The 110,106-nt window shown below is 68.4% G+C and carries 107 protein-coding genes and 1 pseudogene (2 of these 108 only partly in view); 61 read left to right on the top strand and 47 right to left on the bottom strand.

Annotation, left to right across the window (positions count from 1 at the left end):
* Positions 1-221 carry the 3' portion of a TrkH family potassium uptake protein gene (locus ACNKFW_RS09545; RefSeq protein ID WP_418024155.1) on the top strand. It extends 1,228 nt beyond the left edge of the window, so 221 of the gene's 1,449 nt are visible here — the last part of the coding sequence; its start codon lies off the left edge, out of view; it ends in the stop codon at positions 219-221.
* 6 nt (positions 222-227) lie between these two features.
* Here the strand turns inward: ACNKFW_RS09545 and ACNKFW_RS09540 are convergent, their stop codons facing one another.
* The gene (locus tag ACNKFW_RS09540; RefSeq protein WP_418024153.1) at positions 228-1,670 is read right to left on the bottom strand and encodes a peptidoglycan-binding domain-containing protein; all 1,443 of its coding nucleotides are present in this window, start codon (positions 1,668-1,670) and stop codon (positions 228-230) included.
* Between the two features lie 86 nt (positions 1,671-1,756).
* Between ACNKFW_RS09540 and ACNKFW_RS09535 the strand changes: the two genes are divergently transcribed.
* The 8 genes from ACNKFW_RS09535 to glmM all read left to right on the top strand — a co-directional run bounded on the left by ACNKFW_RS09535 (position 1,757) and on the right by glmM (position 11,973).
* Complete coding sequence (locus ACNKFW_RS09535; RefSeq protein WP_024842938.1) at positions 1,757-2,707, top strand: glycine--tRNA ligase subunit alpha; 951 nt, start codon at positions 1,757-1,759, stop codon at positions 2,705-2,707.
* Entirely contained in the window at positions 2,704-3,186 is a 483-nt protein-coding gene (locus ACNKFW_RS09530) for a DUF6446 family protein (protein ID WP_024842937.1), read from the top strand. The genes ACNKFW_RS09535 and ACNKFW_RS09530 overlap by 4 nt, the downstream gene beginning before the upstream one ends.
* Complete coding sequence (gene glyS, locus ACNKFW_RS09525) at positions 3,186-5,243, top strand: glycine--tRNA ligase subunit beta (protein ID WP_418024151.1); 2,058 nt, start codon at positions 3,186-3,188, stop codon at positions 5,241-5,243. Before ACNKFW_RS09530 ends, glyS begins: the two co-directional genes overlap by 1 nt.
* A 159-nt stretch (positions 5,244-5,402) precedes the next feature.
* On the top strand, positions 5,403-7,964 hold the full coding sequence (locus ACNKFW_RS09520; RefSeq protein ID WP_418024149.1) for a putative PEP-binding protein: 2,562 nt from the start codon (positions 5,403-5,405) through the stop codon (positions 7,962-7,964).
* Positions 7,965-8,272: 308 nt separating this feature from the next.
* Positions 8,273-8,728 (top strand): cell wall hydrolase, encoded by a 456-nt coding sequence (locus tag ACNKFW_RS09515; RefSeq protein ID WP_231486597.1) that lies wholly within the window; start codon positions 8,273-8,275, stop codon positions 8,726-8,728.
* 91 nt (positions 8,729-8,819) lie between these two features.
* A complete protein-coding gene (locus tag ACNKFW_RS09510) occupies positions 8,820-9,602 on the top strand; it encodes a dihydroneopterin aldolase (protein ID WP_024842933.1) in 783 nt (260 codons plus the stop codon).
* A 45-nt stretch (positions 9,603-9,647) separates the two neighbouring features.
* Positions 9,648-10,619 carry a dihydropteroate synthase gene (gene folP, locus ACNKFW_RS09505; protein ID WP_147428219.1) on the top strand — a complete coding sequence of 324 codons (972 nt, stop codon included), beginning with the start codon at positions 9,648-9,650 and terminating at the stop codon, positions 10,617-10,619.
* A 10-nt stretch (positions 10,620-10,629) separates the two neighbouring features.
* Positions 10,630-11,973 carry a phosphoglucosamine mutase gene (gene glmM, locus ACNKFW_RS09500; RefSeq protein ID WP_147428218.1) on the top strand — a complete coding sequence of 448 codons (1,344 nt, stop codon included), beginning with the start codon at positions 10,630-10,632 and terminating at the stop codon, positions 11,971-11,973.
* A gap of 180 nt (positions 11,974-12,153) precedes the next feature.
* Here glmM and ACNKFW_RS09495 read toward each other — a convergent pair whose 3' ends face one another.
* Positions 12,154-13,275 carry an FAD-dependent oxidoreductase gene (locus tag ACNKFW_RS09495; RefSeq protein ID WP_418024146.1) on the bottom strand — a complete coding sequence of 374 codons (1,122 nt, stop codon included), beginning with the start codon at positions 13,273-13,275 and terminating at the stop codon, positions 12,154-12,156.
* A 43-nt stretch (positions 13,276-13,318) separates the two neighbouring features.
* A complete protein-coding gene (gene dksA, locus ACNKFW_RS09490; protein WP_024842929.1) occupies positions 13,319-13,741 on the bottom strand; it encodes an RNA polymerase-binding protein DksA in 423 nt (140 codons plus the stop codon).
* 160 nt (positions 13,742-13,901) lie between these two features.
* Here dksA and ACNKFW_RS09485 point away from each other — a divergent pair, with 160 nt between their 5' ends.
* Together ACNKFW_RS09485 and ACNKFW_RS09480 are read left to right on the top strand one after the other, a co-directional pair.
* Positions 13,902-14,741 carry an AAA family ATPase gene (locus ACNKFW_RS09485; protein ID WP_418024144.1) on the top strand — a complete coding sequence of 280 codons (840 nt, stop codon included), beginning with the start codon at positions 13,902-13,904 and terminating at the stop codon, positions 14,739-14,741.
* 11 nt (positions 14,742-14,752) lie between these two features.
* Complete coding sequence (locus ACNKFW_RS09480; RefSeq protein ID WP_024842927.1) at positions 14,753-15,193, top strand: GNAT family N-acetyltransferase; 441 nt, start codon at positions 14,753-14,755, stop codon at positions 15,191-15,193.
* 59 nt (positions 15,194-15,252) lie between these two features.
* On the opposite strand, the gene ACNKFW_RS09475 is transcribed toward ACNKFW_RS09480, so the two are convergent.
* The 13 genes from ACNKFW_RS09475 to mdh form a co-directional block, all read right to left on the bottom strand.
* Positions 15,253-15,747 carry a lytic transglycosylase domain-containing protein gene (locus ACNKFW_RS09475; protein WP_024842926.1) on the bottom strand — a complete coding sequence of 165 codons (495 nt, stop codon included), beginning with the start codon at positions 15,745-15,747 and terminating at the stop codon, positions 15,253-15,255.
* A gap of 147 nt (positions 15,748-15,894) precedes the next feature.
* Complete coding sequence (gene lpdA / locus ACNKFW_RS09470) at positions 15,895-17,289, bottom strand: dihydrolipoyl dehydrogenase (RefSeq protein WP_024842925.1); 1,395 nt, start codon at positions 17,287-17,289, stop codon at positions 15,895-15,897.
* A 50-nt stretch (positions 17,290-17,339) separates the two neighbouring features.
* Positions 17,340-17,732, bottom strand: a complete 393-nt coding sequence (locus ACNKFW_RS09465) for an MAPEG family protein (protein ID WP_024842924.1) — start codon at positions 17,730-17,732, stop codon at positions 17,340-17,342.
* Positions 17,732-17,989, bottom strand: coding sequence for a hypothetical protein (locus ACNKFW_RS09460; protein WP_147428217.1), 258 nt, complete (start codon positions 17,987-17,989; stop codon positions 17,732-17,734). The genes ACNKFW_RS09465 and ACNKFW_RS09460 overlap by 1 nt, the downstream gene beginning before the upstream one ends.
* Before the next feature lie 147 nt (positions 17,990-18,136).
* The gene (gene odhB, locus ACNKFW_RS09455) at positions 18,137-19,678 is read right to left on the bottom strand and encodes a 2-oxoglutarate dehydrogenase complex dihydrolipoyllysine-residue succinyltransferase (protein WP_147428216.1); all 1,542 of its coding nucleotides are present in this window, start codon (positions 19,676-19,678) and stop codon (positions 18,137-18,139) included.
* Position 19,679: 1 nt separating this feature from the next.
* On the bottom strand, positions 19,680-22,646 hold the full coding sequence (locus tag ACNKFW_RS09450; RefSeq protein ID WP_024842921.1) for a 2-oxoglutarate dehydrogenase E1 component: 2,967 nt from the start codon (positions 22,644-22,646) through the stop codon (positions 19,680-19,682).
* A 21-nt stretch (positions 22,647-22,667) separates the two neighbouring features.
* A complete protein-coding gene (locus ACNKFW_RS09445) occupies positions 22,668-23,831 on the bottom strand; it encodes a glycosyltransferase family 2 protein (protein WP_024842920.1) in 1,164 nt (387 codons plus the stop codon).
* 176 nt (positions 23,832-24,007) lie between these two features.
* Entirely contained in the window at positions 24,008-24,892 is an 885-nt protein-coding gene (gene sucD, locus ACNKFW_RS09440; protein WP_024842919.1) for a succinate--CoA ligase subunit alpha, read from the bottom strand.
* Between the two features lie 10 nt (positions 24,893-24,902).
* Positions 24,903-25,229, bottom strand: a complete 327-nt coding sequence (locus tag ACNKFW_RS09435) for a hypothetical protein (RefSeq protein WP_028709910.1) — start codon at positions 25,227-25,229, stop codon at positions 24,903-24,905.
* Between the two features lie 5 nt (positions 25,230-25,234).
* Positions 25,235-26,428: an ADP-forming succinate--CoA ligase subunit beta gene (gene sucC / locus ACNKFW_RS09430; protein ID WP_024842917.1), complete on the bottom strand. Its 1,194-nt coding sequence runs from the start codon at positions 26,426-26,428 to the stop codon at positions 25,235-25,237.
* A gap of 111 nt (positions 26,429-26,539) precedes the next feature.
* Positions 26,540-26,818: a phage virion morphogenesis protein gene (locus ACNKFW_RS09425; RefSeq protein ID WP_414089890.1), complete on the bottom strand. Its 279-nt coding sequence runs from the start codon at positions 26,816-26,818 to the stop codon at positions 26,540-26,542.
* A 227-nt stretch (positions 26,819-27,045) separates the two neighbouring features.
* A complete protein-coding gene (locus ACNKFW_RS09420) occupies positions 27,046-27,225 on the bottom strand; it encodes a PBECR2 nuclease fold domain-containing protein (RefSeq protein ID WP_147428215.1) in 180 nt (59 codons plus the stop codon).
* Between the two features lie 214 nt (positions 27,226-27,439).
* Positions 27,440-28,402: a malate dehydrogenase gene (gene mdh, locus ACNKFW_RS09415; RefSeq protein WP_024842915.1), complete on the bottom strand. Its 963-nt coding sequence runs from the start codon at positions 28,400-28,402 to the stop codon at positions 27,440-27,442.
* A 185-nt stretch (positions 28,403-28,587) separates the two neighbouring features.
* Here mdh and ACNKFW_RS09410 point away from each other — a divergent pair, with 185 nt between their 5' ends.
* The 13 genes from ACNKFW_RS09410 (at position 28,588) to ACNKFW_RS09350 (ending at position 37,886) form a co-directional block, all read left to right on the top strand.
* Entirely contained in the window at positions 28,588-29,322 is a 735-nt protein-coding gene (locus ACNKFW_RS09410) for a sulfite exporter TauE/SafE family protein (RefSeq protein WP_147428214.1), read from the top strand.
* Between the two features lie 80 nt (positions 29,323-29,402).
* Positions 29,403-30,242 (top strand): HpcH/HpaI aldolase/citrate lyase family protein, encoded by an 840-nt coding sequence (locus ACNKFW_RS09405; RefSeq protein ID WP_147428213.1) that lies wholly within the window; start codon positions 29,403-29,405, stop codon positions 30,240-30,242.
* A 45-nt stretch (positions 30,243-30,287) separates the two neighbouring features.
* Positions 30,288-30,830, top strand: a complete 543-nt coding sequence (locus tag ACNKFW_RS09400; protein ID WP_024842912.1) for an NnrU family protein — start codon at positions 30,288-30,290, stop codon at positions 30,828-30,830.
* 1 nt (position 30,831) lies between these two features.
* Entirely contained in the window at positions 30,832-31,038 is a 207-nt protein-coding gene (locus ACNKFW_RS09395) for a DUF1737 domain-containing protein (RefSeq protein WP_147428212.1), read from the top strand.
* A 9-nt stretch (positions 31,039-31,047) separates the two neighbouring features.
* Positions 31,048-32,082 (top strand): MaoC family dehydratase, encoded by a 1,035-nt coding sequence (locus ACNKFW_RS09390; RefSeq protein WP_147428211.1) that lies wholly within the window; start codon positions 31,048-31,050, stop codon positions 32,080-32,082.
* Positions 32,083-32,395: 313 nt separating this feature from the next.
* A complete protein-coding gene (sdhC, locus tag ACNKFW_RS09385) occupies positions 32,396-32,788 on the top strand; it encodes a succinate dehydrogenase, cytochrome b556 subunit (RefSeq protein ID WP_418024137.1) in 393 nt (130 codons plus the stop codon).
* 16 nt (positions 32,789-32,804) lie between these two features.
* Positions 32,805-33,194: a succinate dehydrogenase, hydrophobic membrane anchor protein gene (gene sdhD / locus ACNKFW_RS09380; protein WP_011746913.1), complete on the top strand. Its 390-nt coding sequence runs from the start codon at positions 32,805-32,807 to the stop codon at positions 33,192-33,194.
* Between the two features lie 9 nt (positions 33,195-33,203).
* Positions 33,204-35,006: a succinate dehydrogenase flavoprotein subunit gene (gene sdhA / locus ACNKFW_RS09375; RefSeq protein WP_024842908.1), complete on the top strand. Its 1,803-nt coding sequence runs from the start codon at positions 33,204-33,206 to the stop codon at positions 35,004-35,006.
* Positions 35,006-35,359 carry a hypothetical protein gene (locus ACNKFW_RS09370; RefSeq protein WP_024842907.1) on the top strand — a complete coding sequence of 118 codons (354 nt, stop codon included), beginning with the start codon at positions 35,006-35,008 and terminating at the stop codon, positions 35,357-35,359. The genes sdhA and ACNKFW_RS09370 overlap by 1 nt, the downstream gene beginning before the upstream one ends.
* Positions 35,359-35,685, top strand: a complete 327-nt coding sequence (locus ACNKFW_RS09365; RefSeq protein WP_147428210.1) for a hypothetical protein — start codon at positions 35,359-35,361, stop codon at positions 35,683-35,685. The genes ACNKFW_RS09370 and ACNKFW_RS09365 overlap by 1 nt, the downstream gene beginning before the upstream one ends.
* Before the next feature lie 70 nt (positions 35,686-35,755).
* Positions 35,756-36,535 (top strand): succinate dehydrogenase iron-sulfur subunit, encoded by a 780-nt coding sequence (locus tag ACNKFW_RS09360; protein ID WP_024842905.1) that lies wholly within the window; start codon positions 35,756-35,758, stop codon positions 36,533-36,535.
* A gap of 131 nt (positions 36,536-36,666) precedes the next feature.
* Entirely contained in the window at positions 36,667-36,828 is a 162-nt protein-coding gene (locus ACNKFW_RS09355) for a hypothetical protein (RefSeq protein WP_155984333.1), read from the top strand.
* 224 nt (positions 36,829-37,052) lie between these two features.
* Complete coding sequence (locus tag ACNKFW_RS09350) at positions 37,053-37,886, top strand: urea carboxylase-associated family protein (RefSeq protein WP_024842904.1); 834 nt, start codon at positions 37,053-37,055, stop codon at positions 37,884-37,886.
* Positions 37,887-37,893: 7 nt separating this feature from the next.
* On the opposite strand, the gene ACNKFW_RS09345 is transcribed toward ACNKFW_RS09350, so the two are convergent.
* On the bottom strand, positions 37,894-38,586 hold the full coding sequence (locus ACNKFW_RS09345; protein ID WP_024842903.1) for a metal-dependent hydrolase: 693 nt from the start codon (positions 38,584-38,586) through the stop codon (positions 37,894-37,896).
* Between the two features lie 131 nt (positions 38,587-38,717).
* Here ACNKFW_RS09345 and gatC point away from each other — a divergent pair, with 131 nt between their 5' ends.
* The 4 genes from gatC to ACNKFW_RS09325 are packed head-to-tail and all read left to right on the top strand — an operon-like array spanning position 38,718 to position 41,783.
* Positions 38,718-39,005, top strand: coding sequence for an Asp-tRNA(Asn)/Glu-tRNA(Gln) amidotransferase subunit GatC (gene gatC, locus ACNKFW_RS09340; protein WP_024842902.1), 288 nt, complete (start codon positions 38,718-38,720; stop codon positions 39,003-39,005).
* Positions 39,002-40,483, top strand: coding sequence for an Asp-tRNA(Asn)/Glu-tRNA(Gln) amidotransferase subunit GatA (gene gatA / locus ACNKFW_RS09335; RefSeq protein ID WP_024842901.1), 1,482 nt, complete (start codon positions 39,002-39,004; stop codon positions 40,481-40,483). Before gatC ends, gatA begins: the two co-directional genes overlap by 4 nt.
* Before the next feature lie 20 nt (positions 40,484-40,503).
* Entirely contained in the window at positions 40,504-41,076 is a 573-nt protein-coding gene (locus ACNKFW_RS09330) for a hypothetical protein (protein WP_231486607.1), read from the top strand.
* The gene (locus ACNKFW_RS09325) at positions 41,073-41,783 is read left to right on the top strand and encodes an N-acetylmuramoyl-L-alanine amidase (protein WP_231486595.1); all 711 of its coding nucleotides are present in this window, start codon (positions 41,073-41,075) and stop codon (positions 41,781-41,783) included. Before ACNKFW_RS09330 ends, ACNKFW_RS09325 begins: the two co-directional genes overlap by 4 nt.
* Here the strand turns inward: ACNKFW_RS09325 and rlmJ are convergent.
* The 3 genes from rlmJ to ACNKFW_RS09310 all read right to left on the bottom strand — a co-directional run bounded on the left by rlmJ (position 41,780) and on the right by ACNKFW_RS09310 (position 43,545).
* Positions 41,780-42,547, bottom strand: coding sequence for a 23S rRNA (adenine(2030)-N(6))-methyltransferase RlmJ (gene rlmJ, locus ACNKFW_RS09320; RefSeq protein WP_028709913.1), 768 nt, complete (start codon positions 42,545-42,547; stop codon positions 41,780-41,782). The genes ACNKFW_RS09325 and rlmJ overlap by 4 nt on opposite strands.
* Positions 42,548-43,186: 639 nt before the next feature.
* Entirely contained in the window at positions 43,187-43,417 is a 231-nt protein-coding gene (locus ACNKFW_RS09315) for a DUF1127 domain-containing protein (protein ID WP_418024136.1), read from the bottom strand.
* 5 nt (positions 43,418-43,422) lie between these two features.
* Positions 43,423-43,545 (bottom strand): hypothetical protein, encoded by a 123-nt coding sequence (locus ACNKFW_RS09310; protein WP_256233523.1) that lies wholly within the window; start codon positions 43,543-43,545, stop codon positions 43,423-43,425.
* A gap of 200 nt (positions 43,546-43,745) precedes the next feature.
* On the opposite strand from ACNKFW_RS09310, the gene ACNKFW_RS09305 reads away from it, so the two are divergent.
* The 9 genes from ACNKFW_RS09305 to murD all read left to right on the top strand — a co-directional run bounded on the left by ACNKFW_RS09305 (position 43,746) and on the right by murD (position 54,598).
* A complete protein-coding gene (locus ACNKFW_RS09305; RefSeq protein ID WP_024842898.1) occupies positions 43,746-44,849 on the top strand; it encodes an Mrp/NBP35 family ATP-binding protein in 1,104 nt (367 codons plus the stop codon).
* 637 nt (positions 44,850-45,486) lie between these two features.
* A complete protein-coding gene (mraZ, locus tag ACNKFW_RS09300; protein WP_024842897.1) occupies positions 45,487-45,996 on the top strand; it encodes a division/cell wall cluster transcriptional repressor MraZ in 510 nt (169 codons plus the stop codon).
* A 3-nt stretch (positions 45,997-45,999) separates the two neighbouring features.
* Positions 46,000-46,968 carry a 16S rRNA (cytosine(1402)-N(4))-methyltransferase RsmH gene (gene rsmH / locus ACNKFW_RS09295; RefSeq protein WP_147428209.1) on the top strand — a complete coding sequence of 323 codons (969 nt, stop codon included), beginning with the start codon at positions 46,000-46,002 and terminating at the stop codon, positions 46,966-46,968.
* Positions 46,968-47,351, top strand: a complete 384-nt coding sequence (gene ftsL / locus ACNKFW_RS09290; protein ID WP_147428208.1) for a cell division protein FtsL — start codon at positions 46,968-46,970, stop codon at positions 47,349-47,351. Before rsmH ends, ftsL begins: the two co-directional genes overlap by 1 nt.
* Positions 47,348-49,153, top strand: coding sequence for a peptidoglycan D,D-transpeptidase FtsI family protein (locus ACNKFW_RS09285; RefSeq protein ID WP_024842894.1), 1,806 nt, complete (start codon positions 47,348-47,350; stop codon positions 49,151-49,153). Before ftsL ends, ACNKFW_RS09285 begins: the two co-directional genes overlap by 4 nt.
* Positions 49,153-50,652, top strand: a complete 1,500-nt coding sequence (locus ACNKFW_RS09280; protein WP_374327619.1) for a UDP-N-acetylmuramoyl-L-alanyl-D-glutamate--2,6-diaminopimelate ligase — start codon at positions 49,153-49,155, stop codon at positions 50,650-50,652. Before ACNKFW_RS09285 ends, ACNKFW_RS09280 begins: the two co-directional genes overlap by 1 nt.
* A complete protein-coding gene (locus tag ACNKFW_RS09275) occupies positions 50,649-52,034 on the top strand; it encodes a UDP-N-acetylmuramoyl-tripeptide--D-alanyl-D-alanine ligase (RefSeq protein ID WP_147428207.1) in 1,386 nt (461 codons plus the stop codon). The genes ACNKFW_RS09280 and ACNKFW_RS09275 overlap by 4 nt, the downstream gene beginning before the upstream one ends.
* The gene (gene mraY, locus ACNKFW_RS09270) at positions 52,034-53,116 is read left to right on the top strand and encodes a phospho-N-acetylmuramoyl-pentapeptide-transferase (protein WP_024842891.1); all 1,083 of its coding nucleotides are present in this window, start codon (positions 52,034-52,036) and stop codon (positions 53,114-53,116) included. Before ACNKFW_RS09275 ends, mraY begins: the two co-directional genes overlap by 1 nt.
* 81 nt (positions 53,117-53,197) lie before the next feature.
* Positions 53,198-54,598, top strand: coding sequence for a UDP-N-acetylmuramoyl-L-alanine--D-glutamate ligase (murD, locus tag ACNKFW_RS09265; protein WP_147428206.1), 1,401 nt, complete (start codon positions 53,198-53,200; stop codon positions 54,596-54,598).
* A 201-nt stretch (positions 54,599-54,799) separates the two neighbouring features.
* Here the strand turns inward: murD and ACNKFW_RS09260 are convergent, their stop codons facing one another.
* Positions 54,800-55,936 (bottom strand): OmpP1/FadL family transporter, encoded by a 1,137-nt coding sequence (locus ACNKFW_RS09260; protein ID WP_147428205.1) that lies wholly within the window; start codon positions 55,934-55,936, stop codon positions 54,800-54,802.
* Between the two features lie 168 nt (positions 55,937-56,104).
* On the opposite strand from ACNKFW_RS09260, the gene ACNKFW_RS09255 reads away from it, so the two are divergent.
* From ACNKFW_RS09255 to ACNKFW_RS09235, 5 genes are all read left to right on the top strand, one after another.
* Positions 56,105-57,076, top strand: a complete 972-nt coding sequence (locus ACNKFW_RS09255; RefSeq protein ID WP_147428204.1) for a tellurium resistance protein — start codon at positions 56,105-56,107, stop codon at positions 57,074-57,076.
* Between the two features lie 69 nt (positions 57,077-57,145).
* On the top strand, positions 57,146-58,594 hold the full coding sequence (gene guaB / locus ACNKFW_RS09250) for an IMP dehydrogenase (protein WP_024842887.1): 1,449 nt from the start codon (positions 57,146-57,148) through the stop codon (positions 58,592-58,594).
* Between the two features lie 96 nt (positions 58,595-58,690).
* The gene (locus ACNKFW_RS09245; protein WP_024842886.1) at positions 58,691-59,497 is read left to right on the top strand and encodes a hypothetical protein; all 807 of its coding nucleotides are present in this window, start codon (positions 58,691-58,693) and stop codon (positions 59,495-59,497) included.
* Between the two features lie 164 nt (positions 59,498-59,661).
* On the top strand, positions 59,662-60,813 hold the full coding sequence (locus tag ACNKFW_RS09240) for an RsmB/NOP family class I SAM-dependent RNA methyltransferase (protein WP_024846194.1): 1,152 nt from the start codon (positions 59,662-59,664) through the stop codon (positions 60,811-60,813).
* 57 nt (positions 60,814-60,870) lie between these two features.
* Positions 60,871-62,910, top strand: a complete 2,040-nt coding sequence (locus ACNKFW_RS09235) for an ATP-binding protein (RefSeq protein ID WP_418024135.1) — start codon at positions 60,871-60,873, stop codon at positions 62,908-62,910.
* A 12-nt stretch (positions 62,911-62,922) separates the two neighbouring features.
* Here ACNKFW_RS09235 and ACNKFW_RS09230 read toward each other — a convergent pair.
* Both ACNKFW_RS09230 and ACNKFW_RS09225 read right to left on the bottom strand, forming a co-directional pair.
* A protein-coding gene (locus ACNKFW_RS09230; RefSeq protein WP_418024134.1) for an IS630 family transposase occupies positions 62,923-63,913 on the bottom strand; the annotation gives its coding sequence in 2 pieces (ribosomal slippage) (positions 62,923-63,546 and positions 63,548-63,913; 990 coding nt in all).
* Between the two features lie 99 nt (positions 63,914-64,012).
* Entirely contained in the window at positions 64,013-64,597 is a 585-nt protein-coding gene (locus ACNKFW_RS09225) for a sulfotransferase family 2 domain-containing protein (RefSeq protein ID WP_024846147.1), read from the bottom strand.
* Between the two features lie 243 nt (positions 64,598-64,840).
* Between ACNKFW_RS09225 and recA the strand changes: the two genes are divergently transcribed.
* The 3 genes from recA (at position 64,841) to ACNKFW_RS09210 (ending at position 69,081) form a co-directional block, all read left to right on the top strand.
* Positions 64,841-65,911, top strand: a complete 1,071-nt coding sequence (gene recA / locus ACNKFW_RS09220; protein ID WP_024846148.1) for a recombinase RecA — start codon at positions 64,841-64,843, stop codon at positions 65,909-65,911.
* Between the two features lie 225 nt (positions 65,912-66,136).
* Entirely contained in the window at positions 66,137-68,794 is a 2,658-nt protein-coding gene (alaS, locus tag ACNKFW_RS09215; protein ID WP_028710988.1) for an alanine--tRNA ligase, read from the top strand.
* Positions 68,791-69,081, top strand: coding sequence for a DUF1330 domain-containing protein (locus tag ACNKFW_RS09210; protein WP_024846150.1), 291 nt, complete (start codon positions 68,791-68,793; stop codon positions 69,079-69,081). The genes alaS and ACNKFW_RS09210 overlap by 4 nt, the downstream gene beginning before the upstream one ends.
* 182 nt (positions 69,082-69,263) lie before the next feature.
* Here the strand turns inward: ACNKFW_RS09210 and ACNKFW_RS09205 are convergent.
* The 3 genes and pseudogenes from ACNKFW_RS09205 to glmU all read right to left on the bottom strand — a co-directional run bounded on the left by ACNKFW_RS09205 (position 69,264) and on the right by glmU (position 73,701).
* Positions 69,264-70,247, bottom strand: a pseudogene (locus ACNKFW_RS09205) (IS630 family transposase).
* Positions 70,248-70,541: 294 nt separating this feature from the next.
* A complete protein-coding gene (gene glmS / locus ACNKFW_RS09200) occupies positions 70,542-72,359 on the bottom strand; it encodes a glutamine--fructose-6-phosphate transaminase (isomerizing) (protein ID WP_024843231.1) in 1,818 nt (605 codons plus the stop codon).
* A gap of 1 nt (position 72,360) precedes the next feature.
* Positions 72,361-73,701, bottom strand: a complete 1,341-nt coding sequence (gene glmU / locus ACNKFW_RS09195; RefSeq protein ID WP_024843230.1) for a bifunctional UDP-N-acetylglucosamine diphosphorylase/glucosamine-1-phosphate N-acetyltransferase GlmU — start codon at positions 73,699-73,701, stop codon at positions 72,361-72,363.
* Between the two features lie 104 nt (positions 73,702-73,805).
* Here glmU and ACNKFW_RS09190 point away from each other — a divergent pair, with 104 nt between their 5' ends.
* Complete coding sequence (locus ACNKFW_RS09190; RefSeq protein ID WP_147428202.1) at positions 73,806-74,480, top strand: HAD-IA family hydrolase; 675 nt, start codon at positions 73,806-73,808, stop codon at positions 74,478-74,480.
* A 59-nt stretch (positions 74,481-74,539) separates the two neighbouring features.
* Here the strand turns inward: ACNKFW_RS09190 and bfr are convergent, their stop codons facing one another.
* Together bfr and ACNKFW_RS09180 are read right to left on the bottom strand one after the other, a co-directional pair.
* Positions 74,540-75,025 (bottom strand): bacterioferritin, encoded by a 486-nt coding sequence (gene bfr, locus ACNKFW_RS09185; RefSeq protein WP_024843228.1) that lies wholly within the window; start codon positions 75,023-75,025, stop codon positions 74,540-74,542.
* Complete coding sequence (locus ACNKFW_RS09180) at positions 74,973-75,263, bottom strand: (2Fe-2S)-binding protein (protein ID WP_072461009.1); 291 nt, start codon at positions 75,261-75,263, stop codon at positions 74,973-74,975. The genes bfr and ACNKFW_RS09180 overlap by 53 nt, the downstream gene beginning before the upstream one ends.
* A gap of 119 nt (positions 75,264-75,382) precedes the next feature.
* Here ACNKFW_RS09180 and queA point away from each other — a divergent pair, with 119 nt between their 5' ends.
* From queA to lpdA (ACNKFW_RS09160), 4 genes are read left to right on the top strand one after another with little or no spacing between them, the layout of a single operon-like run.
* Positions 75,383-76,438 (top strand): tRNA preQ1(34) S-adenosylmethionine ribosyltransferase-isomerase QueA, encoded by a 1,056-nt coding sequence (gene queA / locus ACNKFW_RS09175; protein WP_024843227.1) that lies wholly within the window; start codon positions 75,383-75,385, stop codon positions 76,436-76,438.
* Entirely contained in the window at positions 76,438-77,682 is a 1,245-nt protein-coding gene (locus ACNKFW_RS09170) for an MFS transporter (RefSeq protein WP_024843226.1), read from the top strand. The genes queA and ACNKFW_RS09170 overlap by 1 nt, the downstream gene beginning before the upstream one ends.
* Positions 77,683-77,739: 57 nt before the next feature.
* Entirely contained in the window at positions 77,740-78,321 is a 582-nt protein-coding gene (locus ACNKFW_RS09165) for a DUF924 family protein (RefSeq protein WP_024843225.1), read from the top strand.
* 45 nt (positions 78,322-78,366) lie between these two features.
* Positions 78,367-79,758, top strand: a complete 1,392-nt coding sequence (lpdA, locus tag ACNKFW_RS09160) for a dihydrolipoyl dehydrogenase (protein WP_024843224.1) — start codon at positions 78,367-78,369, stop codon at positions 79,756-79,758.
* 86 nt (positions 79,759-79,844) lie between these two features.
* Here lpdA (ACNKFW_RS09160) and ACNKFW_RS09155 read toward each other — a convergent pair whose 3' ends face one another.
* Complete coding sequence (locus tag ACNKFW_RS09155) at positions 79,845-81,014, bottom strand: M20 aminoacylase family protein (protein ID WP_024843223.1); 1,170 nt, start codon at positions 81,012-81,014, stop codon at positions 79,845-79,847.
* 246 nt (positions 81,015-81,260) lie between these two features.
* Here ACNKFW_RS09155 and ACNKFW_RS09150 point away from each other — a divergent pair, with 246 nt between their 5' ends.
* Positions 81,261-81,545, top strand: a complete 285-nt coding sequence (locus tag ACNKFW_RS09150; RefSeq protein ID WP_147428201.1) for a hypothetical protein — start codon at positions 81,261-81,263, stop codon at positions 81,543-81,545.
* Between the two features lie 225 nt (positions 81,546-81,770).
* Here the strand turns inward: ACNKFW_RS09150 and ACNKFW_RS09145 are convergent, their stop codons facing one another.
* Together ACNKFW_RS09145 and ACNKFW_RS09140 are read right to left on the bottom strand one after the other, a co-directional pair.
* Positions 81,771-82,334, bottom strand: coding sequence for a hypothetical protein (locus ACNKFW_RS09145; protein WP_147428200.1), 564 nt, complete (start codon positions 82,332-82,334; stop codon positions 81,771-81,773).
* A 665-nt stretch (positions 82,335-82,999) separates the two neighbouring features.
* Entirely contained in the window at positions 83,000-84,829 is a 1,830-nt protein-coding gene (locus ACNKFW_RS09140) for an ABC transporter ATP-binding protein (protein WP_147428199.1), read from the bottom strand.
* Positions 84,830-85,043: 214 nt separating this feature from the next.
* Here ACNKFW_RS09140 and ACNKFW_RS09135 point away from each other — a divergent pair, with 214 nt between their 5' ends.
* The 3 genes from ACNKFW_RS09135 to ACNKFW_RS09125 are packed head-to-tail and all read left to right on the top strand — an operon-like array spanning position 85,044 to position 88,735.
* Positions 85,044-86,756: a peptide ABC transporter substrate-binding protein gene (locus ACNKFW_RS09135; RefSeq protein WP_024843219.1), complete on the top strand. Its 1,713-nt coding sequence runs from the start codon at positions 85,044-85,046 to the stop codon at positions 86,754-86,756.
* A gap of 7 nt (positions 86,757-86,763) precedes the next feature.
* The gene (locus tag ACNKFW_RS09130) at positions 86,764-87,771 is read left to right on the top strand and encodes an ABC transporter permease (RefSeq protein WP_418024133.1); all 1,008 of its coding nucleotides are present in this window, start codon (positions 86,764-86,766) and stop codon (positions 87,769-87,771) included.
* A complete protein-coding gene (locus ACNKFW_RS09125; protein WP_024843217.1) occupies positions 87,764-88,735 on the top strand; it encodes an ABC transporter permease in 972 nt (323 codons plus the stop codon). The genes ACNKFW_RS09130 and ACNKFW_RS09125 overlap by 8 nt, the downstream gene beginning before the upstream one ends.
* Positions 88,736-88,776: 41 nt before the next feature.
* On the opposite strand, the gene ACNKFW_RS09120 is transcribed toward ACNKFW_RS09125, so the two are convergent.
* Genes ACNKFW_RS09120 through ACNKFW_RS09110 form a run of 3 tightly spaced genes read right to left on the bottom strand, consistent with a single transcriptional unit; the run spans position 88,777 to position 90,931 of the window.
* On the bottom strand, positions 88,777-89,418 hold the full coding sequence (locus tag ACNKFW_RS09120; protein WP_024843216.1) for a thiamine diphosphokinase: 642 nt from the start codon (positions 89,416-89,418) through the stop codon (positions 88,777-88,779).
* A complete protein-coding gene (locus ACNKFW_RS09115) occupies positions 89,415-89,627 on the bottom strand; it encodes a DUF2842 domain-containing protein (protein WP_024843215.1) in 213 nt (70 codons plus the stop codon). Before ACNKFW_RS09115 ends, ACNKFW_RS09120 begins: the two co-directional genes overlap by 4 nt.
* A gap of 11 nt (positions 89,628-89,638) precedes the next feature.
* Positions 89,639-90,931 (bottom strand): adenylosuccinate synthase, encoded by a 1,293-nt coding sequence (locus ACNKFW_RS09110; protein ID WP_024843214.1) that lies wholly within the window; start codon positions 90,929-90,931, stop codon positions 89,639-89,641.
* A 243-nt stretch (positions 90,932-91,174) separates the two neighbouring features.
* Between ACNKFW_RS09110 and ACNKFW_RS09105 the strand changes: the two genes are divergently transcribed.
* Positions 91,175-91,396: a hypothetical protein gene (locus ACNKFW_RS09105; RefSeq protein WP_024843213.1), complete on the top strand. Its 222-nt coding sequence runs from the start codon at positions 91,175-91,177 to the stop codon at positions 91,394-91,396.
* Between the two features lie 69 nt (positions 91,397-91,465).
* Here ACNKFW_RS09105 and ACNKFW_RS09100 read toward each other — a convergent pair whose 3' ends face one another.
* On the bottom strand, positions 91,466-92,449 hold the full coding sequence (locus ACNKFW_RS09100; protein WP_147428198.1) for a P1 family peptidase: 984 nt from the start codon (positions 92,447-92,449) through the stop codon (positions 91,466-91,468).
* 137 nt (positions 92,450-92,586) lie between these two features.
* Between ACNKFW_RS09100 and msrA the strand changes: the two genes are divergently transcribed.
* Together msrA and ACNKFW_RS09090 are read left to right on the top strand one after the other, a co-directional pair.
* Positions 92,587-93,171, top strand: a complete 585-nt coding sequence (msrA, locus tag ACNKFW_RS09095) for a peptide-methionine (S)-S-oxide reductase MsrA (protein ID WP_074990404.1) — start codon at positions 92,587-92,589, stop codon at positions 93,169-93,171.
* Positions 93,172-94,041 (top strand): 50S ribosomal protein L11 methyltransferase, encoded by an 870-nt coding sequence (locus tag ACNKFW_RS09090; protein ID WP_147428197.1) that lies wholly within the window; start codon positions 93,172-93,174, stop codon positions 94,039-94,041. It abuts the gene before it with no gap.
* A 128-nt stretch (positions 94,042-94,169) separates the two neighbouring features.
* Here ACNKFW_RS09090 and ACNKFW_RS09085 read toward each other — a convergent pair whose 3' ends face one another.
* Together ACNKFW_RS09085 and ACNKFW_RS09080 are read right to left on the bottom strand one after the other, a co-directional pair.
* Positions 94,170-94,364 carry a DUF1127 domain-containing protein gene (locus ACNKFW_RS09085; protein ID WP_024843209.1) on the bottom strand — a complete coding sequence of 65 codons (195 nt, stop codon included), beginning with the start codon at positions 94,362-94,364 and terminating at the stop codon, positions 94,170-94,172.
* Positions 94,365-94,603: 239 nt separating this feature from the next.
* A complete protein-coding gene (locus ACNKFW_RS09080) occupies positions 94,604-95,323 on the bottom strand; it encodes a 16S rRNA (uracil(1498)-N(3))-methyltransferase (RefSeq protein ID WP_024843208.1) in 720 nt (239 codons plus the stop codon).
* Positions 95,324-95,339: 16 nt separating this feature from the next.
* Between ACNKFW_RS09080 and ubiA the strand changes: the two genes are divergently transcribed.
* From ubiA to ACNKFW_RS09065, 3 genes are all read left to right on the top strand, one after another.
* Positions 95,340-96,311: a 4-hydroxybenzoate octaprenyltransferase gene (ubiA, locus tag ACNKFW_RS09075; protein ID WP_024843207.1), complete on the top strand. Its 972-nt coding sequence runs from the start codon at positions 95,340-95,342 to the stop codon at positions 96,309-96,311.
* Positions 96,312-96,373: 62 nt separating this feature from the next.
* The gene (locus tag ACNKFW_RS09070) at positions 96,374-98,644 is read left to right on the top strand and encodes an OmpA family protein (protein ID WP_418024132.1); all 2,271 of its coding nucleotides are present in this window, start codon (positions 96,374-96,376) and stop codon (positions 98,642-98,644) included.
* A gap of 30 nt (positions 98,645-98,674) precedes the next feature.
* Positions 98,675-99,007, top strand: coding sequence for a hypothetical protein (locus ACNKFW_RS09065; protein WP_024843205.1), 333 nt, complete (start codon positions 98,675-98,677; stop codon positions 99,005-99,007).
* 147 nt (positions 99,008-99,154) lie between these two features.
* On the opposite strand, the gene ACNKFW_RS09060 is transcribed toward ACNKFW_RS09065, so the two are convergent.
* From ACNKFW_RS09060 to ACNKFW_RS09045, 4 genes are all read right to left on the bottom strand, one after another.
* Complete coding sequence (locus tag ACNKFW_RS09060) at positions 99,155-100,339, bottom strand: aromatic amino acid transaminase (RefSeq protein ID WP_024843204.1); 1,185 nt, start codon at positions 100,337-100,339, stop codon at positions 99,155-99,157.
* Positions 100,339-101,199, bottom strand: coding sequence for a 3-mercaptopyruvate sulfurtransferase (sseA, locus tag ACNKFW_RS09055; RefSeq protein WP_028709931.1), 861 nt, complete (start codon positions 101,197-101,199; stop codon positions 100,339-100,341). Before sseA ends, ACNKFW_RS09060 begins: the two co-directional genes overlap by 1 nt.
* Positions 101,200-101,264: 65 nt before the next feature.
* A complete protein-coding gene (gene smpB / locus ACNKFW_RS09050; protein WP_024843202.1) occupies positions 101,265-101,735 on the bottom strand; it encodes an SsrA-binding protein SmpB in 471 nt (156 codons plus the stop codon).
* Positions 101,736-101,839: 104 nt separating this feature from the next.
* Positions 101,840-102,394 (bottom strand): hypothetical protein, encoded by a 555-nt coding sequence (locus ACNKFW_RS09045; RefSeq protein WP_418024131.1) that lies wholly within the window; start codon positions 102,392-102,394, stop codon positions 101,840-101,842.
* 145 nt (positions 102,395-102,539) lie between these two features.
* Between ACNKFW_RS09045 and ACNKFW_RS09040 the strand changes: the two genes are divergently transcribed.
* Positions 102,540-104,201, top strand: a complete 1,662-nt coding sequence (locus ACNKFW_RS09040) for a thiamine pyrophosphate-binding protein (protein ID WP_147428194.1) — start codon at positions 102,540-102,542, stop codon at positions 104,199-104,201.
* 158 nt (positions 104,202-104,359) lie between these two features.
* Here the strand turns inward: ACNKFW_RS09040 and ACNKFW_RS09035 are convergent, their stop codons facing one another.
* From ACNKFW_RS09035 to ACNKFW_RS09010, 6 genes are all read right to left on the bottom strand, one after another.
* Positions 104,360-105,784: an inorganic phosphate transporter gene (locus ACNKFW_RS09035; protein WP_147428193.1), complete on the bottom strand. Its 1,425-nt coding sequence runs from the start codon at positions 105,782-105,784 to the stop codon at positions 104,360-104,362.
* Positions 105,781-106,248, bottom strand: coding sequence for an NUDIX hydrolase (locus ACNKFW_RS09030; RefSeq protein WP_147428192.1), 468 nt, complete (start codon positions 106,246-106,248; stop codon positions 105,781-105,783). Before ACNKFW_RS09030 ends, ACNKFW_RS09035 begins: the two co-directional genes overlap by 4 nt.
* Positions 106,245-106,676, bottom strand: coding sequence for an alternative ribosome rescue aminoacyl-tRNA hydrolase ArfB (gene arfB, locus ACNKFW_RS09025; RefSeq protein WP_024843197.1), 432 nt, complete (start codon positions 106,674-106,676; stop codon positions 106,245-106,247). The genes ACNKFW_RS09030 and arfB overlap by 4 nt, the downstream gene beginning before the upstream one ends.
* 66 nt (positions 106,677-106,742) lie before the next feature.
* A complete protein-coding gene (gene pbpC / locus ACNKFW_RS09020; protein ID WP_244314573.1) occupies positions 106,743-108,794 on the bottom strand; it encodes a penicillin-binding protein 1C in 2,052 nt (683 codons plus the stop codon).
* Positions 108,795-108,963: 169 nt separating this feature from the next.
* Positions 108,964-110,079: a YcjF family protein gene (locus ACNKFW_RS09015; RefSeq protein WP_418024130.1), complete on the bottom strand. Its 1,116-nt coding sequence runs from the start codon at positions 110,077-110,079 to the stop codon at positions 108,964-108,966.
* Between the two features lie 9 nt (positions 110,080-110,088).
* Positions 110,089-110,106 carry the 3' end of a YcjX family protein gene (locus ACNKFW_RS09010; protein WP_147428190.1) on the bottom strand. The gene runs 1,350 nt beyond the window's last position, so the window shows 18 of its 1,368 coding nt (coding positions 1,351-1,368); the start codon falls outside the window, past its right edge; its stop codon occupies positions 110,089-110,091.

Raw genomic sequence — 110,106 nt, 5'->3', positions numbered from 1 at the left:
GGCTGGCGCTGACCGGGCTGCATCCGCGCACGGCGCTGACCGCGGCCTGGACCGCCATCGCCAATGTCGGCGTGGTCTGGGGGCCGGAACTGACGCCCGAGGGGGCAGTGACGGACTTTCCCACCGCCTCGAAATGGCTGATGATCTGGGGGATGTATCTGGGCCGGCTGGAGCTGATCTCGGTGCTGGTGCTGTTTTTGCCGCGGTTCTGGCGGGCTTAGAGCCGCCTAGTCCTGCGCTGCGGCCGGGGCGATGGCCGGGGCTTCGGGCTGGGCCTCGGCCGCGCCGGGGGCGAAGCGGGCCAGACTGTCCGAGATCTCCGCCGCCAGCCGGTGCTGGTTCTCGGGGTCCGAGACCGGCCAGATCAGCACGAAGCCCTGCACGCGGCCATCGACCACCCGGCCCTCGGCATGGCCGATATGGGTCTGGTTTCGGCCGTCCAGCACGACGCTGCCGCGTTCCACCTTGCGTTCGGGTGCCGGCACCCAGCCGAGCGCGGTGACGAGGCCGGTCAGGTCCAGCATCTCCTGCTGGCCGCCGGGCTGGCTGAACAGGATCAGCGCCGCGCCCGAGCCGTCCTTGGGCCCATAGATCGACAGCGCGCGCTCGGCGCGGTCGAATTGCAGCTTTTCCATCGGCGCGGGCAGCATCAGGCCGGTATGGGCGTCGCGCAGTTCGGCCAGGCCCATCTCGGCCCGCCAGGCCTCGCGGCGGCGGATCAGTTCGGTCATGGCGGTCGCGGTATCGGGCGAGGTGCGCAGGCGCAGGATTTCCTCGGCCATGGCGGCGCGAGTCTTGGGGCCGTCCTTGCCGTCGATGGCGCCGTCGTAATGGCCGGCCCAACGCAGGGCGCGCTGGATCTGTTCGAGCGGCGGCATGGGCACCGGCGCCGCATCCGGGGCAGGGGGCGCGCCCAGATCCGGCACCTTGCCGATGATCGCGATCTCGCCCATCTCCTCGCCCGGCGCGAGGAAGGCGTCCCTGGGCACGGCACCCGCATCCCGGAACGCCTGGAGCCAGGCGGTGCCGGTCGCCCGGGCCATCGGCCCGAAGCCGATGGCCAGCCGGCCGTTCGGCAGGGTCCACAGCCCGGCCTCGGGCAGGGTCTCGCGCCATTTCGCCAGCAATTCCTCGGCCCGCGCGCGGTCGGTGGTGGATTCGAGGCGCAGGAAGAACTGCTCGGGCGCGGGCTCAGCCGCGGCGCCGGCATCGGTGGTCGGGGCCGCATCCGCGCCGGCCAGGTCGCCGGGGAGGGGCTCGTCCTCTGTGGCCGCGGGCTGGGCCTGGGGGAAGGTCGAGGCATTGCCGGCGGATGCCGCCGCCTGGGGATCGGCGTCGGGTTCGGCGGCCGCGTCGCCGATCCGGGTCAGTTCGCGTCCCTCGGCGGCGGCCAGGAAGCTGTCGCCCGGCACCTTGCGCTGCTGCTTCAGCTGTTCCAGCCGCGCCGCCGCCTCTGCGCGCGGCATCGGGCCAAGCGCGATCCCGACCCAGCCGTCGGCCAGCGGGAAGGTCACGACATCGGGAAACTGCGCCCCCCAGTTGCGGGCGGTGTCGGCCGCGGCCTGCACGCCGCGCTTGGCCTCGATGCGGATCAGCACATCCTCGGCCTGCGCGGCAAAGCCCAGAGACAGCGGCAGAGCCGCACCGATGACGAATGCAAAGCGCCGCATGGGCATGTCCCTCTCATTGACCCTGCGCCGCCCTCTGCCTAGAAGGCGGCAGACATTTCCTGCCAGTTATGCCGAAGGAAGCCCCGATGACCAGCCCAAAGGACCATCAGACGGCGAAACCCGTCTGCTTTCAGGACGTGATCCTGCGCCTGCAATCCTATTGGGCCGCACAGGGCTGCGCGGTGCTGCAACCCTATGACATGGAGGTCGGCGCCGGCACCTTCCACCCGGCCACGACGCTGCGCAGCCTGGGCGCGCGTCCCTGGGCCGCGGCCTATGTCCAGCCCTCGCGCCGACCGACCGATGGGCGCTATGGCGAGAACCCGAACCGGCTACAGCATTACTACCAGTATCAGGTCATCATCAAACCCTCGCCGCCGAACCTGCAAGAGCTTTACCTGGGCAGCCTTGCGGCCATCGGCCTCGACCCGATGATCCACGACGTGCGCTTCGTCGAGGACGACTGGGAAAGCCCGACGCTGGGCGCCTGGGGGCTGGGCTGGGAGGTCTGGTGCGACGGCATGGAAGTCAGCCAGTTCACCTATTTCCAGCAGGTCGGCGGGCATGACTGCCGCCCGGTTTCGGGCGAGCTGACCTATGGGCTTGAGCGGCTGGCGATGTATGTGCTGGGGGTCGAGCATGTGATGGACATGCCCTTCAACCCGCCCGGCAGCCCGATCCCGCTGAGCTATGGCGACGTCTTCCGCCAGGCCGAGCGCGAATATTCCCGCTGGAACTTCGAACAGGCCGATACGGAGATGCTGCTCCAGCATTTCAAGGATGCCGAGGCGGAATGCGACCGCATCCTGGCCGCGGCCGAGACGGACGGCGCCGGGCGGCGCATCCCGATGGCGCATCCCGCCTATGACCAGGCGATCAAGGCCAGCCACCTGTTCAACCTGCTCGACGCGCGCGGCGTGATCTCGGTCACGGAACGCCAGGCCTATATCGGCCGCGTCCGCGCGCTGGCGAAACGCTGCGCCGACCTGTTCGTGACCACCGAGGCCGCGGTCCTGCAAGCGGAGGCGGCGGCATGAGTTCGGGCAAGATCGTCGCCTCGATGCTGGTGCTGGTGGCCGTCATGGCCGGCCTCGCCGTCTGGTATCTGCAGGTCTATGGCTTCTACGACCCGGTGGACGAGATCAGCGGCGCGCAGGACATCGTCGTCACCGACGCGCAGGGCGCCACCCATCCGGTCGCGGTCGCGGATTTCAAGGCCATCGACGCGGCAAGCTCGCCCATCCGCTATCGCGCCTGCTTCACGCTGGATCCGGCCGAACTGGCCGATGCCGCGCCCTATGACGGCGCGACGCCGCTGAACGGGCCGGGCTGGTTCAAGTGCTATTCCGCCCGGGCGCTGACCGCCGACCTGGAATCGGGCGCGGCGCGCGCCGTGCTGGGCCAGGCCGAGATCCGCCCCGACGTGGACCGGGTGATCGTGGTCTATCCCGACGGCCGCGCCTTTGCCTGGCACCAATTCAACGACAAGACCCCCGAACGCGGAGTGATGGACTGATGCCCGACCTTCTGATCGAGCTTTTCTCGGAGGAGATCCCGGCGCGGATGCAGGCCCGCGCCCGCGAGGATCTGAAGAAACGCGTCACCGACGGGCTGGTCGACGCAGGCCTGACCTATCGCTCGGCCGGCGCCTTCTCGACCCCGCGCCGGCTGGCGCTCGCCGTCGAGGGGCTGAGCGCGCAAAGCCCGACCACGCGCGAGGAGCGCAAGGGCCCCCGCACCGACGCCCCCGAGGCGGCGCTGGAGGGCTTCCTGCGCTCGACCGGTCTGACCCGCGACCAGCTGGAAGCGCGCGACGACAAGAAGGGCCAGGTCTGGTTCGCCACCATCGTGAAGCCGGGACGCCCCGCCGCCGGGATCGTCGCCGAGGTGCTGGAGGCGACGATCCGCAACTTCCCCTGGCCCAAGTCGATGCGCTGGGGCTCGGGCAGCCTGCGCTGGGTGCGGCCGCTGCATTCCATCCTCTGCCTGCTCTCGGACGAATCCGGCGCCGCGGTGGTGCCGCTGGAGATCGACGGCATCCGCGCCGGCAACACCACCCGCGGCCACCGCTTCATGGCCCCGGACGAGATCGCCGTCTCGGGCTTCGAGGATTACGCCGCCAAGCTGCGCCGCGCCCGCGTCATGCTGGACTCCGCCGAACGCGAGGCCGCGATCCGGCAGGAGGCGGCGAACCTCGCCTTCGCCCGCGGCTGGGAGATCGTGCCGGACGAGGGCCTGCTGACCGAGGTCGCGGGCCTTGTCGAATGGCCGGTGCCGCTGATGGGCGCCATCGAGGACCGCTTCCTGACGCTGCCGCCCGAGGTGCTGCAGACCTCGATGAAGGAGCACCAGAAATTCTTCTCGGCCCGCAATCCCAGGACCGGCCGCATCGAGGGCTTCGTCACCGTGGCGAATATCGAGACCCCCGACCATGGCGAGACGATCCTGAAGGGCAACCAGCGCGTGCTGGCCGCCCGCCTCTCGGACGCGGCCTTCTTCTGGGACAACGACCTGCGCGAGGCGCGGGCGGGCATGGCCGACTGGGCCGAGGGGCTGAAATCGGTCACCTTCCAGAGCAAGCTGGGCTCGCAGGCGGATCGCATCGCCCGCATCGCGGCGCTGGCGCGCGAGATCGCGCCGCTGGTCGGCGCCGATGCCGATCAGGCGGAACAGGCGGCCAAGATCGCCAAGCTCGACCTGCGCTCGGCCATGGTCGGCGAGTTCCCGGAACTGCAAGGCATCATGGGCCGCTATTACGCGCTGGAGGCCGGCCTGCCCGAGCCGGTGGCCGATGCTGCCCGCGACCATTACTCGCCGCTCGGCCCCTCGGATGCGGTGCCTTCGGCGCCGGTGTCGGTGGCGGTGGCCTTGGCCGACAAGCTCGACACGCTGACCGGCTTCTGGGCCATCGACGAGAAGCCCACCGGCTCGAAAGACCCCTTCGCGCTGCGCCGCGCCGCGCTGGGGGTGATCCGGCTGGTGCTGGTGAACGGGGTGCGGGCCAATCTGGGCCGAACCTTCGCCAAAGCCAGTCCGGATGCCGCGGCCGCCGACCTCATCGCCTTCTTCCACGACCGCCTCAAGGTCCACCTGCGCGACCAAGGCATCCGCCACGACATCATCGACGCCGTGCTGGCCATGCCCGGCAACGACGACCTTGTGCTGCTGGTCAACCGCGCCACCGCGCTCAACGACGTCTTGAAGACCGAGGACGGCACCAACCTGCTGCAAGGGCTGAAGCGCGCCGGCAATATCCTCGCCCAGGCCGAGGAGAAGGACGGCGTCGAATACAGCTTCGGCGCCGATCCGAAATTCTCCGAGACCGACGAGGAACGCGCCCTTTTCGCCGCCCTCGACAAGGCCGAGCCGGCGATCCGCGAAGCCGTCCGGCTCGAGGACTTCCAGGCCGCGACCCAGGGCATCGCCAGCCTGCGCGCGCCCATCGACGCCTTCTTCGAGGCGGTGCAGATAAACACCGACAACCAGATCACCCGCCGCAACCGGCTGAACCTGCTCTCGCGCATCCGCGAGGCCGGCCGGCTGATCGCGGATTTCGGCCGCATCGAGGGCTGACTCCCGGCTTCTTTCTTGCGCAAATATCCCGGGGGAACGCCCCTGCGGCCCCGTCGGGGGGCCGCAGGGGCGTGGGGGCAGAGCCCCCGCCTCCGGTCGCGCCTCCGGCTTTCTTCGCACTTGCAGCAATGCGCCGGCCATGCCTAATGTGACGGCATCATGACCGCGCTGACAGATCCCGGAGCCATCGTCGAAATCACCCCCTCGGCGGGGATCCAGACCGCACGCCACGGCTGGCGCGCGAAATGCCTGCAGCGCCTGATCCGCATGGAGCTGCCGGTCCCGACCAGCTTCGCGCTGTCGGCCGAGGCGGTGCGCGCCATCGCCGCCGGCCAGATGCCCGACCGCACCCGCCTCGCCGCCATCATCGAGCGCGCCGACGGGCTGGTCAGCGTGCGGCCCTCGGCGATGAACCCGGCCTGGGGCGGGCCGGGCACGGTGCTGAACGTCGGCATCAACCACGAATGCCACGCCCGGCTGGTCCAGACCCGCGGCAAGGCGGCGGCGGACGCGATCTATCTGGGCTTCGTGCAATCCTATGCCATCCATGTCGCCCGGCTCGACCCCGACATGTTCTCGGACAGCGAGGGCGGGCTCGACGCGGCGCTGCGCGCCTATGAGGACGAGACGGACGAGGAATTCCCCCAAGACCCGACCCGGCAGCTGGCCGAGGTGCTGCGTAGCATGGCGCGGGCCTGGGACGGGCCGACCGCGCGGCTTCTGCGCCAGGCCAAGGGGGCGCCGGCCATCGCGCCGCTGGGGCTGGTGGTGCAGGACATGGCGCTGGCCATCGGGCCGGGCGTCACCGGCTCGGGCACCATCCAGTTCGTCGACAGCGTGACCGGCGCGCCGCGCATCACCGGCCGGTTCCGCGGCCAGACCCAGGGCCGCTCGAAGGCCGAGGGGGCCGAGACGCTCTACCTGACCCGCGACCCGCGCGGCCCCTCGCTGGAGGAGGCCGCGCCCGAGGTCTTTGCCGACCTGGTCCGGTTCGGGGTCGCCGCCCGCGAAAGGCTGCGCGAGGAGATGCAGATCGAATTCGTCGTCTCGGACAGCCGGCTTTCGATCATCGACGCGGTGCGGGTCAGCCGCAGCTCGCGGGCCAGCGTGCGCATCGCCGTGGCGCTGGCCCGCGACGGCATCATCCCGGCGGAAGAGGCGGTGATGCGGGTCGAGCCGCGGGCGCTTTCCGACCTGCTGCACCACCAGGTCGATCCGCGCGCGCCTCGCGACGTCATCGTCCGCGGCATCAATGCCAGCCCCGGCGCCGCCACCGGCCGCATCGTCTTTACCGCCGCCGCCGCGCAGGCCGCCGAGGCGCGGGGCGAGCGCTGCGTGCTGGTGCGTCGCGAGACGGTGCCCGAGGACATCCGCGGCATGCATGCCGCCGTCGCCGTGCTGACCGAGCGCGGCGGCATGACCAGCCACGCCGCGGTGATCGCCCGCGGCATCGGCCTGCCCTGCATCGTCGGCGCCAGCGGCATCTCGATCGACTCGCGCGCCCGGACCATGCTGATCGGCGGGCGCATCTTCCACGAGGGCGAGGAGATCACCATCGACGGCACCTCGGGCGAGGTGCTGGCCGGCGCCGCCGAGATGCTGGAGCCGGCGTTGGACGACAGCTTCACCCAGCTGCTCGAATGGGCCGATGCGCATTGCCGCATCAGGATCCGCGCCAATGCCGACACGCCCGAGGACGCTCGCACCGCCCGCAGGTTCAACGCCCAGGGCATCGGGCTGTGCCGCACCGAGCACATGTTCTTCGACGACGAGCGCCTGCCGGCCATGCGCGAGATGATCTTCGCCGGCAAGCCCGAGGACCGCCGCCTGTCGCTGGAGCGGCTCCTGCCCATGCAGCGCAGCGATTTCGCGGCGCTGTTCGAGATCATGGCCGGGCTGCCGGTCACCATCCGCCTGTTCGACCCGCCGCTGCACGAATTTTTGCCACATGACCGCGAGGGGATGCGGGAACTGGCCGAATCGCTGGACCTGCCCTTGTCGGACGTGACCCGCCGGGTCGAGGCGCTGTCCGAGTTCAACCCGATGCTGGGCATGCGCGGCGTCCGGCTGGGCATCACCGTGCCCGAGATCTATGACATGCAGGCCCGCGCCATCTTCGAGGCCACCATCGAGGCCAGCCATAACGGCGACCCGGTGGTGCCCGAGATCATGATCCCGCTGGTTTCCGCCCGGCGCGAGGTCGAACTGGTCAAGACCCGCATCGACGCGGTCGCCGCCGCCGTCCGCAACGAGACGCGCAAGGATTTCACCTATCGGCTGGGCGTCATGGTGGAGACGCCGCGCGCCGCGCTGCGCGCCGGCGACATCGCCGAGCATTCCTCCTTCTTGTCCTTTGGCACCAACGACTTGACGCAGATGACCTATGGGCTGTCGCGCGACGATGCCGGCCGCTTCATGGGCACCTATGTCAACCAGGGCGTCTATTCCGAGGATCCGTTCCACATCCTCGACCGCGACGGCGTGGGCGAGCTTGTTGCCATCGGCACCGAGCGCGCCCGCAGCCACAAGCCCGACATCACCATTTCGGTCTGCGGCGAACATGGCGGCAACCCGGAATCCATCGCCTTCTGCCTGCGGGCGGGGGTGAACTATGTCTCCTGCTCGCCCTTCCGGGTGCCGGTGGCGCGGCTCGCCGCGGCGCAGGAATCGATTCTCATGGGCCGGGAAGCGGCGGAATTGACGGCCGGGGCCGAGTCCTAGGACCAGCCGGTTTTGGCCGGAATCTGCCCGTCCGCCGATTTTCCGTCGGCGGGTTTCCGCCAAAATCGTTTGATTTCAATCGAATCGCGTCACTCACGTGCATGTGGGCTGGATCGGTCCGCCCTGTTTCGGGCCTTTAACGCCAGACCGCCGCCTCCGGGGCGACCTCGGGGCGGACCTTCCGACGAACCAGACCGGGCCGGGCCCGGACCGAAAACAGGACCAACATGTCGATTAGCAAGTCATGGCTGGCGCGCGTTTCCGTGTGTGTGGCTGTCGCCCTTTCCCCTGTCGCAACCACTCCGGCCATGGCCGATGGCAAGCATCAGGTTGCCTATGAAACCAAGGCCGGCCGCGCGCGCCAGGCGACCGTGAAGATCGATCCCGCCGATCTGCAATGCCTGTCCGAGGCGCTATATTTCGAGGCCCGCGGCGAAGGCGTGCAGGGCCAGCAGGCCGTGGCCGAGGTGATCCTGAACCGCGTCGATCACCCGCGTTTTCCCCAGACCGTCTGCGGCGTGGTGAACCAGCGCGGCCAGTTCACCTATAACAAGAACGCCCGCATCCGCGAAAAAGGCACCTATGCCAGGGTGCAAAAGGTGGCCATGGCGGCCCTGGCCGGCGCGCCGCGCACCCTGACCAACGGCGCGACCTATTTCCACGCCCGCGGCGTGAACCCCTCCTGGTCCAAGCGGTTTGAGCGCACGATCCGAATCGGCAGCCATACCTTCTACCGTTCGGACCGCCGGCTGGCCTCGAACTGAGGCGGCGCCCCGAGGCGGCGTCGCAAATCTGCTGCCCGATGCGCGGCCCTGTCCCTTGCGGCGGGGCCGTTTTCCTGAAAACACGGGTGGCATGGACCAGCCTGACCGTATCCACCTGCGCGACTACATCCTTTCGGCCGAGATCGGCGCGTTCCAGACCGAACGCGGCCAGCCGCAGCGGCTGCGCTTCAACATCGACGTGGAACTGGCGAGCCATGTCGTCGGCGTGAATGACGAGGTGGACAGGATCCTGTCCTATGACATCCTGACCGGCGCGGTTGCGGCGGGGCTGGCGGATCGCCGCTATGACCTGCTCGAGACGCTGGCCGAAAAGATCGCCGCGCAGATCCTGGCGCATCCGCGCGCCGCGCAGGTCTCGGTCACGGTCGAGAAGCTGGACCGCATCCCCGGGGCGCTGGGGGTGACGCTGGTGCGCCGCCAGGCGCGGGTCGAGGCCGACCCGGTCCGGGCGCCGATCCGGGTGATCTTTCACGGCCGCGACCTGGCGCTGCCCGACGGCGCGGTGGCGCTGGTCCCGGACGCGCCGGGGCTGCCGCTGCCGCAGGGCGGCAACCTGCGCGAGGTCGAGCTGCTGGCGCTGGACCAGGCCGCCTGGGCGCTGGCCGGCCATCTGGGGCTGACCGTGGCCGACAGCCGCACCGAGCTGGACTGGGCCGCGACCGAGGGCCGCGCCGTGGTCTGGGCGCCCGCGCGCATGGTGCGCGACGTGGCCGGGCTGGCGGCCGAGCCGCAGGCGCTGGCGCTGTGGCTGGCCGAGCGGCTGGGGGCGAGCCGGCTCGACTGGGCGCTGCCCGAGGGTGCGCCCGAGCCGGCTGTACCGACGGGTTTCTGCATTCCGACCGCACGGCTTTGATCTTCGTGCTTGAATCGGCCGCGCACCGGCGTAGAGACGCGAAGCATGACCGATTACTATCGCCCGATTCCCTGTGAGACGGGCCGCTGGCAGCTTGCCGGCGGCTGGGTGCGCTTTTCGCAATGCGAGCTTTTGCGCCGCGGCGAGGCGCCGCGCGTGGTGGACGGCGCCCCCGATGCGGTGCTGGCGGCGCTGACCGCGCCCCGCGCGCCGCTGCTGGGCCTGTCACTGGACAGGCCGCGCATCATGGGCATCGTCAATACCACGCCCGACAGCTTTTCGGACGGCGGCGCCTATGACGGGGCCGAGCAGGCGCGGCTGTTGGCCGCACAGGGGGCCGAGATCCTGGACATCGGCGGCGAATCGACCCGGCCCGGCGCGCGCGAGGTGCCCGCGGCCGAGGAAATCGCCCGCGTGACCTCCGCCATCGCCGCGGGCCGCGGGCTGGCGGCGGTCTCGGTCGATACCCGCAAGGCCGAGGTGGCGCGGGCCGCCGTCGCGGCGGGGGCGGGGCTGGTCAACGATGTCTCGGGCTTCGACTTCGACCCGGCCATGGCCGGGACGGTGGCCGCGGCGGGCGTGCCGGTCTGCCTGATGCACGCCCAGGGCATCCCCGAGACCATGCAGGACAACCCGACCTATGGCGACGTGCTGCTGGATGTCTATGACGCGCTGGCCGAGCGCATTGCGCGTGCCGAGGCGGCGGGCATCGCCCGCGACAGGATCGTGATCGATCCGGGCATTGGTTTCGGCAAGACGCAGGCGCATAATCTGGCCATTCTGCGGCGGATCTCGGTCTATCACGGGCTGGGCTGTGCCGTGCTGCTGGGGGTGTCGCGCAAGCGGTTCATCGGCAGCATCGGCGGGGCCGAACGGCCGGCGGACCGGGCGGCGGGCACGCTGGCGGTGACGCTTTCCGGGGTCGCGCAGGGCATACAGATCCACCGCGTCCATGACGTGGCGGAAACACGGCAGGGCCTCGCCCTCTGGCGGGCCGTGACCACAGAAACGAATTGAGCGGGGCAAGATGAGCAGGAAACTTTTCGGCACCGACGGCGTCAGGGGCCGTGCCAATACCCACCCGATGACGGCCGAGATGGCGCTGCGCCTGGGCGCCGCCGCCGGCCGCTATTTCCGCCGCAACGGCGAGGACCACCATCGCGTCGTGATCGGCAAGGACACGCGCCTGTCGGGCTATATGCTGGAAAACGCGCTGACGGCGGGGCTGACCAGCACCGGCATGAACGTGCTGCTGCTGGGCCCGGTGCCGACGCCGGCGGTGGGCTACCTGACCCGCTCGATGCGGGCCGATGTGGGCATCATGATCTCGGCCAGCCATAACCCGGCCGCGGACAACGGCATCAAGTTCTTTGGTCCCGACGGCTTCAAGCTTTCGGACGAGGCCGAGGCCGAGATCGAATCCATCGTGGCGGGCGAGATCGTTCCGGCCCGGCCGCAGAATATCGGCCGCGCCAAGCGCATCGACGACGGGCGCGGGCGCTATGTCGAATATGCCAAGACCACCTTCCCGGCCGGGCAGCGGCTGGAGGGGCTGAAGGTGGTGGTGGATTGCGCCAACGGCGCCGCCTATCGCGCCGCGCCGGACGTGCTGTGGGAACTGGGGGCCGAGGTGATCCCGCTGGGGGTTTCCCCGAACGGCCACAACATCAATGACGGGCTGGGCTCGACCCATCCCGAGGCCTGCGCCCAGGCGGTGCTGGAACATGGCGCTGACATGGGCATCAGCCTGGACGGCGATGCCGACCGGGTGATGATCGTCGATGAAAAGGGCCAGGTGGCGGATGGCGACCAGATCATGGCGCTGCTGGCCGACCGCTGGGCGGCGCAGGGCCGGCTGCGGGGCGGGGCGCTGGTGGCGACGGTGATGTCGAATCTGGGGCTGGAGCGGTTCCTGCAGGGCCGCGGGCTGCGGCTGGAGCGCACCGCCGTCGGCGACCGCTACGTGGTCGAGCGGATGCGCGGCGCCGGCTTCAACCTGGGCGGCGAGCAGTCGGGCCATATCGTGATGACCGATTACGCCACCACCGGCGACGGGCTCATTGCCAGCCTGCAATTCCTGGCGGCGCTGGCGGATGGCGGCAGGCCGGCCTCGGAACTGGTGGCGCAGTTCGAGCCGGTACCGCAATTGCTGAAGAACGTGCGCTATGCTGCCGGTGCCGATCCGCTGTCGGTCGATGCGGTCCAGGCCGAGATTGCGCGGGCCGAGGCGCGGCTGAACGGCTGTGGCCGGGTGCTGATCCGCAAGTCCGGCACCGAGCCCCTGATCCGCGTCATGGCCGAAGCCGAGGACGAGACCGTGCTGCGCGAGGTGGTCGAGAACATCGTCGCGGCGGTGGAGAAGGCGGCTTGACCGCCCTGGGCGCGGCGCCGGTGGCGGGCTTGGCAGGAGTATTTAAGAAACGGTGAAACGGGTGCGGGCGTGCCATGCGGGCTTGGCCCGGCGTTTTCACCGTTTTACAAATACTCATGCGGCGGCGACGCTGGCGTGGTCGCATGGGTATTTGGGGAACAGAGAAGTTCGGACGCCCGGCTAGGGGGTGGTCGGGTCGTGGTCGTAGAGCCAGGCGAAACGCTCGATCAGCCGGGCGGGGGCGAGGCGCGAGACGGCGCGCAGCCCGGCATGGGCGACCGCGCGGGTCGGGCCGCGCAGGTGGTAGTTGCGGGCATTGGCATTGGCCGCCTCGACGATGCGCCGGCAGCGCGGCTGGCGCAGGGCCTGGAACCGCGCCAGCGCGGCTTCCTGGTCCGGGCCGGCATCGAGGCAGGCGGCCAGCACCCAGGCATCCTCGATCGCCATGACCGCGCCTTGCGCCATGAAGGGCAGGGTGGGATGGGCGGCGTCGCCGATCAGCGCCCGCCGGCCGTCCTGCCAATGTGCGGCGACCGGATGACGGAACAGGCCCCAGATGCCGACATCCTGAACCTGCTCCAGCCATTCCGGCACCGGGCCGCCGAAGCGGGCGAAGGCGGCGCGCAGCTCGGAGGGCTCGCCGGGGGTGGACCAGCCTTCCTCCTGCCAGTCCGGCCGCTCGACCACGGCGACGAGATTGCGCTGGCCCTGGCCCAGCGGATAGCTGACCAGGTGCCGGCCCGGTCCCATGAAGACCTGTGCCACCGGCGCGGCATCGGGCTCGGCCGGGATCAGCGCGCGCCATGCGGTCTGGCCGGTGAAGAAGGGGGTCTCGGGGCCGTTCAGCGTCGGGCGCAGGCGGCTTTTCACCCCATCCGCGCCGATCAGCAGCGGCACGTCGGGCAGTTCGGTCACGTCATGGCCCAGCTCGATGCGGGCGCCGGCTTCGCGCGCGGCCTGTTCCAGCAGGGCGACCAGCCGGGCGCGATGCACCAGGCGGAACGGATCGCCGGGGCGATGCCGCGCCAGGTCCAGCCGCGCCACCATGCGGCCGGTCGAATCGCGCAGCTCGACCCGCTCGGAGGGCAGCGAGATCGCCCGGAACCGCGATTCGAGCCCCAGCGCCGCCAAGACCCGCATGGCATTTGGCGAAATCTGCAAGCCTGCGCCGACCTCGCGCAACGCCCCCGCGCGTTCCAGCACCGTGACCTCTGCGCCGCGCTGCGCCAAGGCGCAGGCGGCAGTCAGGCCGGCCACGCCTGCGCCGATGATGGTGACGGGATGATGCTTCAGGCCGGACATGGCGCCCCTGACTGCGAAAGCGGCCCCCGAAGGGGCCGGCGGGTCAGTCGTCGCGATGCACGCGCTCGCGCCGCTCGTGGCGTTCCTGCGCTTCCAGGGTCATGGTGGCGATGGGGCGCGCGTCCAGCCGCTTGAGGCTGATCGGCTCGCCGGTCATCTCGCAATAGCCGTATTCGCCGGTCTCGATGCGGCGCAGCGCCGCGTCGATCTTGGCCACCAGCTTGCGCTGGCGGTCGCGGGTGCGCAGTTCCAGCGAGCGGTCGGTTTCCTCGGAGGCGCGGTCGGCCAGATCGGGCACGTTGCGGGCGCTGTCCTGAAGACCTTCCAGCGTTTCCGCGGATTGGTCCAGAAGTTCCTGCTTCCATGCGATCAGCTTGCGGCGGAAATATTCGAGTTGCCGTTCATTCATGAAAGGTTCGTCTTCGGCGGGGCGATAATCTTCGGGCAGAAAGGTCTGGGCTTTCATCGTTCCTCCGGGAGCCGGGCGACTGGATGCCCGATCCTTGGCGCCCGCATAAAGTATGGCAGACCAATTGTCACTAGGCCATTCCGACAGGTCGGGCCTGCGGCTTGCGAAGCGGGCGGGCGCTGGCTAGGGTCGCGCAGATTGCGCAAAGGACAGGCGAATGCAGTTTTCCTCGACCGAAACCTATGTGGCTCCTGCCGACCTGGCCATGGCCGTGAATGCGGCGATCACGCTGGAACGCCCGCTGCTGGTCAAGGGCGAGCCGGGCACCGGCAAGACCGAACTGGCGCGGCAGGTCGCGGCCAGCCTGGAGTTGCCCATCATCGAATGGAACGTGAAATCGACCACCCGCGCGCAGCAGGGGCTTTACGAATACGATGCCGTGTCGCGGCTGCGCGACAGCCAGCTGGGCGAGGCGCGGGTTCACGATATCGCGAACTACATCCGCAAGGGCAAGCTGTGGCAGGCCTTCGAGGCGCCGGGCAAGGTCGTGCTGCTGATCGACGAGATCGACAAGGCCGATATCGAGTTTCCCAACGACCTCTTGCAGGAACTCGACCGCATGGAGTTCCATGTCTACGAGACCGGCGAGACGGTGGTGGCCCGGCACCGGCCGGTGGTCATCATCACCTCGAACAACGAAAAGGAACTGCCGGACGCCTTCCTGCGCCGCTGCTTCTTCCACTACATCCGCTTTCCCGATGCAGAGACGCTGAAGCGCATCGTCGAGGTGCATTATCCCGGCCTGAAGCCGCGGCTGCTCGACGAGGCGCTGACGCAGTTTCTGGAGCTGCGCGAGGTGCAGGGGTTGAAGAAGAAGCCCTCGACCAGCGAACTCCTGGACTGGCTCAAGCTGATCCTGGCCGAAGATCTGGCGCCCGAGGATCTGCGGCGCCCGGCCGGAGAGATGCTGCCCAAGCTGCATGGCGCGCTCTTGAAGAACGAGCAGGACGTGGCGCTGTTCGAGCGGCTGGCCTTCATGGCCCGCCGCCAACGCTGAGGGCGGCAGCGATGATCCGCGCGCTTCGCCCCGAGGATCGCAAGGGCTGGCAGCGGCTCTACGAGGGCTACCAGGCCTTCTACGGCTTCGACGACCGGCCGCCGTCGTTCTACGACCGCGCCTTCGACCGGCTGATGGCACGCAACCCGCGCGACTTTCACGGTCTGGTGGCCGAGGCGGAGGGCCGGCTGCTGGGTCTGACGCATTACGTCTTTCACCCGAACCTGTGGCGCGAGGAGGGGGTCTGCTATCTGCAGGATCTGTTCACCGCCCCCGAGGCCCGCGGCCGCGGCATCGCCCGCGCCCTGATCGAAGGCGTCTATGCCGAGGCCGACCGCGCCGGCGTGCCTGCCGTCTATTGGCTGACGGCCGAGGACAATTATCCGGGGCGAATGCTCTATGACCGGATGGCGGTGAAGTCGCCCTTCATCCGCTACAATCGCAAGCTGTGATGCGCCTGTAAGGCAAGGGGCGGCCCGAAGGCCGCCCCCGCGATCCGCTGTCCCTCGCCTCAGCGCAGGCCGGTGGCTTGCAGCAGGCCCTTGCGCTTGGCCTCGTAGTAATAGCCGCGGGCATACCATTTCACCGCGGCATCCTTGTCGCCGTCGGCGACCATATAGGCGCCGCGCAGGTATTTGACGCCGTATTTCAGGTTCGTCTCGGCATCGAGCAGCCCGGCGGGCGGGCCCTGATAGCCCATGCCGCGCGCGGTGGCGGGCAGGATCTGCATCAGCCCGTAATAGGGGCCGTTGCGGGCGCCGGGACGATGGGTCGATTCGCGGATGATGACGCGCTGCACCAGGTCCACCGGCACATCGTATTCCGCCGCGTATTTGTTGATCAGCCGGCGCAGTTCCGGTGTCTCGTTCGGATGCAGCGCCGCGACCTGGGCGGCCGAGGCGCGGGGTTCGACCAGATAGCGGCGGTCGGGATCGACCCGGTTGTCGCCGCAGGCGCCGACGGCCAGCGTGCCGGCCAGCGCCAACAGTCCGAGGATGGATTTCATGACTGCCCCTTGTCTTTTCATTGACCAAGGGATTAGCCGCAGCTGCCAGAGTCGGGGAAATCAAAAGACAGGACCGCCCGGTTCAGGGGCGGTCCATCGGCGGAAACCCGCCGCAACATGGTGCCGGTTTCGGTGGCGATCCGCCGATCAGGCGTGGATCGCGCCGTCGCCGCAGGCCAGCGCCGCCTCGCGCACCGCTTCCGAGCAGGTCGGATGGGCGTGGCAGGTCAGTGCGATGTCCTGGGCCGAGGCGCCGAATTCCATCGCCACGCAGACCTCGTGGATCATCTCGCCGGCATTCGGGCCGATGATGTGGCAGCCCAGCACCCGATCGGTCTCGGCATCGGCGATCATCTTGACGAAGCCCTCGGCCTGGAACAGGGCCTTGGCGCGGGCATTGCCCATGAAGGGGAACTTGCCGACCTTGACCTTGCGGCCGCTTTCCTTGGCGGCCTCTTCGGTCAGCCCGACCGAGGCGACCTCGGGCGTGGTATAGATCACGCCGGGGATCACGTCGTAATTCACATGGCCATGCTTGCCGGCGATGACCTCGGCCACCGCCATGCCCTCGTCCTCGGCCTTGTGGGCCAGCATCGGGCCCGGCACCGCGTCGCCGATGGCGTAGATGCCCTTGACGCTGGTCTGCCAGTGTTCGTCGATCTGGACGAAGCCGCGATCGGTCAGCGCGACGCCGACCTTGTCCAGGCCCAGCCCGGCGACATAGGGGCGGCGGCCGGTGGCGACCAGCACGCATTCGGCCTTGATCTCATGCTCGCTGTCGTCCTTGCGCAGCTTGTACTTGACCTCGGCCTTGCCCTTTTCGACCTCGACCTCGGACACGGCCGCGCCCAGGACGAATTTCAGCCCCTGTTTCGCCAGGATGCGCTGGAACTGCTTTTGCACCTCGGCGTCCATGCCGGGGGTGATGGCGTCCAGGAACTCGACCACCGTTACCTCGGCGCCGAGCCGGGCATAGGCCGAACCCAGTTCCAGCCCGATCACGCCCGCGCCGATCACCACCATCGACTTGGGGATCTTCGGCAGCGACAGGGCGCCGGTCGAATCGACGACGATGCCGGCGGCATTATCGACCTCGACCCCCTTCAGGCTGGCCGGTTCCGAGCCGGTGGCGATGACGATGTTCTTCGTCTCGTGGACGGTGTCGCCGACCTTGACCTTGCCGGGCGCTTCGATGCTGGCCCAGCCCTTGAGCCAGTCGATCTTGTTCTTCTTGAACAGGAACTCGATGCCCTTGGTATTGCCGGCGACCGTCTCGGCCTTGTAGCCCTGCATCTTGTCCCAATCGACCTTGGGCTTGGCGCCCATCAGGCCCATCTTCTCGAAATTCTCGTGGGTCTCGTGCAGCATGTGGCTGGCATGCAGCAGCGCCTTGGAGGGGATGCAGCCGACGTTCAGGCAGGTGCCGCCCAGCGTCTCGCGTCCCTCGACGCAGGCGACCTTCAGGCCCAGCTGGGCGGCGCGGATCGCGCAGACATAGCCGCCGGGACCGGCGCCGATCACGATCAGGTCATAGGTGGACATTCAGGTCTCCTTGCAGTTCGCGGCGCGCTTGCCGGCGCCGCCCGTTCGGTTCAGGTGAATAAGGCGATCAGGATCATCGCCAGCGTGGCGACGAACCCCACCCCCCAGATGACCGAGCGCCAGGGCGACCAGCCATAGGCATAGGCGGGAATATAAAGCAGCCGCGCCAGCAGGTAGCTCCAGGCGCAAAGCACGGTCAGGGCCGAGCCGGCATCCGACAGCACCACCAGCACGACGGCGATGGTAAAGAGGATCAGTCCCTCGAAATGATTGTCCGCAGCGCGGCGCAGCCGTCCGGTCAGCGCGGAAAACTCCGGCTGCCTGTCGCGCGGGCTGGCGTTCCATTTCGCGCCGACATCGCGGTTCATCGAGGCGGCGGCCAGGCCGATCTGCACGGCTTGCAGCAGCGCGGCCAGCGCCAGGGCGGTGGTTTCGGCGGCCATCAGGCGGTCTCGACCAGGTGGAAGGCGGTGGCCGAGACGCCGGCCTGGCTGTTGAAGACCCCCGCTGCCCCTTCCAGATAGGCCCTGGCCACCGCCGCGTCGCCCACCTGGAACAGCGCCCAGGCGCTCTGGTCGTTCTCGCGCCACAGCTGCAGCAGCGACAGGCCGTTATTGCCGCGATCCTCGGCATCGGCGTCGAAGGCGGCCTTGAAGGCGGCGTAACCGGCGATGGTGTAATGGGCGATCATCTGGGTCATGGGGGACTCCTCCGTTTCGGCCCGGCTTCCCGTCGGGATGAGCGGCAAGGCGGCCCGGTGCGGGTCAACGGATACAGGCCGGAAAGAGTTGCGCGGCGGCTTCCTGGGCGCGCCGGGGGCGGGCCTGCCGCCCCCGGCAGGCCGGGATCACAGGTCCATCAGCAGGCGGCGCGGATCCTCCAGTGCCTCCTTGACGCGCACGAGGAAGGTCACGGCGCCCTTGCCGTCCACGATGCGGTGGTCGTAGCTCAGCGCCAGGTACATCATCGGCCGGATGACGATCTGGCCGTCCACGACGACCGGGCGGTCCTGGATCTTGTGCATGCCCAGGATGCCCGATTGCGGCGGGTTCAGGATCGGCGAGGACATCAGCGAGCCGTAGACGCCGCCGTTCGAGATGGTGAAGGTGCCGCCCTGCATTTCCGCCATGGTCAGCTTGCCGTCGCGGGCGCGGGTGCCCAGCTCGGCGATCTCCTTCTCGATCCGGGCGAAGCTCTTCTGGTCGGCATCGCGTACCACCGGCACCACCAGGCCGCTGGGCGTGCCCACCGCCACGCCCATGTGGACGAAGTTCTTGTAGACCACGTCGCCGCCGTCGATCTCGGCATTGACCTCGGGCACTTCCTTCAGCGCGTGGCAGCAGGCCTTCACGAAGAAGGACATGAAGCCGAGCTTGACCTTGTGCTTCTTCTCGAACTGGTCCTTGTAGGTGTTGCGCAGGTCCATGATGCCCTTCATGTCCACCTCGTTATAGGTGGTCAGCATCGCGGCGGTGTTCTGCGCGTCCTTGAGCCGGCGGGCGATGGTGGCGCGCAGGCGGGTCATCTTGACCCGCTCCTCGCGCGCCGCGTCATCGGCCGAGCTGGGCGCGCGCGGCGCCTGGGCCGGGGCCGGGGCGGGCGAGGCGGCGGCCGGTGCCGTAGCCGCGCGGGCCACGTCCTCCTTCATCACCCGGCCGTCGCGGCCGGTGCCGGTGACGGCATCGCGGCTGACGCCGGCCTCGGCCATGGCCTTCTTGGCCGAGGGCGCATCCTCGACATCCTTGCGCGGTGCGGGGGTTTCCGGGCCGGCGCCGGGCGATTGCACGGCGGCTGCGGCAGCAGCAGGGGCCTCGGCCCCGGGGGTCGCGGTCGCGCCCTCGGTGATGACCGCCAGCCGGGCGCTGGCCTCGACCGTTGCGCCCTCGGGGGCGAGGATCTCGGCCAGCACGCCCGCGGCGGGAGCCGGAACCTCGACCGAGACCTTGTCGGTCTCAAGCTCGCACAGCATCTCGTCCTGCGCGACCGCATCGCCGACCTTCTTGAACCAGGTCGCCACCGTGGCCTCGGTCACGCTTTCGCCCAGGGTGGGCACCATCACGTCGACGGATTTTCCGCTCATCTTTCTCTGTCCTTCCTGAGCCTTCGTGCCCGCATCAGCCTTGGGCAACATTTCTTCCGGGCCGGCATCGCCCTGTTCCATGATCTGCGCGAGCAGCGCGTTGGGCGCGACCACCGTGCCTTCGGGCGCGACGATCTCGGCCAGCTTGCCGGCGACGGGCGAGGGCACCTCGACCGTCACCTTGTCGGTTTCCAGCTCGCACAGCATTTCATCCACGGCGACGCGGTCGCCCGGTTTCTTGAACCAGGTGGCCACCGTCGCTTCGGATACCGATTCCCCAAGCGTGGGGACGCGTAGTTCCACTGCCATGTCAGGCCCCGATGGTGATGGCTTCGTGGACCAGGGCCTCCTGCTCGGCCTTGTGGCGCGAGGCAAGCCCGGTGGCCGGCGAGGCCGCGGCATGGCGGCCGACATAGCGCGGACGGCCATGCTTGGCGCCGATGCGCGACAGCACCCATTCGATATTGGGCTCGACGAAGGTCCAGCCGCCCTGGTTCTTGGGCTCTTCCTGGCACCAGACGATCTCGGCATCCTTGAAGCGTTCCAGCTCCTTGGACATGCTGTGGGCCGGGAAGGGATAGAACTGCTCGAGCCGCAGGATATAGACATCCTCGGCCCCGGCGGCGTCGCGGGCCTGCAAGAGATCGTAATAGACCTTGCCCGAGCAGATCACCACCCGGCGGATCTTGTCGTCCGGGGCCAGCTTGAACTCGGACTTGCCGCGGTCGGCATCGTCCACCAGCACGCGGTTGAAGGTCGAGCCGGCCAGGAACTCGTCCGCCGTGGACAGCGCCAGCGGGTGACGCAGCAACGATTTCGGCGTCATCAGCACCAGCGGCTTGCGGAAGGGCCGCTTCAGCTGCCGGCGCAGGATGTGGAAATAGTTCGCCGGCGTGGTGCAGTTCGCCACGATCCAGTTGTCCTCGGCGCACATCTGCAGCCAGCGCTCCAGCCGGGCCGAGCTGTGTTCCGGGCCTTGGCCCTCGTAGCCATGCGGCATCAGCATGACGAGGCCCGACATGCGCAGCCATTTCTTTTCGCCCGAGGTGATGAACTGGTCGAACATGATCTGGGCGCCGTTGGCAAAATCGCCGAACTGGGCCTCCCACATGACCAGGCTGTTCGGCTCGGCCAGAGAATAGCCGTATTCGAAGCCCAGCACCGCATATTCCGACAGCATCGAGTCGATGACCTCGTAGCGCGCCTGCCCGCCGCGGATGTGGTTGAGCGGGTAATAGCGTTCCTCGGTCGCCTGGTCGATGAAGGCCGAATGGCGCTGCGAGAAGGTGCCGCGGGTCGAGTCCTGTCCGGCCAGGCGCACCGGATGCCCTTCCAGCAGCAGCGAGCCGAAGGCCAGCGCCTCGCCGGTCGCCCAGTCGAAACCCTTGCCGGTCTCGAACATCTGCTTCTTGGATTCCAGCAGGCGGCCGACGGTCTTGTGCAGGTCGAACCCTTCGGGCACGCGGGTCAGCGCGCCGCCGATCTCGGCCATGGTCTCGGGCGCGATGGCGGTCTGGCCCAGGTTCTCCTCGGCATGCTCGGCCTCGAGCCCCGACCATTTGCCGTCCAGCCAGTCGGCCTTGTTCGGCTTGAAGTTCTTGCCGACCTCGAACTCCTCGTTCAGATGGGCCTGGAAGGCGGCCTTCATCTCCTCGATCTCGCCCTCGGGGACCAGGCCGTCGGCGACCAGTCGCTCGGTATAGCGTTGCAGCGTGGTCTTGTGGCCCTTGATCTTCTTGTACATCACCGGGTTGGTGAACATCGGCTCGTCGCCTTCGTTGTGACCGAAGCGGCGATAGCAGAAGATGTCGATGACCACGTCCTTGTGGAATTTCTGCCGGAACTCGGTCGCGACCTTGGCGGCATGGACCACGGCCTCGGGGTCGTCGCCGTTGACGTGGAAGATCGGCGCCTCGACCATCAGCGCGATGTCGGTCGGATAGGGCGAGGTGCGGCTGAAATGCGGCGCGGTGGTGAAGCCGATCTGGTTGTTCACCACGATATGGATGCAACCGCCGGTGCGGTGGCCCTTGATGCCGGAAAGCTGGAAGCATTCCGCGACGATGCCCTGGCCGGCAAAGGCCGCGTCGCCGTGCAGCAGGATCGGCAGCACCGCCGTGCGATAGGTCTGGTCCGACAGCTGGTCCTGCTTGGCGCGCACCTTGCCCAGCACCACCGGGTTCACCGCCTCCAGGTGCGAGGGGTTCGCGGTCAGCGACAGGTGGACGGTGTTGTCGTCGAAGGTGCGGTCCGACGAGGCGCCGAGGTGATATTTCACGTCGCCCGAGCCGTCCACGTCGTCGGGCTTGTAGCTGCCGCCCTGGAATTCGTGGAAGATGGCGCGATAGGGCTTGCCCATCACATTGGCCAAGACCGACAGGCGGCCGCGATGCGGCATGCCGATCACCACGTCCTTGACCCCCAGCGCGCCGCCGCGCTTGATGATCTGCTCCATGGCCGGGATCAGCGCCTCGCCGCCGTCAAGGCCGAAGCGCTTGGTGCCCATGTATTTCACATGCAGGAACTTCTCGAAGCCCTCGGCCTCGACCAGCTTGTTGAGGATGGCGCGGCGGCCTTCGCGGGTGAAGGCGATCTCCTTGCCGTAGCCCTCGATCCGCTCCTTGAGCCAGGCGGCTTCCTCGGGGTTCGAGATATGCATGAATTGCAGCGCGAAGGTGCCGCAATAGGTGCGGCTCATCAGGTCGACGATCTGGCGGATCGTGGCGATCTGCAGGCCAAGCACGTTGTCGATGAAGATCGGCCGGTCCAGGTCGGCCTCGGTGAAGCCATAGGTCTTGGGGTCCAGCTCGCCATGGTCGGGGATCTCGCGCATGCCCAGCGGGTCCAGGTCGGCATGCAGGTGGCCGCGGATGCGGAAGGCGCGGATCAGCATGATGGCGCGGACGCTGTCCAGAACCGCGCGCTTGAGCTGCTCGTCCGTCAGGTTCACGCCCTTTTCGCCGGCCTTGGCGGCGATCTTGTCCAGAGCCGCCTTGGCCTCGGCCTTGGGCAGCATCGGCCATTCGCCGGTCAGCGCCGCGGTGGTGTCGTCCGCGGGCAGCGGCGGCCAGTCGGCGCGTTGCCAGCTGGCGCCCTTGGCCTCGCGGGTGACCACGGCCTCCTCGTCGCCCAGGCTGCGGAAGAAGGCGTCCCACGCCTGGTCGACCGCCGCCGGGTTCTGGGCCCACTGGCCGTAAAGCTGCTCGACATAGGCCGCGTTATGGCCTTGCAGGAAGCTCGAATCGTGGAAGGCCGAGTTTGGGGATTGATCGTTCATTGGCTTGCCTCCGGGAAGTCCTTATCCGTTCGCGCCCGGATCAGGGGCGGTCGCATTGTTCTGGCCATGTCCGGGAGCGGTCCCGGTGATCAGCCTGGTCTGAAGATCCTGATACCATGCCGGCAGCCCGGCGCGCGGCTGGCGCAGCAAGGCGGGCAGGTGGCGGCCGGCCAGCAGGGCGCCGCGGAACTGCGGCAGATCCCAGCGGGCGCCGGCGATGTCCTTGGGCAGTTCGGCCAGCGCCATGCGCAGGTACCACAGCCCATAGCGGGCCAGGTCGCGCCCCTGCCGTTCGGAATTGCGGCGCACGAAATAGGCGATGTTGAGCAGGGCCAGCATGGCGCTGATCCGGCGCCGGTCTCGGCCCGCAGCCGCCTCGAGGTGGTGGATCAGCGCATCGGGCGCGATGGCCAGCATCCCGTGCCGGCCAAAGCGATAGCTGGCATCCAGATCCTCGGCGATGGAACTGCCGACCAGCCCTTCGTCGAAGGGCTCGCGCAGCGCCAGGTGGCGGCGCAGGGTCAGGGCGAAGCCGACGATGAAATCGACGCGCAGCAAGCCCTGCGGCAGGGTGGCATCGCCTTGCCAGCGCCGCTCGGGGCGATCATAGCCCAGGAAACGCTGCTCGGCCGGAATCATCAGCAGGTGGCGCAGGGCAAGGTCGATGCTGCGCTGCACCGGCCCTGACCGGCCCGCGGCCAGCTTGGCGGCTGGGTTGGTGCGCTTGCTCTCACCCCCGCCCGTCACGCCATCCGAGCCGGTGTTCCGGGCCGAGATCGCCACGATGCGGCCCTGGGTGTCGGCGCGGTATTGCGCCATGATCCGCCCGGCGCAATCGGGATGCAGCAAGGCGTCGTCATCGATCATGAACAGGATGTCGGCCCGCGCCAGCGCGACGGCCTGGTTGCGCTGCACGGTCAGCGATTTGCGCCGGGCCGGCACATAGGTCAGCGGACAGCCGCCGGCCGCGGCGATTACCGCCTCGACCCTTTCGCGGTTCTGCGCCCAGTCGGCGCTGGCATCGACGATGACGATTTCGGCCGGCCGCTCGGTCGAGGCGAGCGCGGCGCGCACGCAGTCGCAAAGCTGCTTGCCGCGCTGGTAGGTCGAAACGCAAAGCGCCCAGTCCTGCGCCGCCACGGACGAGGCGGGGCGTTTCGCCGGCGGAGGGGGCTGCGGGATCATGCCGCGCCCCGGCTTGGCAGGGCAGGGCCGCGGGCCGGGCAGGGCGCTGTCCCGGCGGTTCTGGCGACGATCTGGCGACGACGGCGGTCCAATCTGGCACCTGCTGGTAAGGTCTGGCGCGGCCCCCGGTAAAGGTAGGCAGGGGCCGCGCCCAAGTCAAAAGCCTTGCGGCATTGTTACCGGCCGAGTGCTTTCAGCACCGCCTCGCCCAGACCCGCGGGGCTGTCGGCGACGACGATGCCGGCCGATTTCATGGCCTCGATCTTCGATTCCGCGTCGCCCTTGCCGCCCGAGACGATGGCGCCGGCATGGCCCATGCGGCGGCCCTTCGGCGCGGTGCGCCCGGCGATGAAGCCGGCGGTCGGCTTCCACTTGCCCTTGCGCTTCTGCTCGGCCAGGAACTCGGCCGCCTCTTCCTCGGCCGAACCGCCGATCTCGCCGATCATGATGATCGACTCGGTTTCCGGGTCGTCCAGGAACATGCGCAGCACGTCGATATGCTCCATGCCCTTGATCGGGTCGCCGCCGATGCCGACAGCGGTGGACTGGCCCAGGCCGACATCGGTGGTCTGCTTGACCGCCTCATAGGTCAGCGTGCCCGAGCGCGACACGACGCCCACCGATCCGCGCGAGAAGATCGAGCCCGGCATGATGCCGATCTTGCACTCGCCCGGCGTCAGGATGCCGGGGCAGTTCGGGCCGATCAGCTGCGACTTGCTGCCTTCCAGCGCGCGCTTGACCTTCATCATGTCGAGCACCGGGATACCCTCGGTGATGGCGACGATCAGCGGGATCTCGGCATCGATGGCTTCCAGGATCGAATCGGCCGCGAAGGGCGGCGGGACATAGATCACGGTCGCATTGGCGCCGGTTTTTGCCACGGCCTCGTGGACCGAGTTGAAGACCGGCAGGTCCAGATGCGTCGTGCCGCCCTTGCCGGGGGTCACGCCGCCGACCATCTGCGTGCCGTAAGCGATCGCCTGTTCGGTGTGGAAGGTGCCCTGGGATCCGGTGATCCCCTGGCAGATGACTTTGGTGTCTTTGTTGACGAGAACGGCCATTAGCCTCTCCTTAAGCGATTACGGAAACACGAAAGTCGCGCGGGCCGATCTTCTCGAAGAAGAGCCGCGTTCCGTCTTTCGCGTTGATATTTTTATAGAACGTCCCAATGGCATCCTTTGCCCTGATGCGAAGAATCCATTTGCCCGTTGCAATATCAGTTTCGAACGAGCCGACCGTATGGAGCTCGACGGTGATCGGCTTTCCTGCCTCCGACTTGTTTCCTCCGCCGAACGAGTCGGCGGGGAACAAATCTCTGATTGGGCTGACCGGGATATGATTGTTATCCACGTTTCCAGCCGTAATCTCGACAGCTTTGCCTTCCACCGCCTTGGCCATGGTGGTCAGCCCTTCACCGCCTTCACGATCTTCTGCGCCGCGTCCGACAGGTCGTCCGCCGCGATCACGTTCAGGCCCGATTCGCCGATGATCTGCTTGCCCAGCTCGACATTGGTGCCTTCCAGGCGCACCACCAGCGGGACTTGCAGCCCGACTTCCTTCACCGCGGCGATGATGCCTTCCGCGATGATGTCGCAGCGCATGATGCCGCCGAAGATGTTGACCAGGATGCCTTTGACGTTCGGGTCCGAGGTGATGATCTTGAACGCCTCGGTCACCTTCTCCTTGGTGGCGCCGCCGCCGACGTCCAGGAAGTTCGCGGGCTCGGCGCCGAACAGCTTGATGATGTCCATCGTCGCCATCGCCAGGCCGGCGCCGTTGACCATGCAGCCGATCTCGCCGTCCAGCGCGATGTAGTTCAGGTCGAATTTCGACGCCGCCAGTTCCTTGGGGTCTTCCTCGGTCTCGTCGCGCAGCGCCAGCACGTCGGGCTGGCGATAGAGGGCGTTATTGTCGAAGCCCATCTTCGCGTCGAGGCATTTGAGGTTGCCGTCCTTCATCACGATCAGCGGGTTGATCTCCAGCATCTCCATGTCCTTCTCGATGAACATGCGATACAGGTTCTTGACCAGCGCCACGCATTGCTTGACCTGCGCGCCCGTCAGGCCCAGGGCGAAGGCCACGCGGCGGCCGTGGAAATCCGAAAGCCCCGAGGCCGGATCGACGCTGAAGCTGACGATCTTTTCCGGGGTCGAGGCGGCGACTTCCTCGATGTCCATGCCGCCCTCGGTCGAGGCGACGAAGCTGATGCGCGAGGTGCCGCGATCGACCAGCAGCGCCAGGTACAGCTCGCGCTCGATGTCGCTGCCGTCCTCGATATAGATGCGGTTGACCTGCTTGCCGGTCTCGCCCGTCTGGTGGGTGACGAGGGTGCGGCCCAGCATCTGGCGGGTCAGTTCCTCGGCCTCTTCCACCGATTTGGCCAGGCGGACGCCGCCCTTCTCACCGGCTTCCTTTTCCTTGAAGTGACCCTTGCCACGACCGCCGGCATGGATCTGGGCCTTGACGACCCAGAGCGGCCCGTCGAGTTCCCCCGCCGCCGCCTTGGCCTCGTCGGCCTTCATCACCACCCGCCCGTCCGAGACCGGCGCGCCGTATTGGCGCAGCAACGCCTTGGCCTGGTATTCATGGATGTTCATCGTCTTCCCCCGCAGTTGTCGGTTGGCGGGGCTTGTGGCACATTCCACGCACGGCCCAAAGCACTATGATCGGCGAAATCCGTAAAACACGCGGGAATCCGCCTTTTGTGATCACAGGTTTCGGAGCTGTGATCGCAAATCTGCGCCAAGGGCCTGGGCGCCTTGGGGATCCGCTGCTTGCAGGGGGTGTGGGGCGTGGTTCCGCGGCTGGTCGGCCGGGGTCGTGCGACGGATCGAATCATCCCATGCCGCGGGCCTGGGCTGGACGATTGGACCCGCGCGCGTGGGCGGCCCGGCGCGCGCCTTGATGGTCGCGGGCGCCAGCGGCTTCCAGGGCGTACCGTCGGGCGCCGACTGAGCCTTGAAGTTGCGGCCAGCCGAAAGAACCAGCTGTTCGCTGTTCGCCCACGGCGGCGATGAACGGACGGCGCTAATCCATGAGCTTCACCAACTGGTGCAGCCGGTCCTGTGCCTCGGTCGCGTCGAGCTGGACGTTGATGCTGATCCCTGTCATTGAAAAACCCTGTATTCAGCCCTATATTTGCTGCTGCCGGAGACGACTGACTGGTGATTGGTCCTAGTAAGTCGAAGGTGCGGCGGTCGGATCACCCCGGCCGCTATTTTCGTTTCCAGCGCAGTTTGCCCACCCTCTGCTTGTCGATATGTCGGTAATCCGGCTTGGCGCGGTTGTAGGACGCATAGCCCGTGACCCCTTGCCAGCGGTTGCGTGGCAGTTCGAACATCGTGAAGAGCGACGTGTCGGGATCGACGCGGATGTAGCGGTGCGTCAGCAGCAACGCGGCCAGGGCCGATTGGACCCGCGCGCCCGGGCGGCCCGGCCTTGCCGCCCGGCATAAAAAGATTCATGGCTCTGCAATCGAGCGAATGACCGCTTCGTCCCGCTGAATCGCGCAAGGCGGACCCTGAGCATCAGAGTTCTTGACAGACATGCCCCAATAGAGAGGCCCCGCCGTTGCCGGCGGGGCCTTTCGTTTCGCGCGACCTTGCCGATCAGGCCAGGCTGGCGTCGATGCCCTTGCAGGCCGCGACCAGCCCTTTGACCGCATCCACGGACTTGTCGAACATCGCCTGTTCGTCCTTGTCCAGGGTGATGTCGATGACGCGCTCGATGCCGCCGGCGCCGATCACGGTCGGCACGCCGACATAAAGCCCGTCCAGGCCGTAGGCGCCCTTCACATAGGCTGCGCAGGGCAGCACGCGCTTCTGGTCCTTGAGATAGGCTTCCGCCATCTCGATGGCCGAGGTGGCCGGTGCGTAGAAGGCCGAGCCGGTCTTCAGCAGGCCGACGATCTCGGCGCCGCCGTCGCGGGTGCGCTGCACGATGGCGTCCAGCTTGTCCTGGGTGGTCCAGCCCATCTTGACCAGGTCGGGCAGCGGGATGCCGGCGACGGTGGAATAGCGGGTCAGCGGCACCATGGTGTCGCCATGGCCGCCCAGCACGAAGGCGGTCACGTCGCGCATCGAGACGCCGAATTCCAGCGACAGGAAGTGGCGGAAGCGTGCCGAATCAAGCACGCCGGCCATGCCGACGACCTTTTCATGCGGCAGGCCCGAGAACTCGCGCAGCGCCCAGACCATCGCGTCCAGCGGGTTGGTGATGCAGATCACGAAGGCGTTCGGGGCGTGCTGCTTGATGCCCTCGCCCACCGATTTCATGACCTTGAGGTTGATGCCCAGCAGGTCGTCGCGGCTCATGCCCGGCTTGCGGGGCACGCCGGCGGTGACGATGCAGACATCGGCGCCGGCGATGTCGGCGTAATCGTTGGCGCCCTTCATGACGGCGTCGAAACCCTCGGACGGGCCCGATTGCGCGATGTCCAGCGCCTTGCCCTGGGGCGTGCCCTCGGCGATGTCGAACAGGACGACGTCGCCCAGTTCCTTCATCGCGGCCAGATGCGCCAGCGTGCCGCCGATCTGTCCCGCACCGATGAGTGCGATCTTGGGTCGGGCCATGTTAACCTCCGATTTCCATGATGGTTCGCGCGGTGGCCTAGTCCCTCGGGATGAGAATCGCAAGCCTTGGCTGCGGGTCGGACGCGAAATCGGCCGATGTCAACCGCTAACGGGACAATGCCGCCCCGCATTGCCGCCGTCCGGCCGCTGGATTAGTCCGGGGGCGGTGACAACGGAGCGCGCCGATGGAGATGCTGGGCTGGGTGCTGGCGGTGATCGCCGCCTTTTCGATCGGACTGGCCAAGGGAGGGCTGTCCATGGTCGGCACCATATCGGTGCCGCTGCTGGCGCTGGTGATGTCGCCGGTGCAGGCAGCGGGCATCCTGCTGCCGGTCTATATCGTCTCGGACATTGGCGGGCTGATCGCCTTTCGCCGCGATTTCGATCCGCGGGTGCTGCGGACGCTGGTGCCGGGGGCGATCACCGGCATCGCCCTGGGCTGGGCTACCGCCCATCACGTCGATGACGCCCAGGTCGGGCTGATCGTGGGCGTGATCGGCATGGCTTTCGCGCTGAACGCGCTGCTGCGCAGCCGGATCGGCGCCAGCGCCCGGCCGCCGCGCTGGGGGGCGGGCAGCTTCTGGGGCACGATCTCGGGCTATACCAGCTTCGTGTCGCATTCCGGGGCGGCGCCCTATCAGGTCTATGCCCAGCCGCTGCGCATGACGCCGATGACCTATGCCGGCACCACGACGATCTTCTTCGCCATCTGCAATGCGGTGAAGCTGATTCCCTATGCCCTGCTGGGCCAGCTTTCCGCGCATAACCTGTCGGTGGCCGCCGTGCTGATGGTGCCAGGCGTGCTGGGCGTTCTGGCCGGGCTGTGGCTGGTGCGGCGGATGTCGCAGCGAATCTTCTATGGCTTCATCACCTGGGCGCTGATGCTGGTTTCGGCCAAGCTGATCTGGGACGGGATTTGACGCCGCAGTGCGGCAAATCGGCGCTTGCGATTCGCTTCTTTTCCGGGCAGGTTCGCGCAAGATTATTACGCGAGGCCCCGATGACCCGTCCCTATCGTTCCGTCCTCTATATTCCGGCCGCCAATGCGCGGGCCATGGAAAAGGCCCAGGCGCTGACCGCCGATGCGATCATCTTCGACCTCGAGGACGCGGTGGCGCCGGCGGAAAAGGTGGCGGCGCGGGACTTGCTGGCCAAGGCGTTGCAGGCCGATTACGGCGGCCGGGTGCGGATCGTGCGCATCAACGGCATGGACACCGAATGGGGCGAGGGCGATGCCCGCGCCTTTGCCTCTGGCGCCCATGCGGTGCTGGTGCCCAAGGTCAGCCGCGGTGCCGACCTGGACCGCGTGGCGGCGCTGGTGCCCGACACGCCGCTCTGGGCGATGATGGAGACGGCCGAGGGCATGCTGAACGCCGCCGAGATCGCCGCCCATCCGCGCCTGCAGGGCATGGTCATGGGCACCAACGACCTGGCCAAGGAGCTGAACAGCCGCTTCCGCGCCGACCGGCTGCCGATGATGGCCGGGCTGGGCCTGTGCCTCTTGGCGGCGCGGGCGCATGGCCGGGTGATCGTGGACGGCGTCTTCAACGCCTTCAAGGACGAGGAGGGCTTGCGTGCCGAATGCGAGCAGGGCCGCGACATGGGCTTCGACGGCAAGACCCTGATCCACCCGGCGCAATTGGCCATCGCCAACGAGGTCTTTGCACCGTCCGAGGCCGAGGTCGATCTGGCCCGCCGCCAGATCGAGGCCTTCGACGAGGCGCAGGCCCAGGGCAAGGGCGTCGCGGTGGTGGACGGCCGGATCGTCGAGAACCTGCATGTCGAGACCGCCCGTGCCACCCTGGCCAAGGCCGCGGCGATTGCCGAGCTGGCGGGGTGATGGCAAAGTAAGCGCCGTTAACATCCAGCAAAAGGACAAAGCCAGATGTTCATCCTGATCCTTGGCGTGGCGTTGTGGTGGGCGGCGCATCTTCTCAAGCGGCTGGCACCGGGGCTGCGCGACCGGCTGGGCCGGGGCGGCGTGGCGGGGGCGCTGGCGGTCTCGGTGGTGCTGATGGTGATCGGCTATCGCATGGCGGACGGCCCCTATTGGTGGGGCGCGACGGCCGCCCTGAAGGGCGTCAACAACCTGCTGGTGCTGCTGGCCTTCTACCTTTTCGCCGTTGCCGGCATGAAGACCCGCCTGGCCCGGCATCTTCGCCACCCGCAGCTGACCGGCTTTGCGCTCTGGGCCTTTGCGCATCTCTTGCCGAATGGCGACCTGCCCAGCTTCGTGCTGTTCGGCGGGCTGCTGCTTTGGGCGCTGGCCGAAATGGCGGTCATCAACCGCGCCGAGCCGGGCTGGACCCCGCCCGCCGGGCCCTTCCCGGTCCGCAAGGAGGCGATGGCCGCGGTCGGCGCCGTCGTGCTGTTCGGGGTCGTGGCGCTGATCCACGCCTGGCTGGGCTACAACCCCTTTGGAGGCTGACATGCCCAAGATCTATCGCCTGCTGACCGAGGACGACACCTCGGCCTTCTGCCACAAGGTCAGCGAGGCGCTGTCGAAAGGCTGGGCGCTGCATGGCGACCCCGCCTATGCCTTCGACGCGGCGCGCGGCGTGATGCGCTGCGCCCAGGCCGTCACCAAGGAGATCGAGGCCGATTACCACCCGGACATGAAACTGGGCCATCAATAGGGAACCACTATGAGCAAGACCAATCCCGGCCGCTTCTTCGAGGATTACCGCGTCGGCCAGGTGATCCGCCACGCCGTGCCGCGCACCGTGGCCGAGGGCGAGCGTGCGCTTTACCACGCGCTCTACCCGGCGCGGCACGCACTTTATTCCTCGGACGAGTTCGCGGCGGCCTCGGGGCTGGAGGGCAGCCCGCTGGACGACCTGATCGCCTTTCACATCGTCTTCGGCAAGTCGGTTCCCGACATCAGCCTGAACGCGGTGGCGAACCTGGGCTATGCCGAGGGGCGCTGGCTGAAGCCGGTCTGGCCGGGCGACACGCTGCGCGCCGAATCCGAGGTGATCGGGCTCAGGGAGAACTCGAACGGCAAGTCCGGCGTGGTCTGGGTCCGCACCCGCGGGCTGAACCAGCTGGACGAGGTGGTGCTGGATTATGTGCGCTGGGTCATGGTGCGCAAGGGCGACGACGCGGCGCCGGCGCCCGAGCCGGTGGTGCCGGAGCTGGCGAAATCGGTGGCGCCCGCCGACCTGGTGCTGCCCGAGGGGCTGGATTTCGCGCAATACGATTTCGGCCTGGCCGGCGAGCCGCACCGCTGGGGCGACTATGAGGTCGGCGAGGTCATCGACCATGTCGACGGCGTCACCGTCGAGGAGGCCGAGCACATGCTGGCCACCCGGCTGTGGCAGAACACCGCCAAGGTGCATTTCGACGCCACCTTCCGCGAGGACGGCCGGCGGCTGATCTATGGCGGCCATGTCATCAGCATGGCCCGCGCGCTCAGCTTCAACGGGCTGGCCAATGCGCAGATGATCGTGGCGCTGAACGGCGGGGCCCATGCCAACCCCTGCTTTGCCGGCGACACGATCCGCGCTTGGTCCGAGGTGCTGGACAAGGCCGACACCCATGCGCCGGGCGTCGGCGCGATCCGGCTGCGGCTGGTGGCGCACAAGGGCGCGGCCGGTGATCACGCCCTGCGCGGCGAGGACGGAAAATATGCCCCGCAGGTGCTGCTGGACCTGGATTACTGGGCCCTGATGCCGAAATGACCGCCTTGCGCCCCGGCGCGGCCGGCCCGCGAATCGCGGCTGCGCCGGGGTTGAACATGACCAAATCCCTCGGTTATCCGGGGAAAACCGGCGAGTCCGCCCTGATACCGCAATCATTCGAACCGGCCGGAGCCCGCCCGTGATCACAGCCGGCGTTTGCGTGATCACAAACTCGGAAAATCTGTCGCTTATCCGTCTTACGTCTGGCATCCACCCGTGACAGATGCGACAAGACGGCTAAAAGCAAACCCAATTTCGGCCAGCCCTCGCCGCCAGCCGTCGCGTGCGGGGCCTGAACGCAGGAGAGCGCATCATGGCTGACGTCAACCGGGGCAACCGGCCACTGTCACCGCATCTGCAGGTCTATCGCCTGCCACTTGCCGCAATCACTTCGATCATGACCCGCATCACCGGCCACGCCCTGGTCGCAGGGATCGTGCTGATCACCTGGTGGCTCGTTGCCGCTGTCACCTCGCCCGGCGCCTTCGAGGTGGCCGACTGGGTGGTGCGGTCCTGGCTCGGCTTCATCATCCTGACCGGCTCGATGTGGGCGCTGTGGTATCACCTGCTCGCCGGGCTGCGCCACCTGGCCTATGACGCCGGCTACGGGCTGGAGATCGAGGAAGCGCGCAAGTCCAGCCAGGCGCTGATCGCGGGCTCGGTCGTCTTGGCCGTGCTGACGCTGATCGTCTTTTTCGTGTTCTGAGGAAAGGGCAGGGATCATGCGTTACATCACCCCCCGCAAAGCCGCCGAAGGCCTGGGCTCGGCCCACGAAGGCACCCAGCACCACTGGGCCATGACCGTCAGCGCCGTGGCGCTGACCGTGCTGACGCCGCTGTTCATGATCGTCGTGGCCCGCGCCATCGGCCTGTCGCAGGAACAACTGCTGGCCTATTTCGGCCGCCCCTTCCCGGCGCTCATCACCGCTTTGTTCGTGATCGTGGGCATGGTCCACTTCATCAAGGGCACGCGGATCATGATCGACGACTATTTCCAGGGTGGCACCCGCAAGGCGGCCATCATCTTTTCCGTCATCTTCGGCTGGGCGGTGATCGCCGCCGCCGTCTATGCGCTGGCCCGGATGGGCCTTGGCGCGATCGTCGTCCTCTGAGGTTCCGCCATGGCTGCTTACAAATACGAAACGCACGAATATGATGTCGTGGTCGTCGGTGCCGGTGGCGCGGGCCTGCGCGCGACGCTGGGCATGGCCGAGCAGGGCCTGCGCACCGCCTGCGTGACCAAGGTCTTTCCGACCCGCTCGCATACGGTCGCGGCGCAGGGCGGCATCGCCGCCTCGCTGTCGAACATGGGCCCCGACAACTGGCAGTGGCACATGTATGACACCGTCAAGGGTTCGGACTGGCTGGGCGACACCGACGCCATGGAATACCTGGCGCGCGAGGCCCCCAAGGCGGTCTACGAGCTGGAGCATTACGGCGTGCCCTTCTCGCGCACCGAGGAGGGCAAGATCTACCAGCGCCCCTTCGGCGGCCACACCACCGAGTTCGGCGAAGGCCCGCCGGTGCAGCGCACCTGCGCCGCCGCCGACCGCACCGGCCATGCCATCCTGCACACGCTCTATGGCCAGTCGCTGAAGGAAAAGGCCGAGTTCTTCATCGAATATTTCGCCCTCGACCTGATCATCACCGACGGCGCCTGCACCGGCGTGGTGTGCTGGAAGCTGGACGACGGCACCATCCATGTCTTCAACGCCAAGATGGTGGTGCTGGCGACCGGCGGCTATGGCCGGGCCTATTTCAGCGCCACCTCGGCCCATACCTGCACCGGCGACGGCGGCGGCATGGTGGCGCGCGCCGGCCTGCCGCTTCAGGACATGGAATTCGTGCAGTTCCATCCGACCGGCATCTACGGCTCGGGCTGCCTGATCACCGAGGGCGCGCGCGGCGAGGGCGGCTACCTGACCAACAGCGAGGGCGAACGCTTCATGGAGCGTTACGCACCGACCTACAAGGATCTGGCCAGCCGCGACGTGGTCTCGCGCTGCATCACCATCGAGATCCGCGAGGGTCGCGGCGTCGGTCCCAACAAGGACCACATGCATCTGAACCTGATGCACCTGCCGCCGGAAAGCCTGGCCGAGCGGCTGCCGGGCATCTCGGAATCGGCCAAGATCTTTGCCGGCGTCGATGTGACGCGCGAGCCGATCCCGATCCTGCCGACGGTGCATTACAACATGGGCGGCATCCCCACGAACTATTGGGGCGAGGTGCTGAACCCGACCGTCGAAAGCCCGGACCAGGTCTTCCCCGGCCTGATGGCGGTGGGCGAGGCCGGCTGCGCCTCGGTCCATGGCGCGAACCGGCTGGGCTCGAACTCGCTGATCGACCTGGTGGTCTTCGGCCGCGCCGCGGCGATCCGCGCCGGGCAGGTGATCGATCGCAAGGCGGCGATCCCCAGCACCAACAAGGAACAGGTGGACAAGGCGCTGGACCGCTTCGACCGCATCCGCAACGCCAACGGCTCGGTGCCGACGGCCGAGCTGCGGCTTGAGATGCAGCGCACCATGCAGGCCGATGCCGCGGTGTTCCGCACCGACAAGACCCTGGCCGAGGGCGTCGAGAAGATGAAGGTGATCGCGGCCAAGATGGACGACCTGAAGGTCACCGACCGCAGCCTCATCTGGAACAGCGACCTGATGGAGACGCTGGAGCTGACCAACCTGATGCCCAACGCGCTGGCCACCATCGTCGGCGCCGAGGCGCGCAAGGAAAGCCGCGGCGCCCATGCCCATGAAGACTACCCCGAGCGGGATGATGCCAACTGGCGCAAGCACTCGCTTGCGTGGATCGAAGGCAACGATGTTAAACTGGCCTATCGGCCCGTGCACCTCGAGCCTCTGACCACGCAAGAGGAAGGCGGGATCGACCTGAAAAAGATCGCACCCAAAGCGAGGGTTTACTGATGCGTCTTCCCCTGATCCTGACCGCCGCTGCGCTGGCTCTTTCCGGCTGCGTGGTGCAGAACCCCGGCATGGCGCCGGCGCCGCTGCCGCCGGTCGCGGCCCCCGCGCCGGATGCGGCGATCCGTTCCTCGGCGCGCGTCGTCGTCAACCGCGAGATGGCGCGGCGCCTGCCCGGCGCCAATGTCGCGCCCTATACCGATTGCGTGATGCAGAACGCCACCAGCGCCGAACTGGCCAGCATCGCCGAGGCCGGCGCGGCCGGGGCAGGAGATGCGGTGGCCGCCATCGTCGGCCGCCCGGCGACCACGCAATGCATCGCCGGCGCCGCGGCGGCGGCCAAGCGGGCCGCCTGATGGCCTGGCGCGGCGCGATTGGCCCCGGCCTTGCCCCGGTTCTGCTGGGGCTGGCGGCCTGCGCGCCCGCGCCGGTGCGGATCCCGGTCGCCGAGGCCGAGCGCGTCTGCATGGTCCAGGCGCTGGATGCGCGGTCGCCGCGGACCCAGGTCGGGCTGGGGGTCGGCTCGGGCGGCTATCGCGGCGGTTTCGTCAGCGTGGACCTGTCCTCGGACCAGATCCTCGGGCGCGACCCGTCCCAGGTCTTCGACCGCTGCGTCCTCAACCGCTCGGGACAGATGCCGACGCGGCCGCTTTACCAACAGCCGGGCTGGGGGGTGCATTGACGCCCTCCGCCCAAGCCACCGCATGACGGCCTGATCGCAAGATGACGGCCTGACCACCAGGAGTTACCCAATGGTCCAACTTACCCTTCCCAAGAACAGCCGCATGCGGGTCGGCAAGACCTGGCCGAAACCCGAAGGCGCGACGAACGTCCGCCGCTTCAACATCTATCGCTGGGATCCCGATACCGGCGAGAACCCGCGCATCGACACCTATTTCGTCGACATGGACAAATGCGGGCCCATGGTGCTGGACGCGCTGATCAAGATCAAGAATGAGATCGACCCGACGCTGACCTTCCGCCGTTCCTGTCGCGAGGGGATCTGCGGCTCCTGCGCGATGAACATCGACGGCGGCAACCATCTGGCCTGCATCTTCGGCATGGACGAGATCAAGGGGGACGTGAACATCTATCCGCTGCCGCATATGCCGGTGGTCAAGGATCTGGTGCCCGACCTGACGCATTTCTACGCCCAGCACGCCTCGGTCCAGCCCTACCTGATCACCGAGACGCCGACCCCCGACAAGGAATGGCGCCAGTCGATCGAGGACCGCAAGAAGCTGGACGGCCTCTATGAATGCGTGATGTGCGCCAGCTGCTCGACCGCCTGCCCGAGCTACTGGTGGAACGGCGACCGCTACCTGGGCCCGGCGGCCCTGCTGCATGCCTATCGCTGGATCATCGATTCGCGCGACGAGGCCACGGGCGAGCGGCTGGATGCGCTTGAGGATCCGTTCAAGCTGTATCGCTGCCACACGATCATGAACTGCACCAACACCTGCCCCAAAGGGTTGAACCCGGCCAGGGCCATCGCCTCGATCAAGCACATGATGGTGGACCGGATCGTTTGATTTGCACGGCCGTCATGGCCGGTATGCCGTGATATGCCGTTTGACGCCGCGTCGCAGAGGTAGATTTTTCTGCGGCGCGGCATTATCTTTTCCGGCGGGGAAGAGCATCACTTCGACCCGGAGACCTTCGGATGAAAACCCTTGCCGAGACCCAAAAACCCAGTGCCAACCTGACCGTGCTGAAGCCGGCCAAGTCGGCAGACCGCGTGGCCCTGGCCGTGCTGGAGCAGATGTACGGCTATTTCAGCTTCGATCCGATGCCGATGGAAGCCGACATTCGCCAAGCCGCCTGAAGCGCGGCGCCTTGCCCGCTCGCGCGGGCCTTCCAGCGCGGCTTCCCGGCCGCGCTTTTGTCATTCCCGCAAGGCGTTTGCTGCGCGCTTTCTTGGGTATTTGGAGAACAGAGAAGCCAGGCCACATCTCCAGCTTCTCTGTTCTCCAAATACCCATGCGGCAGGGCGGAGAGGCGGGATGAGAGCGGCTTGCGATGCCACGGCCGCGCGCATAGCATCGCCCCATGACCTGCATCATTCCCGAAGACGCTGCCGAACGCCGGGCTGTCCGCCCGGTCATCTGCTATCCGAACGAGACGCTGCCCGATCCGAACCTGTCCGGTTTGCAGGCGCTGCGGCTGACGGCGCGCAAATCCGGCGAATGCCTGGTGCCCCCGCGCGAGGCGCGTTGCTTTCACGTCCCGGCCGGGCATTTCTTTCGCATCACCAGCGTCGAGGGGCCGCAGGTCGGCGATCTGAACCTGTGGTCCGCCGCCGATCCGCGTGAGCGGTTCTATTCCGGCAAGACCCGTGCCCTGCATGGCACGCATCTGACGCGCGGCCATCGCATGTGGTCCAGCTTTCCGCATCTGCGCCCGATGGCCACGGTGGTCGAGGATACGCTGGAATGGTATGGGATCGACGAATACGGCGCCTCGGTCCATGATGTGATCGGCACGCGCTGCGATCCCTATACCCATCGCCTGCTGAACGGGCAGGACTACCACCATTGCTGCCATTCCAACCTGGTCAATGCGCTGATGGCCGAGCTGGGCCTTTCGCGCCAGGAGGCCGAGCCCCTGGTGCATGACGTGCTGAACGTCTTCATGTGCACCGGCTTCACCCGCGACACCGGCCAGTATTTCATGAAGGCAAGCCCGGTGCGTCCGGGCGACCACATCGAGTTCTTCGCCGAGATCGACCTGATCGGCGGACTTTCGGCCTGTCCGGGCGGCGATTGCGGCAGCGAGCATTCCAGCGACGCCGCCGCCTGTCATCCGCTGCTGGTCGAGATCTTCGCGCCGGCCCGGCTTGCGGGGCGGGCAGAACCGGAACCCAGCACCTATCGCTGGCCCTGAGGGCGGGCTAGAGCGAGATCGGCCGCATCACCTCGGGTTCGATCACCTGCACGCCCGGCAGGCCGGCCTTCAGCGCCTCGGCATCCTGCGCCAGCAGCGGGAAGGTCTTGTAATGGCAGGGGATCACGGTCTTGAAGTCGAAATACTTCCGCGCCGCCCAGGCCGCCCGGTCCATGTCCATGGTGAAATGCCCGCCGGCGCAGAGGATGCCGATATCGGGCCGGTGATATTCGCCCATCCACGCCATGTCGGCCATGATGTCGGTATCGCCCGAGACATAGATCACATGGCCTTCGCCGGCGATCATGTAGCCCGACTCGTGCCCGGCATAGACCGGTCCCTCGTTGCCGTCGAAGGACGAGGAATGGCTGGCATTGACCATCGTCACCTTGGCGCCGCCCAGATCGACGGTGCCGCCCTTGTTGAAGCCGATGCCCTCGATGTCCTGATGCGTCTGCCAGGTGTTGATCAGGTCGTAGATGCCGACGACCGGGATCTTCAGCTCGCGCGCGATCGACAGCGTGTCGCCGGTATGGTCGCCATGGCCATGGGTCAGCAGGATATGGGTGGCGCCGCGGATCGCCTGGTCGCGGCTGCCCTCGGGGAACATCGGATTGCCGGACAGCCAGGGGTCGATCAGGATTACCGCCTGTTCTATCTCCAGCCGGAAGCCGGAATGGCCAAGCCAGGTCAGTTTCATGGGAGGGCTCCTTTTTCTTGCGTCGCCGCATCCTGCCAAGCCGGGCGGCGGGCGTAAAGTTCTGCCTGCGCGAGTGCTTGCCCCGCCCCGGCCGCCCCGGTAAAACCCGGCGCAAGCGAAAGGAGCCTCCCATGGCGATCACCGAGGACGAAGCCCGCAAGGTCGCGCATCTGGCGCGGATTGCGGTCAAGGACGCCGACCTGCCCGCGCTGGCGCAGGAGCTGAACGGCATCCTGCATTTCATGGAACAGCTGAACGAAGTCGATGTCGAAGGCGTCGAGCCGATGACCGGGGTCGAGCCGATGCGGCTCAAGCGGCGCGAGGACATCGTTACCGATGGCGAGATGCAGGATCTGATCCTGAAGAACGCGCCCGATGCGCGCGAGGGCTTCTTTGCCGTGCCGAAGGTGGTGGAATGAGCGACCTGAACAAATTGACCATCGCCGAGGCCCGCGACGGGCTGCGCAAAGGCGATTTCACCAGCACCGAGCTGACCGAGGCCTGCCTGGGCGCCATCGACGCCGCCGGCGCGCTGAACGCCTATTCTCACAAGACCCCGGAAAAGGCCCGCGAAATGGCAGCGGCGGCCGACAAGCGCATCGCCGCGGGCGACGCGCCCGCCATGTGCGGCATCCCGCTGGGCATCAAGGATCTGTTCTGCACCCGCGACGTGCCGTCGCAGGCTGCGAGCCGGATCCTGGAAGGCTTCCTGCCGCAATATGAATCGACGGTGACGCAGAACCTGTGGGATGCCGGCGCGGTCATGCTGGGCAAGCTCAGCATGGACGAATTCGCCATGGGCTCTTCCAACGAGAGTGCCTGCTACGGCCCGGTGGTCAACCCGTGGAAGGTCGACGACCGGCAGCTGACGCCGGGCGGTTCCTCGGGCGGTTCGGCGGCGGCGGTGGCGGCGGACCTGTGCCTGGCCGCGACCGGCACCGATACCGGCGGCTCGATCCGCCAGCCGGCGGCCTTCACCGGCACGGTGGGGCTGAAGCCGACCTATGGCCGGGTCAGCCGCTGGGGCGTCATCGCCTTTGCCAGCTCGCTGGACCAGGCCGGGCCGATGACGAAATCGGTGCGCGACGCGGCGATCATGCTGGGCGCCATGGCCTCGGTCGATGCCAAGGACTCGACCAGTGCCGAGCGCCCGGTGCCGGATTACGAGGCGGCGCTGACCGGCGACATCCGCGGGCGTCGCATCGGCATTCCGCGCGAATACCGCATGGAAGGCATGTCGGACGAGATCGACGCGCTCTGGCACCAGGCGGCCGAGATGCTGCGCGATGCCGGCGCCGAGGTGGTGGACATCACCCTGCCGCATACGAAATACGCGCTGCCGGCCTATTACGTCATCGCGCCGGCCGAGGCCTCGTCGAACCTCGCGCGCTATGACGGGGTGCGCTATGGCCGCCGCGCGAAGCTGGGCGCCGGCGACGGCGTGGTCGAGATGTATGAAAAGACCCGCGCCGAGGGCTTCGGCCCCGAGGTGCAGCGCCGGGTGATGATCGGCACCTATGTGCTGTCGGCGGGCTTCTACGACGCCTATTACAACCGCGCCCGCAAGGTCCGCGCGCTGATCAAGCGCGACTTCGACCAGGTCTTTGCCGATGGCATCGACGCGATCCTGACGCCCGCCACCCCCAGCGCCGCCTTTGGCCTGGGCGAGATGTCGGGCAAGGATCCGGTCGAGATGTATCTCAACGACGTCTTTACCGTCACGGTGAACCTGGCCGGACTGCCGGGGATTTCGGTGCCGGTGGGGCTGGACCGGCAGGGCCTGCCGCTGGGAATGCAGCTGATTGGCCGGCCCTGGGACGAAGGCGGGCTCTTGAACCTTGCGCAGGGCCTCGAATCTGCGGCAGGATTTGCGGCGAAGCCCTCGCGCTGGTGGTGAGCGGCCTCAAACCGGAGAGAATGATGCGGAACCTGGCGATCCTGGCCCTGCTTGGCCCCGTTCTTGCCCTGGCCGGCTGCGGCGAGAATACGGGCTGGAACCCGAATTACAGCGCCATGCACAATGGTTCGCCCTATGCGGAATACCTGCAGGCGCGCGAGGTCGCGCTGCATGGCAAGGGTCCGGTGCCCAAGGTGATCCCGATCGCCTTGCCGGCGCAGGCGCCCACCGCGGCCCAGATCGCCGGGACGGCAGCCAAGCCGCGCGCTTCGGCTGCCGCCCGTCCCGTGCCTGCCCCCGCCACAGCGTCTCCGCCGGCTGGGGCACCGGCGGCGGCTCAGGCCGCGACGCCCTCGCTGGTGCGTTATGCGCAGCAGGAAAGCCAGGCGCCGGGCACGCGCAAATACCAGCGCAGCGGCAGTTCCGAATCGGCGGCGGCGCGGGCCTGCCGCAGCTATGCCAGCGCCGACGTGGCGCAAAGCGCCTTCCTCGCGGCGGGGGGGCCGGTGATCGACCCGCGCGGGCTGGATCCTGACGGCGACGGTTTCGTTTGCGGCTGGGATCCGCGCCCGCTGCGCCAATCCGGGCTTTGAGCCCTTCGCCCAATCACGGCGACCGGCGCGGGCAGCGGCCCTCGCTGGTCGTGCTCCATTATACCGGCATGGCGGACGGGCCTTCGGCCCGCGCCCGGCTCTGCGACCCCGAGGCCGAGGTCAGCGCGCATTGGCTGGTCCATGAGGACGGGACGACCGAGGCGCTCGTCCCCGAGGATCGCCGCGCCTGGCACGCGGGCGCCGGCTCCTGGCAGGGGCGCGAGGACGTCAATTCGCGCAGCATCGGCATCGAGCTGGTCAATCCCGGCGACCGTCCCTTTCCCGAGCCGCAGATGGCGGCGCTGGAGAGGCTGCTGGGCGCCATCATGGCGCGCTGGTCCATCGGGCCCGAGGGCGTGATCGCCCATTCCGACATGGCGCCGGGGCGCAAGATCGACCCCGGCCCGCGCTTCGACTGGCGCCGGCTGGCCTTGCAGGGGTTGGCGGTCTGGCCGGATGGATCGGGCGCCGACCTGTCCTTGGCCGAGAGCCTGTCCCGCATCGGCTATCCGGACGAACCGGCGCGGCTTGCCGCCTTCCGCCTGCGTTTCCGCCCCTGGGCCGACGGCCCCGAGGACGAAACCGACCGGCGCATGGCCGCGGCGCTGGCCTGTTCCTGGCTTCTTCCTTGTCCAAATATCCCGCAGGGGGAGGCCGCCGCGTCTGCGGCGGGCGGGGGACGCGAAGTCCCCCCTTCACGGCCCTAGAACAGCGCCTCGATCCGCCGGGCCTCCTCGGCCAGGCCGTAAGGCGGGTTCAGCACCACCATGCCCGAGCCGATCATGCCATGGCCCGGCCGTGCCGGCGGGAACCGCAGCTCGGACAGCAGCGCCTCGGGATGGTTGCGGCGCAGCGCCTCGACCATGGGCGCATGGCGGAGATCGGCCAGGATCGGATACCACAGCGCGATCACGCCGACATTCCACTTGCGCGCCAGCTGGGCGACATGGCGCGGGATGGCGTCGTAATCGGCCTTGACCTCATAGCTCGGGTCGATCAGCAGCAACCCGCGCCGCGGCATGGGCGGGCAGATCGCCTGCGCCATCTGGAACCCGTCCTGCCGGTGCAGATGCGCAAAGCCCGCGACCTCGGCCAGGGCCGCGTGTTCGGCCGGGTGCAGCTCGGCCAGATGCGCCACGTCGCCCGGCCGCAGGAAATGCCGCGCGATCAGCGGCGAGCCGGGATAGGCCGTGGCGCCATGGCGGGCACGCACCGCGTCCAGGGCAAGGCGCAGCGGGTGATCCGCGGCCAGCCAATCCTCGGACAGGGCGCGGGTGATGCCCGCCGCTGCCTCGCCGGTCTTTTCGGCCTCGGGTGCTGCCAGGTCGTAGAGCCCGCGCCCGGCATGGGTTTCCAGATAGCTCAGCGGCTTGGGCTTGGCGGTCAGATAGGCCAGCATCCAGGCCAGCAGCGCGTGCTTGTGCAGGTCGGCCAGGTTTCCGGCGTGATAGGCGTGCTGATAGGACAACATGTCCCGCGATTAACCCGATGGCCCGGAAATGAAAAGCGGCGGTGCCCAGGGAGGAGGAGGGGGCACCGCCGCGCAACGCTGGCCCAGGGAGGAGGAGGGGCCGCGTATGGGGCGCGGCAATGGCAGGGAGGAGGAGGCCATTACCGCGTGCTGCCGGTCCCAGGGAGGAGGAGAGGACCGTCGCATTCCGTTCCGCCTTGCGGCGGTGTTTTGGCGGCGCCCTCCAGGGAGGAGGAGGGGAGGGCGCCGCGCAGAACGGGAAGCCCAGGGAGGAGGGGGCTTCGCCGTGTCGGTTTGGCGGCGCCTCCGGGAGGAGGAGAGAGGCTGCCGCCGGACCGCGAGACCCAGGGAGGAGGAGGGGTCTCGCCGTATAGGGTGCGGCAATGGCGGGGAGGAGGAGGCCATTACCGCGTGCTGACGGTCCCAGGGAGGAGGAGAGGACCGTCGCATTCCGTTCCGCCTTGCGGCGGTATTCTTGGCGGCATCCCCAGGGAGGAGGGGGAGCCGCCTGCACCGTGAAGCCCAGGGAGGAGGAGAGGCTTCACCGTATCTGGCGGCGGCATCCTCAGGGAGGAGGAGGGAGGATGCCGCCTGAACCCGGACCCAAGGGAGGAGGAGTGGGTCGGGTGTTCTATTCGCTTACTTCGTGCCCCAGGCGGCTTCGTAAGCCACGCTGCGGATATTGCTGCGGCTCAGCCCCAGATCGGCCAGTTCGCGGTTGGACAGCGCGCCCAGTTCGCGCAGGGTCTGGCGATAGACCGCCCGGCGGGCCATGTGGTCACGCAGATTGGCCACGAATTTCGCGATCGCGCCGTTGCCGGCGATGTCGTTGCGGTGCATACCGCCATGGATCAGATCGAGAACAGCCATTTCATTCACTCTTTCGTCTTGCGGATGGCGCGGTCGGTTTTCCCTGTCGCGCTGTTGAGACGAACATGGGCCCTTTTCTGCATCTGCACAATGGCTGCGGGCGAGATGCTGCTATGCAGAATCGGCATGGCTGTTTCTGGGCTTCGGGGTCAACTCGTTAATAATCCGTGAATTTTTCAGGCCTTTTACAAGCTCGATCAAGTTTCTCTAGCGGATCGGTCGTATTTTACGCGGGGTCACAGGGGGTTAGCGTTATCAGCCCGCAAGCCCGGCTTGCCCATCCCCGCGCGAATTGCGATGCTGCGGGCGCTTTGATGCGGGGGTAGCCATGACCATCTCACGGGAACGTGTGCTTGCGGAACTTGCCCAGATCGCGGTTCCGGGCGGCGGCAACCTGGTTTCTGCCGATCTGGTGCGTGCGCTCAACGTCGAATCGGGCGTGGTGCGATTCGTCATCGAGGCGGCGGATGCCGGTTCCGCCCGCGCGCTGGCCCCGGTCGAGGCCGAGGCGCAGCGCCGGCTTTCCGCCCTGCCGGGGGTCGAGAAGGTGCAGATCGTCACCACCGCCCCCGCCGCACCGCGCGGCGCGGCGCCGCAGGTTGCGGCGCGCTCGGGCGGCGAGGCGCCGCCCAGTCTCAAGATCGGCCGCCACCCGACGCCCCAGGCGGGGCCGGCCCCGGTCAGCGGCGTGGCACGGATCCTGGCCATCGGCTCGGGCAAGGGCGGGGTCGGGAAATCCACGCTGACCTCGAACCTGGCGGTGGCGCTGGCGCGCAAGGGGCGGCGGGTCGGGCTGCTGGATGCGGATATCTACGGCCCCTCGCAGCCGCGGATGCTGGGCCTGACCGGGCAGCGCCCGACCAGCGACGGCCAGATGATCGAGCCGCTGCACGCCCATGGCGTGACCGTCATGTCGCTGGGCCTGATGATGAAGGAAGGCGAGGCCGTGGTCTGGCGCGGCCCGATGCTGATGGGCGCGCTGCAGCAGATGCTGAACCAGGTGAAATGGGGCGAGCTGGACGTGCTGCTGGTCGACCTGCCGCCCGGCACTGGCGACGTGCAGCTGTCCTTGTGCCAGAAGGCGCAGGTCAGCGGGGCGATCATCGTCTCGACCCCGCAGGACGTGGCGCTGATCGACGCCCGTCGCGCCATCGACATGTTCGGCAAGCTCCAGACCCCGGTGCTGGGGCTGGTCGAGAACATGTCCACCTATATCTGCCCGAATTGCGGCCATGAGGCGCATCTGTTCGGCCATGGCGGCGTCGCTGCCGAGGCGGCGGCGCTGGGGCTGCCCTTCCTGGGCGAGATCCCGCTGAACCTCGACCTGCGGCTTGCGGGCGATGCCGGCACGCCGATCGCGGCCGGTGACGGCCCGGCGGCGCAATCCTTCGCCCGGCTGGCCGAGCGCCTGATCGCCGGCGGCATGGCCTGACCCGGCCTTTCGGACCCGTTCGGGAAATCACGGGAACGGGTCCGGGAAAACATGGGAATGGGTCCCGGATTCCGAATCACCGCGGCGTGAGTGCTTGTGAAGGCCAGCCGAATCCGCAAGCTTTCGTCCTTTTCGGTGGAAGAATCGCCGCTTGAGGGGAGCTTGGGGGACGATTCCGGGAAATGGTGGGATTTATTTGCCACATCCCGCCAGCATACCATATTTAGTGTCTCCTTTATCCCTGCATCCGATACCTTCCCCTCTTGTCGCGCGGTTGTGAATTTGTTCGCGCCGTGTTCGCCGGCAAGAGCCCGCCTGTGCTGGTGCCGCGACCAAACAAATCCATTGCGTCCCATGAAATCCCATGGCATCCCTTGGTTCACGGAACGGGCTCAAGGGGCAGCAAGACCCCAAAGGCGACAAGCAGCTTTCATACAGGCAACCCGTTTCCGAACGACCCCTGCGGCGCGCGAGCAGCACCTCCCCCAGGTGGCGCGAAACGCAGGGCGCGATCCCCGAAACTACGGGGCCCAGAGATGGGAACGAGGGCGGCGGATCGGGCAGTGGCAGCAGCCCGGTCCGCCTTTCCTTTTCGGCAAGACCGGAAAGGTCGGGACAGTGAAAGGAGGGCGCGCCCTTGGCACGCCGTTTCAGAGGGTCGGAAGAGGTCAAGGTGGACGCGAAGGGCCGCGTTTCCATCCCGGCCAAGTTCCGCCGGGTCTTTGAAGCCTCCGATCCCGACTGGCAGGCCGGCAAGCGCGCGCAACTGGTCATCGTCTACGGCACCCGCGACTGGAACTGGCTGCAGCTTTTCACCATCGAGGCGATGGAGGAGATCGAAGAGGGCATCGCCCGCATGCCGCGCGGCTCGGCCGCCCGCAACCTCCTGGAAAACATCTACCAGGGCCATGCCGACGAGGCCGAGATCGACGGCGACGGCCGCCTGGTCCTGCCGCAGAAGCTGCGCGAGAAGATCGGCCTGACCGACAGCGCCTTCTTCATCTCGGCCGGCGACAGCCTGAAGGTCTGGACCCCCGAGGCCTATGCCGAGGAAGAACGCGCGCTGGAGGCCCGCGTGCCGGAACTGGAGCCGGGCGCCGATCCGCTGTCGCTGCTGGCCCCCGCCGCGGCGAAGGACGAGGGCTAGGGCATGGCCGAGGCGCCGCATATCCCCGTCCTGCTTGGCCCGCTGTTGCGGGCCGTTCAGCCTGTGCAGGGCACCTGGGTCGACGGCACCTTCGGCGCCGGCGGCTATGCCCGCGGCCTGCTGGAACAGGGCGCCGACCGGGTGATCGGCATCGACCGCGACCCGGCGGTCTTTCGCATGGCCGAAGCCTGGGCGGGCGAATACGGCGACCGGCTGCGGCTGGTCCAGGGCACGTTCTCGGACCTCGACAGGCTGGCCGGCGGGCCGGTCGACGGCGTGGTGCTGGACCTGGGCGTCAGCTCGATGCAGCTCGACCAGCCCGAGCGCGGCTTTTCCTTTCTGCGCGACGGCCCCCTGGACATGCGCATGGGCGGCGACGGTCCCTCGGCGGCCGACCTGCTGAACACGGCGCCCGAGCAGGTCATCGCCGACGTGCTGTATCTTTACGGCGAGGAACGCGCCTCGCGCCGCATCGCCAAGGCCATCGTCGCTGCCCGGCCGCTGAGCCGCACTGGCCAGCTTTCGGACATCGTTGCCGGCTGCCTGCCGCGGCCGAAGCCGGGACAGAGCCACCCCTCGACCCGCGCCTTCCAGGCGATCCGCATCTGGGTGAACGACGAATTCGGCCAGCTGGTCGCCGGGCTTGCCGCGGCCGAACGGGCGCTGCGGCCGGGCGGCAAGCTGGCCGTGGTCAGTTTCCACTCGCTCGAGGATCGCATCGTCAAGCGGTTCATGCAGGCGCGCTCGAACAGCGCTGGCGGCGGCAGCCGCTACGCGCCCGAGGCCGCGCGCGAGGAGCCGGCCTTCACGCTGCCCTTCCGCCGAGCCATCGGCGCCGACGAGGCCGAACTGGCGGCGAATCCGCGCGCGCGCTCGGCGCTTTTGCGCGTCGGCATCCGCACCGCGGCGCCGGCTGGCCGGGTCGATCCGGCGGCCCTGGGCCTGCCGCTGCTGTCCGAAAGGGGGGCGTAATGCGTTCGGTGCTTTACCTTCTGACCGCGCTTTCGGTGATGGGTCTGGCCTTCTGGGCCTATCGCGAGAACTATCGCACCCAGGCCGCCATCAGCGAGATGAGCGACATCCAGCGCCAGATCGGCCGGCTGCGCGAGGATCTGGGCGTGCTGCGCGCGGAATGGGCCTATCTGAACCGGCCCGAGCGCCTGCGCCAGCTGGTCGACCTGAATTTCGAGCGGCTGAAGCTGGTGCCCTTCGGCTCCGACCAGTTCGTGGACGTGGGGCAGGTGGCCTTCCCGGCGCCCAAGCTGTTCCAGCCCGCCCCCGGCACGGATGCCGACCTGCCGGTCGAACGTCCCGCCGGCTTCCCGCCCCGCAGACCACAGGAGAGCACGCCATGATCCGCACCCCGCTGCGCCCGCTGGCCCGCATCCTTCGCGCCCGCGAAACCGGCGAGAATCCCGATGCCATCGAGGCCGCGAACCGCGCCCAGAGACATGCCGCGATCCAGGAAAGCGCGCGCGGCAGCGCCCGCACCCGGCTGTTCTTCATGTCCTGCGCCTTCGCGCTGGCCTTTGGCACCGTGGGCGCAAAGATGGGCGTGCTGGCCGCCAGCCAGCCCAGCGAACCGCGGGTGCAGACCACCGGCGCGCAGATCATCTCGCAACGCGCCGACATCACCGACCGGCACGGCCGGGTTCTGGCCACCAACCTGCTGACCCATTCGCTTTACGCCCATCCGCAGCAGATGGTCGAGCCCGAGCGCGCGGCGCGCGAACTGGTCCGCATCTTCCCCGACCTGGATATCGAGCGGCTCAACAAGGATTTCACCGGCAAGCGCACCTTCGTCTGGATCAAGAAGAAGATCAGCCCCGAGCAGATGCAGGCCGTCCATGACATCGGCGAGCCGGGCCTGCTGTTCGGCCCGCGCGAGATGCGGCTTTACCCGAACGGCCATATCGCCGCCCATATCCTTGGCGGCGCCACCTTCGGCAAGGAGGACGTGGCGAGCGCCGAGGTCGTCGGCGTCGCCGGCGTCGAAAAGGCCTTCGACCACTGGCTGCGCGATCCGGCCAATGACGGCGCGCCGCTGGCGCTGTCGCTGGACCTGACCGTCCAGGCCGCCATGGAGGAGGTGCTGGGCAACGGCATGAAGGTCATGAACGCCAAGGGCGCCACCGGCATCCTGATGGAGGTCAAGACCGGCGAGATCCTCGCCATGGCCAGCCTGCCCGATTTCGACCCCAACGACCGGCCGCGGCCGCTGCTCAAGGGCGATCCCTCGGACAGCCCGCTGTTCAACCGCGCGGTGCAGGGGCAATACGAGCTGGGTTCGACCTTCAAGATCTTCCCGGTGGCGCAGGCCATCGACCTCAAGCTGGTCAGCCCGGCCACGATGATCAACGCCAAGGCGCCGATGAAGATCGGCAAATACCTGATCAACGAGTTCCGCGGCCATAATTACGGCACGCTTTCGGTGACGGACATCATCGTGAAGTCCTCGAACGTCGGCACCGTCCGCGTGGCCCAGCTGCTGGGCGCCGAGCGGCAGAGGGATTTCCTGGAAAAGCTGGGCTTCTTCGAGCCGACCCCGATCGAGATGAGCGAGGCGCCGACCGGCAAGCCGCTGGTGCCGAAACGCTGGCCGGCCGTGACCTCGGCCACCGTGGCCTTCGGGCACGGGCTGGCGGCCAGCCCGCTGCATCTGGCCGCGGCCTATGCGACTGTCGCGAATGGCGGCAAGCGGGTGATGCCGACGCTGATTCACGACCGCCGCCCGCGCGGCGGCGAGCAGGTGCTGTCGTCCGAGGCCGCGCATATCGCCGTGCAGATGCTGCGCCAGGTCGTCGTCCGCGGCAGCGGCCGCAGCGCCAATGTCGAGGGCTACGAGGTCGCGGGCAAGACCGGCACCGCCGACAAGCCGCGCCCGACGGGGGGCTATTACGGCAACAAGGTGGTCTCGACCTTCGCCTCGGTATTCCCGGCCAGCGATCCGCAATATGTGCTGGTGCTGTCGCTGGACGAGCCCTCGACCATCGGTCCCGGCGGAGAAAGCCGGACCGCGGGCGCCACCTCGGCCCCGGTAGCGGCCGAGGTGATCCGCCGCGTTGCGCCGCTGCTGGGCCTGCGTCCCAGCACGGAAACGCAGCTGCCGATGGTTGAACGGCCTTTGCCGGATCGGCTAAAGCTCGTCTCGAACTGATGAGCGGAGGCTTCGTGACCGAGCGGGCGATGCGGCTGTCCCTTCTGGGGCTGAGGGGGGACAAGGGGCGCGACCCCGAGATAACGGGTCTTGCCGTCGATTCGCGGCAGGTCAGGCCGGGCCATCTGTTCGCGGCGCTGCCGGGCTCGGCCGCGCATGGGGGCGAGTTCATCCAATATGCGCTGCGCCAGGGGGCGGGCGCGATCCTGACCGACCGCAAGGGGGCCGAGATCGCCGCCGAGGTGCTGGCGGGTGCCGATGCCGCGCTGGTCGTGGCCGAGGATCCCCGCGCCGCGCTGGCCGGAGCCGCCGCACTGTGGTTCGCTGCCCAGCCCGAGACCATGGTCGCCGTCACCGGCACCTCGGGCAAGACCTCGGTCGCGACCTTCACCCGGCAGATCTGGCAGGCGCTGGGGCACAGGGCGATCAGCCTGGGCACCATGGGGGTGCAGGGCGACTACCAGGCCAAGCTGGCCCATACCACGCCCGAGCCGATCACCCTGCACCGGGTGCTGGCCGAGGCGGCGGAAGCGGGCGTCACCCATGCGGCGATGGAGGCCAGTTCGCACGGGCTTGACCAGCGCCGGCTGGACGGGGTGCGGCTGAAGGCCGGCGCATTCACCAATTTCAGCCAGGACCACCTGGATTATCACAAGGACTTCGACGAATATTTCGCCGCCAAGGCGCTGCTTTTCGATCACCTGCTGGACGAGGGCGCCGGGGCGGTCGTCAATATCGACGACCCGCGCGGCCGGCAGATGGCGCAGATCGCGCGCGAACGCGGCCTGGCGCTGATGAGGGTCGGTAAGGACGGGTCGGCCGACCTGCGCATCCTTGGGCAACGCTACGATGCCACCGGCCAGGATCTGCGCTTCAGCTTCCGCGGGCAGGCGCATCTGGTGCGGCTGGCGCTGATCGGCGGCTTCCAGGCGGAAAACGTTCTGGCCGCCGCCGGCCTGGCCATCGCCGCCGGAGACGAGGCGGCGCGGGTGATCGAGACCCTGCCCGGCCTGACCACGGTGCGCGGCCGCATGGAACTGGCGGCGGTGCGGGAAAACGGCGCGGCGGTCTTCGTCGATTACAGCCACAAGCCCGGCGCCTTGGCCTCGGCCCTGCAAAGCCTGCGCCCGCATGTCATGGGCCGCATCATCGTGGTCTTCGGCGCCGGCGGCGACCGCGACCGCCTGAAGCGCCCGCTGATGGGCGAGGCGGCGCGGCAATTCGCCGACCTGGTCTATGTGACCGACGACAACCCCCGCAGCGAAGACCCGGCCGCGATCCGCGCCGAGGTGCTGGCCGGCGCCGGTCCCGATGCCATCGAGGTCGGCGACCGCGCCGAGGCGATCCTGCGCGGCGTCGATGCCTTGCAGCCCGGCGATGCGCTGCTGATCGCCGGCAAGGGCCACGAGACCGGCCAGATCATCGGCAACGACGTTTATCCCTTCGACGATGCCGAGCAGGCCTCGGTGGCCGTCGCGGCGCTGGATGGCAAGATATGACGCTCTGGACCTCGCAGGATGCCGTCGCCGCGACCGGCGGCCGCGCCACCCGCGACTTCGCGGTCACGGGCGTTTCCATCGACACGCGGACGATCCGGCCGGGCGATCTGTTCATCGCCCTGCAAGCGGCCCGCGACGGCCACGATTTCGTCGCCCAGGCCTTGCAGAAGGGCGCCGGCGCCGCGCTGGTCAGCCGCATCCCCCATGGCGTTGCCGACGATGCCCCGCTGTTGGTCGTTCCCGATGTCCTGCCGGCGCTGGAGGCACTTGGCCGCGCCGGCCGCGCCCGGATGGGCGGCAAGGTCATCGCCATCACCGGCTCGGTCGGCAAGACCTCGACCAAGGAGATGGCGCGCATCGCGCTGGCCGGGCAGGGGCAAATCCATGCGGCCGAGGCCAGCTACAACAACCATTGGGGCGTGCCGTTGACGCTGGCGCGCATGCCCCAGGACACCGATTTCGCCATCATCGAGATCGGCATGAACCATCCGGGCGAGATCGAGCCGCTGGCCCGCCTCGCCCGCCCGCATGTCGCCATGATCACCACCGTCGCCGCAGCGCATCTGGAAGCCTTCGGCGCCATCGAGGGCATCGCCCGCGAGAAGGGCGCGATCTTCCGCGGGCTGATCCAGCCGGGCACCGCCATCCTGCCCGAAGATCTGCCTGTCACCCAGATTCTGCGCGACTGCGCGGATGAAGCGGGCGCCATCGTCATCGGTTTCGGCCAGCAGGGCATGGCCCGGCCGCTGACAGCCGAGACCGCGGACGGCGCGACCCGGGTCCGCGCCCGCGTGCTGGGCGAGGCGGTGGATTTCACCCTGGCAACGGCCGGCACGCATTTCGTCATGAACGCGGTCGGCGTTCTGGCGGCGCTCTCGGCCGCGGGGGCCGACCTGGCGCAGGCGGCGGCACGCCTTTCCGACTGGCGCCCGCCGCTGGGCCGCGGCGCGGTCGAGGATCTGGGTGGCATCCGGCTGATCGACGATGCCTATAACTCCAACCCCACCTCGCTTTCGGCCGGGCTTGCGACGCTGGCGCGGCTGACCGGCGGGCGCCGGGTGGCGATCCTGGGCGACATGCTGGAACTGGGGCCCGACGAGATCGCGCTCCATGCCGGCATGGCCGCGGATCCCGCCATGGAGGCGGTGGACCTGGTCCATACCGCCGGCCCGCGCATGCGCGCCCTGCACGAGGCGCTGCCTCAGGCCCGTCGCGGGCAGCATGCCGAGAGTGCCGCCGAACTGGCCGAGCGCGCCCGGGAGCTGGTCGCGCCCGGCGATATCGTGCTCGTGAAGGGTTCGAAGTCCTCCAAGGTCTCGACGGTGGTTGACGCGCTGCGGCGGACGCGCCAAAGCACGACGCCTGGCGAAAGGACAGCGTAATGCTCTATTGGCTCACGAACCTCTCCGACGGCGGGGATTTCTTCAACCTTTTCCGCTATATCACCTTCCGCGCCGGGGGCGCCTTCTTCACGGCGCTGCTCTTCGGCTTCTTCTTCGGCCGGCCGCTGATCGACCTCTTGCGCCGCAAGCAGAAAAAGGGCCAGCCGATCCGCGACGACGGGCCGGAAAACCATTTCTCCAAGGCCGGCACCCCGACCATGGGGGGGCTCTTGATCCTGGCCGCACTGACCATCGGCACATTGCTCTGGGCGCGGCTCGACAACGGCTATGTCTGGATCGTGCTGCTGGTCACGCTGGGCTTCGCCGCCATCGGCTTTGCCGACGACTATGCCAAGGTCACGAAGCAGCATCACGCGGGGCTCTCGGGCAAGGTGCGGCTGCTGATCGGGCTTGGCATCGCCGCCGCCGCCGGCGCGGCGGCCGCCTGGGCCCATCCGGCGGCGCTAAGCGGCGAACTGGCGCTGCCCTTCTTCAAGGATGCGCTGATCAACCTGGGCCTGCTCTACGTGCCCTTCGCGGTGCTGGTTATCCTGGGCGCGGCCAATGCGGTGAACCTGACCGACGGGCTGGACGGGCTGGCGATCATGCCGGTGATGATCGCCGCGGGCAGCTTCGCGGTGATCGCCTATATGGTCGGCAACGCGAATTTCGCCAATTACCTGGGCGTGCATTTCGTGCCCGGCACCGGCGAGCTTGCGGTCTTCGTCGCGGCGCTGATCGGCGGCGGGCTGGGTTTCCTGTGGTATAACGCCCCCCCCGCCGCGGTCTTCATGGGCGATACCGGCAGCCTCGCGCTCGGCGGCGCGCTGGGCGCCATCGCGGTGGTCACCAAGCACGAGATCGTCCTGGCCATCGTCGGCGGGCTTTTCGTGGTCGAGGCGCTCAGCGTCATCATCCAGGTGCTCTATTTCAAGCGCACCGGCAAGCGCGTCTTCCTGATGGCCCCGATCCACCACCATTTCGAGAAGAAGGGCTGGGGCGAGGCGCAGATCGTCATCCGCTTCTGGATCATCGCGCTGATCCTGGCGCTGATCGGGCTTGCGACGCTGAAGCTGCGCTGACAGGCTTTCTCCGTTTTCCAAATACCCTCGGGGGGTCCGGGGGGCGAAGCGCCCCCGGCCTGCCACAGCGAAGGAAACAGCATGATCCCGGTCCAGGGCGTCGAGAACCAGACCATCGCCGTGCTCGGCCTCGGCCGCTCGGGCCGCGCCACCGCCGCCGCGCTCGCTGCCGGCGGCGCCCATGTCGTCGCCTGGGACGACGGTGTCGATACGCGCGAACAGGCCCAAGCCGACGGGCTGCGCCTTCTCGACCTGACCCGCGACCAGAACTGGGACGGCATCGCCGCGCTGATTGCCAGCCCCGGCATCCCGCATCTCTACCCCAAGCCGCATCCGGTCATCGCGACGGCCTATGCGCTCGGCGTGCCGGTCGACAACGACATCGGCCTGTTCTTCCGCAGCTTCGCTACCGCGGAATGGGAACGCTTCGACACCATCCCGCGCGTCATCGCCGTCACGGGCTCGAACGGCAAGTCCACCACCACGGCGCTGATCCACCACATCCTGAAGGAGGCTGGCCGCCCGACCCAGGTCGGCGGCAATATCGGCACCGGCGTCTTGTCGCTGGAACCCGCCCATGACGGCGAGGTGGTGGTGCTGGAGCTTTCCAGCTACCAGACCGACCTCGCCCGCGCCCTGACCCCCGATGTCGCGGTGTTCACCAATCTCTCGCCCGACCATCTCGACCGCCATGGCGGGCTGGGCGGCTATTTCGCCGCCAAGCGCCGGCTTTTCGCCGAGGGCGGACCAGACCGCGCCGTGATCGGCGTCGACGAGCCCGAGGGCCGCTATCTTGCCGGCCAGCTCGCCATGGCCGCTTCGGACGACCGGGTGATCCGCATCTCCTCGGGGCAGAAGCTCGACCGTTTCGGCTGGTCGGTCTTTGCCCGCAAGGGCTTCCTTTCGGAATACCGCAAGGGCCGCCAGGTCGCCGCGATCGACTTGCGCGAGGTCAGGGGCCTGCCGGGCGAGCACAACCACCAGAACGCCTGCGCCGCCTATGCCGCGGCCCGCGCCGTCGGCATCGCGCCGCGCGAGATCGAGCGCGCCTTCCACAGCTTCGAAGGGTTGCCGCATCGCAGCCAGACAGTCGCCGAGATCGGCGGCGTGGCCTGGGTCAACGACAGCAAGGCCACCAATGTCGATGCCGCCGCCAAGGCGCTGGCCGCCTTCCCGCGCATCCGCTGGATCGCCGGCGGCATGGGCAAGGATGGCGGCATCGAGGCGCTGGCCCCCTTCCTCGGCAATGTCACCAAGGCCTATCTGATCGGCCATTCCGCCCGCGACTTCGCGCTGCAGATCGGCCAGACCCCCTATGAGATCGCCGAAACCATGGAGCAGGCCGTCGCCCGCGCCGCAGCCGAGGCCCAGCCGGGCGAGACCGTGCTGCTCGCCCCTGCCGCCGCCAGCTTCGACCAATACCCCAACTTCGAGAAACGCGGCGAGCATTTCACCGCCCTGGTCAAGGCGCTGCAAGGCTGATCTTCACCGTTTCCCAAATTCTCACGCTCCAGGGCTGCCAGGCGCGGCGCGTGCAGGACATGGCGAGGATCTCATCATGCCGATCAGGGCACGGCACCCGGCTTCTTCGTTCCTTAAATACCCATGGAACCGCCCAGCCAGGAGCCGGGCTCGCATGGACAAGGCCCCGGCGGAACCGGGGCCTTGTCCTTGTGACACGGATCAGAAGGAATAGCCGATGCGCATTGCGATCGCCCAAGCCTCGCTGTCGTCCATCCTGGCGACTTCCGTCTTGTTGCCGCTCGGTCCCACGCCCAGCGTGGCGTTGCCAAGCTTGGTGTAGTTGATGCCGGTGGTGATCTTGATGTTGTCCATCGTATAGATCGCGGCCACCGTCACCGCCTTGCGGCCGTTCACCGGGGCCAGCGGCGAAACCGTGTCGCCCTCGCTCGGTTCATAGAGGAACGAGACCGAGCCCGACCAGTTGTCGGTGAACTTGCGCCCGACGCCGATGGTGTAGGTGGTGGTATCCTCGACCTCGACCAGCTCCGCGCCCGTCTGCGTCGGGAAGAAGAAGTTGTCCACCCGGAACTCGGACCATTTCACCCAGCGGATCGAGCCGAACAGCAGCGTGTCGGCGGCGATGCCGGTCTGACCCTCCAGCGTCCAGCTGCGCGGGGTCTTGACCTCATAGCTGCCGCTCGCGGCGATCGGAGTGCCCGAGAAGCTCTCCTTCATATCAAAATCATGTTCGATCGGCGAGTTGTAGGTCAGCGACACGCGGGCCGCGATCTCGGGCATCTCGTAGGCGACGCCCGCGACCCAGCCGATGCCCCAGGCGCCGTCGATATCCAGGTCGTAGCCCGAGACCCCGGCAGGGGGCGGACCTTTGTAGCCAAGGCCGCGCAGGCTGAGCTGGCCATCCGCATGAGAGCCGCGGATACCGCCGTGCACCGAGAAGTTGTTGTCGAACTTGTAGCGCAGCAATGCGGTATAGGTGGTCGAGTTGACCTCGACCCGCGTGCCACCCAGCACCGGCGAATTCGCCGTGGGATAGAGGACGTCGGCACCGAAGGGTTGTTCGACGATCAGCGCGCCGGACAGGTTCTCGTTGAACTGGTGCTTGTAGGCCAGACCGAAGAAGCCATAGCCTTGCGCCACATCGCCTGTTGGGGCGCCGCCATAGACCGCCAGATCCCGCCCGGACACGTCCGGGTTCACCCCGCCGAAGCTCAACTCCAGGTAATTCCCGCTTTCGAACAGCGGCGCCAGCGATTGCGGCGCGCGCTCGATCCCGCCGGCCAGAACGGGCGCGGCGCTTGCCAGCAGGGCGCCGATGCCGGTGACGATCCTTTTCATGGTTTTCCTCCCTAGCCAGGTTCGTGTCGAACCCCTTGGTTCAACCTGCGGCAGCCTGCCTGCTTGCGTCAATCGCCCCCGCCCGGTAACGCGGCGTTCTGACGCATCCGGCCGCTCTGGCGTGGCCTGCCGGCAACGCTATGACATGAAGGATCAAGGAGGTCCGTCATGCGCTTTGCCCCACCCCGGCTCAACCCGCCCGGCCTCTGGCGCCGGGTTCCGCCCGCGATCTTTCCGCCGCTGCTGGGCGCGCTGGGGCTTGCCCTGGCCTGGCGCGGGGCGACGGCGCGCTTCGGCCTGCCGCCGGGGCTATCGGGGATGATGGTGGGCATGGTGATCGCGGGTTGGGGCTTTGCGGTCCTCGCCTATGGCAGCAAGTTGATCCGCCGCCCCAGCGTGCTGGTCGAGGAATTGCGCGTCCTGCCCGGCCGCGCCGGCATCGCGGCGGCGCTGGTCGGCATCTATGTCGCGGCGCAGCTGCTTGCCCCCTTTGCGCCGGCCTTGGCCCAGGGGGTGCTGGTCGCCGGCATGGCGGCGCAGCTGGCCTTCTGGGCGGTGGCGATCCCGGTCATGGCCCGCACGCCGGGGCAGGGGCGGGTGACGCCGGTCTGGCAGCTGACCTTCGTCGGCCCCATCGTCGCCGCGCAGGCGGCCGCCGGCTTCGGCTGGACGGCGCTGGCCCAGGCGCTGTGGTGGCCGATGGCGGCGACGGCCGGCTTCGTCTGGGCCGCCAGCCTGTATCAGGCGCTGACCGAGCGGCTGCCGGCGCCCCTGCGCCCGCTGCTGATGATCCACCTGGCCCCCATCGCCATGCTGGGCAATGTCGCCGCCGCGCTTGCCTGGCAGCAGGTGGCGCTGGTCCTGGCCTGGGCCGCGGCCGCGGCGCTGGTCCTGACCGCCCTGCGCCTGCGCTGGCTGGTCGAGGCGGGGTTCTCGCCGCTCTGGGGTGCCTTCACCTTTCCGCTGGCGGCGACGGCGGGGTTGTGGACCGCGGTCTCGGGCTTTGCGCCGGGCTGGGCGCTGCCGGCGCAGATCCTGCTGGTCGCGGCCAGCCTGGTGGTGCTGCCGATCCTGTTCCGGGTCTGGCGTGCCTGGGCCAGCGGCGGGCTGGCGATGAAAACCAACGCGGCCATCGCCTGACGGGCTGGACAATCCGGCCGGCGCGTGAAATGGGAAACTGCCAAACGAACCCCTGACAAGGATGCTCCCATGCAGATTCGTGAGGCTTTGACCTTCGACGATGTTCTCCTCGTTCCTGCGGCGTCCTCGGTGATGCCCTCGACCGCCGACGTGACGACCTATGTCACCAAGCAGATCCGCATGAACATTCCGCTGCTCTCCAGCGCCATGGATACCGTCACCGAAAGCCGCATGGCCATCGCCATGGCACAGGCCGGCGGCATCGGCGTGATCCACCGCAACCTGACCGCCGAGCAGCAGGCCGACGAGGTCCGCCGGGTCAAGCGTTTCGAATCGGGCATCGTCTACGACCCGATCACCCTGACCCCGGACCAGACCATCGCCGACGCCAAGGCCCTGCAAGAGCGTTACAACGTCACCGGCTTTCCGGTGGTGGACGCGGCCGGCCGCGTGGTCGGCATCATCACCAACCGCGACATGCGCTTTGCCAACAGCGACGACATGCCGGTGCGGGCGGTGATGACGGCCGAGAACCTTGCCATCCTGCGCGAGCCCGCCGACCGGGCCGAGGCCATCGACCTGATGAAGGCGCGCCGGATCGAGAAGCTGCTGATCACCAATGCCGAGGGCAAGCTGACCGGCCTGCTGACGCTGAAGGATACCGAGAAATCAGTGCTGAACCCCCTGGCCTGCAAGGACGAGTTGGGCCGGCTGCGCGTCGCCGCCGCCTCGACCGTGGGCGACGAGGGCTATGAGCGCAGCCTGGCGCTGATCGAGGCGGGCGTGGACCTGGTGGTGATCGACACCGCGCATGGCCATTCCGAGGGCGTGGCCCGCGCCGTTTCCCGCATCAAGGCGCATTCGAACGCGGTGCAGGTCATCGCCGGCAACGTGGCGACGGCCGAGGCCGCCCGCGCGCTGGTCGATGCCGGCGCCGATGCGATCAAGGTCGGCATCGGGCCCGGATCGATCTGCACCACCCGCATCGTCGCGGGCGTGGGTGTGCCGCAGCTGACCGCGATCATGGATGCGGCGCGCGGCGCCGGCGACGTTCCGGTCATCGCCGATGGCGGCATCAAGTTTTCGGGCGATTTCGCCAAGGCCATCGCGGCGGGGGCGTCCTGCGCCATGGTCGGCTCGGCCATCGCCGGCACCGACGAAAGCCCCGGCGAGGTGATCCTGTACCAGGGCCGCAGCTTCAAATCCTATCGCGGCATGGGCTCGCTGGGTGCCATGGCGCGGGGTTCGGCCGACCGCTATTTCCAGAAGGACGCGGCCAGCGACAAGCTGGTCCCCGAGGGGATCGAGGGCCAGGTGCCCTACAAGGGCTCGGCCGCCGCGGTGATCCACCAGCTTGTCGGCGGCCTGCGCGCCGCCATGGGCTATACCGGCAACGCCACCGTGGCCGAGATGCGCGGCGGCTGCCAGTTCGTGCGCATCACCGGCGCCGGGCTGAAGGAAAGCCACGTCCACGACGTGCAGATCACCCGCGAAAGCCCGAACTACCGGCTGGGCTGATCCGGCCTGCGGCGGGGCCGGCCACGGGCCCCGCTTACCGAATCTTAACCGCCCTGCGCTAGAGACGGCCAGAGAGTCCTTGTCTGTGGCCGTTTCATGTTCCGTCTTGTTGCAATCCTATATGCTCTGGCGCTGGTCCTGGCGCCTATCCGCGCGCTGGCGCTGCCCTCGGCCGAGGTTTGCGAATGGGCCGCGCAGCAGGCGGCCGCGGAAAGCGGGGTGCCCGCCGACATCCTGGCTGCGCTGACCCTGACCGAGACCGGGCGCCGGCTGGACGGGATCGTGCGCCCCTGGGCCTGGAGCGCCAATGCCGAGGGCGAGGGCACCTGGTTCGACGATCCCGCCAGCGCCGTCGCCTTTGCCCAGGATCGGCTGTCCCAGGGGCGCACCAATCTCGACATCGGCTGCTTCCAGCTGAACTATCGCTGGCACGGCGGGCATTTCTCGTCGGTGGCGCAGATGTTCGATCCGCTGGAAAATGCCCGCTATGCCGCCCGCTTCCTGCGCCAGCTGCATGACGAGACCGGTGATTGGCGGCAGGCGGCGGGGGCGTTCCATTCCCGCACCCCGGCCCATGCGCAGCGCTACCTGGCCCGTTTCGATACGCTGCTTCAGATGCTGCGCGAACAGGGATATGCGGGCCTGGCGGTTTCGCCCGAGACCTATAACAGCTTCGCCGCGATCGGCACCGCCCGACGCAGCCGGCTGCGCGAGCGGGTGATGCTGCTGGGCGCACCCCTCGGCAGCGATGTGACGGGGCGGCCCGGTTCGCTGGCGGTGCTGGCCGCGGGACGCTCGCCGCTGGCGGCTGGGGGTGAACCGATGATCTCGATCCGTCTGGCAGGGGCTGAAGGCGAAAGGGCTTCGCTCTGGCGGCCGGGGATGCTGGCCGGACGGGATTGACAAAGCCCGGTCGGCGGCTTTTCTGGACGCCATCCGCCATCCGCCATCCGCCATCCGCCATCCGCCATCCGCCATCCGCCATCCGCCATCCGCCATCCGCCATCCGCCATCCGCCATCCGCCATCCGCCATCCGCCATCCGCCGCGCCTGGGACGCTGCCTGACATGACGCCCGCCGCCCGTGCCGCCGCGGCCATCGCCATCCTCGACCGCATCCTCGACGGGCAGGCCGCCGAGGCGGCGCTGATCCGCTGGGCGCGCGCCAGCCGCTTTGCCGGCTCGGGCGACCGCGCGGCGGTGCGGGATCTGGTCTTCGACGCCTTGCGCCGGCTGCGGTCGCGTGCTGCCCTGGGCGGGGCGCTGTCCGGGCGCGGGCTGCTGCTTGGCATGTGCCGCGAAGAGGGGCTCGACCCGGAGGCGCTTTTCACCGGCGAGGGCCATGCGCCGCCGCCGCTTTCGGATACCGAGCGCGCCGCGGGACGCGCGCCGATGCCGGACGAGGCGCTGGACCTGCCCGGCTGGCTCTTGCCGCTGTGGCGCCAGGCGCTTGGCCCGGATGCCGAGGCGGTGGCGCTGGCCATGCGCGACCGTGCGCCGGTCTGGCTGCGGGTCAACCTGCGCCGCGCCGATCCTGCCCGCGCCGCCGCCGCGCTGGCCGGTGAGGGCATCGTGACCGTGCCCCATCCCGATCTGCCCACCGCGCTGCGCATCGCCGAAGGCGCCCGGCGCTTGGCCCCCAGCCGCGCCTATCGCGAAGGGCTGGTCGAATTGCAGGATCTGTCGCCGCAGATGGCCTGCGCGGCGCTGCCGGCGCGGGGCAGCGTGCTGGATTTCTGCGCCGGCGGCGGCGGCAAGGCGCTGGCGCTGGCGGCGCGGGGCGCGAGCCCGGTGGTCGCGCATGACATCGACTTGGCGCGCATGGCCGATCTGCCGGCGCGCGCCGAACGGGCGGGGGTGCGCATCCGTCTGGCGGCGCCAGGCCAGGTGGCGGGCCGCTTTGACACGGTCGTCGCGGACGTACCCTGTTCGGGCAGCGGAACCTGGCGGCGCAGCCCGGATGCCAAATGGCGCCTGACCCGCGACGATCTGGATCGGCTTGCAAGCCGGCAGGCCCTGATCCTGGAGCAGGCGGCGGGTTTCGTTGCCGAGGGCGGGCACCTTGCCTATATGACCTGCTCGGTTTTGGCCGCCGAAAACGACGAACAGGTGCAGGGTTTTCTGGCCCGCGATCCCCGGTTCGAGCAGATCCTGGCGCGGCATTTTTCCCCGCTTTCCGCCTCGGACGGCTTTTATCTGGCCCTGATGCGCCGCCGTTAACCCTCTGTTAACGCGCATGCGCTATGCAGCGGAAAAAGGCGGGTCGCGAGGGCTTGGATGAATTCGGAACGGGCGGAATCCCTGCGGGCGGCGCAAATCGTGCTGCCTTTCCTGACGCTGCCTGCGGTGGTCGGGGCGCTTTGGCTGGCCTTGCAGCCCCGGCAGGCCGCGGGGGGCGCGACCTTCCTGGCGGTGGGGGCGGCAGTGACCGCCTGGTATCTGCTGGGTGGGGCCATCTCGGTCCGTCATCTCTGGCGCGGGCTGGCGGTGCGGCGCGATCTGAACCAGGTGCTGCCCACCCTGCGGGACCATGAACAGCCGGCCTTTGCCGTCGGTCCGGACGGCCTGGTTCTGGCGCAGAGCCAGGCGGGGCTGGACCGGCTCGGCGACCTGGTCGGCCGGCATGTGCAGGATGCGCTGGGCCGGCGCCATGCCGATCCGAAGACGCTTTGGAACGATCTGGGCCTTGGCCTGGCGCGCAGCGGCAAGGTGCGTGCCGACCTGGGCGATGCTGGGCAATATCTGGTGACGCGGCGGGCGGGTTCGACCATCCAGCTGTGGCAGGCGACCGCGCCCGAACGCCCGGCGCAGCCCGCCGCACCGCCGCCGCGGGCAGACGGGGACGATTTCGACCTGCTTCCCGTCTCACTGCTGATCCTCGATCCGGCGGCCAATGTCGTGCGCGCCAATACCGCCGCCTGCGAGCTGCTGGGCGGGCCGGTTCTGGGCCAGAACCTGGCCGCATTGCTGGACGGGCTCGGGCGCGATCTGGCGGGCTGGATCTCGGATGTCAGCGCCGGCCGCACGGTCGGCGGCAGCGAGGTGCTGCATGTCAGGGCCGAGGGCCCAGACCGTTTCGTGCAGCTGTCGCTGACGCGCGGCCGGGACGAACATGTGACCGCCGTGCTTTCCGATGCCAGCGCGCTCAAGACGCTCGAGGCGCAATTCGTGCAAAGCCAGAAGATGCAGGCCATCGGCCAGCTCGCCGGCGGCATTGCCCATGACTTCAACAACCTGCTGACCGCGATCACCGGGCATTGCGACCTGCTGATGCTGCGCCACGACAAGGCCGATCCCGATTATGCCGACCTGGACCAGATCAGCCAGAACGCGAACCGGGCGGCGGCGCTGGTCCGGCAACTTCTGGCGTTTTCGCGCAAGCAGACGCTCAAGCCGCAGATCATGGATCTGCGCGACACGCTTTCGGAGCTGACGCATCTGCTCAACCGGCTGGTGGGCGAACGGATCGTGCTGACCTTCGACCACGACCCGGCCCTGCGGATGATCCATGCCGACCGCCGCCAGCTGGAGCAGGTGATCATGAACCTGGTGGTGAATGCCCGCGATGCCATGCCCGAGGGCGGCGACATCGCCATCTGCACCGACAATCTCCGGCTGGAGGCCAGGACCGAATTCGGCCGCGCCACCCTGCCGGCCGGGGACTACGTCCGCGTTCAGGTCCGCGACCAAGGCTGCGGCATTGCCCCCGACGATCTGGCCAAGATCTTCGAGCCTTTCTTCACCACCAAGCGCACGGGCGAGGGGACCGGGCTTGGCCTGTCCACCGCCTATGGCATCGTGAAGCAGACCGGCGGCTATATCTTCTGCGACAGCACGCCGGGCGAGGGCAGCTGCTTTTCCCTGTTCTTCCCGGCCCATGACCGAGGCATCCCCGAAGAGATGCCGGCCCCGGCCGCCGGTCCGATTCGCGCGCGCCGCGAGGTCGAGGCGACGGTGCTGCTGGTCGAGGACGAGGCGCCGGTGCGCGCCTTTGCCAGCCGGGCGCTGAAGCTGCAGGGCTTCGAGGTGCTCGAGGCCGCCTGCGCCGAAGATGCCCTGTCGCTGCTGGCCGACCGGCGGCTTGTGGTCGATGTTTTCGTGACCGACGTGGTGATGCCGGGCATGGACGGCCCGGCCTGGGTGCGCACCGCGCTGCGCGACCGGCCCGGCACGAAGGTCATCTTCATGTCGGGCTATGCCGAGGACATCTTTTCCGAGGGGCGACCGCCCGTGCCGGATGCGGCCTTCCTGGCGAAGCCGTTCTCGCTTTCGGATCTGACCGCGCTGGTCACGCGGCAATTGGAGGGCGGCGCCTAGCGCGGATTCGACTTAGTCCGGGTCATATCCGGCGGGCTCGAAGTAGTTCCGGCATTCCTCGGGGGTGAAGGCGGATAGACAGTCGGCGACGGCTGACCAGAGATCGTCAACGGTTCTGGCAGCGACCTTTCTGAGCAGTGCCTTGAGCTTGGAGAAAGCCATCTCGATGGGGTTAAAGTCCGGCGAGTATGGCGGGCGGAACAGGAGCCGTGCTCCAACTTTTTCGATGGCGTCGCGCACGCCGCTGATCTTGTGGGCGGGCAGATTATCCATGACCACGACGTCACCGGGGCGCAGCTCTGGTGCGAGCACCTGCTCGGCATAGGCGAGGAAGGCTGGTCCGTTCATTGGCCCATCGAGCAGCATCGGTGCCGCCATGCCAGATAGCCGCAGGCCCGCGGTAAAGGTGGTGGTCTTCCAATGTCCGTGTGGAATGGGCGCCCGGCATCGCTCGCCACATGGCGCTCGTCCTCGCAGCCGCGCCATCTTCGTGGATGCCGCGGTCTCATCGATGAAGATGAGCCTCTCGGGATCGAGATCGAGCTGGCCGTCGAACCAGGCTATGCGGCGGCGCAAGACATCGGGACGCTGCTGCTCTGAGGCATGCGCCGTCTTTTTTTGGCCGTCTTTTTTTGAACGTGATGCCGCGCCGGTCAAGAAACAGCCAGACCGTCGAGGGCGCCACCCGCACGCCGCGCTCGCCAGCAAGGCGCTCGCCGATCTCAGCAAGAGTGATGTCCGGTGTCTTCTCGATGAGGCCCGGAATGAAGGCCGCGTGCGTATCAAGCTTCGAGCGCGACGGCTGTCCCTGCTTGCGCGCTTCCATCTCGCCGGTCTCGCGATAGCGGCGATACCAGGCCCCGGCCGTCGAGATGCCGATGCGGAAGCGTCGTGCCGCCTCCCGCGTCGAAACCCCATCTTCGATCGCGGCAATTACCCGACCGCGAAGGTCTCCGCTCAGGCTCCTCGTCTTAGGCTCCTCGTCATCATCTCCTCCTGGCAAATCACAGGAGCAGTGAATCAGACATTGTTCATCGCGTGAATCCTCAAAGCGACCCGGTGTTCGTCAAATTCGCTCTAGATCACCGGTGGCGCAGCTGGATCAGAGCGTATCGTAAAGCGCGAAATCGCGCGCCATGACCTTGCGCAGCAGGCCTTCCTGCTCGGCCTGCAGGCTGACATCGACCGCCGGAGGCACGTTGACGCGGGGCAGGCTGATCGCGCAATCCAGTCGATCCTCGAGGAAATGGGTGAAGGCATCCATGTCCTCGTAGCGAAAGATGCGATCGACGCGATCCGCTTCCGCGGTCAGGAAATCCGCCTGGGCGCCGACGCGTGCGATGTCGGGCCCGGCGGGATCGGCATAGGCCTGCGCGAAATCAGCGAAGCTGAGCCCGATCATGGCGTGGCTCGGATCTTCCTCGTCGTCGCGCAGGCGAAAGCGGTACCAGCTGCGCAGCCATCCTATCGGCTCGCGCATCAGGGCGATGGTGGTGAATTTCTCGCCGGTGACGGAATGAAGCCAGGGCTCGATATGGCGGCGATAGGTGCGCAGGTCGGCGTGTTTGAGTTCGGCCGGGCGCTGGACGGCGACATTGGCCAGGGCTTCGAGCGCGGTCTCGACCGCGGTGGATCCGGCTTTCGGCGTGGCCAAGAAAACCAGTCGTCTTTCCCAGAATATCAGCATTTCCTGCAAGCTTTCAGCCATTGCGGCACGCGTGCCGGCATAGCCACTCGCCCTGAGGCTGTAAACCGTTTCTTAATCCTCTTGCGGCAGACTGGGTCAGGAAGGCGAGAGACCTTCCGATTCGCAAAGCAGGACTTGCATTTCCGCGCAAGGATGCGCAAATAGGAACATCCCGTGAACAAAAGTGGCGGGCGGGCGCTGATTGCCCCGGATGGCGGGGTGTGAAATAAGCATGAGGACCGCATGGCAGGGGCAACACTTTTCGACATGAACGACAAGCGATCCGCAGACAAGCAGAAAGCGCTGGACAGCGCGCTGGCCCAGATCGAACGGCAGTTCGGCAAGGGCTCGATCATGAAGCTGGGCGCCGACAACCCGGTGGCCGAGATCGAGGCCACTTCGACCGGCTCGCTGGGGCTCGACATCGCGCTGGGGATCGGCGGTCTGCCCAAGGGCCGGATCATCGAGATCTTCGGGCCGGAAAGCTCGGGCAAGACCACGCTGACACTGCATGTCGTGGCCGAAGAGCAGAAGAAGGGCGGCGTCTGCGCCTTCGTTGACGCCGAGCACGCGCTGGACCCGCAATATGCCAAGAGGCTGGGCGTCAACCTGGACGAACTGCTGATCAGCCAGCCCGATACCGGCGAGCAGGCGCTGGAAATCGTCGATACGCTGGTGCGCTCGGGCGCGGTCAGCCTGGTCGTGGTCGATTCGGTGGCGGCGCTGACGCCGAAATCCGAGATCGAAGGCGACATGGGCGACATGCAGATGGGCAGCCAGGCCCGGCTGATGAGCCAGGCGATGCGCAAGCTGACCGCCAGCATCGGGCGGTCGAACTGCATGGTGATCTTCATCAACCAGATTCGCATGAAGATCGGCGTGATCTTTGGCAGCCCCGAGACGACGACGGGCGGCAATGCGCTGAAATTCTATGCCTCGGTGCGCCTGGACATCCGCCGCACCGGCTCGATCAAGGACCGGGACGAGGTGACCGGCAATGCCACCCGGGTCAAGGTAGTGAAGAACAAGGTCGCGCCGCCCTTCCGCGAAGTCGAATTCGACATCATGTATGGCGAAGGCATCTCGAAGGTTGGCGAGTTGATCGACCTGGGTGTCAAGGCCGGCGTGGTCGAGAAATCCGGATCCTGGTATTCCTATGGCGACGAGCGCATCGGCCAGGGCCGCGAGAATGCCAAGCAGTTTCTGCGCGACCATCCCGAGATGGCCTATGCGATCGAGGACAAGATCCGCGCCAGTCATGGGCTGGACTTCGGCGTCACGGACGACGGCGACGAGGTGATGGCCGAAGATTGACCCTGGATCGGGCCGGTTTTCGAGGCGAAGCACGGGGGCTTTGCCCCCACGCTTCCTGCGCCCTGGATGGGGCGCAGGAAGCATTCCCCCAGGATATTTGCACAAGGAAGACCCTGCCGCCGGCGCCAGGCCATGCAGGATTGCTGGACAGCCGCCATGGCTGGGGCTAGACCGGGCGGCACACCGGTTCTGGCCGGAAAGACCGCTTTGCGATGAAGGCCCGATATGCCCAGCTTGAATGACATCCGCTCGACCTTCCTGAACTATTTCGAACGCAACGGCCACAGGGTCGTCGAGTCGAGTCCCCTGGTGCCGCGAAACGACCCGACCCTGATGTTCACCAACTCGGGCATGGTGCAGTTCAAGAACCTGTTCACCGGGGTCGAGACCCGCGACTACAAGCGCGCCACCACCGCGCAGAAATGCGTTCGCGCCGGCGGCAAGCACAACGACCTCGACAATGTCGGCTATACTGCGCGCCACCATACATTCTTCGAGATGCTGGGTAACTTCAGCTTCGGCGATTATTTCAAGGACGGCGCGATCCCCTTTGCCTGGGAACTGCTGACCAAGGATTTCGGCATCCCCAGGGACAAGCTGCTGGTCACGGTCTATCACACCGATGACGAGGCGGCGAACATCTGGAAGAAGGTGGCGGGGCTTTCCGACGACCGCATCATCCGCATCCCGACCAGCGACAATTTCTGGCAGATGGGCCCGACCGGTCCCTGCGGCCCCTGCACCGAGATCTTTTATGACCATGGCGAGCAGATCTGGGGCGGCCCGCCCGGCTCGGCCGAGGAGGACGGAGACCGCTTCATCGAGATCTGGAACCTGGTCTTCATGCAGAACGAGCAGTTCGAAGACGGCTCGATGCGGGCGCTGGACATGCAGTCGATCGACACCGGCATGGGGCTGGAGCGGATCGGCGCGCTGTTGCAGGGCAAGCACGACAATTACGACACCGATCTGATGCGCAGCCTGATCGAGGCCAGCGCCCATGCGACCAGCGCCGACCCGGACGGTCCCGGCAAGGTGCATCATCGCGTCATCGCCGATCACCTGCGCTCGACCAGCTTCCTGATCGCGGATGGGGTGATGCCCTCGAACGAGGGTCGGGGCTATGTTCTGCGCCGCATCATGCGCCGCGCCATGCGGCACGCGCATATGCTGGGCGCCAAGGATCCGGTGATGCACCGCCTGGTCCCGGCGCTGGTGCGCGAGATGGGAGCTGCCTATCCCGAGCTTGGCCGCGCCCAGGCGCTGATCGAGGAGACGCTGAAGCTGGAAGAGACCCGCTTCAAGCAGACGCTGGATCGCGGCTTGCGGCTGCTGGACGAGGAACTGGCAAAGCTGCCCAAGGGGGCGAACCTGCCGGGCGAGGCGGCTTTCAAGCTCTACGATACCTATGGCTTCCCGCTGGACCTGACCCAGGACGCGCTGCGCGAAAAGGGCCGCGCGGTCGATACGGCCGGTTTCGATTCGGCGATGGCCGAGCAGAAGGCCAAGGCTCGCGCCGCCTGGGCCGGTTCGGGCGAGACCAAGGATGCCGCGATCTGGTTCGACATCGCCGAAGAGCATGGCGCGACCGAGTTCCTGGGCTATGATACCGAGATCAGCGAGGGCCAGATCCTGGCGCTGGTGCAGGACGGCGGTGCCGTCGAGGAGGCGGGCGAGGGGCAGGCGGTGCAGATCGTCGTGAACCAGACGCCTTTCTATGCCGAATCCGGCGGTCAGGTCGGCGATACCGGGCTGATCAAGACCGAGACGGGTGCCGCGCGGGTGACCGATACGAAAAAGGTCGGCGGCGTCTTCATCCATGTCGCCGAGGTGACGCTGGGCTCCATCCAGCGCGGCCAGGGTGCGCAGCTTTCCGTCGATCACGACCGCCGCAGCGCCATCCGCGCCAACCATTCGGCCACGCATCTGCTGCACGAGGCGCTGCGCCGCGCCCTGGGCGAGCATGTCGCGCAGCGCGGCAGCCTGAACGCGCCCGACCGGCTGCGCTTCGATTTCAGCCATGCCAAGGCGATGACCCCCGAGGAACTGGCGCAGGTCGAGCGCGAGGTGAATGATTTCATCCGCCAGAACAGCCCGGTCGAGACCCGGATCATGACCCCCGACGACGCCCGCGCCCTGGGGGCGCAGGCGCTGTTCGGCGAGAAATATGGCGATGAGGTGCGCGTGGTCTCGATGGGCGAGCTGCCGGGCTCGGGCAAGGGGACCGGCGGGCAGACCTATTCGCTGGAGCTTTGCGGCGGCACCCATGTCGCACGCACCGGCGATATCGGCATGTTCGCCCTGACCTCGGAAACCGCCTCGGCCGCCGGTATCCGCCGCATCGAGGCGCTGACCGGCCAGGCGGCGATGGACGCGCTGCGGCGCGTGGACGGCGAACTCAATGAGATCGCCGGCATCGTCAAGGCGCAGGCCGGCGACGTGGTGAACAAGGTCCGCGCCCTGGCCGATGAGCGCAAGGCGCTGGCCAACGAGGTCGCGCAGCTCAAGCGCCAGCTGGCCATGGGCGGCGGCTCCGAGGACAAGCCGCGCGAGATCAACGGCATCAAGCTGATCGCCCGCCGGGTCGAGGGGGTGAGCGGCAAGGAACTGGGCCCGCTGGTCGACGAGATGAAGTCGCGGCTTGGCTCGGGCGCGGTGGTGGTGCTGGCCGAGGCCGAGGGCAAGGCGACGGTGGCGGCGGGGGTGACCCCCGACCTGACCACCCGCATCAGCGCCGTCGAACTGGTGCAGACCGCGACGGCGGCGCTTGGCGGCAAGGGCGGCGGCGGCCGTCCCGACCGCGCCCAGGGCGGGGCGCCCAGCCTTGCCGCCGCCGACAGCGCCATTGCTGCCGTCGAAACCCTGATCGGAGAGAAGGCATGACTGCGCTGTGGATCGCCCATGTGAACGTGACGGATCCCGAGGCCTATGGCGAATATGCGCGGCTTGCGGGTCCGGCGATCGCCGCGCATGGCGGGGTCTTTCTCGCCCGCGGCGCGCGCTATGTGCAGCTTGAAGGCAAGGAGCGCGCCCGCAATGTCGTGGCGCGTTTTCCCAGCCTCGAGGATGCGGTGGCCTGCTATCACTCGGCCGAATATCAGGCGGCGCTGGATCATGCCCGGGGCGCGGCCGAGCGGGATCTGGTCATCGTCGAGGAAAACCCGGCCTAGGCGCCAGGGCCTTCTGGGCTTTCTGCGCGATCCGGGCTTTCCTTTTACGCCGGGGATCTGGCCCCGGCCGGGTCGCGGTTTTCGGGCGATGGTCTTGGTCAAGCCCGCGGCAGCGGCCGCCTGGGGGCGGGCGTTCGTGGAAACATCCTGCTCTGTTCTGGTCCCGCTAGATCCTGCCCATATCAAATCGAAGCATAGCCTGCGTTTTTGAGGTGGTTGGCGCACTCCTTTGCGGAGAAGCTGTCAGGTCATGTGCCGAGGCGTTTCCAGGCGGCTTCGACGGTGCGTTCGGCGGCGGAGCGCATGAGGGGCTTGGGCGCGGCGAACATGAGGGGGCGAATGCCATGCGTTCGAGTGAGCCCCCGATCGTGTTCGATGGGGCTCAGATCCGGGCTGTATGGCGGGAGGAACAGCAGATGCGCGCCTGCCGCCCGCATGGCCTTTCGCACCGCGCCGCCCTTGTGGCTGCCGAGATCGTCCATGACCACCACGTCGCCCGGACGCAGGGTCGGAAAGAAGCACCGGCTCGACACAGGCGCGGAACAGATCCCCATTGATCGGGCCATCGAGGACGCAGGGCGCGTCGATCCGCTCCATCCGCGGCGCCCCCACGAAGGTCATCCTGCGCCAGTGCCCCTGTGGCGCACGGCCCGGCAGGCGGGTGCCCCTCGGCCCCCGGCCGCGCCGCGGGGCCATGTTTGTCTGCGCCCAGGTTTCCTCGATGAACACGAGCCGGCGCGGGTCGATCCTGTGCTGGTGCCGCCGCCAGCGGGCGCGGCGGCGGGCGATGTCGGGCCGTCCGGTCTCGGCGGCAAGGACGGCCTTTTTTTGAACGACACCCCCTCGGCATGGACGAAACGCCACAACGCGCCATAGCTGACCCTGACCCTGCGCGCGGCCAGCCCGGCCCGGAGCCGGCGCAGGGGCAGCGAGGGGTGTTCCGCAAGCCGGGCCAGCGCGTCGTCCCGTCCCGGCGCCATCACATCGCGCCGCTTACCGCCCATCGGACTGGCCTCGCAACTGCCTGTCGCGCGCCATCTCCGGGACCATTTCACAACGCTCGGCACGCTGAGGCCGAACATAGACGCAACCGCGCGCACCGTCTCTCCCTCAGCAACGCGCGCAACAACGCGTGTCCGAAGATCGCTGGACAAAGGTCTCGCCATGCATGCCGGCCTCCTTTCCCAGCAGCCATGTCGAAGCAGACCATCCCCGATCTGGGAGCGCCCGATCCAGCCTGAAACGATCAGGCTTTAGGCTCTCCGCGAGGGATGGCCGCATTCTCGGAAGGACCGGAAGGGCTTGGTGGGGGCTGCTTGACCTTGCCGTATCACGAATGGCGAATTGATCCGGGCGCAGCATGGATATTGCCGCAATCCGGCGGGCGAGCATCCCCCCGGTTTCCCGATGATGCGTGGCAAGCTTGATTGCCCCCAGTGCCCCGCGGCTGCCGGCCGGCCCTATTCCACCGTCACCGATTTCGCCAGGTTGCGCGGCTGGTCCACGTCGGTGCCCTTGGCCACCGCAGTATGATAGGCCAGATATTGCATCGGCACCGCGTAAAGGATGGGCTGGAACAACCCGCCGCCCGCCGGCATCGCGAGCCCCGCCCGCACGCCATGACCGCCGGCCTCCAGCCCCTCGGCATCCGAGATCAGCAGCACCTGGCCGTGGCGCGCCATGACCTCCTGCATGTTCGAGACGGTCTTTTCGAACAGCCCGTCGCGCGGCGCCAGCACCACCACCGGCACGTTCCGGTCGATAAGCGCGATGGGCCCGTGCTTCAGCTCGCCCGAGGCATAGCCCTCGGCATGGATATAGCTGAGCTCCTTGAGCTTCAGCGCCCCCTCCAGCGCCACCGGGTAAAGCGCGCCGCGGCCCAGATACAGCACGTCCTGCGCCTCGGAAAGCCAGCCGGCCAGGCGGCGGCATTCGTCGCTGACCGCAAGCGCCTGGTTCAGCAGCCCCGGCAGCGCGCGCAGGTCGGCCAGGTGCGCAGCCAGTTCGGCATCCGTTAGCCGCCCGCGGTCCCGCGCCGCCTTCAGCGCCAGCACCGCCAGCACCGCAAGCTGGCAGGTGAAGGCCTTGGAGGATGCGACGCCCACCTCGATCCCGGCCAGCGTCGGCAGGGCGATGTCGGCATCGCGCGCGATGGCCGAGGTGCCCACGTTCACCACCCCCACGGTGCGCGCCACCTTGTCGCGGGCGTAATGCAGCGCCGCCAGCGTGTCCGCCGTCTCGCCCGACTGGCTGACGAAGATCGCCCAGCTCTGCGGCGAAAGCGGCGGTTCGCGATAGCGGAACTCGGAGGCTACATCCAGGTCGCAGGGCAGGCCGGCCAGCGCCTCGAACCAGTAGCGCGCGACATGGGCGGCATAGAAGGCGGTGCCGCAGCCGACCAGGGTCAGCCGGTCCACGTCGCGGAAATCCAGCGCCTCGGGCAGCACGATCCGCTCGCCCTTGATGTAATGGTTCAGCGCATCGCCCAGCACCACCGGCTGTTCGGCGATCTCCTTGGCCATGAAATGCCGGTAGCCGGCCTTGTCGATCTGGGTCGCGCCCACGTCGATCTGCTGGATCTCGCGGTTGGCGGGGCGGCCCTCGGCGTCGAAGATCTCGGCGCCCGCGCGGCGGATGATGGCGTGGTCGCCGTCTTCCAGATAGGTGATGCGGTCGGTGAAGGGCGCCAGCGCCACCGCGTCCGAGCCCAGGAACATCTCGCCCGTGCCATGGCCCACGGCCAGCGGGCTGCCCTTGCGGGCGGCGATCATCAGGTCGGGCTCGCCCTCGAACAGGAAGGCCAGCGCAAAGGCGCCGTGCAGGCGGGCCAGCGTGGCCCGCGCCGCCGCGACGGGGCCGAGGCCCTGGCCCATGTGCCAGGCGGTCAGCAGCGCCACGGTCTCGGTATCGGTCTGCGATTCCGGCTGCATCCCCAGCCGCGTGACCTCGTCGCGCAATTCGCGGAAATTCTCGATGATGCCGTTATGGACCACCGCCACCGGGCCGCGGCGATGGGGGTGTGCATTGGCCTCGGTCGCGGCGCCATGGGTGGCCCAGCGGGTATGGCCGATGCCGGCATGGCCGGTCAGCGGCTCATGCACCAGCCGGTCCGACAGGTTCACCAGCTTGCCCACGGCGCGGCGGCGGTCCAGCCGGCCGCTGCCGTCCACCGTCGCCACCCCGGCGCTGTCATAGCCGCGGTATTCCAGCCGCTTCAGCGCCTCGACCAGTTGCGGCGAGACCTCGTGATCGCCCAGGATTCCGATGATGCCGCACATGTCAGTTCCCCTTTTTCTGGCGCAAGGCCTGCATCAGCCGCGCGGCAAGGCCCGGCTTGACCACCTGCTTGGCGCGTCCCAGCGCCAGCGCGTCGTCCGGCACGTCCTGGGTGATGACCGAGCCCGAGCCCGTCATCGCCCGCGCCCCCACCCGGACCGGCGCCACCAGCATGGTGTCCGAGCCGATGAAGGCATGGGCGCCGATCTCGGTCCGGTGCTTGCTGACACCGTCGTAATTGCAGGTCACGGTGCCGGCGCCGATATTCGTGGCCTCGCCGATATGGGCGTCGCCCAGATAGGTCAGGTGGCCGACCTTGACGCCCTCGTCCAGCACCGCGTTCTTGATCTCGACGAAATTGCCGACATGCACGTCGCCGCCCAGTTCTGCGCCGGGGCGCAGCCGGGCAAAGGGGCCGACGGTGGCGCCGGCGCTGACATGGCAGCCTTCCAGGTGGCAAAAGGGCAGGATCTCGGCGCCGCTTTCCACGGTCACGCCGGGGCCGAAGACCACGTTCTGCCCGATTACCGCGTCGCGGCCGATGCAGGTGTCGAGCGCGAACCAGACCGTCGCCGGATCGCTCAGCGTCACGCCGTCCTCCAGCGCCTGTGCGCGGGCGCGGGCCTGAAAGGCGGCCTCGGCCGCGGCCAGTTCCGCACGGGTGTTGATGCCCAGCGTCTCGGATTCGTCGCAGGTCACGACCTCGACCCGGCAGCCGGCCTCGCGGGCCAGGGCGGGCAGGTCGGTCAGGTAATATTCCCCCGCCGCGTTGCGATTGCCGATCCGGGGCAGGCATTCGCGCAAAAGCGCCGCATCCGCCGCCAGCACGCCGGAATTGACCAGGCGGATCGCCCGTGTCGCCTCGTCCGCATCCTTGTATTCGACGATCCGCTCCAGCCCCTTGGGTCCGGTGACAAGGCGGCCGTAGCGGCCGGGATCGGCAGCCTCGAAGCCCAGCACCACCACATCGGCGGGGTGGGCGGCAAGGCTTGCCAGCGTTTCCTGCCCGATGAAGGGGGTGTCGCCGTAAAGCACGATCACCCGGCCCTCGAAGCCCTCCAGCAGCGGCAGGGCCTGGCCGACGGCATGGGCGGTGCCAAGCTGTTGGTCCTGCAGGGCGATCTGCGCCTCGGGGTCGAGCTTGGCCACGGCCTTCTTCACCGCCTCGGCGCCATGGCCGGCGACCACCACCACCGCCTCGGGCGCCAGCGTCCGGCCGGCGGCAAGCGCATGGGCGACCAGCGGCATGCCGCCCAGCCGGTGCAGCACCTTGGGCAGGTCCGACTGCATGCGGCTGCCCTGTCCGGCGGCCAGCACGATCAGCGCGACGGGTTTCTCGGTCATCTCTGCCCTCTTGCCTGTTCCTTATCCTTGCCGGGCGTTCTACCTAGAGGGCGACGGTCGGGAAAGGCCCCGGCAGATCAAACATCTTGACGGAAGGTTACAGCATGGCGGGAACGGTGGTCTTCGATCTGGACGGGACGCTGGCCGACACCTCGGGCGATCTGATCGCGGCGGCCAATGCCTGCTTTGCCGCGCGCGGCCTCGGCGCGCTGCTGGACCCGGTCGCGGACGCGCTGATCGCCTTTCACGGCGGCCGGGCCATGCTGCGCGCCGGCTATGGCCGGATGCCCGGCAACCATCTGCTGCCGCCCGGCGCCGAGGACGAGGATTACCCGCGCCTGCTGGACCATTATGGCCAGGCGATCGCCGTCCATACCCGGCTTTACCCCGGTGCCGAGGCGGCGCTGGAACGGCTGGCGGCGGCGGGCCATCGGCTTGCGGTCTGCACCAACAAGCCCTCCGCGCTGGCCGAGACGCTGCTGCGCGAGCTGGGCATCCGTGACCGTTTCGCGGCGATGATCGGCGCCGACACGCTGCCGGTGCGCAAGCCCGATCCGCGTCCTTATGCCGCCGCGGTCGAGGCGGCGGGCGGCACGGTGGCGCGATCTTTCCTGGTCGGCGATACCGAGACCGACCGCAAGACCGCCGCCGCCGCCGGGGTCAGGGTGGCGCTGGTCGGCTTCGGCCCCGAGGGCGAGGCGCTGCGCCGCCTGGCGCCCGAGGCGATGCTGGCGCATTTCGACGACCTGCCGGAGCTGGCCGCCGCCTGGCTGGGCTGACCGGGCAAAGGAAAAGGGGGCCGCGAAGGCCCCCCCCGATGACGCATGTGCCGCAGGCGCTATTCGGCCTCGTCGGCGGATTTGGCGTTGAGCAGGCCATAGTTCTGCGCGCCGATTTCCTCGTAAAGGCCCAGCTGGGTCTCCAGGAAGTCGATATGGCCTTCCTCATCGGCCAGAAGTTCGTCGAACAGGCCCTTGCTGATGTAGTCGCCGACCTTGTCGCAATATTCCCGCGCCTCGATGTAAAGCGTGCGGGCGTCGTATTCGGCCGCCAGGTCGGATTCCAGCGTTTCCTTGAGGTTCTGGCCGATCCGCAACGGATCCAGCTTTTGCAGGTTGGGATGGCCCTCCAGGAAGATGATTCGCTGGATCAGGCGGTCCGCATGATGCATTTCCTCGATGGATTCGCCGCGGGACTTGTCGGCGATCTTGCCGTAACCCCAGTCCTCTTGCAGCCGGTAATGCAACCAGTACTGGCTGACCGCGGTGAGTTCAGACCGTAGCGCTGCGTTGAGATACTCGATGACCTTTGCGTCGCCCTTCATGGCTTACCCCTGTGCGGTTGGCTTTCAGCCCCCGCAGGATGGGGGGCACAGCCAGATTATCGCATCCGCGCATGGTGTCCAGAAACAAAGGCATACAGCCCCCGCAATCGGCGCGCTTGCCGAGTGCGTGGTAGATCTTGCCGGGGGTGATGATCGTCTCGGGGTCGGCGGCACGCATCCAGTCAATCGCGGCCTTGATGTCGTGGTCGGAAATCTGGGTGCAGTGGCAGACGATCATTTACTCACCTCGGTTGGCCAAAACTTACCCATTTCGTCGGATAAGTAAAGCCTGAGTTTTTCACTTTGTGATGACCGTCGCCTTGACGGCCCCCGGTGGCCCGGACAGAAGCTAAGCCCATGAAGCTGGACGATTTCGACTTTCACCTGCCCGAGGGGCTGATCGCCACCCGCCCGGCGCGGCCGCGCACCGCCGCGCGGCTGCTGCTGGCCCAGGGCGATTCGATTCGCGACCTGCATGTGCGCGACCTTGTCGACCTGCTGGGGCCGGGCGACCTGCTGGTGCTGAACGACACCAAGGTCATCCCGGCGCGGCTGAACGGCACGCGCGCGCGCCAGACCCCGCAGGGCGAGGCGGTGGCGAAGGTCGAGGTGACGCTGCTGGAACCCGCGGCCGATGGCTGGAAGGCGCTGGCCAAGCCGCTGCGCAAGCTGAAGCCGGGCGAGGTGATCCGCTTCGGCGCGGCGCTGTCCGCCGAGGTGGCCGGGATCTCCGGGGGCGAGCTGACCCTGCGCTTCGACGCCACGGGCGAGGCGTTCGACGCCGCGCTGGCGCAGGTCGGCGCCATGCCGCTGCCGCCCTATATCGCCGCGCTGCGTGCGCCCGATGAGGCCGATCGCGAGGATTACCAGACCGTCTGGGCGCGGCGCTCGGGCGCCGTCGCCGCGCCGACCGCCAGCCTGCATTTCGACGATGCATTGCTGGAGCGGCTGGCGGCAAAAGGCGTCGGCTTCGCCCATGTCACCCTGCATGTCGGCGCCGGCACCTTCCTGCCGGTCAAGGTCGAGGACGTGACGACCCACAAGATGCACGGCGAATGGGGCGAGGTCACGCCCGAGGCGGCGGCGGCCATCAACGCCACCCGCGCCCAGGGCGGGCGGGTGATCCCGGTCGGCACCACGGCGCTGCGGCTGATCGAATCGGCGGCCGCCGAGGACGGCACCGTGCATCCCTTCCAGGGCGTTACGGAAATCTTCATCTATCCCGGCTATCGCTTCCGCGTGACGGATGCGCTGATGACCAATTTCCACCTGCCGAAATCGACGCTGCTGATGCTGGTCAGTGCCCTGATGGGCCCGGACCGCATCCGCGGCATCTATCATCATGCGGTCGAATCGGGCTATCGCTTCTTCAGCTATGGCGACGCCTCCCTGCTGATTCCGAAGGATCCGTGATGCTGACCGTCCTGCGCACCACCTGGCCGCTGCTTCTGGGCATCCTGCTCTTGATGGTCGGGAACGGGATGCAGGGCACGCTTCTGGGCATCCGCGGCAAGATCGAGGACATCTCGACCACGCAGATGTCGGTGGTCATGGCCGCCTATTTCGGCGGCTTCCTCCTGGGTTCGCGCGTGGTGCCGGAACTGATCCGCCAGGTCGGCCATGTCCGGGTCTTCGCGGCCCTTGGCTCGTTGATCTCCTCGGTGCTGATCCTCTATGCGGCGGCGCCGCATTGGATCGCCTGGGCGCTGATGCGGCTGCTGATCGGCTTCTGCTTCTCGGGGGTCTACATCACCGCGGAAAGCTGGCTGAATGCCGGCACCGCCAACGAGAACCGCGGCCAGGCCATGTCGGCCTATATGATCATGCAGATGCTGGGCATCATCACGGCCCAGTTCCTGATGAACACGGCCGACCCGGCGGGCTATCTGCTGTTCGTGATCCCCTCGGTGCTGGTCAGCTTGTCCTTCCTGCCGATCCTGCTTTCGACCCAGCCCGCGCCGCAGTTCTCGACCCTGAAACGCATGAGCTTCGGCAGCCTGTTCCGCGCCTCGCCGCTGGGCTGCATCGGCATCTTCCTGATGGGCGGGGTGTTCTCGGCGCTGTTCGGCATGGCCTCGGTCTGGGGCTCGACCAAGGGGCTTTCGGTGCGCGAGATCTCGGCCTTCGTGGCGGCGATCTATGCCGGCGGGCTCTTGCTGCAATATCCGATCGGCTGGCTGTCGGACCATGGCGACCGCCGCGTCATCGTGCTGGGGCTGTCGGTGCTGGGCGCGGTGGTCAGCCTGGCCACGGTAACGCTGCAGCCGGGGATTTGGGGCCTGCTGCTGGCCGCGGCGCTGATCGGCGGCGTGGCCAATCCGGTCTATTCGCTGCTTCTGGCCTATACCAACGACTTCCTGGATCAAAGCGACATGGCCGCCGCCTCGGCAGGGCTCTTGTTCATCAACGGCGTTGGCGCCATGGCCGGGCCGCTGATCACCGGCTGGCTGATGTCGCTGCTGGGCCCGGACGGGTTCTGGGCCTATATCGGCCTGCTGCTGGCGATGCTGGCCTTCTATGCCGGCTGGCGCCGCACCCGCCGCCCCACGCCGGTCCTGGACCAGAGCTTTGCCGTCATCGCCCCCTCGGCCACCCCCGTCGCGGTCGAGGCGGCGCTGGAAACCGCCAGTTCCGACGATGCCGACAAACCCGCCTGAACGGCTTGCGACCGGCCTTCGGCTCTGCGACCATCGGCCAAAACGGAGGGCAAGGCCATGACCGACACCACGACACCCGAGGAGATCAACCGCTTCTGGCTCGACGAGGTCGGCGAGAAGGGCTGGTATATCCGCTCGGACGCCGTGGACGAAACCATCCGCCGGCGCTTCCAGCCCGCCTGGGAACGCGCCGCCGACCTGGTGCCCGGCTGGGCCGCCACGCCCGAGGGGATGCTGGCCGGGCTGATCCTGACCGACCAGTTCCCGCGCAACATGTTCCGCGAGGATGCGCGCGCCTTCGCCACCGATCCCCTGGCCCGCAGCCTCGCGCGCGAGGCGGTCGAGAGCGGCCTGCACCTGCGCATCGCGCCGCCGTCCCGGCAATTCGTCTACCTGCCCTTCGAACATTCCGAGGATCTGGCCGACCAGGAACGCGCCGTTGCGCTTTTCGCCGAGTTCATGCCGGGCGAGAACCTGCGCCATGCCGAGTTGCATCGCGACACCATCGCCAGGTTCGGCCGCTTCCCCTGGCGCAACGCGGCACTGAACCGCGTGCCCACGCCGGCGGAAATCCGCGTCATGGAGGCCGGCGGCTATGGCGCGCTGGTCTCGGGCAAGCTGTCGCTTGCTGAGCTCTGAAAAATGGTTTAACGCTGAACTATCTTTTCTGATAGGGGGATTCCCATGGCGCAGAGCTTCGACATGGTGGTGATCGGTTCCGGCCCTGGCGGCTATGTCTGTGCCATCCGCGGCGCGCAGCTGGGGCTGAAGGTGGCCTGTATCGAGCGCGAGCATCTGGGCGGCATCTGCCTGAACTGGGGCTGCATCCCGACCAAGGCGCTCTTGCGCTCGGCCGAGGTCTTTCACCTCATGCACCGCGCCAAGGAATTCGGGCTTTCCGCCGACAAGATCGGCTACGACCTCGGCGCCGTGGTGCAACGCTCGCGCGGCGTGGCCAAGCAGCTCGCCGGCGGCGTCGGCCACCTGCTGAAAAAGAACAAGGTCACCGTCATCATGGGCGAGGCCAGCCTGGCCGCCCCCGGCAAGATCAGCGTCAAGACCGACAAGGGCACCGAGGAAGTCGCCGCGAAATCCATCGTGCTGGCCACCGGCGCCCGCGCCCGCGAATTGCCTGGGCTGGAGCCGGACGGCGATCTGGTCTGGAACTACAAGCACGCCCTGCAGCCGCCGCGCATGCCGAAAAAGCTGCTGGTCATCGGCTCGGGCGCCATCGGCATCGAATTCGCCAGCTTCTTCAACACGCTGGGCGCCGATACCACCGTCGTCGAGGTCATGGACCGCGTGCTGCCGGTCGAGGATGCCGAGATTTCGGCGCTGGCCAAGAAGCAATTCGTCAAGCAGGGCATGAAGATCCTGGAAAAGGCCGCGGTCAAGAAGCTCGACCGCGCCAAGGGCAAGGTCACCGCCCATATCGAGACCGGCGGCAAGACCGAGACGCATGAGTTCGACACGGTGATCTCGGCCGTCGGCATTGTCGGCAACGTGGAAAACCTCGGGCTGGAAAAGCTGGGGGTGAAGATCGACCGCACCCATGTCGTCACCGACGAATACTGCCGCACCGGCGTCGAGGGGCTCTATGCCATCGGCGACGTGGCCGGCGCGCCCTGGCTCGCGCACAAGGCCAGCCACGAAGGCGTCATGGTGGCCGAGCTGATCGCCGGCGGGCACCCGCATCCGATCAAGCCGAACTCGATCCCCGGCTGCACCTATTGCAACCCGCAGGTGGCCTCGGTCGGCCTGACCGAGGAAAAGGCCAAGGCCGCCGGCTACGAGATCAAGGTCGGCCGCTTCCCCTTCATCGGCAACGGCAAGGCCATCGCCCTGGGCGAGCCCGAGGGCCTGATCAAGACCATTTTCGACGCCAGGACCGGCGAGCTTCTGGGCGCCCACATGGTCGGCGCGGAAGTCACCGAACTGATCCAGGGCTATGTCGTCGGCCGCACGCTGGAAACCACCGAGGCCGAGCTGATGGAAACGGTCTTTCCGCACCCGACGCTTTCCGAAATGCTGCACGAGGCCACGCTCTCGGCCTATGGCCGCGCGATCCATTTCTGAACGACAAAGGGGCCTCGCGGCCCCCGATTTCTCCGTTTCACAAATACTCTCGGGGGTCCGGGGGCAGACAGCCCCCGGTCCGGCCGTCACGCCGGGATCGGCATCCGCGCCTCGACCATGCCGGCATACCAGCTCGACCCGGCCGGAATCGCGTTGTCGTCGAAATCATAGGCCGGATGGTGTACCATCGCCGTGTCGCCATTGCCGACGAAGATATAGGCGCCGGGGCGTTCGTTCAACATGTAGCTGAAATCCTCGCCGGCCATCAGCGGCTGCATCTCCATGTCCACCTCGCCCGCGACCTGCCGGGCGACCTCGGCCGCGAAGGCCGTGGCCTCGGGGTGGTTCATCGTCACCGGATAGCCGCGGTCATAGACTACCTCGGCCGCGGCGCCGAAGGCGGCGGCGACATTCTCCACGACGCGCCTGATGCCCTCTTCCAGCTGGTCGCGCACCTCCGGGGCAAGGCTGCGGGCGGTGCCCTTCAGCCTGACCACCTGGGGGATGACGTTATGCGCGGTGGAATCGCTTTGCACCACGCAGACCGAGACGACGCCGCTTTTCAGCGGATCGACATTGCGCGCCACGATGGATTGCAGCGCCACGATGACCTGCGCCGCGACCAGCATGGTGTCGATCGCCTCATGCGGCTTGGCGGCATGGCCGCCCTTGCCGGTGATGACGATGTCGAACTGGTCGGCGGCGGCCATCATCGCGCCCTCGCGGATGGCGAAGCTGCCCACCGGATAGCCGGGCATGTTGTGCATGCCGTAGAATTCCTGGATGCCCCAGCGCTCGACCAGCCCGTCGCGGACCATGGCGAGGCCGCCCGCGCCCCCCTCTTCGGCGGGCTGGAAGATCACTACGGCGGTGCCGTCGAAATTGCGCGTCTCGGCCAGGTATTTCGCCGCGCCCAGCAGCATGGCGGTATGGCCGTCATGGCCGCAGGCATGCATGATGCCGGGCGTCTTCGAGGCGTATGCCGCCCCGGTCTGCTCGTTGATCGGCAGCGCGTCCATGTCGGCGCGCAGCCCGATCACCCGGCCGCTGGCATTGCTGCGGCCCCGGATGACGCCGACGACGCCGGTGCGGCCGACGCCCTCGGTGACCTCGTCCACGCCGAAGCTGCGCAGCAGTTCGGCCACGCGGCCGGCGGTGCGGTGGACCTGGTAGTCCAGTTCGGGGTTCTGGTGAAAGTCACGGCGCCAGGCGGTGATCTCGGGCAGCAATTCGGCAAAGCGGTTCTTGACGGGCATGAACGATCTCCTTCGGCCTGCAGGTTACGCCTTTCGCCAAGCGCCGCAAGGCCATGCGGGCGCTTGCCCCGCACCGGACCGGGAAGGAAGCGAAAAACCCCGGCCGTTGCCGGGGTTTTCGCCGCGACCGCCCTATCCGGATCCGGGGCGCAGGCCGGACAGGGCCACCCCGTCCAGAGCGGCGCCCGCAGCGTCAGCCCGGCGTTGCGGGCGTCGCCATAGACCGCGGTGTCGCAGCAGCCCATCGTGGCGTGGCATTTCCTGTTGTGGATGTTGGTCACGCCGAGCGTCTCGAAGACGGCATGGGAGCCATGGTGGACCTTCGCGTTGACATCCGGGTCGAAACCCATGCTGTCCGTGCCGCTTTGCCAGCGCATCGCCTCGTCCACCGTCAGCTCGCGGTCGAACAGGCCCGCCAGCTTCCGCATATGCCTGGGCTGGTCGGCGGCGAAGCGGTTGCCGTCCTTGTCCTTCGAGATGCGCAAGGTATGGCCGGCCGAGACCTTCCAGCGGGTCGTCGATCGCTCCTGACGCCTCACGTTCGAAGCCGCGCGTGGCGGTGCCTTCGATGCTGTCGTAGACGCTGCGGTTCTCTTCGGGAATCCGGGTGATGTATCGGGCCGTCGCCTTCTGGTCGGTCTGGAAACTCGCTGCCGATGCGTAAAGCGCACCATCCATCGGGTTGCCCTTGACGCCCGGTTCGCAGTTCCAGCCATAGGCCGGCGGCGGATACTGGCGGTCGGCATCCTGCACCAGTTACGGCTGGTGGATGCAGGTGACGCTGCCATAGGCGGCATGGGTCGGGTCGATGCCATAGGTGAAGCCCAAATAAGGCGTCACCATGCCCGAGAAACTGCGCCGCGTTCTTGCCCGTCCCGCCAGTTCACCCGCGCCTTCGCGATCACCTTGATCCGGTCGGTCAGGCTGAACTGGCCGGTACCGCAGATGGCATATTGCCGGGGCGCGCTGTCCGGGAAGCAGTCCGGCGCGCGGCGCGGATGCAGGATAGCGGCCGTCCAGCCTGTAGGGGCTGACCGGGACATTCTCGCCCCGGCCATAGCCGCAGTAATGGCCCTCACCCCTTGATGCCATTGCGCCCGGCACGAGCCGATGGTCGCGCCCCAAGGCGCGGAAATCGCCGTTCAGTACCGCATTCAGGTTGCTCTGCCTGTCGCTGCCGGCATAGCGGGTGCCATAACCTTCCGGCCCGTCGCCGGTTTCGCGGTCGGGCGGGAAGACATGGTTGCCATCCGCATCCCGGTCCAGATGGATCCAGGCCCGCCTCGGATCCATGACGGTCTTGACATGGGTCGTGACCATGCGGCCGGTCCAGCCGCTCTGGAAAACATGCTCCAGCGCGCCGAAGATCGCGGTCCGCTCGGTATCGACATAGCTCCTGCCCGGTGCTGGATTTCATGGCCAGTCGATCAGGCACGCCATCGGCATAGAAGGGCTGCAATCCGCCCCGGGTCACGTTGTCGGCCTCGGTTTTCTGGTCGCTGATACTGGTGCCCAGGGTGGCGTCGTCGCCAAGATCGACCTCCAGCGTGCCGAACAGGGCATATTTGTCCTTGTGGTAGCGGTCGAGCGAACCGTCGCGGCTGTTGATCACGCTGACCAGCCGGCCGCGCACCGTGCCCAATTCGTTCAATGCCCGGACACGTCCGATTCCACCCGCGCGCCCTTGGGATAGGCCAGCAAGGGGGACGGCGCCGTCGTTACGGTCCTCGGCCTCCTGTGCCATGGCCAAGCCGGCCAGCAGCGCCAGGATGCCGGCGAAAAGTGCCGCGGTCGGCCGCGCCCGCGCGGCGCAGGAAATCGGGGGAGGGCGGTGTGTCATGGCACGCCATCCGATCAGTTTCGGTTTTTGACTGGCGCATGGCTGGCTGCCGTGCCTGCCATTCCCGTCGCGAGGGCCGGCGATCCGGCAGGGTCGTCAGCGGCAAAGGCTTGCGTTGCCTTGTGACTATCCCGCAACGCGGCGTTCAGCCATGCGTCGCCGGCTCGGTCAGCACCAGGTGGCCCGGCGCCACCTCGTGATAGGTCGAGGGCGCGGGCGCATGGCCGACGGGATGGATCGGCGAGGCGATGGGACGAAAGCGCAGATCCTCGCCCGTCTTGCGGCGGCGCGGATCGGCGACCGGCACCGCGGCCATCAGCTGGCGGGTATAGGGATGCTGCGGGTATTCGAAGACCTGCCTGCGGGTGCCGATCTCGACGATGCGGCCCAGGTACATGACGCCGACATGATGGCTGACGCGTTCGACTACCGCGATGTCATGGCTGATGAACAGCATGGAAATGCCCAGTTCGCGCTGCAGTTCCATCAGCAGGTTCAGCACCTGCGCCTGCACCGAGACATCGAGGGCCGAGACCGCCTCGTCGGCGATGATGAGCCTGGGGTTCAGCGCCAGGGCCCGTGCGATGGCGATGCGCTGGCGCTGGCCGCCCGAAAGTTCGTGCGGATAGCGGCGCATGAAGCCGCGCGGCAGCTCGACCCGGTCGAAAAGCTGGGCGATGCGGTCGCGGCGCTCGGCCCGGTTGCCGATGCCGTAGTTCAGCATCGGCTCCTCGATCTGGTCGAGCAGGCGCATCTGCGGGTCGAGGCTGGCAAAGGGATCCTGGAAGATCATCTGCATGTCGCGCCGCGCCTTGCGCAGGCCGCGGGCATCCAGGGCCAGGATGTCGCGCCCGCCCAGGCTGACCTGCCCCGATGTCGGCTCGACCAGGCGCAGGATCGAACGGCCGGTGGTGGACTTGCCGCAGCCCGATTCGCCGACCAGCGACAGGGTCTCGCCGGCATTGACGGTAAGGGAGACGTCCTCGACCGCATGGACCTGGGCCACGGTGCGGCGCAGGATGCCGCCCTTGACCGGAAAGCGGGTGCAGAGGTTTCGGACCTCCAGCAGCGGCTCGGGCGCGCGCGGGACGACCGGCTCGGGCCGGGCCACCTGTCCCTCGCGCATCAGCCGCATCGGCTCGGGCGCGTCGCGGCCGGCCATCTCGCCCAGGCGCGGCACGGCGGCAAGCAGCGCCTTGGTGTAATTCTCGCGCGGGGATTGGAAGATCTGCCCGACCGGGCCTTCCTCGACCTTGTTGCCGCGGAACATGACCACGACGCGGTCGGCCATCTGCGCCACCACCGCCATGTCATGGGTGATGAACAGAACCGCCATGCCGGTCTCGCGCTTCAGCCGGTCGATCAGCGCCAGGATCTCGGCCTGGATGGTCACGTCCAGCGCCGTCGTCGGCTCGTCGCAGATCAGCAGGCGCGGGCGGCAGGCCATGGCCATGGCGATGACGACGCGCTGGCGCATGCCGCCCGAAAGCTCGTGCGGGTATTGGCGCAGCCGCCGCTCGGGCTCGGGGATGCGCACCTCGCCCAGCAGGTCCAGCGCGCGGGCGCGGGCCTGGGCGCGCGACAGGCCGCGATGCACGATCAGCCCCTCGGCTAGCTGCTCGCCGACGGTGAAGACCGGGTTCAGCGCCGTCATCGGCTCCTGGAAGATCATCGCGATCTCGTTGCCGCGGATGTCGCGCATGGCGGCGGGCGGGGCCTTTGCCAGGTCCACCTCGCCCTGCGCGCGCTGGAAAAGCAGCCGGCCCTGGGCGATCTCGCCGCCGCCGAATTCGACCAGCCGCAGCAGCGACAGCGCGCTGACCGACTTGCCCGAACCGGATTCGCCCACCACGCAAAGGCATTCGCCGGGCCGGATGTCGAAGGACAGATCCTGCACGCCGGTGACCGGGCCGTCATGGGTCTGGAACGCGACCCGCAAACCCTCGACCCGGACCAGCGGCTTTTCGTCCAGCATCCGCGCCCCCTGACCATTGCTGCGGCATTCAGGCTAGTGCGGCCGGGCCATATTGCAACCGCAAACCCGGATCGGAACTTGATTCTTGCTTTTCTTCCGAGACCTGTCCGAAACTCGCCGCATTCGGGGGACGACAAGGCCAGGCAAACGGCAGAGACGCAACGACACCACCAGAACCGGCAGTCCCGCGCAGATCCACCAACAGGAGAAAGCGATGAAACTGAGATCCCTGATGCCGGGCGCGGCGGCCACAGCCGCCCTTGCCGCCGCCATGGCCCCGGCCGCATTCGCCGAGCGGGGCAGCGACGGGCAGGTCAATGTCATCATGTGGCAGGCGCCCTCGACGATGAATCCCTATCTGTCGGCCGGCACCAAGGACATCATCGCCGGCAGCGTGGTGCTGGAGCCGCTGGCCAGCTTCACCCCCGAGGGCGAGGTGGTGCCGCGCCTGGCCGCCGAGATCCCCTCGGTCGAGAATGGCGGCATTTCCGAGGATCTGAAGACCGTCATCTGGAAATTGCAGCCGGGTATAAAATGGTCGGACGGCACGCCCTTCACCGCCGATGACGTGGCCTTCACGGCGGAATATTGCATGAACCCGCAAGGCGGCTGCGCCCAGCTTGCCAAGTTCGAAGGCGTCGAGAAGGTCGAGGCGGTCGACGAGCTGACCGTGCGCGTGACCTTCGTCTCGCCCCGGCCCGATCCCTTCTCGGCCTTCGTGGGGGCGCAATCGCCGATCCTGCAGAAGGCACAGTTTCAGAACTGTCTGGGCGAGGCGGCGCCGACCTGCACCGAGCAGAACTTCAACCCCATCGGCACCGGCGCCTTCGTGGTCCGGGAGTTCCGCACCAATGACGTGATCTCCTTTGCCGCCAATCCCGAATATCGCGACCCGGCGAAACCCGCCTTCGCCACGCTGCTGATGAAGGGCGGCGGCGATGCGGCGGCGGCGGCGCGCGCGGTGCTGGAAACGGGCGAGTTCGACTATGCCTGGAACACCCAGCTCTCGCCGGATGTGATCGCCGGCATGGAGGCCGCCGGCAAGGGCAAGAACGCCGCCGCCTTCGGCAGTCTGGTCGAGCGCATCCATGTGAACCTGACCGATCCTTCGTCCAGCCTGCCCGAGGGCGAGCGTTCGACAATCAAGCATCCGCATCCGATCCTGACCGACCCGGCGGTGCGCAAGGCGCTGTCCATGGCCATCGACCGGCAATTGCTGACCGAGATCGGCTATGGCCCGGCGGGGCAGCCGACCTGCAACCTGGTGCCGGCGCCCGCCGCCTGGGCGTCCGAGAATACCGAATGCCTGACCCAGGACATCGAGGCGGCCAAGGCGCTGCTGGACGAGGCGGGCTGGACCGTCGGTGCCGGCGGCATCCGCGAAAAGGACGGCAAGCGGCTTACGCTGCTGTTCCAGACCTCGGTCAACGCGGTGCGGCAGGACTTCCAGGCGCTGATCAAGCAATGGTGGTCCGAGATCGGCGTCGAGACCGAGCTGAAGGTGGTGGACCCCTCGGTCTTTTTCGGCGGCGACGCGGGCTCGCCCGACACGTTCCAGAAATTCTATGCCGATGTCGAGATGTATGCCAACAACTTCGAAGGCTCGAACCCCGAGCCCTATCTGGCGCGTCAGACCTGCGACAAGGCGCCGGGGCCGGAAAACCAGTGGCAGGGCGAGAACACCAGCCGCTATTGCGACCCGGAATACGACCGGCTGATCGGCGAGATGACGCAGATCGTCGACCCGGCCGAGCGCGGCGCCATGGGCCGGCGCCTGAACGAGATGCTGACCCGCGACAGCAACGCCATCATCCCGCTGGTCTATCGCGGCACCACCTCGGCCGTGTCGAACGCGCTGGGCGGCGTCAAGCTGAACGCCTGGGACAGCGAATTGTGGAACGTCGCCGACTGGCATCGCGTGAAGTGACGCGGCGATGCTGAGCTTTGCCCTGCGCCGGCTGCTGCTGGCGGTGCCGACGCTGCTGTTCATCTCGCTGGTGATCTTCCTGCTGCTCGAGGCCTCGCCCGGCGATCCCTTGGGCGACGTGCCGCTGACCGTGCCGCCCGAGGTCAAGGAGCGGATGCGCGAGGCGCTCGGTCTCGGGCAGGCCTGGTATGTCCGCTACGCGCTGTGGCTGAAGCAGTTCTTCTGGGTCGAGCCGCTTTACTGGTTCGACCGCGTCTTCGGCACCGGCTTCAGCCAGGGTATGCAGCGCATCATCAGCTTCCAGAGCCGCAGCCCGGTCTTCGACGTGATCGCCGAGCGGCTGCCGCAGACGCTGACCGTCGTCGGCCTGTCCTACCTGGTCGGCGTGATGATCGCGCTGCCGATCGGCATCGTCTCGGCCTATCGGCAATATTCCTGGTTCGACCAGATCGGCACCTTCGTCTCGATGGTCGGCTTCTCGCTGCCGACCTTCTTTACCGGGGTGGTGTTCATCATCGTCTTCGGCATCAAGCTGCAATGGCTCCCGTCGATCTACGACACCACGCATCGGGTGACGGATTGGGACAGCTTCCTGGTGCAGCTGCGGCAGATGGCGATGCCGGTCGCGGTGCTGGCGCTGTACAACGCGGCGCAGATCAGCCGCTTCATGCGCGCCTCCATGCTGGACAACCTGCGCCAGGATTACGTGCGCACCGCCCGCGCCAAGGGCCTGTCCGAACGCGTCGTGGTGCTGAAGCATGTGCTGAGGAACAGCCTGATCCCGGTGGTGACGGTGATCGCGCTGGGGCTGCCGGCAGTCTTCGGCGGCGCCATCATCACCGAGCAGGTGTTCAAGGTGAACGGGCTGGGGCAGCTCTTGATCCTGGCGATCCATGCCAATGACATGCCGATGGTGATGACGCTGACCTTCATCTTCGCGGTGCTGATCGTCAGCTTCACCCTGATCGCCGACCTGCTTTACGGCGTGCTGGATCCGAGGATCCGCTATGACTGATCGGCTGCTGATCGAGGAAAGCGCGGTGAACGCGGCCGCGCCGGGGGCCGAGGCGCTGCCGCCCGCCGATCCTCCGCCCCAGGCCCCCGCCCGCAGCCAGTGGCGCGACATCTGGCGGCAGTTTCGCAGCCATCGCGGCGCCATGCTGGCGCTGGTGCTGTTCGTGGCGATCCTGCTGTTCGTCGCCGTCGGGCCGCTGGTCTGGACCATCGATCCGGGTTTCGTCGATATCCGCGCCCGCAACCAGGGCTTCAGCGCGGCGCATCCGCTGGGCACCGACCAGCTGGGTCGCGACATGCTGGCGCGGCTGATGGCCGGCGGCCGGGTCTCGCTGGCGGTCGGGCTGACCGCCATGGCCGTCGCGCTGACGCTGGGCAGCCTGATCGGCATCGGATCGGGCTATTTCCGCCGGCTCGACGCGCCGCTGATGCGGCTGACCGAGCTGTTCCTGGCCCTGCCGCTGCTGCCGCTGCTGCTGCTGATGGTGACGCTGTTCCGCGAGCCGCTGGGCCGGGCCATGGGGCCGGCGGGCGGCACCTTCCTGCTGATCGTCGGCGCCATCGGCATCACCTCGTGGATGCAGACCGCGCGCATCCTGCGCGGCGAGGTGCTGGGGCTCAAGGAGCGCGAGTTCATCCTGGCGGCGCAATCCATCGGCACACCGGCGCCGCGGATGATCCTGCGCCATGTGCTGCCCAACGTGATCTCGCCCATCGTGGTGGCGGCGACGCTGGGCATCGCCACGGCGATCATCACCGAAAGCGCGCTGTCCTTCCTGGGCCTGGGCTTTCCGCCGGATTTCCCGACCTGGGGGCGGCTGCTTTACGATGCGGTGGACCAGATGCAGATATATCCTTGGCGGGTGGTGTTGCCGGGATTGCTGATCTCGCTGACGGTGCTGTCGGTGAACTATATCGGCGACGGGTTGCGCGATGCCATGGACCCGCGGATCCGGGGACGCTGAGCGGCGCGGCCGCATGGGTATTTGGGAAACGGTGAAAGCGGTCAGAGCGCGCGGGCGAGCGTCGGGAGTTCCGAGCGCGGCAGGATCACGAGCATCGGGCCGTCGCATTCCAGCGTGACCGGGCCGGTCGCCTCGTTCGAGGTGCCGCTGCGGCCGGTCGGCGCGAAGGCCAGGCCGTCGATGGGCCATTTCAGGCCCCGCGACCGGCCGGTGGCCGGGCTCATCGGGAACAGCGAGACCCGTGTGCCCGGCGCGAGGTCCAGCGCGAGGCGCGGGGGCGCGAGGGCGATCACGTCCTCGCCCGCGATCAGGATGCAGGGCGGGCCGATGCGGCGGGCAAGCACATTGAGTACCGACAGGAAATGGTCGTGGCGCGCGCCGGAAAAGCCGAGCGCGACGACGAAGGGCGCATCGAGATTGGACAGGCATTTCTCGAAATCGGTGCTGTCCTGCTCGGCGATGGGGTGCTGGCGCTCGGCCGGGATCTCGGCGCGGGCGCGGGCCGAGATGCTGTCGAAATCGCCCCAGACCGCCGCCGGCATCAGCCCGTGGCTCAGCGCGGTATCGGCGCCGCTGTCGGCGGCGGCCACCACCGGCGCGAGCGCCAGCGCCTGCTGCAGGTCGGCGCGGCTGACCGGCGCGCCGCCGATCAGCGTGACCGGGCGGGCGCTTGTCAGCCTCATTCGCCCTTGCCGATGCCGGTGAAGATCTTGCGGAAGGGCAGCGCCCAGAGGATGCCCAGGGCGACATAGACCGCAAGCTCGACCAGGATCGGCGGGCGGCCCCAGATGCGGTCCATCCAGTTCACCAGGCTCACCGCCACCACGATATAGAGCGGCAGCCCGATCAGCAGGATCACCAGCGACCAGCGTTTGCGCGTCTTGAGGTCCATGCCAGCCCGTATCAGTCCGCGAAGGGATCGGTCACGAGGATGGTATCGTCACGCTCGGGCGAGGTCGAGAGCAGCGCGACGGGGCACTGGATCAATTCCTCGATGCGGCGGACGTATTTGATCGCATTGGCCGGCAGGTCGGCCCAGCTGCGCGCGCCTTGCGTCGAATCCTGCCAGCCCTCCATCTCCTCGTAGACGGGTTTCGCGCGGGCCTGCAGCGCCGCGGCGGTGGGCAGGTGGTCGTAATGCTGGCCGTCCACCTCGTAGCCCACGCAGATCTTGAGCGTCTGGAAGCCGTCCAGCACGTCGAGCTTGGTCAGCGCGATGCCGTCTACGCCCGAGATGGCGCAGGTCTGGCGCACCAGCACCGCGTCGAACCAGCCGCAGCGGCGCTTGCGGCCGGTGACGGTGCCGAATTCATGGCCGCGCTCGCCCAGGCGCTGGCCGTCGGCATCGTCGAGCTCGGTCGGGAACGGGCCTTCGCCGACGCGGGTGGTATAGGCCTTGACGATGCCCAGCACGAAGCCGATGGCCGAGGGGCCGAGCCCGGTGCCGCTGGCCGCCATGCCCGACATGGTGGTCGAGCTGGTCACGTAGGGATAGGTGCCGAAGTCGATGTCGAGCAGGCTGCCCTGCGCGCCCTCGAACAGGATGCGCTTGCCGGATTTGCGGGCGTCGTTCATCACCTTCCAGACCGGCTGGGCGTATTGCAGCAGCTTCGGGGCGATCTCCAGCAGCCTGGCGCGCAGTTCCGCCCGGTCGATGGGCGCGGCGCCGAGGCCCTGGCGCAGGGCGTCGTGATGGGCGAGCAGGCGGTCGAGGCGCGAATCCAGCGTCTCCTCGTCGCCCAGGTCGGCGACGCGGATGCTGCGGCGGCCGACCTTGTCCTCATAGGCCGGGCCGATGCCGCGGCCGGTGGTGCCGATCTTGCTGGCGCCCGCGGCTTCCTCGCGCAGCTTGTCGAGATCCTGGTGCAGCGGCAGGATCAGCGGGGTATTTTCCGCGATCATCAGGTTTTCCGGGCTGATCTCGACCCCCTGCGCGGCCAGTTTGTCGATCTCGGCGAACAGCGACCAAGGGTCCAGCACCACGCCATTGCCGATGACCGCCATCTTGCCCTTGCGCACGATGCCCGAGGGCAAGAGCGACAGCTTGAAGACCTGGTTGCCGATGACCAGCGTGTGGCCGGCATTGTGGCCGCCCTGGAAGCGCGCGATCACATCGGCGCGTTCCGACAGCCAGTCGACGATCTTGCCCTTGCCTTCGTCGCCCCATTGCGCGCCGACGACCACCACATTGGCCATAGTGCTTTCCCCTTGCGGTCATGAATGCCGCGAACCGTATAATGGCCGAAGCCTTTGGGGGAAAGCGCATTCCGTTCGGCTGCCGGATTCGTCCACGCCGCCGTGGGCCTGGCGCAGGCCCTGCGCCGGCCACGCCCGTGCTGCAATGCAGCGTTGCAAAAGATGCCATGGCGGCCTGGGCGAAACCGCCCTAGATTGAATGGCAGGGGAGGAAACCATTCGCCAAGACCGAAAGGGTTTCCCATGGCTATCATTGCAAGCAATCGTCCTCAGACCGGCCTTGCGGCGCTGTATTCCGGCTTTCGCGACTGGCTGGCCCGCGGGACCGAGGCCTATATCCGCCAGCAGTCGCGCCGCGCCGAGATCGAGATTCTGAGGGCGAAATCCGACGCCGAGCTGGCCCGCATGGGCCTGACCCGCGACCGGATCGTGCAATACGTCTTCAGCGACCGCATCTGGTTCTGACAGGCGCGATGCCGATGCGTCCGGCGGATTGACGCCGCCGATTCGGCGCGCGGCCTGCCGCCGGATCGCCTAGCCTTCGTGCCAGCAGGGTTGCAGGTCGCCCGGCCGCGGGCTTGCCGCGTGGACGCCGCGCGCGATGGCGCGGGCCAGCGTGCAGGCGGCGGCATGGCCCAGCAGAAACGGCGTCAGTGCCGGATCGGGCAGGGGCCTGGCCCCGGTCGAGACGGCAAAGACCAGGTCGCCGTCGAAGGGCGTGTGGCTGGGTACGATGGCGCGGGCCATGCCGTCCTGCGCCGCCGTCGCCAGCCGCGTCAGCCCGGCCTTGTCGAGCGCCGCGTCGGTCGCGACGATGGCGATGGTCGTGGCCTCGCCCAGCCGTTTCGCCGGGCTGGGTTCATCCGCGGCGGGGTAGGGGCCGGACAGGCCCAGCCCGCCGAACTCGTTCCCCAACTCCCATGGCGCGGCCCAGAACTGTCGGGTCTCGCCCGCCGTCACCGATCCCAGCGCGTTCACCACCACCAGCGCGCCGACGGTGATGCCGCCCTCCAGCACCGCCGAGGCCGAACCCAGCCCGCCCTTCCAGCGATGGGTCATCGCGCCGGTGCCGGCGCCCTCGCTGCCTAGCGCGAAATCCGCCGACGCAGCCTCCAGCGCCCTGCGCCCAAGCGCGGGATAGGGGTTCGCGGGCCAATCCTTGTCGCCGCCGTTCAGCAGGTCGAAGACGATGGCGCCGGGCACGATGGGCACGCGCACCGGGCCGACCTGAAAGCCCCGGCCCATGGCGCGCAACCCGTCCGAGACGCCGTCGCAGGCAGCCAGGCCAAAGGCCGAGCCGCCCGACAGCACCAGCGCATCCACCCCGCCGACCAGCTTGTCTGGGGCCAGCAGCTCGGTCTCGCGCGTGCCGGGGGCGCCGCCCATGACATTGACGCCGCAGGCGAAGGCTGCCTCGCCCAGCAGCACCGTGCTGCCCGAGCGCAGCGCGTCGTCGCGGGCATTGCCGACCCGCAGGCCGGAAACATCGGTGATCAGGTTTCGCGGTCCGGGTCGCATCGGGGCCTCCTGCACGGGGTCAGGCCGCAATCTGCACGACGCGGGCCCCCGGCCGCAACCCGCGCCCGCATTCCGGCGTTGCACGGTCGGGCCGCCGCGCCTACCTAATGCGGCAGGACATGCGAAAGGACGCAACCATGAATGCCCCCATTCACAGGATCTTCGGCCGCCCGCTGGATGCCGAAATGCCGAAAGGCTATGATCAGGCGATCTTCGGCATGGGCTGTTACTGGGGCGTCGAGCGGCTGTTCTGGCAGCAGGAGGGCGTCTGGCTGACCGAAGTCGGCTTTGCCGGCGGCACCGCCGAGAACCCGAGCTACAAGCAGGTCTGCGCCGGCGGCACCGGCCATGCCGAGGTGGTGCGCGTGGTCTATGACAGCTCGCGCGTCAGCTATGAGCGGCTGTTGCAGATCTTCTGGGAAAACCACGACCCGACCCAGGGCAACCGCCAGGGTAATGACGTGGGCTCGCAATACCGCTCGCTCATCATGGTGTTCAACGACAGCCAGAAGGCGGCGGCGGAACTTTCCAAGGCCGATTACGGCAACCGGCTGGCGGTGCAGGGCTATCCCGACATCACCACGCAGATCATCCCCGCCGGGCCGTTCTGGCGGGCCGAGGACGATCACCAGCAATATCTGGACCGCTATCCGAATGGCTATTGCGGCTTGCGCGGCACGGGTGTCAAAGCCCCCCTGACCGATACAGCCGAGGGATATTGAATGCCGACCTGGACTGCGCTGACCCATACAACCGGACGCGAGGCGGCCGAGGCGCTTGCCGAGGCGGGCGAGGATCTGACCCCCGAGCCCGTCGGCAGCGGCGTCTTCGAGATCGAGGACGGCTCGGACCGCTGGGAGGTGGGGCTTTACTTCACCGAGGCCCCGGACGAGGTGGGCCTGGCGCTGCTGGCCGTGGCCTGGGACGCCGAGCCCTTCGCGGTCTCGGAACTGCCCGAGGTGGATTGGGTGGCCCATGTCCGGCGCGAGCTTTCGCCGGTCGAGGCCGGGCGCTTCTTCGTGCATGGCGGCCATGACGCCGACAAGGTGCCCGAGGGCGCCGAGGCGCTGCTGATCGAGGCGGCCATGGCCTTTGGCACCGGCCATCACGCCACCACCAAGGGCTGCCTGCTGGCGCTGGACCGGCTGATCGCCGAAGGCGTGGCGCCGCAGCGCATCGTCGATATCGGCTGCGGCACCGCGGTCCTGGCCATGGCGGCGGCGCGGTCCTTCCCGGTGATCGTGCTGGCCGGGGACATCGATCCGCAGGCGGTGGACGTGGCGCGCGCCAATGTCATCGCCAACGGGCTGGACGGGCGCGTCGAATGCGTCGAGGCGGTGGGCTTCGACCATCCGCTGATCGAGAACGCGGCGCCCTTCGACCTGGTCTTTGCCAATATCCTGAAACAGCCGCTGATCGACCTGGTGCCGGACATGGCGCGCCATCTGGCGCCGGGGGGCAGGGCGATCCTGTCGGGCATCCTCGTCACCCAGGCCCAGGAGGTGATCGCGGCCTATGCGGCAGGCGGGCTGGCGCTGGAACGGCGCGACGACCTGGGCGAATGGTCCACCCTGGTCGTCAGGCGCGGCTGATCAGGGCAAACGCCCCGTCAGAAATACTGAAGGCGGCCTTGCGGGGCCGCCTGGTCGTCTTGCCCCTCCGGGCCGGAAACGGGTCTGCGGGTTTCCCACGCAGCCGATCTCGCGTCTTCAACCGCTGCTTAGCGGGCGCGCGCAATCCGCTCGATATCGCCGCGGCACAGACCGATATCGTCCAGCTCGCGATCCGTAAGACGGCTCAGCGCATTGCGGGTCATGCGCGCATCGTTCCAGGCCGACAGGGCCGCCCAGATTTTCGAGCCAATACCGAGAGAGCCCGTCCCGCCATGGATGCGGTTCGTGTCAATCGCCGACATAGTTTTTCACCTTGAGATCATTGCCCGCTCATCGGGCGCTTCGTTGATGCAACAGCATATAGGCCGGGCAGTTCGCGAAAACCACGGACAAACCGGCATCTCTGCCATGCAGCTTGTGCATAAGGCGCCGAAATTCCTGACTTTTTGCGCTAGGTGCCCGGAATGCATGCTGCGGTGCAATATTCTCCCGCGCGCAGGCGGTTTCCAGCGGGAAGATTGCGCGTTTCAGACCGGATCGTTCAGCGCCAGTCGCCCAGGGCCGCCTGCCAAAGCGCCAGTGACGCCACGGCAGCGGTGTCGGCGCGCAGGATTCGCGGGCCCAGGGCGACGGGCGTGACGCAATCCATCGCCGCAAGCCGCTTGCGTTCCGATTCGGACCAGCCGCCCTCGGGACCGATCAGAATCGCCCAGGGGCCGCGCGGCAGGCCGGACAGCACCTGCGCCGGCCCGGCCAGCGCCTCGTCGGCCCAGAGGATGCGCCGCCCGGCGTCCCAGCCGTCCAGCAGCCGCGACAGCGGCACCAGGTCGCCGACCTCGGGGACGAAGGTGCCGCCGCATTGCTCGGCGGCCTCGACGGCATGGGCCTGCAGGCGGTCCTGGCGGATGCGTTCGGAATTGGTGTGGTCGGTCTGCACCGGCAGGATGCGGGCGGCGCCCATTTCGGCAGCCTTTTCCACGATGAAATCGGTGCGCGCCTTCTTGATCGGGGCAAAGACCAGCCACAGGTCGGGCGGGTTGAGTTGCGGCGCGGTCCGGCGCAGCGCCGCCAGCGCGCCGTTCCGCTTGGCGATGCGCTCGATCCGCGCCAGCCATTCGCCGTCGCGGCCGTTGAAGACCAGGATCTCGTCCCCGGCACCCTGCCGCATGACCGAGGACAGGTAATGCGCCTGGTCGGGATTCAGCTCGACGCCTTGTCCCTCGGCCAGCGGGTGATCTATGAACAGTCTGATTTTCGCCATGATGGGGCGCAGCCTAATGCAGACCGACCACCGGACGCCAGAGGGGCCGACGCCAGAGGGCCCAAGCACCGTCGCCGACGCGCCGCCCGACAACTGGGTGGACCGCCACGCACCGCCGGACTGGAGGCCGTGGCTGCGCCTGTCGCGCGCCGACCGGCCGATCGGCACCTGGCTTCTGCTGCTGCCCTGCTGGTGGGGCATCGGGCTGGCGATGATCGCCGACGGGCCGGAATGGCGCGACCTGTGGATCGCGGTGGCCTGCGGCGTGGGCGCGGTGCTGATGCGCGGCGCCGGCTGCACCTGGAACGACATCACCGACCGCGACATCGACGACAAGGTGGCGCGCACGCGCTCGCGCCCCATCCCCTCGGGGCAGGTGACGGTCCGGGGCGCGCTGGTCTGGCTGGTGGCGCAGTCGCTGGCCGGCTTCGCCATCCTGCTGACGCTGGGCGGCGCGGCCATCGCGCTGGGCGTGGCCTCGCTGGCGCTGGTGGCGATCTATCCCTTTGCCAAGCGCTTCACCTGGTGGCCGCAGGTCTTTCTGGGCCTGGCCTTCAACTGGGGCGTGCTGCTGGCCTGGGCGGCGCATATGGGCAACCTGGCCCCGGCGCCGGTGCTGGCCTACCTGTCTGGCATCGCCTGGACGATCTTCTACGACACCATCTATGCCCATCAGGATGCCGAGGACGACGCGCTGATCGGCGTCAAGTCCACCGCCCGGCTGTTCGGCCGCGACACGCCGCGCTGGCTGGCGGGCTTCGCCGCCGCCTCGGTGCTGCTTCTGGGCCTGGCGGTGATGGCGGCGGCGCCCGCGGGGCTGGGCCTGACCCTGGGCCTGCTGGGCGTCGCCGGTTTCGCCGCGCATCTGGCCTGGCAGCTGTGGCGCTTCGACATGACCGACAGCGCCGGCTGCCTGCGGCTGTTTCGCAGCAATCGCGACGCCGGGCTGGTGGTTGCGCTGTTTCTTGCCTTGGCGGGGCTGGTCTGATTGCGAAAACCCGGCGCAGGGTTTACATGCGGCGGGTCGGTAACAGTCCCAAGGTTCCCCGGATGGCCAATCCCCAGCGGCAAGCGCGTCGTGGTCCTGTTCTTGTCGCCAGCCTGATCGCCCTTGCGGCGGCCGCCGGCCTGTCGTTCCTGGGCGCCCGCGCGGCCGCGGATTTCATCCAGACCCGCTCGGCCCAGGATCTGCGTGCCGCCCTGGCCGATTACGACTGGGTCGAGTTCACCACCGACGGCCTGCAGGTGCGGCTGGAAGGCATCGCGCCCGACGAGGTGCAGCGTTTCCGCGCCCGTGCCAGCGCCGAAACCGTGGTCGATGCGGGCCGCGTGATCGACCGGATGCAGGTCGCCGCCGCCGCCGAACTGGCCACCCCCGCCTTCGAGATCGAGCTTTTGCGCAACGACCAGGGCGTTTCGATCATCGGCCTGGTGCCCGCCACGCTGGACCGCGCTTCGCTGGTCGACCGGCTGAAGCGCCAGACCGGCGTGGCCCAGGTCTCGGACCTGATGGAAAGCGCCGATTACCCGGTTCCCGAGGATTGGGAGGATGCCTTTGCCTTCGGCCTCAGGGCCGCGCAGCTGGCCAAGCGCGCCAAGGTCTCGATCGCGGCCGGCGAGGTCTCGGTCCGCGCCATCGCCGACAGCCCGCGCGAAAAGCGCGACCTGGAGATGGCGCTGAACCGCGCCAGGCCGGCCACCGTGACGCTGACCGCCGACATCACCGCGCCGCGGCCGGTGATCGCGCCCTTTACCCTGCGCTTCGTCAAGGATGCGGCGGGCGCCCGCTTCGACGCCTGCGCCGCCGATACCGAAACCGCGCGCGACCGCATCCTGGAGGCCGGGCGCGCAGCCGGCGTGCCGGGCCAGCCGCCATGCACCCTGGGCCTGGGCGTGCCCTCGCCCCGCTGGGCCGATGCCGCCGTCCCTTCCATCCGCGCCGTCGAGGCGCTGGGGGCGGGTTCCGTCACCATCTCGGATACCGATGTGGCCCTGATTGCCCCCGCCGATATCGCGGCAGCGACCTTCGACGAGGCGGTCGGCCGGCTGGAGGCCGCGCTGCCCCCGGCCTTCACGCTGAGCGCCCGGCACGAAAAGCCCGGCGAGGTCCAGGCGGGACCGGCCGAGTTCTCGGCCATGGTCGATGCGGGCGGCGTCAGCCTGCGCGGCCGCATCACCGACGAGCGGATGCGCGACGCGGTGGAAGGCCTGGCGCGGGCGCGCTTCGGCCAGGTGGACAGCGCGCTGCGCAGCGATGCCTCGGTCCCCGAGGGCTGGACGCTGCGCGCCATCGCCGCGCTCGAGGCGCTGGACGGGCTTGCGCGCGGCGAGGCCAGGGTGACGCCCGAGCTGGTGCGCATCAGCGGCGTCTCGGGCAACCAGACCGCATCGGACCTGGCGGCGGCGCGGCTGGCGCAGCGGCTGGGTGCGGGCGCGCGCTATGAGCTGGCGATCCGCTACGACCGGCGCATGGATCCGCTTCTGGGCCTGCCCTCGGGCATCGAATGCGTGGACCGGCTGAACGCGGCGATGCAGCAATCCGAGATCGGCTTCGAGCCGAACAAATCCGTCATCGCCGGCGATCCGGGTCCGACGCTGGCGCTGCTGGCCGAGACGATGAAGCTTTGCGCGGATTTCCGCATCGAGATTGGCGGCCATACCGATTCGCAGGGGTCCGAAGGCTTCAACGCCGAACTCTCGCGCGCCCGTTCCCAGGCGGTGCTGGCGGCGATGACCGAGGCGGGGATGGATACCCGCAACATGACGGCCAGGGGCTATGGCGAAAGCCGGCCCATCGCCGACAACGACACCGATGCCGGGCGCGAGGCGAACCGCCGCATCGAGTTCCTGCTGATGGCCGACGATCCCGTCGTCACCGAGGCCCCGGCCCCGGCCGAACTGGTCAAGGGTGTCACCGACAGTCCCGAAACCGTGGCGGCGCGGGCCGAACAGGCCGCGCGCCATGCCGCGACCGCCGCCCTCGGCCCGGCGCTGGGCGTGCCCACCGACCCCGAGGCGGCGCTGTTCGCCGCGACCGAGCCGGTGCGGCTGCTGCTGTCGGGGGTCGATCCGTCGCGCGTCGCCACCCAGCCGGCGCAAGAGGCCGCGCTGCCGGAACTGCCGGCGCTGCGGGCCGCGACGCTGCCCGCGGCCAGCCTGCTGCCCCCGCCCGCCGAGCCGGTCGAGCCCGCCGAGGCCGCCACCCGGCCGGTGCGCGAGGCGCTGGTCGGCGCCGCCACCGAGGCGGCGACCATGCCCGCGCGCGATGCCTTGCATGTGAACCGCCCGCTGCCGCGCCCCGAACCGGCCTCGGCGCCGTGATCCGCAACCCCTTGCCCTGAAGTCCCCTGCATGAACCGCACCGAATTCATCATCGCCACAGCGATCATCCTGTTCGCCGCCTTCATGCTGGGCTGGTTCGCAAGCTGGCTGGTCCACCGCCTGTCCCGCGTCACCCGCGCCGAGATGGGCGAGCTGGAGAGCATGGCCCAGCAGCTGCACGAGGCCGAGGAGCAGCGCGACCGCGCCGTGGACGCGCTGGAGACGCGCGAGGCCGACCTGGTCGCCCGACTGTCCCGCACCGAGGCCGAGCTGCGCGCCAGGCAGGCGCAGCTGCGCGAAAGCCTGACCGAGGTCGAGGAATTGCGCGACTATATCGACCGCAAGCTGGGTCGCAAGGGCTAAGCGGGCGCGTGACGGGGCTGCCGGGCCGGGGCTCTGCCCCGGACCCCGGGGTATTTGGAAAACGGAGAAAGGCGGGGCTTTCGGCGCGTTGCCGGAAATGCAGAACCGCCGGGCCAGGCCGGCGGTTTCGGTTTTCGGGCGGTCAGGTCAGACCCCGGCCTCGATGATGGCGCGGGCCAGGATCGGGATGGTGTCCTGGTTCAGCCCGGCGATATTGATGCGCGAATCGCCCACCATGTAGATGCCGAATTCTTCCTTGATGCGCTTGACCTGTTCGGGCGTGGCGCCGAGGCGCGAGAACATGCCGCGATGCTGGGCCACGAAGCCGAAACGGTCCGAACCGCTGAGGTCGCGCAGCTCGCCCGCCAGCTGCTCGCGCAGCTTGAGCATGCCGCCGCGCACCGCTTCCAGTTCGGCCATCCAGTCGGCGCGGAGTTCCGGCGTGGTCAGCACGGTCGAGACGATCTTGGCGCCGTGGAAGGGCGGGAAGGAATAGGTCTGGCGGTTCAGGAAGGCCATGGCGCCCTGGGCCAGCTCGCGGGTCGCGGCATCGGGGCAAAGCGCCAAGAGGCAGCCGGTGCGTTCGCGGTAGATGCCGAAGTTCTTGCTGCAGGAGGCCGCGATCAGCACCTCGGGGATGCGCGAGGCGATCAGCCGGGTGCCGGCCGCGTCTTCTTCCAGCCCGTCGCCGAAGCCCTGATAGGCCAGGTCGATCAGCGGCAGCGCCCCGGTCTTTTCCAGGATCGCGGCGACCTCGGCCCATTGCTCCAGCGTCAGGTTGGCGCCGGTCGGGTTGTGGCAGCAGCCGTGCAGCAGCACCACGTCGCCCTTTTTCGCCTGGGCGATGTCGGCCTTCATGCCCTCGAAATCGACGCCGCGGGTCTCGGCGTCGAAATAGCGATAGGTCTGGACCGGCAGGCCCATGAAATTCATGATCGAGACATGGTTGGGCCAGGTCGGGTCGCTGACGAAGACCCGCAGGTCGGGGTTCGCCATGCGCGCCAGTTCCAGCGCCTGCCGGATGGCGCCGGTGCCGCCGACGGTGGCCAGCGTCGCGGTGGTCTCGGGCTTGAGCCCCTCGCCCAGGATCAGCTCGCCCATGGCCTTGTGGAATTCGGGCTCGCCCGACAGGCCGGCATAGGTCTTGGTGGTCTCGGTCTCCAGCATGCGCTGTTCGGCGGCATGGACGGCGCGCATGATCGGGGTGTGGCCGGTCGCGTCCTTGTAGACCCCCACGCCCAGGTCGATCTTGCCCTGGCGGGGATCGGTCCTGAATTCGCCCATCAGGGCCAGGATCTTGTCGGGGGCCTGCGGTTTCAGATTGCCCAGCATCACGCGTCTCCGGTTGCGATTTTAAGGTCGGGGAAGCTGCCCCATTCGGCCCAGCTTCCGTCATAAAGCGAATGGTCCCGGTGCCCGATCCGTTCGAGCGCCAGGAACAGCGAGGCCGCCGTCACCCCCGAGCCGCAGGTGGTGATCACGGGTTTCGACAGGTCCACGCCGGCGGTTTCGAACTCGGCCCGGAGTGCCGCGGCCGGCTTCAGCGTGCCGTCCGCGTTGTAGAGCCGGCCGAAGGGCAGGCTTTTCGAGCCGGGGATATGGCCCGAGCGCAGGCCGGGGCGCGGCTCGGGCGCCTCGCCGCGGAAGCGTTCGGCCGAGCGGGCGTCGACGATCTCGTGATCGGCAAGCTTGCTGGCGGCGGCGACCTGGGTCACGTCGCGCACCAGCGCCGCCTGACGCTGCACGGTGATGTGGCGGTCGCGCAGGATCGGCGGCATGTCCTCGGTCTCGCGGCCCTCGGCCAGCCACTTGCCGAAACCGCCGTCCAGCACCGCCACGTCCTGTTTGCCCATCAGCTTGAAGGTCCACCAGACCCGCGCCGCCGAACGCACCGGCGAGTTGTCGTAGACCACGACCTGGTGGCCGTCGCCGATGCCCATGGCGCGCATGCGGCTGATGAACATCTCGGGCTGCGGCGCCATGTGCGGCAGCTCGCTGCGCTTGTCGGCGATCTCGTCGATGTCGAAGAAGCGGGCGCCGGGGATATGCGCGGCCATGTATTCGGCCCGCGCGTCGCGGCCCGGCTCCAGGAACCAGCTGGCGTCGATGATGCGCAGGTCGGGATCGTTCAGATGGGCCGCGAGCCAGCCGGTCGAGACCAGCACTTTCGGATCGTCGGAATCGGTGGACATCGGCCTTCCCCCCGCGCGCGCAGAAACGACACCGATGTAACCGCAGCCGCGCGGGGCGGCAAGGCTTAACCCTGCTTCAGCAAACGCTGTTTCTGCCGGTTCCAGTCGCGCTTGGCGGCGGTTTCGCGCTTGTCGGCGACCTTCTTGCCCTTGGCGACGCCGATCTTCAGCTTTACCTTGCCGCGGTCGTTGAAATACATCACCAGCGGCACCAGCGTCATGCCCTCGCGGCCGATGGCCTGCCAGAGGCGGCTGAGTTCCTTTTTCGACACCAAGAGCTTGCGGCGGCGCCGTTCCTCGTGGCCAAAGACGCCGGCCTGCTTGTAGGCGGCGATATAGGCGTTGATCAGCCACAGCTCGCCCTGTTCCACCGAGGCATAGCTTTCGGCGATGTTGGACTGGCCGGTGCGCAGGCTTTTCACCTCGGACCCGGTCAGCATGATGCCGACCTCGAGATCGCTTTCGATGAAGTAGTCGAAGCGCGCCCGGCGGTTCTCGGCGATGATCTTGTAGTTCGGGTCGGATTTCGTGGCCATGATCGGGCAGAGATAGGGCGGGGGGCCGTGGCTGTAAAGGCCGGACTGTTTCGGCCAGGCGGGCCGCGGCGGACCCGCCTGCGCCGGCCGGCCACCCTGCGGGATCAGCGCGGGACGTCGGTGCGGAAGCGGTCGAGCTGCGCCGGGGACAGGCCGCGCGTCGTTCCGGCAGGGGTGCCGAAGCAGGCCGCCTGGGTGCCGACATCCTCTCCGCTGACCCCGACCACGCCGATGTTCAGCGCAAGCTCCGCGGGGAACTGCACGATCCGCTCGCCTGCTTTTTCGAACCGGACCTCGCTGGTGGCGATCGGCGCGCCGCCTCGGGGTTCCCACAGATAGACCGTCGCCTGCGTCTCGCCCGACGCGCGCAACGTCAAATGCAGCGCGCCATAGGGCCGCCATTGGCTTGTGGTCTCGTCGATCGCCATGACCAGCGGGGGGTAGATATCCGCCTTCAGCGTGTTCTTGCCGTCGATCCTGGCGATCTCGTAGGGGCCCAGCAACCCGCTGACCATGAAGCCGTCGACATATCCGGGCTCATGCGTGCCGACCGCCATCCGCTGGAAGGCGGCGCAATCGGGATAGCCGGGCGGCGGCTCCAGGACAGGTTCGCATCCCGCCAGGACCAACGGAACGAAAAGACAGATCAGCTTGCGCATTTCATTCTCCAAGGGTTTGAAAAACTTGGGAAAGCGTAATCACATTTCCGTGATCATCAATGATTCTTCCGCCTGCGGGGCTGGCGGGCTAAGCTGCCGGCGGTCCTTGAGGGCCGATGGGTGCGAGGACAGGGAGGCGGCGGCGATGCGGCATGGCGGGCAGATTCTGGTTGATGCGCTGAAGGCGAACGGGGTCGGGCGGGTGTTCTCGGTTCCCGGCGAAAGCTTCCTGGCGGTGCTGGACGGGCTTTACGCCTCGGGCATCCAGAACGTCGTCTGCCGGCACGAGGGCGCCGCCGCGATGATGGCCGAGGCGCAGGGCAAGCTGACCGGGCGGCCGGGCGTGGCTTTCGTCACCCGCGGTCCCGGCGCCAGCAATGCCAGCGCCGGGGTGCATGTGGCGCGGCAGGATTCGACGCCGATGATCCTGTTCGTCGGCCAGATCGCCCGCGCCGACCGCGACCGCGAGGCGTTTCAGGAGGTCGATTACCGCGCCATGTTCGGCCCGTTGGCGAAATGGGTGGCCGAGATCGACCAGACCGAGCGTATCCCGGAATATGTCTCGCGCGCCTTTCACCTGGCCATGTCGGGCCGGCCCGGCCCGGTGGTGCTGGCGCTGCCCGAGGACATGATCTCGGCCCGCGCCGAGGTGCCCGACATCGCCCCGCCGGCCGCGCCGCTTTCCGCTGTCGCCGGGGAATCGATCAAGGCCGTCGCCCAGGCGCTGGCCGGGGCCGAGCGGCCGCTGGTCGTGCCTGGCGGCACGCTGTGGTCGCAGGCGGCCGCCGACGACCTGGCGCGCTTTGCCGCAGGCTGGGGCCTGCCGGTCGCCGTGCCCTTCCGCCGGCAGAGCCATATGGACAATGCGCATCCGAACTATGTCGGCGACCTGGGCGTCGGCATGAATCCGGTGCTGGGGCAGGCGCTGTCGCAGGCGGATTGCCTGTTGTCCCTGGGCTCGCGGCTGGGCGACACGCTGACCCGCGGCTACGAGCTGATGGACCCGGTGCGCCCGCATGCGCGGGTGATCCATGTCCACCCCTCGCCCGATGAGCTGGGACATCTCTGGCGGCCCGATCCGGGGCTGGTGGCCGATCCGCGCGCGATGGTGGCGGCGCTGGCCGCCTTGCCGGCGCCGCGGCGCTGGGACGGCTGGACCGCCGGGCTGCGCGCGGGTTACGAGGCTTGGCAGCAGCCTCGGCCCACCCCCGGCGCGGTGCGGATGGAGGCGGTGATGCGCTGGCTGTCCGACCATCTGCCGCCCGATGCGATCATCGCCAACGGCGCCGGGAACTACGCCGCCTTCATCCATCGCTATTACCGCTTTCGCCGCTGGGGCACGCAACTGGCGCCGACCTCGGGCTCAATGGGCTATGGCCTGCCCGCCGCCATCGCCGCCAAGCTGCAGCATCCTGATCGCATCGTGGTCTGCATGGCCGGCGACGGCTGTCTGCAGATGACGGTGAACGAGCTTTCTACCGCCGCCCAGCACGGTGCCGCCGTCATCGTCATCGTGGCGAACAACGGCCATTACGGCACCATCCGCATGCATCAGGAGCGCAGCTATCCCGGCCGCGTCTCGGGCACGGCGCTGGCCAATCCCGATTTCGCGGCGCTGGCCCGCGCCTATGGCGGCCATGGCGAACGGGTCGAGATGCAGGAGGATTTCGCCGAGGCCTTCGCCCGCGCCCAGGCCGCCGGTACCCTGGCGGTTCTGGATCTGGCGCTGGACCCCGAGGCGCTGAGCACCGGGGCCACGCTCTCGGAAACCCGTGCCGCGGGCGAGGCGGCGTTGCGCCGCGCCTGACGGGCGGCAAGCGCGGCCGAGGGGCCGCAGGCGGCGGCATCAAGCCTCGCGGTCCGGATCGGGCGCCGGCTGCCGCGTGCAGGCCGAAGCCGGGCAGCCGGGCGCATGCCGGCCCGGCCAGAGCCCGCGGACATGAGGTTTCCCCGGAAAGCTCGGCCCTAGAACCCGCCGATCCAGACCAGCGCCGCGGCCAAAACCGCCGCCGCCGGCACCGTGATCAGCCAGGCACCGAGGATCATCCGCATGTAGGAGCGGCGCACCAGGTGGCGGCGACGGCGTTCTTCGGCGGGCAGGGGTGGCTGGCTGGCGGCCAGCCGCCGGTCACGCCATTCGCGGTAGAAGCCGACCCCGAACACGCCCCCCACCGCGACATGCGTGGTCGAGAGCGGCAGGCCCAGAAGCGAGGCGCCCAGCACCGTCGCCGCCGTCGCCAGCGACACGCAAAGCGCGCGTGATGCGTTCAGCCGGGTGATGCGGCTGCCGACCATATGCACCAGCCGGCGCCCGAACAGCAGGATCCCCAGCGCAATGCCCAGGCCGCCCAGCAGCAGTACCAGCCGGCCGCGCAGGGCATCGTCCCCCCCGGCCGACAGGCTGTCGAGGATGATGGTCAGCGGCGCGGCCACGTTCGATGTGTCGTTGGCGCCATGGGCAAAGCCCATGACCAGCGCCGCGGCGATCAGCGGCACCGCCAGCAACTGCTTCATCGCCAGCCGGCCGCCGGCCTCGCCGCGCGACTGCCGGTCGATGCGTCGCCGGGTATAGGCCCAGCCGAGCGCGCCGCAAGCCAGCGCCAAGACCGCATTCGCCGCCAGCCCCGTGCCATGCCAGGCCAGCTCCGCCACCCCCGCCAGCATGGCCGAGGCCAGCCCGACCACCACCGGCATCCAGGTGCGGGCGGCGGCGACGCGATCCTCGCGATCCAGCACCAGCACACGCAGCAGCGCCATCAGCCCCGCCGCCGCCAGGCCCGAGACCAGCGGCGAGACGATCCAGCCAAAGGCGATCATGCCCATGGCCGGCCAGTTTACCGCCTCCAGGCCAAAGGTCGCCATCCCCGCCCCGGCGATGGCGCCGACCACCGAATGCGTGGTGCTGACCGGTGCGCCGAGCCAGGTGGCAAGGCTGATCCAGCTGCCCGCCGCCAGCAGCGCCGCCAGCATCATCCGCGCCGTCGCCTCACCTTCGCCCAGCGTATTGCCGACCAGCCCCTCGGTCAGCGTGGCGGTGACGGCGCGGCCGGCGATGACCGCGCCCATGACCTCCATCGCCGCGACCAGGACGAGGCCGGCGGTCATGCCGATGGCGCCTGCGCCCACCGCCGGCCCCAGGGCGTTGGCCACGTCGTTGCCGCCGATCGACAGCGCCAGATAGGCGGCGACCGCCAGACTGGCCGCCAGGATGCCGATGGCCGGCTGGCCGGTGAAAAGGCCGGTGCCGACATAGCTGGCGGCGGCGATGAAGATCAGCGCCAGCCCCAGCCGCAACAAGGGCCGCGCCGAATGCAGCACCGCCCGCTCGGTATTGGTGACGCGGCTCAGATCCTTGTCGAGCGTGCGGTATTCGCGGGGTTCGCGCCTCATTCCGGAGAATGCCGCCGCTCGGCGGGCAGGCGGCGCAGGATCTGCTGCAGCCCGGTCTCGGCCACCATGCGGGCGGCGTCCTGGGGCGCGAACCAGCGGCGCTGACGCTCCTGCGCCTCGGGGAACTGCGTTTCCAGCGCCTCGACATACAGCGGAAAGACCCGCACCTCGACCGGGATGGCAAAGCCGCGGTCCTGGTCCTTGTCATAGTGATAGCGGCCGATCTCGACCTCGCCGACGCGGCCCTTGACGCCGGCTTCCTCCCATGCCTCCTGCCGGGCGGCATCGGCCAGGCTGCGGCCGGCCATGGGCCAGCCCTTGGGCACGATCCAGCGCCCGGTGCCGCGGCTCGTCACCAAAAGCACCTCGCCGGTCGCTTGGTTCAGGCACAGCGCCGCGACCTGCATGTCGGGCGGGCGGCGGCCGATCAGCCGCGCCAGCCTTTCGCGGAACTCGACGATCATGCCGGATCCTCCGCGTCGCGGATGCGGCCGCGCATCGCCTTGACCGCGCCGCGCTGGGTCTTGGCGGCCAGCCGGCGGCGCTGGCTGCCCAGCGTCGGCCGGGTGGCGATGCGCTTGCGCGGCGCGACCAGCGCCTGGCGGATCAGCTCGGCCAGCCGCTCGCGCGCAAGCTCGCGGTTGCGGGCCTGGCTGCGGGTCTCCTCGGCCCGGATCAGCAGGGCGCCGTCCTGGGTCCAGCGCCGCCCCGCCAGCCGCTTCAGCCGCGCCTTGACCGGTGGGGCCAGATGCGGCGACCGCTCGGCCTCGAAGCGCAGTTCCACCGCGGTCTCGACCTTGTTCACGTTCTGCCCGCCCGGTCCCTGGGACCGGGTGAACTGTTCGGACAGTTCCCATTCCTCGATGGCGATCTGGTCGGTGATGCGAAGCATGGTGCGAATATGTCGCAAATCCCGGTTAAGAAAAGGCCAAGCGAATCGCGAAGCGCGCAAATTATGTCAGTGCAGCCGGATTGCCGCACTGGCCGAGGCGCCATCGGCATCCACCACCGTCAATTCGGCAAAGCCGGGGCCGGGATTGGGCAGGCTGGCCGTGGGCTGCGGCCGGGCGATGGCGGCGGGCGCGCCGTTCAGCAGGAAGGTCCAGGGCCCGCGCCCGCCCCGCGCCTTGGCAGTCAGCGGTCCTGCTGCGTCGATCTCGGCCCCGTCGGGTGGATAGGTCAGGCGCAGCGCATCAGGGGCGGCGGGGCCCGCCGCCATGGCGCTGGCCTCGCCCGGCGGGGCAAAGCGGCGCAGGGGCAGTGGCAGGGCGCTGTTCGGCAGGGTCAGCGCCTGCGGCGGAGGCGGCGGCAGCGCCACCGCGGGCAGGGCGTCGAACAGGTCGAACAGCACCGGCGCCGCCAGCTCGCCGCCAAAGGCGCCGGGCACCGGTGTGCCGTCCGGCCGCCCCAGCCAGACCGCGCCGACCCGCGCCCCATCGAAGCCGATTGCCAGCGCGTCGCGATGCCCATAGGAGGTGCCGGTCTTGTAGGCCAGCGCGCGCTGCCGCGCACCCCGCGGGGCGGGGTTCTGGCTCAGGATATGGCCGACCTGCCAGGCCGCGACCGGGCCGAACATCGGCGCGGCCAGTTCCCGGCTGCCGCCCGGCAGCGGCGACAGCGTGATGCCCCGGCCGCCGCGCGCCAGCGCCGTATAGCCCTCGGCCAGCCCCTCCAGCGTCACGCCCGCACCGCCCAGCACGATGGCCAGCCCCGGCGCCTCGCCCGGCAGGCGCAGCTCGACCCCGCCGCGGCGCAGCGCCTGGGTGATGCGGTTCGGCCCCACCGCCTCGGCCAGCTTCACCACCGGGATGTTCAGCGACCAGACCAGCGCGTTCTTCAGGCTGACGGTGCCGCGGAAATGATGGTCGAAATTCTGCGGCTGCCAGCGGCCGAAGGCGGTGGGCCGGTCCTCGATCAGCGTCTCGGGATGCGCCAGCCCGTCGTCGAAGGCCAGCCCGTAGACGAAGGGTTTCAGCGTCGAGCCCGGAGAGCGCCAGGCCCGCGCCATGTCCACGAAACCGGCCGAGGCGCCATCCGTCCAGTCCGCCGCGCCGACCTCGGCCAGGATCTCGCCCGTCCGGTGATCGGCCAGCACCACGGCCGCCGAGAGCCGCCGCCCGGCGCCGCGCACGGCGCGCGAGGCCAGCTCCTCGGCCCGGCGCTGCAGGCGCACGTCGATGGTGGTCTCGATCCGTGCCGCGCCGGGGTTTTCCCGCACCAGCCGCGCGGCCAGCAGGGGCGCCAGCGCCGGAAAGGCGCGGCGCATCCGCGGCACCGGCTCGGCCATCGCCGCCCGCGCATCGGCATCGGAGATCAGCCCGGCCCGCGCCGCCCGCGCCAGAACCCGGTCCCGCGCCGCCTTGGCGGCTGCGGGGAAACGGTCCGGCCGTCGCGTCTCGGGCGATTGCGGCAGCGCCACCAGCAGCGCCGCCTGGGCGGGCGAGAGCCGCCGCGGCTCCTTGCCGAACCATTGCAGGGATGCCGCCCGGATGCCCTCGACATTGGCGCCATAGGGGGCAAGGCGCAGGTAAAGCTCCAGGATCCCGCGCTTCTCCAGCCGCCGCTCCAGGGCCAGGGCCAGCCGCATCTGCCGCGCCTTGCCGGCCCATTGCCCGGTCGGCCCCTCCTCGATCAATCGCGCCACCTGCATGGTCAGCGTGGATCCGCCCGAAACCACCCGCCCCTGCCGCAGCGCCTGCCAGCCCGCGCGCAACAGCGCCCGTCCGTCGACCCCGGCATGGCGCTGGAACCGCTGATCCTCCCACAGCAAAAGCATGTCCAAGAACAATGGATCGACCGGCCCCGCATCCAGCCGCCAGCGCCCGTCGGCCACCTGGAAGGGCCGCAGCAAGCTGCCGTCCCGCGCCACCACCTCGACGCCGACGGGCACATCGAGCCGGGGCAGCGCGGTCGCATCGACCCAGGCATCCAGCCGGTCGCGAAGCCCGGCGCCCAGCCCAAGCAGCAGCACGAAAGACATCAGCAACAGGGCGGCACGGCGCGCTCTCATGCCGGATTTATACGCCAGCACGCCCCGACAGGAAACGGTTGCTTCTTTGCTCTGAAAATACCCGGCCGGCGGTGCAGATGCGCGCGGCCGGATGGGTATTGGGGGAGCAAAGAAGACGAGCAGGCCCTGCGCGTTTCACCGTTTCTCAAATACCCCAGCAACGGGGCGCCTAGCGCGGCTCATCCTCGCCGAACAGCCCCTTCAGCCCGCGCGCGATCAGGTTGCCGACCCGCGGCCTCGGCTGGTGGATGAAGGGCAGCGGCCGGCAGACCTCCATCGCGGCGATGCCGACGCGGGCGGTCAGGGCGCCGTTCACCACCCCCTCGCCGAAGCGTTTCGAGACCTTGGCGAGCAGGCCGCCGCCGGCCACGGTATGGATCAGGTCGTCGCCGGCGGCGACGGCGCCGGTGGCGATCAGATGCGTCATCACCGTGCGCGCCAGCCGCCAGCCGCCGACAGCGCCGGCGCGGCCGCCATAGATCTCGGCCATGCGGCGGATCATGCGCAGGTTCGCCGCCAGCGCCGCGATCACGTCGGCCAGCGCCAGCGGGATCAGCGCGGTGGCGGCGGCGACGGTGCGGGCGGCGGCCTCGATCTCGCGCCGGGCCTCAAGGTCCAGGGCCGCCAGCAACTCGGTTTCGGCCAGCGCGATCAGCGTCTCGGCATCATAGGCGTCGGGCTTGCGCTCCTTGAGCCGGGTCAGCCCCCATTCCAGCTCCGGCCGGGCGCGATACAGGCCCTCCATCCGCGCCACCACATGCTGCGCTGCCTTCAGGTCGCCCGAGGCCAGCGCCGCCCCCGCCTCGCGGTTGATGCCGTCGATGGCGGCAAAGCGCGACCAGGCGCGGTATTCGCGAAACGCCATCCCCAGCGCCGCGAGGCAGAACAGCACCATCAGCGCGATGCCGATCCAGCCCAGCAGCGGATAGCTGTTCAGCAGGTCGGTCAGGTAGCGCAGCGCCGCCACCGACAAAAGGAAGGTGAACAGCGCCACCCCGGTATTGATGAAGAAGCGCGTCAGCCGCGATGGCCCGCGCCCGACCAGCCGGGCGACAAGCTGCATGGTGCGCGGCTGCGGCAGGGGCGGGGCCAGCCCGTCGTCGATCATCGGCGCATCGGCGGGCGAGGGCGCGGGTTCGCCCTCGCGCCACTCGGCCCGCGGCGCCTTGCGGTCGCGCTGGCCGGCTTGGGCGGGCTGGGGCCGGGGCGGTTCGGCCGCGGCCTGCTCGGGTGGACCGCCCATTTCCAGCAGCACCGGCCCGCGCCGTTTCGGGGGTTCAGCCATGGCGCTCTCCTATAGCCTGTCGCCGAT

Source organism: Paracoccus sp. TD-10 (assembly GCF_048270675.1).
GTDB lineage: Bacteria > Pseudomonadota > Alphaproteobacteria > Rhodobacterales > Rhodobacteraceae > Paracoccus > Paracoccus pantotrophus.
The sequence above is the reverse complement of the archived record's forward strand: the minus strand, read 5'-3'. Positions and strand labels throughout refer to the sequence as shown.

Excerpts from the sequence above, each read along its gene's own strand:
- ACNKFW_RS09450 (WP_024842921.1), bottom strand. The coding sequence starts at position 22,646 with ATGAACGATCAATCCCCAAACTCGGCCTTCCACGATTCGAGCTTCCTG.
- bfr (WP_024843228.1), bottom strand. The coding sequence starts at position 75,025 with ATGAAGGGCGACGCAAAGGTCATCGAGTATCTCAACGCAGCGCTACGG.
- ACNKFW_RS09110 (WP_024843214.1), bottom strand. The coding sequence starts at position 90,931 with ATGGCCAATGTGGTGGTCGTCGGCGCGCAATGGGGCGACGAAGGCAAG.
- ubiA (WP_024843207.1), top strand. The coding sequence starts at position 95,340 with ATGCAGACCGACCACCGGACGCCAGAGGGGCCGACGCCAGAGGGCCCA.
- ACNKFW_RS09475 (WP_024842926.1), bottom strand. The coding sequence starts at position 15,747 with ATGAAATCCATCCTCGGACTGTTGGCGCTGGCCGGCACGCTGGCCGTC.
- ACNKFW_RS09015 (WP_418024130.1), bottom strand. The coding sequence starts at position 110,079 with ATGGCTGAACCCCCGAAACGGCGCGGGCCGGTGCTGCTGGAAATGGGC.
- ACNKFW_RS09370 (WP_024842907.1), top strand. The coding sequence starts at position 35,006 with ATGCGTCTTCCCCTGATCCTGACCGCCGCTGCGCTGGCTCTTTCCGGC.
- recA (WP_024846148.1), top strand. The coding sequence starts at position 64,841 with ATGGCAGGGGCAACACTTTTCGACATGAACGACAAGCGATCCGCAGAC.
- ACNKFW_RS09485 (WP_418024144.1), top strand. The coding sequence starts at position 13,902 with ATGCAGTTTTCCTCGACCGAAACCTATGTGGCTCCTGCCGACCTGGCC.
- ACNKFW_RS09105 (WP_024843213.1), top strand. The coding sequence starts at position 91,175 with ATGGCTATCATTGCAAGCAATCGTCCTCAGACCGGCCTTGCGGCGCTG.
- ACNKFW_RS09155 (WP_024843223.1), bottom strand. The coding sequence starts at position 81,014 with ATGCCCGTCAAGAACCGCTTTGCCGAATTGCTGCCCGAGATCACCGCC.
- alaS (WP_028710988.1), top strand. The coding sequence starts at position 66,137 with ATGCCCAGCTTGAATGACATCCGCTCGACCTTCCTGAACTATTTCGAA.
- sucC (WP_024842917.1), bottom strand. The coding sequence starts at position 26,428 with ATGAACATCCATGAATACCAGGCCAAGGCGTTGCTGCGCCAATACGGC.
- ACNKFW_RS09135 (WP_024843219.1), top strand. The coding sequence starts at position 85,044 with ATGAAACTGAGATCCCTGATGCCGGGCGCGGCGGCCACAGCCGCCCTT.
- ACNKFW_RS09180 (WP_072461009.1), bottom strand. The coding sequence starts at position 75,263 with ATGATCGTCTGCCACTGCACCCAGATTTCCGACCACGACATCAAGGCC.
- lpdA (WP_024842925.1), bottom strand. The coding sequence starts at position 17,289 with ATGTCCACCTATGACCTGATCGTGATCGGCGCCGGTCCCGGCGGCTAT.
- rlmJ (WP_028709913.1), bottom strand. The coding sequence starts at position 42,547 with ATGTTGTCCTATCAGCACGCCTATCACGCCGGAAACCTGGCCGACCTG.
- msrA (WP_074990404.1), top strand. The coding sequence starts at position 92,587 with ATGAATGCCCCCATTCACAGGATCTTCGGCCGCCCGCTGGATGCCGAA.
- ACNKFW_RS09260 (WP_147428205.1), bottom strand. The coding sequence starts at position 55,936 with ATGAAAAGGATCGTCACCGGCATCGGCGCCCTGCTGGCAAGCGCCGCG.
- ACNKFW_RS09495 (WP_418024146.1), bottom strand. The coding sequence starts at position 13,275 with ATGTCCGGCCTGAAGCATCATCCCGTCACCATCATCGGCGCAGGCGTG.
- ACNKFW_RS09530 (WP_024842937.1), top strand. The coding sequence starts at position 2,704 with ATGAGTTCGGGCAAGATCGTCGCCTCGATGCTGGTGCTGGTGGCCGTC.
- pbpC (WP_244314573.1), bottom strand. The coding sequence starts at position 108,794 with ATGAGAGCGCGCCGTGCCGCCCTGTTGCTGATGTCTTTCGTGCTGCTG.
- ACNKFW_RS09310 (WP_256233523.1), bottom strand. The coding sequence starts at position 43,545 with ATGCCGATTCTGCATAGCAGCATCTCGCCCGCAGCCATTGTGCAGATG.
- ACNKFW_RS09255 (WP_147428204.1), top strand. The coding sequence starts at position 56,105 with ATGCGCTTTGCCCCACCCCGGCTCAACCCGCCCGGCCTCTGGCGCCGG.
- odhB (WP_147428216.1), bottom strand. The coding sequence starts at position 19,678 with ATGGCAGTGGAACTACGCGTCCCCACGCTTGGGGAATCGGTATCCGAA.
- ACNKFW_RS09090 (WP_147428197.1), top strand. The coding sequence starts at position 93,172 with ATGCCGACCTGGACTGCGCTGACCCATACAACCGGACGCGAGGCGGCC.
- ACNKFW_RS09435 (WP_028709910.1), bottom strand. The coding sequence starts at position 25,229 with ATGGCCAAGGCGGTGGAAGGCAAAGCTGTCGAGATTACGGCTGGAAAC.
- ACNKFW_RS09405 (WP_147428213.1), top strand. The coding sequence starts at position 29,403 with ATGACCCGTCCCTATCGTTCCGTCCTCTATATTCCGGCCGCCAATGCG.
- ACNKFW_RS09360 (WP_024842905.1), top strand. The coding sequence starts at position 35,756 with ATGGTCCAACTTACCCTTCCCAAGAACAGCCGCATGCGGGTCGGCAAG.
- ACNKFW_RS09065 (WP_024843205.1), top strand. The coding sequence starts at position 98,675 with ATGAACCGCACCGAATTCATCATCGCCACAGCGATCATCCTGTTCGCC.
- ACNKFW_RS09315 (WP_418024136.1), bottom strand. The coding sequence starts at position 43,417 with ATGGCTGTTCTCGATCTGATCCATGGCGGTATGCACCGCAACGACATC.
- ACNKFW_RS09030 (WP_147428192.1), bottom strand. The coding sequence starts at position 106,248 with ATGATCGTCGAGTTCCGCGAAAGGCTGGCGCGGCTGATCGGCCGCCGC.
- ACNKFW_RS09540 (WP_418024153.1), bottom strand. The coding sequence starts at position 1,670 with ATGCGGCGCTTTGCATTCGTCATCGGTGCGGCTCTGCCGCTGTCTCTG.
- ACNKFW_RS09130 (WP_418024133.1), top strand. The coding sequence starts at position 86,764 with ATGCTGAGCTTTGCCCTGCGCCGGCTGCTGCTGGCGGTGCCGACGCTG.
- ACNKFW_RS09165 (WP_024843225.1), top strand. The coding sequence starts at position 77,740 with ATGACCGACACCACGACACCCGAGGAGATCAACCGCTTCTGGCTCGAC.
- smpB (WP_024843202.1), bottom strand. The coding sequence starts at position 101,735 with ATGGCCACGAAATCCGACCCGAACTACAAGATCATCGCCGAGAACCGC.
- ACNKFW_RS09520 (WP_418024149.1), top strand. The coding sequence starts at position 5,403 with ATGACCGCGCTGACAGATCCCGGAGCCATCGTCGAAATCACCCCCTCG.
- ACNKFW_RS09190 (WP_147428202.1), top strand. The coding sequence starts at position 73,806 with ATGGCGGGAACGGTGGTCTTCGATCTGGACGGGACGCTGGCCGACACC.
- ACNKFW_RS09125 (WP_024843217.1), top strand. The coding sequence starts at position 87,764 with ATGACTGATCGGCTGCTGATCGAGGAAAGCGCGGTGAACGCGGCCGCG.
- ACNKFW_RS09445 (WP_024842920.1), bottom strand. The coding sequence starts at position 23,831 with ATGATCCCGCAGCCCCCTCCGCCGGCGAAACGCCCCGCCTCGTCCGTG.
- mdh (WP_024842915.1), bottom strand. The coding sequence starts at position 28,402 with ATGGCCCGACCCAAGATCGCACTCATCGGTGCGGGACAGATCGGCGGC.
- ACNKFW_RS09115 (WP_024843215.1), bottom strand. The coding sequence starts at position 89,627 with ATGGACCTCAAGACGCGCAAACGCTGGTCGCTGGTGATCCTGCTGATC.
- gatA (WP_024842901.1), top strand. The coding sequence starts at position 39,002 with ATGAGCGACCTGAACAAATTGACCATCGCCGAGGCCCGCGACGGGCTG.
- ACNKFW_RS09285 (WP_024842894.1), top strand. The coding sequence starts at position 47,348 with ATGATCCGCACCCCGCTGCGCCCGCTGGCCCGCATCCTTCGCGCCCGC.
- ACNKFW_RS09275 (WP_147428207.1), top strand. The coding sequence starts at position 50,649 with ATGACGCTCTGGACCTCGCAGGATGCCGTCGCCGCGACCGGCGGCCGC.
- ACNKFW_RS09085 (WP_024843209.1), bottom strand. The coding sequence starts at position 94,364 with ATGTCGGCGATTGACACGAACCGCATCCATGGCGGGACGGGCTCTCTC.
- ACNKFW_RS09210 (WP_024846150.1), top strand. The coding sequence starts at position 68,791 with ATGACTGCGCTGTGGATCGCCCATGTGAACGTGACGGATCCCGAGGCC.
- arfB (WP_024843197.1), bottom strand. The coding sequence starts at position 106,676 with ATGCTTCGCATCACCGACCAGATCGCCATCGAGGAATGGGAACTGTCC.
- rsmH (WP_147428209.1), top strand. The coding sequence starts at position 46,000 with ATGGCCGAGGCGCCGCATATCCCCGTCCTGCTTGGCCCGCTGTTGCGG.
- ACNKFW_RS09400 (WP_024842912.1), top strand. The coding sequence starts at position 30,288 with ATGTTCATCCTGATCCTTGGCGTGGCGTTGTGGTGGGCGGCGCATCTT.
- ACNKFW_RS09535 (WP_024842938.1), top strand. The coding sequence starts at position 1,757 with ATGACCAGCCCAAAGGACCATCAGACGGCGAAACCCGTCTGCTTTCAG.
- sdhD (WP_011746913.1), top strand. The coding sequence starts at position 32,805 with ATGCGTTACATCACCCCCCGCAAAGCCGCCGAAGGCCTGGGCTCGGCC.
- ACNKFW_RS09140 (WP_147428199.1), bottom strand. The coding sequence starts at position 84,829 with ATGCTGGACGAAAAGCCGCTGGTCCGGGTCGAGGGTTTGCGGGTCGCG.
- glmM (WP_147428218.1), top strand. The coding sequence starts at position 10,630 with ATGAGCAGGAAACTTTTCGGCACCGACGGCGTCAGGGGCCGTGCCAAT.
- ACNKFW_RS09080 (WP_024843208.1), bottom strand. The coding sequence starts at position 95,323 with ATGGCGAAAATCAGACTGTTCATAGATCACCCGCTGGCCGAGGGACAA.
- lpdA (WP_024843224.1), top strand. The coding sequence starts at position 78,367 with ATGGCGCAGAGCTTCGACATGGTGGTGATCGGTTCCGGCCCTGGCGGC.
- ACNKFW_RS09305 (WP_024842898.1), top strand. The coding sequence starts at position 43,746 with ATGACCATCTCACGGGAACGTGTGCTTGCGGAACTTGCCCAGATCGCG.
- ACNKFW_RS09460 (WP_147428217.1), bottom strand. The coding sequence starts at position 17,989 with ATGACCCAGATGATCGCCCATTACACCATCGCCGGTTACGCCGCCTTC.
- ACNKFW_RS09410 (WP_147428214.1), top strand. The coding sequence starts at position 28,588 with ATGGAGATGCTGGGCTGGGTGCTGGCGGTGATCGCCGCCTTTTCGATC.
- ACNKFW_RS09060 (WP_024843204.1), bottom strand. The coding sequence starts at position 100,339 with ATGCTGGGCAATCTGAAACCGCAGGCCCCCGACAAGATCCTGGCCCTG.
- gatC (WP_024842902.1), top strand. The coding sequence starts at position 38,718 with ATGGCGATCACCGAGGACGAAGCCCGCAAGGTCGCGCATCTGGCGCGG.
- ACNKFW_RS09035 (WP_147428193.1), bottom strand. The coding sequence starts at position 105,784 with ATGAGGCGCGAACCCCGCGAATACCGCACGCTCGACAAGGATCTGAGC.
- ACNKFW_RS09120 (WP_024843216.1), bottom strand. The coding sequence starts at position 89,418 with ATGAGGCTGACAAGCGCCCGCCCGGTCACGCTGATCGGCGGCGCGCCG.
- ACNKFW_RS09345 (WP_024842903.1), bottom strand. The coding sequence starts at position 38,586 with ATGAAACTGACCTGGCTTGGCCATTCCGGCTTCCGGCTGGAGATAGAA.
- glyS (WP_418024151.1), top strand. The coding sequence starts at position 3,186 with ATGCCCGACCTTCTGATCGAGCTTTTCTCGGAGGAGATCCCGGCGCGG.
- ftsL (WP_147428208.1), top strand. The coding sequence starts at position 46,968 with ATGCGTTCGGTGCTTTACCTTCTGACCGCGCTTTCGGTGATGGGTCTG.
- folP (WP_147428219.1), top strand. The coding sequence starts at position 9,648 with ATGACCGATTACTATCGCCCGATTCCCTGTGAGACGGGCCGCTGGCAG.
- ACNKFW_RS09515 (WP_231486597.1), top strand. The coding sequence starts at position 8,273 with ATGGCCGATGGCAAGCATCAGGTTGCCTATGAAACCAAGGCCGGCCGC.
- mraY (WP_024842891.1), top strand. The coding sequence starts at position 52,034 with ATGCTCTATTGGCTCACGAACCTCTCCGACGGCGGGGATTTCTTCAAC.
- ACNKFW_RS09040 (WP_147428194.1), top strand. The coding sequence starts at position 102,540 with ATGCGGCATGGCGGGCAGATTCTGGTTGATGCGCTGAAGGCGAACGGG.
- ACNKFW_RS09330 (WP_231486607.1), top strand. The coding sequence starts at position 40,504 with ATGATGCGGAACCTGGCGATCCTGGCCCTGCTTGGCCCCGTTCTTGCC.
- ACNKFW_RS09100 (WP_147428198.1), bottom strand. The coding sequence starts at position 92,449 with ATGCGACCCGGACCGCGAAACCTGATCACCGATGTTTCCGGCCTGCGG.
- ACNKFW_RS09045 (WP_418024131.1), bottom strand. The coding sequence starts at position 102,394 with ATGCGCAAGCTGATCTGTCTTTTCGTTCCGTTGGTCCTGGCGGGATGC.
- ACNKFW_RS09390 (WP_147428211.1), top strand. The coding sequence starts at position 31,048 with ATGAGCAAGACCAATCCCGGCCGCTTCTTCGAGGATTACCGCGTCGGC.
- ACNKFW_RS09235 (WP_418024135.1), top strand. The coding sequence starts at position 60,871 with ATGAATTCGGAACGGGCGGAATCCCTGCGGGCGGCGCAAATCGTGCTG.
- sucD (WP_024842919.1), bottom strand. The coding sequence starts at position 24,892 with ATGGCCGTTCTCGTCAACAAAGACACCAAAGTCATCTGCCAGGGGATC.
- ACNKFW_RS09350 (WP_024842904.1), top strand. The coding sequence starts at position 37,053 with ATGACCTGCATCATTCCCGAAGACGCTGCCGAACGCCGGGCTGTCCGC.
- guaB (WP_024842887.1), top strand. The coding sequence starts at position 57,146 with ATGCAGATTCGTGAGGCTTTGACCTTCGACGATGTTCTCCTCGTTCCT.
- ACNKFW_RS09170 (WP_024843226.1), top strand. The coding sequence starts at position 76,438 with ATGCTGACCGTCCTGCGCACCACCTGGCCGCTGCTTCTGGGCATCCTG.
- queA (WP_024843227.1), top strand. The coding sequence starts at position 75,383 with ATGAAGCTGGACGATTTCGACTTTCACCTGCCCGAGGGGCTGATCGCC.
- ACNKFW_RS09355 (WP_155984333.1), top strand. The coding sequence starts at position 36,667 with ATGAAAACCCTTGCCGAGACCCAAAAACCCAGTGCCAACCTGACCGTG.
- ACNKFW_RS09145 (WP_147428200.1), bottom strand. The coding sequence starts at position 82,334 with ATGGTCACGACCCATGTCAAGACCGTCATGGATCCGAGGCGGGCCTGG.
- ACNKFW_RS09510 (WP_024842933.1), top strand. The coding sequence starts at position 8,820 with ATGGACCAGCCTGACCGTATCCACCTGCGCGACTACATCCTTTCGGCC.
- glmS (WP_024843231.1), bottom strand. The coding sequence starts at position 72,359 with ATGTGCGGCATCATCGGAATCCTGGGCGATCACGAGGTCTCGCCGCAA.
- ACNKFW_RS09070 (WP_418024132.1), top strand. The coding sequence starts at position 96,374 with ATGGCCAATCCCCAGCGGCAAGCGCGTCGTGGTCCTGTTCTTGTCGCC.
- ACNKFW_RS09365 (WP_147428210.1), top strand. The coding sequence starts at position 35,359 with ATGGCCTGGCGCGGCGCGATTGGCCCCGGCCTTGCCCCGGTTCTGCTG.
- sseA (WP_028709931.1), bottom strand. The coding sequence starts at position 101,199 with ATGTCCACCGATTCCGACGATCCGAAAGTGCTGGTCTCGACCGGCTGG.
- ACNKFW_RS09395 (WP_147428212.1), top strand. The coding sequence starts at position 30,832 with ATGCCCAAGATCTATCGCCTGCTGACCGAGGACGACACCTCGGCCTTC.
- sdhA (WP_024842908.1), top strand. The coding sequence starts at position 33,204 with ATGGCTGCTTACAAATACGAAACGCACGAATATGATGTCGTGGTCGTC.
- dksA (WP_024842929.1), bottom strand. The coding sequence starts at position 13,741 with ATGAAAGCCCAGACCTTTCTGCCCGAAGATTATCGCCCCGCCGAAGAC.
- ACNKFW_RS09465 (WP_024842924.1), bottom strand. The coding sequence starts at position 17,732 with ATGGCCGCCGAAACCACCGCCCTGGCGCTGGCCGCGCTGCTGCAAGCC.
- ACNKFW_RS09480 (WP_024842927.1), top strand. The coding sequence starts at position 14,753 with ATGATCCGCGCGCTTCGCCCCGAGGATCGCAAGGGCTGGCAGCGGCTC.
- ACNKFW_RS09280 (WP_374327619.1), top strand. The coding sequence starts at position 49,153 with ATGAGCGGAGGCTTCGTGACCGAGCGGGCGATGCGGCTGTCCCTTCTG.
- glmU (WP_024843230.1), bottom strand. The coding sequence starts at position 73,701 with ATGACCGAGAAACCCGTCGCGCTGATCGTGCTGGCCGCCGGACAGGGC.
- murD (WP_147428206.1), top strand. The coding sequence starts at position 53,198 with ATGATCCCGGTCCAGGGCGTCGAGAACCAGACCATCGCCGTGCTCGGC.
- sdhC (WP_418024137.1), top strand. The coding sequence starts at position 32,396 with ATGGCTGACGTCAACCGGGGCAACCGGCCACTGTCACCGCATCTGCAG.
- ACNKFW_RS09225 (WP_024846147.1), bottom strand. The coding sequence starts at position 64,597 with ATGCTGATATTCTGGGAAAGACGACTGGTTTTCTTGGCCACGCCGAAA.
- ACNKFW_RS09245 (WP_024842886.1), top strand. The coding sequence starts at position 58,691 with ATGTTCCGTCTTGTTGCAATCCTATATGCTCTGGCGCTGGTCCTGGCG.
- ACNKFW_RS09240 (WP_024846194.1), top strand. The coding sequence starts at position 59,662 with ATGACGCCCGCCGCCCGTGCCGCCGCGGCCATCGCCATCCTCGACCGC.